Annotated in this window: 93 protein-coding genes, 2 tRNA genes and 1 other RNA gene (1 of these 96 running past the window's edge); 50 read left to right on the top strand and 46 right to left on the bottom strand. The window is 67.4% G+C overall.

From position 1 onward, the window contains the following. Positions 1–106: 106 nt before the first annotated feature. Together ACP7CK_RS16110 and ACP7CK_RS16115 are read right to left on the bottom strand one after the other, a co-directional pair. On the bottom strand, positions 107–1,546 hold the full coding sequence (locus ACP7CK_RS16110; protein WP_426026677.1) for a hypothetical protein: 1,440 nt from the start codon (positions 1,544–1,546) through the stop codon (positions 107–109). 18 nt (positions 1,547–1,564) lie between these two features. Further along, positions 1,565–3,070, bottom strand: coding sequence for a tetratricopeptide repeat protein (locus ACP7CK_RS16115; RefSeq protein WP_426026678.1), 1,506 nt, complete (start codon positions 3,068–3,070; stop codon positions 1,565–1,567). A 251-nt stretch (positions 3,071–3,321) separates the two neighbouring features. Here ACP7CK_RS16115 and ACP7CK_RS16120 point away from each other — a divergent pair, with 251 nt between their 5' ends. The 7 genes from ACP7CK_RS16120 (at position 3,322) to ACP7CK_RS16150 (ending at position 8,268) form a co-directional block, all read left to right on the top strand. Further along, positions 3,322–3,819, top strand: a complete 498-nt coding sequence (locus ACP7CK_RS16120; protein ID WP_426026679.1) for a GAF domain-containing protein — start codon at positions 3,322–3,324, stop codon at positions 3,817–3,819. Between the two features lie 35 nt (positions 3,820–3,854). Continuing rightward, positions 3,855–4,532, top strand: a complete 678-nt coding sequence (locus ACP7CK_RS16125; RefSeq protein ID WP_426026680.1) for an SDR family NAD(P)-dependent oxidoreductase — start codon at positions 3,855–3,857, stop codon at positions 4,530–4,532. Further along, positions 4,532–5,377 (top strand): HpcH/HpaI aldolase/citrate lyase family protein, encoded by an 846-nt coding sequence (locus ACP7CK_RS16130; protein WP_426026681.1) that lies wholly within the window; start codon positions 4,532–4,534, stop codon positions 5,375–5,377. Before ACP7CK_RS16125 ends, ACP7CK_RS16130 begins: the two co-directional genes overlap by 1 nt. A gap of 68 nt (positions 5,378–5,445) precedes the next feature. Beyond that, positions 5,446–6,759 carry an Hsp70 family protein gene (locus tag ACP7CK_RS16135; protein WP_426026682.1) on the top strand — a complete coding sequence of 438 codons (1,314 nt, stop codon included), beginning with the start codon at positions 5,446–5,448 and terminating at the stop codon, positions 6,757–6,759. A 68-nt stretch (positions 6,760–6,827) separates the two neighbouring features. Next, entirely contained in the window at positions 6,828–7,115 is a 288-nt protein-coding gene (locus ACP7CK_RS16140) for a hypothetical protein (RefSeq protein WP_154725489.1), read from the top strand. Positions 7,116–7,203: 88 nt separating this feature from the next. Then, entirely contained in the window at positions 7,204–7,671 is a 468-nt protein-coding gene (locus ACP7CK_RS16145; protein ID WP_292148365.1) for a hypothetical protein, read from the top strand. 216 nt (positions 7,672–7,887) lie between these two features. Further along, the gene (locus ACP7CK_RS16150) at positions 7,888–8,268 is read left to right on the top strand and encodes a COG4315 family predicted lipoprotein (RefSeq protein WP_426026683.1); all 381 of its coding nucleotides are present in this window, start codon (positions 7,888–7,890) and stop codon (positions 8,266–8,268) included. Between the two features lie 241 nt (positions 8,269–8,509). Here ACP7CK_RS16150 and ACP7CK_RS16155 read toward each other — a convergent pair whose 3' ends face one another. Next, positions 8,510–10,735 (bottom strand): hypothetical protein, encoded by a 2,226-nt coding sequence (locus tag ACP7CK_RS16155; RefSeq protein ID WP_426026684.1) that lies wholly within the window; start codon positions 10,733–10,735, stop codon positions 8,510–8,512. 610 nt (positions 10,736–11,345) lie between these two features. Further along, positions 11,346–11,421, bottom strand: a tRNA-Ile gene (locus ACP7CK_RS16160). 236 nt (positions 11,422–11,657) lie between these two features. Here ACP7CK_RS16160 and ACP7CK_RS16165 point away from each other — a divergent pair. Further along, positions 11,658–12,410 carry an SIMPL domain-containing protein gene (locus tag ACP7CK_RS16165; protein WP_426026685.1) on the top strand — a complete coding sequence of 251 codons (753 nt, stop codon included), beginning with the start codon at positions 11,658–11,660 and terminating at the stop codon, positions 12,408–12,410. A gap of 99 nt (positions 12,411–12,509) precedes the next feature. Here the strand turns inward: ACP7CK_RS16165 and panD are convergent, their stop codons facing one another. Next, a complete protein-coding gene (gene panD / locus ACP7CK_RS16170; protein WP_008263195.1) occupies positions 12,510–12,866 on the bottom strand; it encodes an aspartate 1-decarboxylase in 357 nt (118 codons plus the stop codon). Positions 12,867–13,087: 221 nt separating this feature from the next. On the opposite strand from panD, the gene sppA reads away from it, so the two are divergent. The 3 genes from sppA (at position 13,088) to ACP7CK_RS16185 (ending at position 16,078) form a co-directional block, all read left to right on the top strand. After that, entirely contained in the window at positions 13,088–14,866 is a 1,779-nt protein-coding gene (sppA, locus tag ACP7CK_RS16175; RefSeq protein WP_426026686.1) for a signal peptide peptidase SppA, read from the top strand. A gap of 115 nt (positions 14,867–14,981) precedes the next feature. Beyond that, the gene (locus tag ACP7CK_RS16180) at positions 14,982–15,305 is read left to right on the top strand and encodes a hypothetical protein (protein WP_008259396.1); all 324 of its coding nucleotides are present in this window, start codon (positions 14,982–14,984) and stop codon (positions 15,303–15,305) included. Positions 15,306–15,316: 11 nt separating this feature from the next. After that, positions 15,317–16,078, top strand: coding sequence for a peptidoglycan recognition protein family protein (locus ACP7CK_RS16185; RefSeq protein ID WP_426026687.1), 762 nt, complete (start codon positions 15,317–15,319; stop codon positions 16,076–16,078). On the opposite strand, the gene ACP7CK_RS16190 is transcribed toward ACP7CK_RS16185, so the two are convergent. Continuing rightward, entirely contained in the window at positions 16,059–16,934 is an 876-nt protein-coding gene (locus tag ACP7CK_RS16190; protein ID WP_426026688.1) for a hypothetical protein, read from the bottom strand. The genes ACP7CK_RS16185 and ACP7CK_RS16190 overlap by 20 nt on opposite strands. A 118-nt stretch (positions 16,935–17,052) precedes the next feature. Here ACP7CK_RS16190 and rnpB point away from each other — a divergent pair. From rnpB to ACP7CK_RS16255, 13 genes are all read left to right on the top strand, one after another. Then, positions 17,053–17,442: RNase P RNA component class A (gene rnpB / locus ACP7CK_RS16195), an RNA gene on the top strand. A gap of 472 nt (positions 17,443–17,914) precedes the next feature. After that, positions 17,915–18,391: a division/cell wall cluster transcriptional repressor MraZ gene (locus ACP7CK_RS16200; protein ID WP_008263595.1), complete on the top strand. Its 477-nt coding sequence runs from the start codon at positions 17,915–17,917 to the stop codon at positions 18,389–18,391. Continuing rightward, positions 18,388–19,356, top strand: a complete 969-nt coding sequence (gene rsmH, locus ACP7CK_RS16205; protein ID WP_426026689.1) for a 16S rRNA (cytosine(1402)-N(4))-methyltransferase RsmH — start codon at positions 18,388–18,390, stop codon at positions 19,354–19,356. The genes ACP7CK_RS16200 and rsmH overlap by 4 nt, the downstream gene beginning before the upstream one ends. Continuing rightward, positions 19,353–19,784, top strand: coding sequence for a cell division protein FtsL (gene ftsL / locus ACP7CK_RS16210; protein ID WP_050771666.1), 432 nt, complete (start codon positions 19,353–19,355; stop codon positions 19,782–19,784). The genes rsmH and ftsL overlap by 4 nt, the downstream gene beginning before the upstream one ends. Further along, positions 19,781–21,553, top strand: coding sequence for a peptidoglycan D,D-transpeptidase FtsI family protein (locus ACP7CK_RS16215; RefSeq protein WP_154725434.1), 1,773 nt, complete (start codon positions 19,781–19,783; stop codon positions 21,551–21,553). Before ftsL ends, ACP7CK_RS16215 begins: the two co-directional genes overlap by 4 nt. Continuing rightward, a complete protein-coding gene (locus ACP7CK_RS16220) occupies positions 21,550–23,007 on the top strand; it encodes a UDP-N-acetylmuramoyl-L-alanyl-D-glutamate--2,6-diaminopimelate ligase (RefSeq protein WP_426026690.1) in 1,458 nt (485 codons plus the stop codon). Before ACP7CK_RS16215 ends, ACP7CK_RS16220 begins: the two co-directional genes overlap by 4 nt. Then, the gene (locus tag ACP7CK_RS16225) at positions 23,000–24,430 is read left to right on the top strand and encodes a UDP-N-acetylmuramoyl-tripeptide--D-alanyl-D-alanine ligase (RefSeq protein ID WP_426026691.1); all 1,431 of its coding nucleotides are present in this window, start codon (positions 23,000–23,002) and stop codon (positions 24,428–24,430) included. Before ACP7CK_RS16220 ends, ACP7CK_RS16225 begins: the two co-directional genes overlap by 8 nt. Positions 24,431–24,440: 10 nt before the next feature. Beyond that, positions 24,441–25,550, top strand: coding sequence for a phospho-N-acetylmuramoyl-pentapeptide-transferase (gene mraY / locus ACP7CK_RS16230; RefSeq protein ID WP_008259852.1), 1,110 nt, complete (start codon positions 24,441–24,443; stop codon positions 25,548–25,550). 4 nt (positions 25,551–25,554) lie between these two features. Beyond that, positions 25,555–26,958, top strand: a complete 1,404-nt coding sequence (murD, locus tag ACP7CK_RS16235) for a UDP-N-acetylmuramoyl-L-alanine--D-glutamate ligase (protein ID WP_426026692.1) — start codon at positions 25,555–25,557, stop codon at positions 26,956–26,958. Next, positions 26,955–28,133, top strand: coding sequence for an FtsW/RodA/SpoVE family cell cycle protein (locus tag ACP7CK_RS16240; protein ID WP_008262287.1), 1,179 nt, complete (start codon positions 26,955–26,957; stop codon positions 28,131–28,133). The genes murD and ACP7CK_RS16240 overlap by 4 nt, the downstream gene beginning before the upstream one ends. A 136-nt stretch (positions 28,134–28,269) precedes the next feature. Beyond that, positions 28,270–28,959 (top strand): hypothetical protein, encoded by a 690-nt coding sequence (locus ACP7CK_RS16245; RefSeq protein ID WP_426026693.1) that lies wholly within the window; start codon positions 28,270–28,272, stop codon positions 28,957–28,959. A gap of 10 nt (positions 28,960–28,969) precedes the next feature. After that, positions 28,970–29,353 (top strand): hypothetical protein, encoded by a 384-nt coding sequence (locus ACP7CK_RS16250; protein ID WP_183198021.1) that lies wholly within the window; start codon positions 28,970–28,972, stop codon positions 29,351–29,353. A gap of 60 nt (positions 29,354–29,413) precedes the next feature. Then, complete coding sequence (locus ACP7CK_RS16255) at positions 29,414–29,698, top strand: GNAT family N-acetyltransferase (RefSeq protein WP_035309610.1); 285 nt, start codon at positions 29,414–29,416, stop codon at positions 29,696–29,698. Positions 29,699–29,755: 57 nt separating this feature from the next. Here ACP7CK_RS16255 and ACP7CK_RS16260 read toward each other — a convergent pair whose 3' ends face one another. The 8 genes from ACP7CK_RS16260 to msrA all read right to left on the bottom strand — a co-directional run bounded on the left by ACP7CK_RS16260 (position 29,756) and on the right by msrA (position 37,996). Then, on the bottom strand, positions 29,756–30,742 hold the full coding sequence (locus ACP7CK_RS16260; protein WP_426026694.1) for an SDR family oxidoreductase: 987 nt from the start codon (positions 30,740–30,742) through the stop codon (positions 29,756–29,758). A gap of 67 nt (positions 30,743–30,809) precedes the next feature. Next, positions 30,810–31,127 carry a hypothetical protein gene (locus ACP7CK_RS16265; RefSeq protein WP_008263590.1) on the bottom strand — a complete coding sequence of 106 codons (318 nt, stop codon included), beginning with the start codon at positions 31,125–31,127 and terminating at the stop codon, positions 30,810–30,812. Positions 31,128–31,257: 130 nt separating this feature from the next. Next, positions 31,258–33,222 carry a glucans biosynthesis glucosyltransferase MdoH gene (mdoH, locus tag ACP7CK_RS16270; protein WP_008262960.1) on the bottom strand — a complete coding sequence of 655 codons (1,965 nt, stop codon included), beginning with the start codon at positions 33,220–33,222 and terminating at the stop codon, positions 31,258–31,260. Positions 33,223–33,373: 151 nt separating this feature from the next. Next, positions 33,374–35,221, bottom strand: coding sequence for an acyltransferase family protein (locus ACP7CK_RS16275; RefSeq protein WP_426026695.1), 1,848 nt, complete (start codon positions 35,219–35,221; stop codon positions 33,374–33,376). Between the two features lie 63 nt (positions 35,222–35,284). Further along, positions 35,285–35,584 carry a HigA family addiction module antitoxin gene (locus ACP7CK_RS16280; RefSeq protein WP_008259525.1) on the bottom strand — a complete coding sequence of 100 codons (300 nt, stop codon included), beginning with the start codon at positions 35,582–35,584 and terminating at the stop codon, positions 35,285–35,287. Next, positions 35,584–35,871 carry a type II toxin-antitoxin system RelE/ParE family toxin gene (locus ACP7CK_RS16285; protein WP_008260460.1) on the bottom strand — a complete coding sequence of 96 codons (288 nt, stop codon included), beginning with the start codon at positions 35,869–35,871 and terminating at the stop codon, positions 35,584–35,586. The genes ACP7CK_RS16280 and ACP7CK_RS16285 overlap by 1 nt, the downstream gene beginning before the upstream one ends. A 58-nt stretch (positions 35,872–35,929) precedes the next feature. Then, entirely contained in the window at positions 35,930–37,252 is a 1,323-nt protein-coding gene (locus ACP7CK_RS16290) for a VOC family protein (protein ID WP_426026696.1), read from the bottom strand. Positions 37,253–37,345: 93 nt separating this feature from the next. Next, on the bottom strand, positions 37,346–37,996 hold the full coding sequence (msrA, locus tag ACP7CK_RS16295; protein WP_426026697.1) for a peptide-methionine (S)-S-oxide reductase MsrA: 651 nt from the start codon (positions 37,994–37,996) through the stop codon (positions 37,346–37,348). 140 nt (positions 37,997–38,136) lie between these two features. Between msrA and ACP7CK_RS16300 the strand changes: the two genes are divergently transcribed. The 9 genes from ACP7CK_RS16300 to ACP7CK_RS16340 all read left to right on the top strand — a co-directional run bounded on the left by ACP7CK_RS16300 (position 38,137) and on the right by ACP7CK_RS16340 (position 52,525). After that, positions 38,137–38,226 (top strand) — tRNA-Ser (locus ACP7CK_RS16300). 177 nt (positions 38,227–38,403) lie between these two features. Beyond that, a complete protein-coding gene (locus ACP7CK_RS16305) occupies positions 38,404–39,483 on the top strand; it encodes a LacI family DNA-binding transcriptional regulator (protein WP_154725392.1) in 1,080 nt (359 codons plus the stop codon). 92 nt (positions 39,484–39,575) lie between these two features. After that, on the top strand, positions 39,576–40,991 hold the full coding sequence (locus ACP7CK_RS16310) for a glycoside hydrolase family 30 protein (protein WP_154725384.1): 1,416 nt from the start codon (positions 39,576–39,578) through the stop codon (positions 40,989–40,991). 121 nt (positions 40,992–41,112) lie between these two features. After that, the gene (locus tag ACP7CK_RS16315; RefSeq protein ID WP_426026698.1) at positions 41,113–44,004 is read left to right on the top strand and encodes a TonB-dependent receptor; all 2,892 of its coding nucleotides are present in this window, start codon (positions 41,113–41,115) and stop codon (positions 44,002–44,004) included. A gap of 93 nt (positions 44,005–44,097) precedes the next feature. Next, positions 44,098–46,053, top strand: a complete 1,956-nt coding sequence (locus ACP7CK_RS16320; RefSeq protein ID WP_426026699.1) for a glycoside hydrolase family 3 protein — start codon at positions 44,098–44,100, stop codon at positions 46,051–46,053. A gap of 18 nt (positions 46,054–46,071) precedes the next feature. Beyond that, positions 46,072–47,571 carry a tryptophan halogenase family protein gene (locus ACP7CK_RS16325; RefSeq protein WP_426026700.1) on the top strand — a complete coding sequence of 500 codons (1,500 nt, stop codon included), beginning with the start codon at positions 46,072–46,074 and terminating at the stop codon, positions 47,569–47,571. Between the two features lie 313 nt (positions 47,572–47,884). After that, positions 47,885–48,388, top strand: coding sequence for a sigma-70 family RNA polymerase sigma factor (locus ACP7CK_RS16330; protein WP_291751705.1), 504 nt, complete (start codon positions 47,885–47,887; stop codon positions 48,386–48,388). Then, positions 48,385–49,365 (top strand): FecR family protein, encoded by a 981-nt coding sequence (locus tag ACP7CK_RS16335; RefSeq protein WP_426026701.1) that lies wholly within the window; start codon positions 48,385–48,387, stop codon positions 49,363–49,365. The genes ACP7CK_RS16330 and ACP7CK_RS16335 overlap by 4 nt, the downstream gene beginning before the upstream one ends. Positions 49,366–49,411: 46 nt before the next feature. Then, positions 49,412–52,525 (top strand): TonB-dependent receptor, encoded by a 3,114-nt coding sequence (locus ACP7CK_RS16340; protein ID WP_426026702.1) that lies wholly within the window; start codon positions 49,412–49,414, stop codon positions 52,523–52,525. Here ACP7CK_RS16340 and ACP7CK_RS16345 read toward each other — a convergent pair. The 7 genes from ACP7CK_RS16345 to ACP7CK_RS16375 all read right to left on the bottom strand — a co-directional run bounded on the left by ACP7CK_RS16345 (position 52,509) and on the right by ACP7CK_RS16375 (position 62,217). Continuing rightward, complete coding sequence (locus ACP7CK_RS16345; protein ID WP_426026703.1) at positions 52,509–53,024, bottom strand: phospholipase domain-containing protein; 516 nt, start codon at positions 53,022–53,024, stop codon at positions 52,509–52,511. The two genes, ACP7CK_RS16340 and ACP7CK_RS16345, sit on opposite strands and share 17 nt — an antisense overlap. Positions 53,025–53,122: 98 nt before the next feature. Further along, positions 53,123–54,004: a glycerophosphodiester phosphodiesterase family protein gene (locus ACP7CK_RS16350; protein WP_426026704.1), complete on the bottom strand. Its 882-nt coding sequence runs from the start codon at positions 54,002–54,004 to the stop codon at positions 53,123–53,125. Next, a complete protein-coding gene (locus tag ACP7CK_RS16355) occupies positions 54,004–55,305 on the bottom strand; it encodes a fibronectin type III domain-containing protein (protein ID WP_426026705.1) in 1,302 nt (433 codons plus the stop codon). The genes ACP7CK_RS16350 and ACP7CK_RS16355 overlap by 1 nt, the downstream gene beginning before the upstream one ends. A gap of 65 nt (positions 55,306–55,370) precedes the next feature. Then, a complete protein-coding gene (locus ACP7CK_RS16360) occupies positions 55,371–58,286 on the bottom strand; it encodes a TonB-dependent receptor (RefSeq protein ID WP_426026706.1) in 2,916 nt (971 codons plus the stop codon). Positions 58,287–58,407: 121 nt separating this feature from the next. Beyond that, positions 58,408–59,595, bottom strand: coding sequence for an alpha/beta fold hydrolase (locus ACP7CK_RS16365; protein WP_426026707.1), 1,188 nt, complete (start codon positions 59,593–59,595; stop codon positions 58,408–58,410). Positions 59,596–59,624: 29 nt separating this feature from the next. Next, positions 59,625–60,737, bottom strand: coding sequence for a cytochrome P450 (locus tag ACP7CK_RS16370; RefSeq protein WP_426026708.1), 1,113 nt, complete (start codon positions 60,735–60,737; stop codon positions 59,625–59,627). Positions 60,738–61,101: 364 nt separating this feature from the next. Further along, positions 61,102–62,217, bottom strand: coding sequence for a GAF domain-containing protein (locus ACP7CK_RS16375; protein WP_426026709.1), 1,116 nt, complete (start codon positions 62,215–62,217; stop codon positions 61,102–61,104). Between the two features lie 137 nt (positions 62,218–62,354). Here ACP7CK_RS16375 and ACP7CK_RS16380 point away from each other — a divergent pair, with 137 nt between their 5' ends. Together ACP7CK_RS16380 and ACP7CK_RS16385 are read left to right on the top strand one after the other, a co-directional pair. Further along, positions 62,355–63,971, top strand: coding sequence for a GMC family oxidoreductase (locus tag ACP7CK_RS16380; RefSeq protein WP_426026710.1), 1,617 nt, complete (start codon positions 62,355–62,357; stop codon positions 63,969–63,971). Between the two features lie 135 nt (positions 63,972–64,106). Further along, positions 64,107–64,820, top strand: a complete 714-nt coding sequence (locus tag ACP7CK_RS16385) for a response regulator (protein ID WP_081836061.1) — start codon at positions 64,107–64,109, stop codon at positions 64,818–64,820. Between the two features lie 42 nt (positions 64,821–64,862). Here the strand turns inward: ACP7CK_RS16385 and ACP7CK_RS16390 are convergent, their stop codons facing one another. The 12 genes from ACP7CK_RS16390 to ACP7CK_RS16445 form a co-directional block, all read right to left on the bottom strand. Further along, the gene (locus tag ACP7CK_RS16390) at positions 64,863–65,711 is read right to left on the bottom strand and encodes a winged helix-turn-helix domain-containing protein (RefSeq protein WP_426026711.1); all 849 of its coding nucleotides are present in this window, start codon (positions 65,709–65,711) and stop codon (positions 64,863–64,865) included. Positions 65,712–65,846: 135 nt separating this feature from the next. Further along, a complete protein-coding gene (locus tag ACP7CK_RS16395) occupies positions 65,847–66,188 on the bottom strand; it encodes a YybH family protein (RefSeq protein ID WP_426026712.1) in 342 nt (113 codons plus the stop codon). 80 nt (positions 66,189–66,268) lie between these two features. After that, the gene (locus ACP7CK_RS16400) at positions 66,269–67,042 is read right to left on the bottom strand and encodes an anti-sigma factor family protein (RefSeq protein WP_426026713.1); all 774 of its coding nucleotides are present in this window, start codon (positions 67,040–67,042) and stop codon (positions 66,269–66,271) included. After that, positions 67,039–67,557 carry an RNA polymerase sigma factor gene (locus ACP7CK_RS16405; RefSeq protein WP_426026714.1) on the bottom strand — a complete coding sequence of 173 codons (519 nt, stop codon included), beginning with the start codon at positions 67,555–67,557 and terminating at the stop codon, positions 67,039–67,041. The genes ACP7CK_RS16400 and ACP7CK_RS16405 overlap by 4 nt, the downstream gene beginning before the upstream one ends. A gap of 9 nt (positions 67,558–67,566) precedes the next feature. Next, positions 67,567–68,994 (bottom strand): YncE family protein, encoded by a 1,428-nt coding sequence (locus ACP7CK_RS16410; RefSeq protein ID WP_426026715.1) that lies wholly within the window; start codon positions 68,992–68,994, stop codon positions 67,567–67,569. A 6-nt stretch (positions 68,995–69,000) separates the two neighbouring features. Beyond that, positions 69,001–69,423, bottom strand: a complete 423-nt coding sequence (locus tag ACP7CK_RS16415; RefSeq protein ID WP_426026716.1) for a DUF305 domain-containing protein — start codon at positions 69,421–69,423, stop codon at positions 69,001–69,003. A gap of 316 nt (positions 69,424–69,739) precedes the next feature. Next, positions 69,740–70,198 (bottom strand): hypothetical protein, encoded by a 459-nt coding sequence (locus ACP7CK_RS16420; RefSeq protein ID WP_426026717.1) that lies wholly within the window; start codon positions 70,196–70,198, stop codon positions 69,740–69,742. Between the two features lie 76 nt (positions 70,199–70,274). After that, positions 70,275–70,700, bottom strand: coding sequence for a DUF6491 family protein (locus ACP7CK_RS16425; protein ID WP_426026718.1), 426 nt, complete (start codon positions 70,698–70,700; stop codon positions 70,275–70,277). A 66-nt stretch (positions 70,701–70,766) separates the two neighbouring features. Next, positions 70,767–72,539, bottom strand: coding sequence for an FAD-dependent 5-carboxymethylaminomethyl-2-thiouridine(34) oxidoreductase MnmC (mnmC, locus tag ACP7CK_RS16430; RefSeq protein ID WP_426026719.1), 1,773 nt, complete (start codon positions 72,537–72,539; stop codon positions 70,767–70,769). An 81-nt stretch (positions 72,540–72,620) separates the two neighbouring features. Continuing rightward, positions 72,621–72,950, bottom strand: coding sequence for a hypothetical protein (locus ACP7CK_RS16435; RefSeq protein ID WP_292148332.1), 330 nt, complete (start codon positions 72,948–72,950; stop codon positions 72,621–72,623). Between the two features lie 149 nt (positions 72,951–73,099). Further along, entirely contained in the window at positions 73,100–73,966 is an 867-nt protein-coding gene (gene motA, locus ACP7CK_RS16440; RefSeq protein WP_292148331.1) for a flagellar motor stator protein MotA, read from the bottom strand. 86 nt (positions 73,967–74,052) lie between these two features. After that, a complete protein-coding gene (locus tag ACP7CK_RS16445; RefSeq protein WP_292148329.1) occupies positions 74,053–75,885 on the bottom strand; it encodes a long-chain-acyl-CoA synthetase in 1,833 nt (610 codons plus the stop codon). Positions 75,886–76,173: 288 nt separating this feature from the next. On the opposite strand from ACP7CK_RS16445, the gene ACP7CK_RS16450 reads away from it, so the two are divergent. Continuing rightward, positions 76,174–76,731, top strand: a complete 558-nt coding sequence (locus ACP7CK_RS16450) for a hypothetical protein (RefSeq protein WP_426026720.1) — start codon at positions 76,174–76,176, stop codon at positions 76,729–76,731. A 54-nt stretch (positions 76,732–76,785) separates the two neighbouring features. Here ACP7CK_RS16450 and ACP7CK_RS16455 read toward each other — a convergent pair whose 3' ends face one another. Then, positions 76,786–77,337 carry a lipocalin family protein gene (locus ACP7CK_RS16455; RefSeq protein WP_426026721.1) on the bottom strand — a complete coding sequence of 184 codons (552 nt, stop codon included), beginning with the start codon at positions 77,335–77,337 and terminating at the stop codon, positions 76,786–76,788. Positions 77,338–77,505: 168 nt separating this feature from the next. Here ACP7CK_RS16455 and cysD point away from each other — a divergent pair, with 168 nt between their 5' ends. Then, entirely contained in the window at positions 77,506–78,465 is a 960-nt protein-coding gene (cysD, locus tag ACP7CK_RS16460) for a sulfate adenylyltransferase subunit CysD (RefSeq protein WP_426026743.1), read from the top strand. Further along, entirely contained in the window at positions 78,465–80,378 is a 1,914-nt protein-coding gene (cysN, locus tag ACP7CK_RS16465) for a sulfate adenylyltransferase subunit CysN (RefSeq protein ID WP_426026722.1), read from the top strand. The genes cysD and cysN overlap by 1 nt, the downstream gene beginning before the upstream one ends. Positions 80,379–80,399: 21 nt before the next feature. Here cysN and ACP7CK_RS16470 read toward each other — a convergent pair whose 3' ends face one another. Together ACP7CK_RS16470 and ACP7CK_RS16475 are read right to left on the bottom strand one after the other, a co-directional pair. Beyond that, on the bottom strand, positions 80,400–81,377 hold the full coding sequence (locus ACP7CK_RS16470; protein ID WP_426026744.1) for an NAD-dependent epimerase/dehydratase family protein: 978 nt from the start codon (positions 81,375–81,377) through the stop codon (positions 80,400–80,402). Beyond that, positions 81,374–82,690 (bottom strand): UDP-glucose dehydrogenase family protein, encoded by a 1,317-nt coding sequence (locus ACP7CK_RS16475; RefSeq protein WP_426026723.1) that lies wholly within the window; start codon positions 82,688–82,690, stop codon positions 81,374–81,376. The genes ACP7CK_RS16470 and ACP7CK_RS16475 overlap by 4 nt, the downstream gene beginning before the upstream one ends. Positions 82,691–82,914: 224 nt before the next feature. On the opposite strand from ACP7CK_RS16475, the gene ACP7CK_RS16480 reads away from it, so the two are divergent. Continuing rightward, positions 82,915–83,559 carry a glutathione S-transferase gene (locus ACP7CK_RS16480; protein ID WP_035305365.1) on the top strand — a complete coding sequence of 215 codons (645 nt, stop codon included), beginning with the start codon at positions 82,915–82,917 and terminating at the stop codon, positions 83,557–83,559. A gap of 95 nt (positions 83,560–83,654) precedes the next feature. Further along, entirely contained in the window at positions 83,655–83,795 is a 141-nt protein-coding gene (locus ACP7CK_RS16485; protein WP_426026724.1) for a hypothetical protein, read from the top strand. A gap of 3 nt (positions 83,796–83,798) precedes the next feature. Here ACP7CK_RS16485 and ACP7CK_RS16490 read toward each other — a convergent pair whose 3' ends face one another. Both ACP7CK_RS16490 and ACP7CK_RS16495 read right to left on the bottom strand, forming a co-directional pair. Further along, entirely contained in the window at positions 83,799–85,493 is a 1,695-nt protein-coding gene (locus ACP7CK_RS16490; protein ID WP_426026725.1) for a lytic transglycosylase domain-containing protein, read from the bottom strand. A 101-nt stretch (positions 85,494–85,594) separates the two neighbouring features. After that, positions 85,595–86,392, bottom strand: a complete 798-nt coding sequence (locus ACP7CK_RS16495) for a uracil-DNA glycosylase (RefSeq protein ID WP_426026726.1) — start codon at positions 86,390–86,392, stop codon at positions 85,595–85,597. Between the two features lie 195 nt (positions 86,393–86,587). Between ACP7CK_RS16495 and ACP7CK_RS16500 the strand changes: the two genes are divergently transcribed. Further along, a complete protein-coding gene (locus ACP7CK_RS16500; RefSeq protein WP_426026745.1) occupies positions 86,588–88,243 on the top strand; it encodes an electron transfer flavoprotein-ubiquinone oxidoreductase in 1,656 nt (551 codons plus the stop codon). Between the two features lie 19 nt (positions 88,244–88,262). On the opposite strand, the gene ACP7CK_RS16505 is transcribed toward ACP7CK_RS16500, so the two are convergent. Both ACP7CK_RS16505 and ACP7CK_RS16510 read right to left on the bottom strand, forming a co-directional pair. After that, positions 88,263–88,598 carry a type II toxin-antitoxin system PemK/MazF family toxin gene (locus tag ACP7CK_RS16505; protein WP_426026727.1) on the bottom strand — a complete coding sequence of 112 codons (336 nt, stop codon included), beginning with the start codon at positions 88,596–88,598 and terminating at the stop codon, positions 88,263–88,265. Beyond that, the gene (locus tag ACP7CK_RS16510) at positions 88,585–88,800 is read right to left on the bottom strand and encodes an AbrB/MazE/SpoVT family DNA-binding domain-containing protein (protein ID WP_035305435.1); all 216 of its coding nucleotides are present in this window, start codon (positions 88,798–88,800) and stop codon (positions 88,585–88,587) included. Before ACP7CK_RS16510 ends, ACP7CK_RS16505 begins: the two co-directional genes overlap by 14 nt. A 100-nt stretch (positions 88,801–88,900) precedes the next feature. Between ACP7CK_RS16510 and ACP7CK_RS16515 the strand changes: the two genes are divergently transcribed. The 6 genes from ACP7CK_RS16515 to ACP7CK_RS16540 all read left to right on the top strand — a co-directional run bounded on the left by ACP7CK_RS16515 (position 88,901) and on the right by ACP7CK_RS16540 (position 98,845). Further along, positions 88,901–90,802, top strand: coding sequence for a tetratricopeptide repeat protein (locus ACP7CK_RS16515; RefSeq protein WP_426026728.1), 1,902 nt, complete (start codon positions 88,901–88,903; stop codon positions 90,800–90,802). A gap of 5 nt (positions 90,803–90,807) precedes the next feature. After that, a complete protein-coding gene (locus ACP7CK_RS16520; RefSeq protein ID WP_426026729.1) occupies positions 90,808–91,680 on the top strand; it encodes a 4-(cytidine 5'-diphospho)-2-C-methyl-D-erythritol kinase in 873 nt (290 codons plus the stop codon). A gap of 85 nt (positions 91,681–91,765) precedes the next feature. Further along, positions 91,766–92,659, top strand: coding sequence for a glycine--tRNA ligase subunit alpha (locus tag ACP7CK_RS16525; protein ID WP_426026730.1), 894 nt, complete (start codon positions 91,766–91,768; stop codon positions 92,657–92,659). Further along, positions 92,659–94,848 carry a glycine--tRNA ligase subunit beta gene (gene glyS / locus ACP7CK_RS16530; RefSeq protein ID WP_426026731.1) on the top strand — a complete coding sequence of 730 codons (2,190 nt, stop codon included), beginning with the start codon at positions 92,659–92,661 and terminating at the stop codon, positions 94,846–94,848. Before ACP7CK_RS16525 ends, glyS begins: the two co-directional genes overlap by 1 nt. Positions 94,849–95,301: 453 nt before the next feature. Then, positions 95,302–97,980 (top strand): pyruvate, phosphate dikinase, encoded by a 2,679-nt coding sequence (ppdK, locus tag ACP7CK_RS16535; RefSeq protein ID WP_426026732.1) that lies wholly within the window; start codon positions 95,302–95,304, stop codon positions 97,978–97,980. Between the two features lie 337 nt (positions 97,981–98,317). Next, entirely contained in the window at positions 98,318–98,845 is a 528-nt protein-coding gene (locus ACP7CK_RS16540) for a porin family protein (RefSeq protein WP_035305382.1), read from the top strand. Positions 98,846–98,908: 63 nt separating this feature from the next. Here the strand turns inward: ACP7CK_RS16540 and ACP7CK_RS16545 are convergent, their stop codons facing one another. Next, the gene (locus ACP7CK_RS16545; RefSeq protein ID WP_008260179.1) at positions 98,909–99,169 is read right to left on the bottom strand and encodes a hypothetical protein; all 261 of its coding nucleotides are present in this window, start codon (positions 99,167–99,169) and stop codon (positions 98,909–98,911) included. Between the two features lie 233 nt (positions 99,170–99,402). Here ACP7CK_RS16545 and ACP7CK_RS16550 point away from each other — a divergent pair, with 233 nt between their 5' ends. After that, positions 99,403–99,864 carry a DoxX family protein gene (locus tag ACP7CK_RS16550; RefSeq protein ID WP_426026733.1) on the top strand — a complete coding sequence of 154 codons (462 nt, stop codon included), beginning with the start codon at positions 99,403–99,405 and terminating at the stop codon, positions 99,862–99,864. Between the two features lie 3 nt (positions 99,865–99,867). On the opposite strand, the gene ACP7CK_RS16555 is transcribed toward ACP7CK_RS16550, so the two are convergent. The 3 genes from ACP7CK_RS16555 to ileS all read right to left on the bottom strand — a co-directional run bounded on the left by ACP7CK_RS16555 (position 99,868) and on the right by ileS (position 106,545). Next, positions 99,868–101,019 carry a beta-ketoacyl-ACP synthase III gene (locus ACP7CK_RS16555; RefSeq protein ID WP_426026734.1) on the bottom strand — a complete coding sequence of 384 codons (1,152 nt, stop codon included), beginning with the start codon at positions 101,017–101,019 and terminating at the stop codon, positions 99,868–99,870. Between the two features lie 28 nt (positions 101,020–101,047). After that, the gene (locus ACP7CK_RS16560) at positions 101,048–103,102 is read right to left on the bottom strand and encodes a capsular polysaccharide biosynthesis protein (RefSeq protein WP_426026735.1); all 2,055 of its coding nucleotides are present in this window, start codon (positions 103,100–103,102) and stop codon (positions 101,048–101,050) included. A gap of 518 nt (positions 103,103–103,620) precedes the next feature. Next, complete coding sequence (gene ileS, locus ACP7CK_RS16565; protein ID WP_426026736.1) at positions 103,621–106,545, bottom strand: isoleucine--tRNA ligase; 2,925 nt, start codon at positions 106,543–106,545, stop codon at positions 103,621–103,623. A 343-nt stretch (positions 106,546–106,888) separates the two neighbouring features. Between ileS and ACP7CK_RS16570 the strand changes: the two genes are divergently transcribed. After that, positions 106,889–107,758 carry a hypothetical protein gene (locus tag ACP7CK_RS16570; protein ID WP_426026737.1) on the top strand — a complete coding sequence of 290 codons (870 nt, stop codon included), beginning with the start codon at positions 106,889–106,891 and terminating at the stop codon, positions 107,756–107,758. 138 nt (positions 107,759–107,896) lie between these two features. Here ACP7CK_RS16570 and ACP7CK_RS16575 read toward each other — a convergent pair whose 3' ends face one another. Next, complete coding sequence (locus tag ACP7CK_RS16575) at positions 107,897–110,776, bottom strand: M16 family metallopeptidase (RefSeq protein WP_426026738.1); 2,880 nt, start codon at positions 110,774–110,776, stop codon at positions 107,897–107,899. A 456-nt stretch (positions 110,777–111,232) separates the two neighbouring features. On the opposite strand from ACP7CK_RS16575, the gene ACP7CK_RS16580 reads away from it, so the two are divergent. Further along, positions 111,233–114,649: an SIR2 family NAD-dependent protein deacylase gene (locus ACP7CK_RS16580; RefSeq protein ID WP_426026739.1), complete on the top strand. Its 3,417-nt coding sequence runs from the start codon at positions 111,233–111,235 to the stop codon at positions 114,647–114,649. 354 nt (positions 114,650–115,003) lie between these two features. On the opposite strand, the gene hfaD is transcribed toward ACP7CK_RS16580, so the two are convergent. Beyond that, a protein-coding gene (hfaD, locus tag ACP7CK_RS16585) for a holdfast anchor protein HfaD (protein ID WP_426026740.1) crosses the window boundary here: on the bottom strand, positions 115,004–115,343 show its 3' portion. The gene runs 920 nt beyond the window's last position; 340 of the gene's 1,260 nt are visible here — the last part of the coding sequence; the start codon falls outside the window, past its right edge — the gene reads right to left on this strand; the stop codon is at positions 115,004–115,006.

Raw genomic sequence — 115,343 nt, forward strand, 5'->3', positions numbered from 1 at the left:
CCGGCGATCCACCTCCCCCAGGGGGGAGGATTTCGGTGCTCGCATTCCTCCCCCCTTGGGGGAGGTGGATCGCCGGCGAAGCCGGCGAGACGGAGGGGGCGCGGACCTAGAACCAGCCGCCGCGGCGCCAGCGGTCGTCGCCGCGGTAGCGGTCGTCGGGGATGTAGCGGCCGGCGCGGTCGTACCAGCCATAGCCCTGCTGGTAGCGGTCGTAGCCGTCGAGGACGTAGGCCTGGTCGAAATAGGGACCGTCTTCCGCCTCCCACCAGTCGCGGGGGTAGGGGGTCTGCTGGCAGTCGTACCCGCCGTCGTTGCCGTTCCAGGACGGGGCGTAGCGGTCGCGGTAGCGGTTCTCGAAGCGGGGGCGGCACAGATCGCGGGACCAGACGCTGTTGCCGCGCGCCTGGATGGTCGCGCGTTCCTCGGCGTAGATGGCGTCGCGGACGCCGGCGAAACTGTTGCCCGTGACCACGGCCCGGCCCGAGGCGGCCGCGACCCCGACCTGGTTCACGCGGACGCGGTTCTGATCGAACAGCAGCTCGCCGTTATAGAGGACGGCGCCCTTGTCGCCCTTGCAGATCCGGCTGTTGGAGACCGAGACCGAGGCGCCCTCGACCGCCACGCCCTCGACATAGCCGCAGATCTTGGCGTTGCTGACGGCCACCTGGCCGTAGTCGCGCGCGGCGCGGACGATGAGGCCGATGGCGCGGGGGCCGAAATTGTTCGGCTGTTCCGAACCGATCAGGGTGACCGAGGTCAGGGTGGACGGGGCGCCTGATCCCGGCGTCAGGTCGACGCCCGACTGGGCCCCGGCGACGGCGGTCTCGTACAGGGTCACGGCGGCGCCGTCGGCGACGATGGCGGCCGAGACGGTGCGGGCGTCGATCAGGACGTCGCGCAGGTCCAGCAGGCCGCCGTCGACATAGAGGGCGGCCTCGTCGCCGACGTGGCGGAAACCGACCCGGCTCATGACGATCTCGGCGTTGTACCCGACCACGCAGGCCGCATCGCCGCCGCGGGGAGAGGCGAAGACCAGGTCGCGGACCTCGACCCGGACGCCGGGCGCGACGGTCAGGCAGGGCAGGCCGTCCGGCGCCTGAAGGGTCGGCGTCGCCGCATCCCAGCGGCGCGGATCGAAGCCGCTGTCGCCGATGACGGTCATCGGCTTGTCGATGTTCAGCCAGCCGACGCAGGCGCCGGCCTTGGCGCGGATGATCAATGTGCCGCCGGGGCGCACGCGCTGGACCGCGCTTTCGATCGCGCCGGAACCGGGATTGCCGCCGCAATCGACCAGGACGACCTCTTCCTGGTGCGGGGGACGGGGCAGGGGGCGCCAGTCGGGGCCGCGATAACGGCCATAGTCATAGCGGCGATGGGCGCGCGGCCGGCTGCGGGTCGGCGGGTCCAGCAGGACGCCGAAGTTGGGCCGGGTCTGGGCCTCGACCTTGGCGGCCACCTGGGCCTGAACCGGGTCGGGCAGGGCCGCCAGGGTGGATAGGGCGAAGGCCGCGAGGAGCGAGACTTTCGCGAGCGAGCGGATGTTCATGCGACCAGACCCTCCCTGTTAACGGCGCTGTTGTTGGGCGCGGGACACCTGGGACAGCAGGGCCTGCAGGCGCGAGGCCGAGGGGCCGAAGCCCGACAGCGCGGATTCGATGCGGTAGGCGACGGCGTCGGCCTTGTCCTGATCCGCCACCCCGGCGACGCCGAGGGCGAAATAGGTGGACATGGCGAACTTGGCCTCGGGGCTGCCCTGGCGGGCCGCCTCCTCGAACCACTTGAACGAGCGGGCGTAGTCGGCGGGCAGGCCGATCCCCTCGGCGTACATGACCGCCAGCACCAGCTGGGCCTCGGACGAGCCGTTGACGGCGGCCAGCTGGATGGCGCGGACCCGTTCGACCGGGGACAGCCGGCTTTCGGTCGCATGGCCGATCATGGCCTCGAAGGCCTCGATCTGCTGACGGGACAGTTGCTCGGGCGCGGTGACGGCCTCGGGGGTCACGCCCAGATAGCGCAGGGCGCGGCCGACGTGGACGAAGGGCAGTTCGCCCTGCATCCGCGACAGGGCGTATTCATAGGCGTCGCCTCGCGGGCGGCTCTCGTCCGAGAATGGCACGCCGGAGGCCGGGGCCTCCAGCGGATAGAATTCGAACGGCGGCGTCCACTGGCGCGCCTTGGCCTCGACGAAGCCGGCGTACTGGGCGCGGCCGGGCGAGGAACGTTCGAAATCCTTCATCAGCACATAGGCGCCGACGTCGCCGGTCTGGACCGCCAGATAGTTGTACAGATAGGCGTCGACGTCGTTGCGCTGGAACAGGTTGATCGCGGCCCAGTAGCCGCCGCGCGGACGCTTCTGGCCGAGGCCCTGGCCGTCGGCCGCGCGGCCCAGGGCCTCGCGCGCCTCGGGATTGTCCTCGGGCTCGCCGAACGGGCCGTACAGACCGTCATGCAGCCGGGCCAGGGTGCGATAGCCCTCGGCGTCCTGGGTCGAGAGGACGTAGATGACCCGGTCGCGCACCGCCTCCTGCTCCTCGCGGCTCATGCGCGACAGCTGGCGGTCCAGCACCTGATAGGCGCGGTGGCGTTCGAAGGCGCGGCAGTCGTCGTAGCGCGACAGCGGGCGCCAGCCGCCGCCGAACAGTCCGCCCCTGTTGCGTTCGACCCGGTTGATCGGGGCGTAGCCCTCGTCATTGGCCAGGGCCATGGCGTACCAGACCGCGCTTTCGATCGGGTCCTCGATATTCTTGTCGGTGGCGCGGACGGCGGCGTAGCGCGAGCCCAGCTCCAGCTGGGCGAAGACGTCGCCGCGGAAGGCGGCGCGGCGCAGGGCGCGCAGACCGGCCTCCTGGGCGTTGAACTCGGACCCCGTCACCGAGGCGGGGCGGGGGCAGGAGAGGGCGGCGTCATTCTGGCCGCCCCGACGCCAGAAGCCCGGCCGGCCGTCGCCGCAACTGGCCAGGAGCAGAACGGCGATCAGAAGGACCACGATCGCCAGGGCGCCGCCGGCCAGGGGCGTGCGATGCCGCTGGAGACGGAAGGGGTCGTGCGCCGTTTTGTCGTGCTCCTTCATCAGTCGCTGTCGCCCCCGGGTAATCCTGTGTACGCCATGATGCAGGACGACGCCCACGTGCGCCGACAGGTCCGATCGTTCATCATGGTTAACGCTGTTTTGCGACAAAGCTGTGCGGCAGCAAGCCCCTATTTTCAGGCCGGAGAACCTTGTTGTTTGATTTCCGATGCTTAGAAAATTCGGTCCTGAGACGAAAGCTCGCGTCGGAGACGACCGCCCCCTATATCGGCTGCGAATCGAAGGAGCCGCCCATGTCCTACGTCGCCCGCGACGACCGCCCCGCCGACAAGGCTGACCGTTACGCCGAGGTCGAGGCCGAGGTGTTGGCCGTGCTGGAGGGGGAGCCCAATCTGACGGCGCGGATGGCGACGGTCGCCTCGATGCTGGCCGACGCCTTCGACGACTTCTTCTGGACGGGCTTCTACGTGGTGGCGCCGGACAAGGCGGATGAACTGGTGGTCGGGCCCTATCAGGGGACGCTGGGCTGTCTGCGCATCGCCTTCGGGCGCGGGGTGTGCGGGACGGCGGCGACGACGCGCCAGACCCAGATCGTCGAGGACGTCCACGCCTTCCCCGGCCATATCGCCTGCGACAGCCGTTCGGCCAGCGAGATCGTCGTGCCGGTGCTGGACGCCAAGGGCGATCTGATCGCCGTGTTCGACGTGGACGCGACCACGCCGGCCGCCTTCGACGCGGTGGACCAGGCGGGGCTGGAGCGGCTGATGGCCAGGGTCTTCGCCGCCGGTTGAGCTGACAATAAGAGGGGGAGGGGATGGAGGACGAGATGACGCAACGGGTGATGGTGATCACCGGCGGGCACGGGGTGCTGGGCCGGGCCGTGCTGGAGGCTGCGCAGGCGGCGGGGTTTGCGGTCGCCGTCATCGACCACGCCGAGGGCCATCCGGTTCCGGCCGGCGTGCTGGAGATCGGCGGGGTGGACCTGACCGACGCGGCCCAGGCCGAGGGGGCCGTGGCCTCTGTGATCAGCCGGTTCGGGCGGCTGGACGTGCTGGCCAATATAGCCGGCGGGTTTGTGTGGCAGACGACGGACGACGCGGCGCCGGCCTGGGACCGGATGCAGGCGCTGAACCTGACCACCGCCCTGAACGCCAGCCGGGCGGCCCTGCCCTATCTGAAGGCGGCGTCGGACGGGCGGATCGTCAATGTCGGCTCGGCCGCGGCGCTGAAGCCCGGCGCGGGCATGGGGGCCTATGGGGCGGCCAAGCTGGGGGTTCACGCCCTGACCCAGGCCCTGGCGGAGGAGCTGAAGACGACGGCGGTGACGGTCAACGCGGTCCTGCCCTCGATCATCGACACCCCGGCCAATCGCAAGGACATGCCGGACGCCGATCCGGCGACCTGGGTCGCGCCGGCCGATCTGGCGGCGGTGATCCTGTTCCTGGCCTCGCCCGAGAGCCGGGCCATGACCGGCGCCCTGGTCCCTGTGACCGGGCGGGTCTGATGCGGGGCGATCTGGTCCGCAGCGTGCTGTATCTGCCGGCGTCGAATGCGCGGGCGGTGGAGAAGGCGCGGGGCCTGGACTGCGACGTGGCGATCCTGGACCTGGAGGACGCCGTGGCGCCCGAGGCCAAGGCCGAGGCGCGGGCGGCGGCGGTGGCGGCGGTTCGCGCCGGAGGTTTTGGGCCGAGGCTGGGGGTGCGGATCAACGCGCTGGACAGCGACTGGGGCGAGGACGATCTGGACGCCCTGGCGGAGGCGGGCGCCGGCCTGATCGTCGCCCCCAAGGTGGAGACGGTCGAGACGGTCCATGCGATCTCGGTCCGCGCGCCGGGGGCGGCGCTGTGGGCCATGATCGAGACGCCGCGCGGGCTGATCGCGCTGAACGATATTGCGGCGGCGGGCGGGCGGCTGGACGGGCTGATGCTGGGGGTCAACGACCTGGCCAAGGCGCTGGGGACCGGGGCGTCGCCGGACCGCGAACCGTTCAAGCCGTGGCTGGCGGCCCTGGTGGTGGCGGCGCGGGCGCAGGGGCTGGTGGCCATCGACGGGGTGTTCAACCGGATCGAGGATGCGGACGGCCTGGCGGCCGAGGCGGCGCAGGGGCGGCTGTACGGGTTCGACGGCAAGAGCCTGATCCACCCGTCGCAGATCGCGGCCGCCAACGCCGCCTTCTCGCCGTCCGAGGCGGAGGTCGCCCGGGCGCGCGACATTGTCGGGGCCTTCGCCGCGCCGGAGGCCGAGGGGCGGGGCGCGATCCGGGTCGGGGGCGCCATGGTCGAACGCCTGCACCTGGACCAGGCCGAAGCCTTGCTGGCGCGACACGCCGAGGCGACGAACCGCCGGTAAGGCGCCGATCCGGCGTTTCCTATTGCGCCCGGACGCTGTAGGAAGCCCGCCCTTCGAGGAGCCGGGTCATGACCACGCCACAGCCGCTGACGATCGGCATAGATTTCGGCACGACCAATTCCGTCGTCGCCCTGGCCGATCCGAAGACGGGCGCCGTCCTGGTGCAGTTCGCGATCGAGGGCGGCGAGACCGCCACCTTCCGCTCGGCCCTGAGCTTCCAGTTCCACGCCGCCGAGGGCGAGGGGCGGCCCGAACGGATCGTCGAGGCCGGGCCCTGGGCCATCGAGGCCTATGTCGAGGATCCGCACGACACCCGGTTCATCCAGTCGTTCAAGACCTTTGCCGCCAGCGCCGCCTTCACCGAGACCCGCATCCACGACCGCCGCTATACGTTCGAGGACCTGCTGTCGGCCTTCCTGCTGAAGCTGCGCCACCATGCGGGGGCGGCCATGGCCGACCTGCCGCCGCGCGTCATCGTGGGGCGGCCCGTCACCTTCGCCGGCGGACGGCCGGACGAGGCCCTGGCCCTGGAGCGTTATGAGACGGCGTTCAAGCGGCTGGGGTTCGAGGACGTCCGCTACGCCTATGAACCGGTCGGCGCCGCCTTCTATTTCGCGCGGACCCTGAAACAGGATGCGACGGTGCTGGTCGCCGACTTCGGCGGGGGCACCAGCGACTTTTCCATCATCCGTTTCGAACACACGCCCGACGGGCTGAAGTCCACGCCCCTGGCCCGGTCGGGCGTCGGGGTGGCGGGCGACGCCTTCGACTACCGGATCATCGACAATCTGGTGTCGCCGGAACTGGGCAAGGGCAGTTTCTACACCAGCCTGGGCAAGACCCTGCCGGCGCCCCAGCGCTATTATTCCGCCTTCGCCCGCTGGGACCAGCTGGCCCTGCTGCGGGCCTCGCGCGACATGCGCGACATCCGGGGCCTGGCCTCGACATCGCTGGAGCCCGAGAAGATCGAGCGGCTGATCGAGGTGCTGGACGACAATCACGGCCACGCCCTGTACCGCGCCGTCTCGACCCTGAAACAGGACCTGTCGCGCGCCGAGACGGCCCAGTTCTCGTTCGTCGCCGGCGGGGTGCGGATCGAGGCCCCGGTCGACCGCGCCCAGTTCGAGGCCTGGATCGCGCCGGAGCTGGCCGCCATCGAGACCGCCCTGGACGAGGCGCTCCAGGCCTCGGGCCTGCCGCTGGAGGGGATCGACCGGGTCTTCCTGACCGGCGGCACCTCCCTGACCCCGGCCGTGCGCGCCCTGTTCCACCGCCGCTTCGGCGCATCGCGGATCGAGACTGGCGGCGAGTTCGAATCCATCGCCGCCGGCCTGGCCCTGATCGGGCTCCAGCCCGACGTGGAGCGCTGGACCGAGGGCTGAGCCGCCGCCGCGGTGCGGGAACATCGGCGGCGCGCGGGTCTTATTTCCTGAAACCCAGGAGACAGACCATGACCGACCGCAACCGCGAGCAACAGGCCGAGGACGCCCTGCCCCAGGGCGTCGCCCGGGGCCGATCGCTGAACACCCCGCCGGAAGAGCTGCGGCTGCGCGCCGGCGGAATCGGGCCGGGCGGCCAGATCGGGCCGGACCCCCTGACGCAGCGGCTGCAGGAAGGCCCGTCGTCCAGCCGCCAGCCCGAAGGCGACCTGCCCCAGGGCCCCCTCAGCGCCGATCCCCGCACGCCGGTCCCGACCACCGCGAAGGACGAGGACGTCGACGACCTGGACCAGAGCTGAGGCCGATGGGGGCGGGGAGGCGGCGTCGCCTCAAGCGGAACCCTTGCCGCCGCCCTGCGGTTTGAGCTGAAACCTGAGGAGACAAGCCGTGGACGAGTTCAAGCGAGACGATCCGAACGTCATCATCCCGCTGACCAGCACATTGCCGCGGGTCGAGGAAACCATCGTCATCCAGCGGGAAAGCAGCGCAGGCTGGTGGGCGGTCGGCATCCTGTGTTCGCTGGTCCTGGTCGTCGCCGTGTGGCTGCTGACGCGGCCGGACGGCGCGGACGACCTGACCGACCTTCGCCTCGCCCAGGCCGAAGCCGCCGCAGCGGAAGCCCAGGCGACGGCGGCGAACGCCGTGACCGCGACCAGCGCGACTGTGAATGACCGTGTGGCCATCGCCCAGGCCGAGGCCATGGAGGCGCGCGCCGACGCCGTCCGCGCCACGCAGGAAGCGCGGGCTGCGGAAGCCCAGGCCGCGGAACCGATTGTTGTGGAGCGGGCGACGGCGGTCCGACCGGCGGCGTCCAACGGCACGGCCGTGGTGACGAGCACGTCGCCGCAGCCTTAGGGAGCGGGGCGAACGGTTGGGCTGACGTGGGGGGGCGAGCGCTGGCGGAGCTCCATGCCGGGTCTCGCCATGGGGCGGACAGCCGGCGGAAGGGGATTTCCCGGCAGCTCTCAAACCTCTGTCGACCTGTCCGCGCGAGATTTAATCAGGGGGGCGGGAATAATCGCCGTGCGTCGGCTGTCTATTGCAGGTCCAGCCCACAGAAGGAGTTGACCTGTGATAACCCGCGCCATCATCGCAACCGTGTTCGCGCTGTCCGTATCCACCGCCGCGCTGGCCGCTGATCCGGCCAGAACGGGGGAAACCGCAAAAGGTCCCGCGCTCACGAACGCGCAGGGCATGACCCTCTATACGTTCGATAAGGACAGCGACGGCAAATCGGTCTGCAATGGACCCTGCGCCGCAAACTGGCCGCCCTTCGCCGCCGATGCGGATGCGCAAGCGAGCGGAAGCTATACCGTCGTCATCCGGGACGACGGCTCCCGTCAATGGGCCTACCAGGGCCGCCCCCTCTACACCTGGGCCAAGGACGCCAAGCCGGGCGACATCACCGGCGACGGCGTCCTCAACGGCGCTTGGCGCATCGCGCAGCCCTAGGCGCTCTAGGCTGCGGACGCGAGACGAGCAACTGGCGTGACGGCTGTCCGGACACGACCTCGCCGTTGCGACTATCGGCAGCGGCCGGGGCTCGTTCGGAGCCGCACGGACCTGGCCTCGCAATGGCTCAGCTGAGCCTTCGCAAGCGACTTTGCCTTCCGAATGAGCCCTGTTCGCCGAAAGCGGACTTTCTCGATGTCCCTTAGAGTCAGGCGCGGATATCTGCGCATTACGTCGAGCGCTATCCCGCAGCCGCGACCTGCACCAGCCTGCGGCGGAGCCGCGGCCATTGCAGATCTCCGACTTCTTCTGACGTGAACCCGAGATGTCCCCTCTGGGTCAGGACGGCCAGTTCGCCCAGTCCGAACACGTGCGGCGTCTCCTTGGCGATCTGCGACAGACGACCGCCTGCCTTCTCCCAGGGATGAAGGCCGGTTTCATCAGCTAGAAGATCGACCCCCGTCAGCAGGATCACGCGGGTAGGCTGCCGATCTGCGGTGCGGCGGTGCCAGCCCCATTTGGCGAGTCCCTTCAGACGACTGATCTCCTGAGCGGAAAAGGCCGGCTTCAAGGTCGCGCAGACCAGAAACGCGCCCGGCAATGCCTCGGCCAGGGTCTTCAGTCGGTCGATGTCGCCAGCCTTGAAGCCTTCGGCGGCCAGACTTTTGCACTCTCCGACAAGAGTCTGCGGATCCTTGCAGCGCCGCCCCCATTGGCTCGAGCCCTTCCAGGCGAAGAAGTCGGTTTCTAGACGATGTCCGTCCGCCCGCTTCAACTCAAGGCTGGTGGTGTAGGTGAACGGATCCATACTTCGAAAATCGTTCAGCCAGGCCAGGGTTAGGGCAACGCAATATCCGCCCTGGGCGTAGTGAGGCGTCGCGAACGGTCCGAAGACGCGATATCTGAACCGGTCTTTCGAGGGCGGCGACTGAGGGAAGGCGAAGTCCTGCCGGCAGCGCAAGCAGCGGACGATGGTTGCCACCTCGTCCAGACTGAACCAGTTTTCCTTGGCGCAGTGCGGACAGGGCGCGGTCAAGCCGAGCTGTAGGGCCTTGGCCTCAACCAAAGCGTCGAGGCGGTTCTTGCCGAACCCGCCCTTGCGCTGGTCAACCTTTTTGACAGTATCGACCCAGGTCTTCACCAAGGCGGTCGAGTCCGGAAACTCTTCCGTCGTACCATCCGCCCGAACCACCCGGCTCCGGGCCATGCTGTCGAGCAGTTTCAGGATCGCATCTGACTTGAGCAGATGAGCGCCCCAGAGACCGCCCAAGCTGGAAATGACCTGTTCCGCGATGCGTCCGGCGTCGGACGGCTTGGCCTCCAGTTCCCTAGACTTCAACCAACTGGTCACCGCTTGATTGCGGGTCGCAATTTGAACGGTGCCGGTCGTTTCGGCTATGGTTCGGAAAGCTACGTAGCCCTCCCGAGACGGATAGACAGCATCGACAAGCCCGCGGACCGGCGCATAGTCCGTCAGCGGCGTTGCAGCGGAAGGCAACGCTTCCGCCAGAGGGCTTTCGAAGTTGTAGCTCCGGATCTGAACCGTGTTGACCCAGGCCGGTCCTGCGCTGGGCAAATTGGTTTCAAAACCGGGTGCCAGGACGGGCGGTCGAATTGACAATTCGCTGGATCCGGTGGGCGTCAATTCCGTCGTCTGGCGGCGCGCATGGACCATTGCGAGGGACGGCTGGAATACCCGTTCTTCATCTCGATCCAGCCAAATGGGTTCATACCAGTCCTGGGTGGTCACGCTCCATTGCGGCAGGTCGGCCGGAAGGTTCAATCGTTCAAGAACGGATGTGCTGTCGAGCGATCGGGCGATATGCATCGCTGTCCCGATCATCACGCCGTGGGGATTGGTAGGCAACGGACGATGGTTGATATGGATGCGTTGGAGGATGTGCTCGCGGCTCTGTTCCAGCCAGTGCACATTGACCAACAACGGGTCGCGGTTGAATAGGCGGAAATTCCAAGCGTCGATGACGTCTGGACCATGCAACGGGTCGAAAATGAAGACGCTTGGGTCCCCCCGATCAGCGAACTGGCGCTCCAGATCGTGCAGCGTGTAGCGCAGTGGATATCGGGCTCCGCCTTCGGCGACCTTGCGCCAAGCATCAATGTCGGGGGCGACCGATTTGGCGTCCGTGACGTCAACATAGGCTTGCTGGACGAACTGAAGATCACCAGCTTGAGGAAACAGGCCATAAGCCGCTTCGCAGAACGCCTCGCCGATGCGATCGCCACTGGTGAAATTCAGATGCTCAACAGGGTGACGCCGCTGGTATTGCAGGCCTGACCGATAGAGATGGGCGTAGACGGAAAACATGTCGATCCCGACTTCGAAGCGCGGTGCGGCGTTGATCTCCCGACCAACCATCTCCTCTAGCTGCAGGAACCGCTTGCGGCCGCCGAACGCACGGGCCGCTTTCAACCCGGCCCGGTCGAACTGTCCCGCCGCAGTCTCCACAAAGACGTCCGGCTCAAAAAACCGCAGGTACCCCTGCGTAACCTTCGCTGGCGATGACCGTTGATTTGGCCCCTTCCGCCAGGCGGCGGGAACCCGACCCATGACGGGAATGAGGGGACACAGGGATCCCCCCCACAGGCAGGTTGCCATGCGCAGAACTTCGCTTAAGCGTCGACGGTCCATTGGATCGACGAAAAAGCCGAGCCGCACGGGCCTAAGCGAGACAGTGGCGGAGATCGGTTTCAGGAAACGGCTCGCACAGCAAAATAGAATGCTGGTCTGAACCGGAAACAGCGATCTCGCAACGCACCTTCGCCGCCAAAAAGCGTCGTTTCGCCCTAACACCCCCTAACATCGACCCACCCGCGTCGGGGCGCACGGCAAGCGCATCCCTTTCGGCGCAAAATTCCCGATGAGGCGCAAAGCGATCAACGCCTAGAGCGGCCGATTTGGAAGCAGATGAAGGCACATGGCGACAGCTGCAAAAAGAGCGGTCGTGTAATACCGGCACATGAGTCGAGGACGGCTATCGATCGGTCTGGGCGAGGCGTCCAGACGCGGAGCCAGTCTTAAGTGGTTTTGAGCCACTTTTAAGTGGTCCCGACAGGAGTGGTAGGCCCGGAGGGACTCGAACCCCCAACCAGACCGTTATGAGCGGTCGGCTCTAACCATTGAGCTACAGGCCCCCAGGACGCGACGGGACCGGCGGTCCCTGGCGCGCGGCGCGGCGGGAGGAACCGCCTAGCAGGGGTTGGCGCGGCTTGCCAAGGGGCGCGGGGTCGTCGGACGGGTTTCGGCGAATTCATCAAGATGAACGGAAACCGACGGGGAGGCGCGGACGTTGGTTCAGGTGTAAAAGGCCAAGGTTGCGGCCATGGATCGACGAACCCGTCGGTCGGGATCGTTCTACGGAGATTTCTGCATGAAACGCGCGTTCAAAACCCTGATGCTGGGCGGGGCCCTGACGGCCGCCGTCGCCCTGGGCGCGGCCGCGCCGACGATGGCCCAGACCCTGCAGCCGGGCGCGATCCAGATGATGCAGCCCGCGCCGTCGCTGAACCTGTCGGCCTATGGCGAGGTCAAGGCCGCGCCGGACATGGCGACCATCAGCTTCGGCGTCCAGACCGAGGCGGCGACGGCCCAGGAGGCCATGCGCGACAATGCGACCCAGATGACCCAGGTCATGGCCGCCCTGCGCCGCGCCGGGATCGCCGAGCGCGACGTCCAGACCTCGGGCCTGAACCTGTCGGCGCAATATGACTATGTGCAGAACGAACCGCCCAAGCTGCGCGGCTATCAGGCCGTGAACCGGGTGACGGTGACGATCAACGACCTGAGCAAGGTCGGAACCACCGCCGACGCCGTCGTCGCCGCCGGGGTCAACCAGATCGACGGCATCAGCTTCGGCCTGAAGGATCCGAGCGCGGCCGAGGATCGCGCGCGTCAGCTGGCCGTGCGCGCCCTGCAGGCCAAGGCGCAGCTGTACGCCCAGGCCCTGAACGTCCAGCTGGCCGGCATCCGCAACCTGAGCGAAGGCGGCGGCTATTCGCCCGCGCCGCCGCAGCTGTTCGCCGTGCGCGCCATGGCGATGGAAAGCCGCGACAGCACCCCGGTCGCCGCCGGCGAACTGACGGTCCGGATCGACATCACCGGCGTCTACGACATCGCCCGCTGATCCGCGGTTCGGAATGAAGAAAGGCCCGCCGTCGCCGGCGGGCCTTTTTTGCATTCGGCGTGAGGGTCGATCGTTTCCCTGGTGGGAAAGGGGCGGGCGTCAGCCGGCGCGCTTGATCTCGTTGGCGTCGTCCAGCAGCACGACATTGGGCGTCCACTGGCGGGCTTCTTCCTGGGGCAGCTGGCCGTAGGTGACGACGATCACCTTGTCGTTCTTCTGGACCAGGCGGGCGGCGGCGCCGTTGACGCCGATGACCCGGGAGCCGCGCGGCGCCTCGATGGCGTAGGTGGTGAACCGCGCGCCGTTGGTGATGTTCAGCACATCGACCTGTTCGTGCGGAAAGATGCCCGCCGCGTCCAGCAGATCCATGTCGATGGCGATCGAGCCTTCGTAATCGAGGTCGGCCTGGGTCACCGTGGCGCGGTGCAGCTTGGATTTCATCAGGGTGACCAGCATGGGGCGGTCTCCGGTCTATGGCGCGGGCGACAGGCCCCCGCTCGCTTGCGGCTCATATAGGGATTTCCGGGACGCGCATCAATCGTCACGCGGCGCCGCAACATGGTGGATCCGGGGCGATCCGACGCGCCTACGTTGCGGGACGTTCATTTGACGGTGACCGTTCCGAGGCTATGGTGAAGCCGAGCCATTTTCGGCCCCTTGCGAGCGCGCCTTCTCCCATGAAGCAATTCTTCCTGACGGTCCTGGGTGTCTTCACCGGACTGATCCTGTTCGTCGTCGTCATTCCGGTGGTGCTGCTGACCGTGGCGATCGCCGGCTCGTCCAAGCCGACGGCGCCCGCGACCTCGGTGCTGGAGCTGGACCTGCGCGAGGGCGTCAGCGACCAGCCCTCGACCAACCCGTTCGCGGCCTTCGGCGGGTCCGGCCTGTCGGTGACCCAGGTGGTGGACGGCCTGGCCCAGGCCGAGGAGGACAAGAGCGTCAAGGCCCTGCTGATCCGCCTGCCGGAAAGCGGCATGACCCCGGCGACGGCGGACGAACTGCGCCAGGCGGTCCGCCGCTTCCGCGCCTCGGGCAAGCCGGTCATCGCCCACAGCCAGGGCTTCGCGCCCATGGGGGCGGTGATGTCCACCTATATGGTCGGGGCCTCGGCCTCGGAACTGTGGATGCAGAACACGGCCGGCTTCCAGGCGACGGGCTTCTCGGCCGACAGCGTCTTCCTGGGGCGGGCGTTCGAGAAATACGGGGTGCGCGCCGATTTCGAGCAGCGCTACGAGTACAAGAACGCCGTCAACGAATACACCCAGAGCGACTATACCGGCCCGCACCGCGAGGCCATGACCGCCTGGATGACCTCCCTCTATGACAGCGCCCTGGCCAATGCGGCCCAGGACCGCAAGACGACGCCGGCGGCGCTGAAGACCGTGATCGAGGCCGGCCCCTATTCGGCCGAACAGGCCCTGGCGAACAAGTTGATCGACAAGATCGGCCAGGTCGAGGAGGCCGAGGCCGAGATCAAGCGCCGCGCCGGCAAGGGCGCCGAAATCGTCGAGTTCGACCAGTACACGTCGGACAAGGGCGAGCGGACCGGCTCGGGCAAGAACGCCATCGCCATCGTCGGCGGCGAGGGCGCCATCGTGACCGGACGCAGCGACGGCGGCGGCTTCGGCGGCGGCTCTTCGATCCATTCGGACGACACGGCCGAGGCCATCTATGACGCCATCGAGGACAAGGGCGTGAAGGCCATCGTCTTCCGCGTCTCTTCGCCGGGCGGATCGCCCGAAGCCTCGGAACAGATCCTGGCCGCCGTGCGCGCGGCCCGCGCCGCCGGCAAGCCGGTGGTGGTCTCCATGGGCGCCTATGCGGCCTCGGGCGGCTACTGGATCAGTTCGGAAGCCGACTGGATCGTGGCCCAGCCCTCGACCCTGACCGGCTCGATCGGCGTGTTCGGCGGCAAGTTCGTGATCGCCGACGCCCTGGGCCGGTTCGGCGTGGACATGCGCGAACTGACGGTCGGCGGTCCCTACGCCGACGCCTTCTCGCCGACCCAGTCCTTCACCAACAGCCAGCGCGCCGCCTTCGCCGGCTCGATGGACCGGATCTACGACGACTTCATCACGCGGGTGGCCACGGGCCGCAAGCTGGAGCCGGCCCGCGTGCGCGAGATCGCCAAGGGCCGGGTCTGGACCGGCGCCCAGGCCCTGCCGCTGGGCCTGGTCGATCAACTGGGCGGCCTGACCGAGGCGGTGGCCAAGGCCAAGGCCCTGGCCAAGATCCCCGCCGGGGAATCGGTCCGCTTCAAGCATTTCCCCAAGTCGAAGTCGCCGTGGGAAGCACTGTCCGAGATGTTCGGCGTCCAGAGCGAGGCGGCCCAGGCCCTGGTCATGCTGGGCGGCGTCATGGCCGATCCCCAGGCCCAGGCGGTGATGCGCCGCATCGAAGGCGAGCGGATGCGCAGCGAGGGCGCGGTGGTCCTGGCCGACCAGCCGATGTTCTGAGGCCGGCAGTGACGATCCATCGCACGCAGGCTTGAAGGCGGATCCATTGACCGCGAGGCCCGATGGACCGACATTGTGGAATGGGCGTTCTTCGGGACGCCTGAAAGGATGACCCATGTTCCAGCCTGAACGTCTCGCCACCATCGGCTTCGCCGCTCGCCGCCGGCCCAACGGCCTCGTGGCCTCCGTGATGTGGATCGCCGGCATGATCGCCGCCGTCGCCGCCATGGCCGTGGGCGCGGTCCTGGCCGTGTTCACCGCCGCCGCCGTCGCGGTGATCGCCCTGTTCGCCGGGGTGCTGGTCTTCCTGGCCGGTCTGGCCATGCGCGCGCGCCGCAACCTGGCGCCCCGCCGCCGCGCCGGGGATCCCGACGTGATCGAGGCGCACAAGGTGGACGGGACCTGGGTCGCCTACGGCTGGGAACGCCACGGCCGCTGAGGCCTGAAGCCATGATTGACCTGATTGCGGCGCCCTCGCCGAACTTCGACGCGCGTCGGGCGCCGCCCGACATGCTGGTGCTGCACTATACCGGCATGGAGACGGGCGAGGCCGCCCTGGCGCGGCTGCGCGACCCCGAGGCCAAGGTGTCGGCCCATTATCTGGTCGAGGAGGACGGCCGGATCTTCCAGCTCGTGCCCGAGGAACGGCGCGCCTGGCATGCCGGGACGGGGGTCTGGCGCGGCGAGACCGACTGCAACGCCGCCTCCATCGGCATAGAGATCGTCAATCCGGGCCATGAGTTCGGCTATCGGCTGTTTCCCGAGGCCCAGATCGCGGCGGTCATCGCCCTGATCGGCGACATCCGGGACCGCTGGACCATTCCCGACAACCGCATCATCGCCCATTCCGACCTGGCGCCGGCGCGCAAGACCGATCCCGGCGAACTGTTCCCGTGGAAACGCCTGGCCGAGGCCGGCCACGGCCTCTGGTTCGAACCGGCGCCCGAGCGGATCAGGGCCCTGGGCGGCCTGTTGCAGAAGGGCGATCAGGGAATCGGCGTGGTCGTGCTGCGCGCCGGCCTGCACCGGCTGGGCTATGGGCTGACGCCCGGCGGCGATTATGACGCCGAGACCGAAACCACGGTCCGCGCCTTCCAGCGCCACTGGCGCCCCGACCGCATCGACGGCGTCGCCGACGGCGAGACGCGGGCGCGGCTGGTCGGCCTGCTGCAACTGGCCAGCGTCGAAAGCGTCACGGGCGTGCTGGACTAGGGGGCGGCCTGCGGTGCAGGGCCGCCAGCAGGCCTACGCCCAGCCAGGCGCCCAGAATGGGGCTCATGCCGATCCCGACGAGAGGGACGGGGAAGGCGCCGAACATCGGCGTGACCGCCCACAAGGCCAGGCAGAGGCTCAGCGCCGCGCCGGCCAGAGCCGATCCGGATTTGGATGGACTCAGGGCGGCCGGAACCGCAACGACGCCGATCAGGGCGATCAGCGCCAGGCCGCCGATGACGGGCGACAGTCGAAAGGCCATCCCGACGATCTCCTCCACTTCGGCGACCGGTTGCAAGGGGTCGGGCCGCATCCAGGCCACAGTGGTCAACAGACCGGCGCCCGCGATGGCCAGCGCCTTCATCACGCGGGTCTTCAGCGAAAAGGCGGCGACCAGCCCGATCACCCCGGCCATCGCCGTGGCCTGGGACGCGTCCGGCTGGGCGACCAGGAGCGCCAGGGCGACGAAGGCCGCGATCCAGACCGTCAGGCGGTCCGCCGCCATCGCCAGAGCGACCGCTGCGGCAGGCGATACGACCATGGCGACATTGACGTGAAGGGGACCGACGTCGATCCAACGATGAACGCCCTCCTGGGCCGGATTGAAGAAGGCGGTCGCCAGCCCTGCGACCGCCAGCCAAGGCACGATAGGCAGGACCGCAGGCCGCGCCGTCGCCGCCAAACCCGCCGCAGCCAGCCCCCCAACCATCCAGGCCGCCAGATTTCGCACCCAGGATCCTGTCGGCACGCCGCTGGCCGCGCACACCCACGCCCCCACGCCGACCGCCGCCAGCGAGGCGGCTCCGAAGATCACCAGCAGCCGCGCGCGCCCGTTGGCCGCCCCATACTTCATCATGTCCGCCATCCTCCGACAGGCTTATCAGCCATGGCGGTTCTGTCTCGTCAATCAGCCGCGCAGGGCCTCGCCCAGCTAGTTGTTGACCTGCGCGACGTGGCGGCGCATCTAGCCCCCGCCAGACGGCTGGGCGGTCGCGGCGGGACTTGATCTCGTCGAGGAAAGTCCGGGCTCCACGGTGAAAAGGCGGCGGATAACTTCCGCCCGGGGCGACCCGAGGGATAGCGCCACAGAAAGCAAACCTCCGGCCTTGCGAGGCCGGTAAGGGTGAAAGGGTGGGGTAAGAGCCCACCGCGTGCCTGGCAACAGGGACGGCATGGCAAGCCCCGCCTGGAGCAAGACCAAATAGGGACATCGCGCGGGGTTCGCCCTGCGGGGCTCACCGCCTCAGATGTCCGGGTAGGTCGCGAGAACCGTTCAGCAATGGACGGTCCAGAGGAATGATCGTCGTCGTTCCGGGTTTCGGCCTGGGGCGGAACAAAACCCGGCTTACAGGCCGTCTGGCATATTTTCCCAAGGCCTATCGCGCTTCGCGCTACTTGAGGCGGTTTTCTTGGGCCTATCGCGCTTCGCGTTACTTGAGGCCGGTTTTTCTCGGGCCTATCGGCCTTCTTGAGCCAGTGGGGTGGGACGCCGGCGCCTCCCCATTGCGCGTCGCCTGGTCCGGGTTCGGATTATCCCCGCATTTCAGTGTTCTGGCGACGCTCCCGCAGTTTTGCGGTCGTTAACCTGTTGACGGGTCAGGGAAGGTTAGAACGCCCCACAGCCTGTGAATACTAGGCGTGTTCCGTGTATGTTCTGTATGTTCAAGCGTGCCTAAGTCGTCACATGTCAAAACATGGTTAAATCTTGGCTTCGATCCCATTGAGACCCATTTCGTCCCATGCTATCCCAGTCGCATGATTTGGGGCTGAGAGGCGGGCGCGTCGGGCGTTCGTCGGGCATCTAGGGACGGGCCGAAGGGTTCGATTGGGCAGAGCGTGTTTCTCTCGACCTACGAGAAGCAGCTGGACGGCAAGCGCCGTCTCCTGATCCCGAACGATTTCCGCACGACCGAAAACGGCGCCGCCGGCGGCGTGTTCATCTTTCCCTCCATCGAGGCCGACTGTCTGGAAGCGGGCGGGGACCGGCTGTTCGCCGTCTACGCCGAGATGATCGAGTCCCTGCCGTTCGGCTCCGAAGAACGTTCGGCGCTGGAGTGGCAGGTGATGGGCGAGCAGGTGCGCCTGGCCTATGATTCCGGCGGCCGCATCACCCTGCCGGAAGGTCTGTGCGCCGAGGCGGGGCTGGAGGACACGGTCGTCATCGTCGGCCTGAACGACCGGTTCCAGATCTGGTCGCGCGAGAAGTGGGCAGCCCGTCGCGCCGAACAGCGCGCCCTGGCCAAGGCCGGCATGGCCCAGATCGGCGCCCTGAAACTGGCGGCCCAGATGAAGCTGGCGGGAGGCGGGTCTTGACCGAAGCGCCCCACGCACCCGTCCTGCTGGCCGAGGTGATCGAGGCGTTGAAGCCCGGTCCCGGCGATGTGGTGATCGACGCCACCTTCGGCGCCGGCGGCTACACCCGCGCCATACTGGCGACGGGGGCCGAGGTGATCGGTCTGGATCGCGATCCGACGGTTCAGCCGCACGCCGACGCGGTCGCCGCCGACTTCCCTGACCGGTTCCAGCTGGTGCGCACGCCCTTCTCGGGTCTGGCTCAGGCCTTCGCCGACAGCGGCAAGGCGAAGCTGGACGGCGCCGTGTTCGACATCGGCGTCTCGTCGATGCAGCTGGATCAGGCCGAGCGCGGTTTTTCCTTCATGCGCGACGGGCCGCTGGACATGCGGATGTCGGATGAGGGCGAGACGGCCGCCGACATCGTCAACAGCTGGGACCACGGTCCCCTGGCCCATATCTTCAAACTGTACGGCGAGGAACGCCAGTCGGGCCGCGTCGCCACCGCCATTCTGCGCCGCCGCGTCGAGCAATCCTTCACCCGGACGCTGGACCTGGCCGAGGTGGTCGAAAAAGCCCTGGGCGGACGTCGCGGCGCGCCGATCCATCCGGCGACGCGGGTGTTTCAGGCCCTGCGCATCGCGGTGAACGACGAACTGGGCGAGCTGGAGCGCGGGCTTGAGGCGGCCGAGGCGACCCTGGCCCCCGGCGGCCGTCTGGCCGTCGTCACCTTCCATTCCCTGGAAGACCGGATTGTGAAGGCCTTCCTGACCGAGCGGACCGGCAATACGCCGGCCGGGTCGCGTCACGCCCCGATCGCGATTGATCCGCGCAAGCCCAGTTTCACGCTTCAGTTCAAGGGCGCGCGCGAAGCAGGGGAGGGGGAGCGTTCGACCAATCCCCGCGCCCGCTCGGCCAAGCTGCGCGCCGCGGTCCGCACCGAGGCGCCGGCCTGGGGCCGGATCGGCGGGAGGGCTGCGGCATGACCACGGCGCCCTTCTTCACCTATTCCCGCACCGCGCTGCATCGCCTGTTCGACTGGAAGGTGCGCGGCGTGCGCTGGATCGAGATCATCGGCGTGGCCCTGGTCGCCGTGATGATCGTCTCCGTCTATGCGGCCAAGGCGGCGGCGGCGCGCGAGAGCAGCCGCATCGCCCAGCTGGAGCAGGACATCCGCGAGAACGGCCAGCGGGTCCGCCTGCTGCGCGCCGAGGTCGCCCGGCTGGAGCAACCGGCGCGGCTGGAAAGCCTGTCGCGGCAGATCGGCCTGGCGCCGGTCGAGGTGCATCGCCAGGCCAAGGAAGACCAGCTTCCTGCGCTGAAGGCTGCGCCCGCCCCGGCTCCGGCCACGCCCGCCGTCGCGCAGGCGGCCCCCGCCGAAGTCGCCGCCGCTGCGCCGGAGGCGGTGCAATGAGCGTTCAGGACCATCGCTATCATCGTCCCGCGCCGGGCGTGGACCTGCAGGGCCGGCTGTCGCCCTTCTGGCGCGGCCTGTCGGAACTGGTCTGGCGGCTGGAGCACGGGTTCGAGCGGGCGCGCGCCGATGGGCGGCCTGAAGAGGACACGCGGGTCCGCATCTTCCTGATCCTGATCGTCTTCTCGTGCGTCTTCGCCGGTCTGGCCATCGGCGCCTCGTACAAGGCTCTGTTCGGCGAGGCGGGCGGCCGTTGGGCCGGGGCCAATCCCGACGCTCTGGTGCGCGGCGACCTGACCGATCGCAACGGCGAACTGCTGGCGACCAATATCGTCCACTACGGCCTCTATCTGGACCCGGCCGAGATCTGGGATCGCGACCTGGCCTTCCGTCAGTTGCGTCGCGCCCTGCCGCGATTGCAGGCGGCGCGGCTGCGCAGGGTGCTGGACGGGGATCGGCGCCTGATCGTGCTGACCGGCCTGACGCCCCAGGAGAAGGCGGCGGTTCACGACCTGGCCCTGGGCGGCGTGACGTTCGAGCCGGAAGACCGCCGCGCCTATCCGCTAGGAACCTCGGCGGTGCATCTGATCGGGGATGCGGACACGGGCGGCCAGGGCGTCTCGGGCGCCGAACTGGCCTTCAACGACGAGATCCGGGCGGCGGGTCAGCGGGGCGAGAGCTTCCCCCTGTCCATCGACCTGCGCGTCCAGGGCGTGCTGGAGAACGAACTGGCCGCCGCCGCCGTCAAGAACCAGGCCAAGGGCGCGGTCGGCATCGTCACCGACGTCCAAACCGGCGAGGTCCTGGGCATGGCCAGCTGGCCGAACTTCAGCCAGTCCAATCGCGGCGCCGCGCCCGACGGGGCGACGCTGAACCGCGCCGTCTCGGGCCACTATGAGATGGGGTCGGTGTTCAAGACCTTCACCGTCGCCGCCGGGCTCGACACCGGTCGCGCCGACATGAACACCCTGTTCGACGCCTCGCAGGCCTTCCAGATCGGCGACCGCAAGATCAAGGACTTCCACGCCCAGAACCGGGTGATGACGCTGGAGGAAGTCTATCTGCACTCGTCCAACATCGGCACGTCGCAGCTGGCGGTGCAGATGGGGCCGGACACGATGCGCGACTATTTCCGCCGTCTGGGCCTGCTGGACGCCGCCGGGATCGAGCTGAAGGAATCGGCGCGTCCGGTCGTGCCGCGCCGTTGGGACAGTTCGACCCTGGCCTCGCTTTCGTTCGGCTACGGCATCATGATCACCCCGGCCCAGATGGTTCAGGCCATGGGCGCCCTGACCAACGGCGGGCGGATGGTGCCGCTGTCCCTGCGTCGCGGCGGCGCGCGCGGGGCCCAGCCGCACCAGATCGTCACCGAGGAGACCTCGCGCGCCATTCTGGAGCTGATGCGCAGCAATGTGGTCAAGGGCTCGGGCGGGTTCGCCGATGCGCCGGGCCTGCGGGTCGGGGGCAAGACGGGTTCGGCCAACAAGCTGGTCAACGGCCGCTATGATCCCAGCCGTGCGCTGGGGTCTTTCGCCGCCGTCTTCCCGGTCGACGGTCCGCTGGAGGCCAAACGCTACGCCGTCTTCATCCTGATGGACGAGCCGGGAACCTATCCCAAGACCGGCGCCTATGTGGCCGCGCCCGCGGTGCGCAATGTCGCCGACCGGATCGCCGGCTTCCTGGGGGTCGAGCGCCGCGCCGACCGCTGGCGCACGGCGACCGGCGAGAAGATTCCGGAATATCAGGACGTGCAGGGGGACGGCCTGTGAGCGCGCTTCACCTGTCCGATCTGCTGCGCCGCGACGTGGCCAGCGATCCGATCATCACCGGCGTGACCTCCGACAGCCGTAAGGTGGCGCCCGGCGCCCTGTTCGTCGCCCTGCCGGGCACGGCGGCCGACGGCCGCGCCTTCATACCCCAGGCCCTGGCCCAGGGGGCGGCCGCTGTGCTGGCGCCGACCGACACGCCGGACAGCGCCGCGCCGGTGCTGGTGACCTCGGGCGACGTGCGCCGGGCCTACGCCATCGCCGCGCGCGGCTTCTACGGCGCCCAGCCCAGGACCTGCGTGGCGGTGACGGGCACCAACGGCAAGACCTCGGTCGCCGCCTTCTGCCGCCAGATCTGGGCCGGCCTGGGCCACAAGTCGGCCAGCATGGGCACCCTGGGCGTCGTCGGCCAGAAGGGCGACAGGACCTACGCCCTGACCGGCCCCGGCCTGACCAGCCCCGACGCCGCCGAGGCCGCGCGCCTGATGGCCGAGCTGGCCGCCAAGGACGTGACCCATGTGGCGGTCGAGGCCTCGTCCCACGGCATCGACCAGCGGCGTCTGGACGGGGTGGCGCTGAAGGCGGCCGCCTTCACCAACCTGACCCAGGACCATCTCGATTACCACGGCACGATGGACGACTATCGCGCCGCCAAGATGCGCCTGTTCGAGGCCCTGCTGCCGCGCGGGCGGACCGCCGTGCTGAACGCCGATTCCGACGCCTATTCCGCCTTCGCCGCCGCCTCGATCATGGCCGGGCTGGGCGTGATGGGGGTGGGCGAGCGCGGGCGCGACCTGGCCCTGATCGGCCGCCAGGCGACGCCGGAGGGCCAGCGCCTGACCCTGGACGTGCGGGGCGATGTCCGCGACATCCTGCTACCCCTGGCCGGCGCCTTCCAGGCCTCGAACGCCCTGGTGGCGGCGGGCCTGTGCATCGCGGCCGGCGACCGGCCCGACGAGGTGATCGGCGCCCTGGAAGGCCTGACCGGCGCGCAAGGCCGGCTGCAACGGATCGGCGCCGAGACGGGACGCGGCGAGGTCTATGTCGACTACGCCCATACGCCGGACGGGCTGGAGACGGTGCTGACCGCCCTGCGGCCCCACGCGACCGGCCGTCTGATCGTGGTCTTCGGCGCCGGCGGCGACCGGGATCGCGGCAAGCGGCCCCTGATGGGCGAGATCGCCGGCCGTCTGGCCGACGTGGCCATCGTCACCGACGACAATCCTCGCAGCGAAGAGCCCGCCTCGATCCGCGCCCAGGTCCGCGCCGGCTGCCCCGAGGCGCTGGAGATCGGCGACCGCCGCGCGGCTATCGAGGCGGCGATCGAAATGATGCGCGACGGGGATGTGGTGGTCATCGCCGGAAAAGGGCATGAACAGGGCCAGATCGTCGGCGGGGTGACTCATCCGTTCGACGACGCCACCGTCGCGTCCGAGGCCCTGTCGCTGAATGCCTGAATCCACCGCCCGCCCGCTCTGGACGGCCGCCGAAGTCGCCGCCGCCACGGGCGGCGTGCTGCACGGCGACGATCGCCCGATCACGGGCCTGACCTACAACAGCCGCGAGATCGTGGCCGGCGACCTGTTCCTGGCCCTGAAGGGCGCGCGCGATGGGCATGAGTTTGCGGCGAACGCCTTTGCGGCAGGCGCTGCGGCGGCCCTGGTCGAACGGCCGGTCGAGGGCGGGGCCTATGTCGTCGTGCCCGACACCCTGCACGGGCTCGAAGCCCTCGGCGTCGCCGCGCGCGAGCGGGCGCCTCATGTGAAGCGCGGCGCCGTCACCGGCAGCGTCGGCAAGACCAGCGTGACCCAGGCGATCAAGGCCGGGCTCGATCTCGCCGGGCCTGCCCATGCTTCGATCAAGAGCTACAACAACCATATCGGCGTGCCCCTGACCCTGGCGCGGATGCCGGTCGAGACCCGGCGCGCCGTGTTCGAGATCGGCATGAACGCCCCGGGCGAGATCGCGCCCCTGTCGAAGTTCGTCGCCCCGCACGCCGCCTGCGTCACCACCGTCGGCCCGGTCCATATCGAGGCCTTCGCCGACGGCGAGGCGGGGGTGGCGCGCGAGAAGGCCGCCATCTTTCAGGGGCTGGTTCCCGGCGGGACGGCGGTCGCGAACGGCGACGTCGCCTTCTCCGCCGTCCTGTGCGACGCGGCCAGGGCGGTCGGGGCGCGGCTGGTCGTCTTCGGGACCGATCCGGGCCATGACGCCCGCCTGCTGGACTTCCGCCCGGACGCCGAAGGGGCGGCTGTCGCGGCCGAGCTGTTCGGACGGCGGATCGACTACCGGCTGGCCCAGTCCGGCGCCCACTGGGGACTGAACAGCCTGTGCGTCCTCTTGATGCTGGATGCACTGGACGTGGCGCTGGAGACGGGGCTTCAGGCCCTGGCCGGCTTCCAGCCGCTGGCGGGGCGGGGCCAGACGCGCACGGTCGCCGTGCCCGGCGGCGCCTTCACCCTGATCGACGAGAGCTACAACGCCAATCCCCTGTCGATGACCGCCGGGTTCAAGAGCCTGGGCGCTCGCCCGACGGCCGGCCGGCGGATCGTGGTCCTGACCGACATGCTGGAACTGGGCGACCAGAGCCGCGCCCTGCACGAGGGTCTGGCCCAGCCCATCGAGGCCGCCGGTCTGGATCTGGTCCATGCGGCCGGCCCCGAGATGCGGCGCCTGTACGACGCCCTGCCAGCCTCGCGACGCGGCCTGTGGCGCGAAACCGCCGCCGAACTCGCGGCGGAGGCGTCCGCGCTGGCGGAGGCCGGCGATATCGTCATGGTCAAGGGATCGAACGGATCCAGGGCGTCCCTGATCGCCAGGGCCCTGGCCGACCTGCAAACCGCCTCTTCAAGCCCAGACGCGCCGCGCGCGACCCGATAGAGACCCCCGCATGTTCTACCTTCTGTATCTCTATTACGCCGACGTCGCGCACCAGTATCCGCTGCTGAACCTGATCCAGTACCAGACCGTCCGCGCGGCCCTGGCCCTGGCGACGGCGGCCATCGTGGCGGCGGCCATGGGCAGCCGGTTCATCAACTGGATCCGCGCCAAACAGGGCAAGGGCCAGCCGATCCGCGACGACGGTCCGGTGTCCCATCTGTCCAAGGTCGGCACCCCCACCATGGGCGGGCTGATGATCCTGGCGGGCATCGGCGTCGCGGTCTTTCTGTGGGGCGACCTCACCAACCCCTATATCTGGATCGTCTCGGGCGTGACGGCGGCCTTCGGGGTGCTGGGCTTCATCGACGACTACGCCAAGGTGACGAAACAGACCTCGGCCGGCCTGACCTCGAAACAGAAGCTGGCGGCCCAGACGGTGGTGGCGGTGATCGCGGGCGTTCTGACCGTGCTGTGGATGAAGGTTTCGCCGACCTCGCCGGGGCTCGAGACCTCGATCGCCTTCCCCTTCTTCAAGGCCGTGCTGCTGAACATCGGCTGGTTCTATGTGGCCTTCGCCGCCTTCACCATCGTCGGCTTCTCCAACGCCGTGAACCTGACCGACGGTCTGGACGGACTGGCGACCGTGCCGGTGATGATGGCGGCGGGGGCGTTCGGCCTGATCGCCTATCTGGCCGGCAACTTCGTCTTCGCCCAGTATCTTCAGGTCCACCATGTGCCGGGCGCCGGCGAGCTGGCCATCTTCTGCGCGGCCATGATCGGCGGGGGCGCCGGCTTTCTGTGGTACAACGCCCCTCCGGCCAAGATCTTCATGGGCGACACCGGCTCCCTGGCTCTGGGCGGCGCCCTGGGCGCCATCGCCGTCACGACCAAGCACGAGCTGGTGCTGGGCATCGTCGGCGGCCTGTTCGTGATGGAGGCCGCCTCGGTCATGATCCAGGTCGGTTATTACAAGCTGACCAAGAAGCGCATCTTCCTGATGGCGCCGATCCACCACCATTTCGAGAAGATGGGCTGGCCGGAATCGACCGTGGTCATCCGCTTCTGGATCATCGCAGGGGCGCTGGCGCTGATCGGCCTGTCGACGCTGAAGCTGCGTTGATCCGATGATCCCCGTTCCCGGCTATGAGGGCAGGCGGGTCGCGGTCTTCGGCCTGGGACGGTCGGGGATCACGGCCGCGCGGGCGCTGAGGGCCGGGGGCGCGATCCCCGTCCTGTGGGACGACGGCGTCTCGGGCCGGCTTCAGGCCCAGGCCGAGGGCTTCATCGTCGAGGACCTGACCGCCGCCGACTGGTCCGGCTTCGCCGCCCTGGTCCTGTCGCCCGGCGCGCCCCTGACCCATCCCAAGCCGCACTGGACCGTGGACAAGGCGCGCGCGGCGGGCGTGCCGGTCGTCGGCGATATCGAACTGTTCGCCCGCGCGCTGGACGCCCTGCCGGAAGGCCGGCGTCCCTGGGTGATCGCCATCACCGGCACCAACGGCAAGTCCACGACCACGGCCCTGATCGGATGGGTGCTGCAGCAGGCGGGTCTGACCGTCCATGTCGGCGGCAATATCGGCATCGGCGTCCTGGCCCTGCCGGAGCCGACGCCGGGCGCCGTCTATGTGATCGAGGTCTCCAGCTACCAGCTGGACCTGACGACGAGTTTCGCGCCCGACGCGGCGATCCTGACCAACATCAGCCCCGATCACCTGGACCGTCACGGAGGGATGGAGGGCTATGTCGCCGCCAAGCGGCGTATATTCCAGTCGCGAAAGACCGCGCCCTATGTGGGGATTGACGATCCCTGCGGCTTCGCCATCTGGCAGGAACTGAAAGCGGAGGGGAGAGCTGTCGATCCTGTCTCGGTCGAGCGGCCGATGGATGACGACCTCGGCATGTATCTGATGGACGATTGGCTGACCTATAATGCGGGCGGTCGTCCCGCCCCCATCGTCGATCTGTCGAAGGCTCGTTCCTTGCCGGGGCGGCATAACGCCCAGAACGCAGCCTTCGCCTTTCTCGCCGTGAATGACATGGGCATTCCCGAGGAGACGGTGGTCAAAGGCCTGCTGACCTTCCCCGGCCTGGCCCATCGGATGGAGGCCGTCGGCCATATCGGCCACGTTCGCTTCATCAATGACTCCAAGGCCACCAACGCCGACGCCGCGCGTCAGGCCCTGTCCTCCTATCCCAAGGTCTTCTGGATCGCAGGCGGCAAGCCCAAGGACGGCGGCATCGACGATCTGACCGACCTGTTCCCGCGCGTGGCCAAGGCCTATCTGATCGGAGACGCCGCAGAGGCCTTCGCCGCCACCCTCGGCGACACGCCCCACGTCATCTCAAAGACCATGGACGCCGCCGTCGCCGCAGCCGCCGCAGACGCCGCGTCCGCAGGCGGCGACCAGATCGTGCTATTGTCGCCCGCCTGCGCCAGTTTCGACCAGTACCCCGACTTCGAGGTGCGCGGCGAAGCCTTCCGCGCCGCCGTGCTGAACCTCGGCGCAACCCCGGAGACAGCCCGATGAGCGCCTCCTACACCCCCGCCTTCTCGCGCAACGACCAGAGCCCGGTCGCCCAGTGGTTCTGGACCGTGGATCGCGGCCTGCTGGGCGCGGCCCTGGCGCTGATGGGCCTGGGCGTGGCGCTCAGCTTCGCCTCCAGCCCGGCCGCCATCTTGGCCGATGAATCGATCACCGATCCCTTCCACTATTCCTGGCGGATGATGGTCTTCTCGGGCGCGGGCCTGACCCTGATGCTGACCAGTTCGCTGCTGTCGCCGCGCGGGGTGCGGCGGATCGCCGTCCTGGCCCTGTTCGGCGCCATTGTGGTGATGATGGCCCTGCCCTTCATCGGCGACACGGTGAAGGGCGCCGCCCGCTGGGTGAATTTCGGTCCCTTCAGCCTGCAGCCGTCCGAGTTCGCCAAGCCCGGCCTGATCGTCTTCGCCGCCTGGATGTTCGCCGAGGCGCAGAAGGGGCAGGGGGTGCCCGGCGTCACCATCGCCTTCGGCTTCTACGCCCTGACGGTCTGCCTGCTGCTGATCCAGCCGGACATCGGCCAGACGCTTTTGATCACCACCACCTTCATGGCCGTCTTCTTCATGGCGGGGGTTCCGTTCAAATGGATGGCGGTTCTGGCCAGCGCGGGCATGGCCGGCCTGGTGTCGCTGTATTTCGTCTTCGGCCACATGCGCGACCGCCTGAGCCGCTTCTTCTCGCCCGAGACCACCGACACGCATCAGATCGACAGCGCAGCGGAGGCCATTCGCGCCGGCGGCCTGGTCGGACGCGGCATCGGCGAAGGGGTGATGAAGCGCCATGTTCCCGATCTGCATACCGACTTCATCTATTCGGTCGGCGCCGAGGAGTTCGGCCTGGTGCTGAGCCTGACGATGATCAGCCTGTACGCCTTCATCGTGGTGCGCGGCATGCGTCGGGCCATGAAGCTGACCGATCCGTTCGAACAGACGGCGGCGGCGGGCCTGTTCATGCTGATCGGGCTTCAGGCTTGCATCAATGTGGCGGTGAACCTGAACCTGATCCCGACCAAGGGCATGACCCTGCCCTTCATCAGCTATGGCGGCTCGTCCATGCTGGCCATGGGCCTGACCATGGGCTTCGCCCTGGCCCTGACGCGGCGCCGGCCGGGAGCCTATGAACCGGGGGCCAGCCTGTCGCGACCGGGGCGGCGGCTGCTTTAGACCCCGCCGCCGTCCAGACCCCGCCTTGTCCGGATTGACGAAAGGGCGAGGGTCAGGTTGCGTCCATGGCCGCGCACGGCCATTGTCGGTCGCGAATCCAGTCGCTGCTGCGGCGTGAGAGAAGCGTTCGAGAGTCATGGCCGAACCCGGCGATCCGACAGGCCCAGGGGCCGCGCAAGACGACCACGATCACGACGCCCATGTCGGCTTCGTCTCGCCCGCGTCGCTGGCGGGTCGTCCCAGAGCGCCAGAGCCCGCGCCCGCTGTGTCCAAGCCTTTGGAGCGTGAGCCGGACCTGTTCGACCCGCCGGAACCTGCGCCGGTGTCGCCTGTGTTCGCTGCGGAAGCCCGCCCGGAGCCCAGGCCTGAACCGGGACCTTTCGACCGCACCGAGCCCTTCACCGCTGCGCGCGAGACGCGGTTTTCGGCGGGGCGCGAGCGGGCGGCCAAGGACGCTCAGCCCCCCCGACGCGAACCCGTGGGCGGCAACGCGCCGCAGACCGCGCCCATGAGCCTGTACGCCGTCTATGTACTGATCCTGCTGGCGGTGCCGACGCTGGGCGTGGCGGCCGTCCTGGCCCTGCTGGCGGTGACGGGCCGCGACGGGCCGCAGGAACCCGTGGCCGCCAGCCACTTCATCTATCAGCAGCGCACCCTGTGGAGCGCGGCCGTGGCCGTGGTGCTGGGCGCCCTGCTGGTGATCGTCAATATCGGCGTCTTCGTCCTGTTCCTGCTGGCCCTGTGGGTGCTGGCGCGCGGCGTCTTCGGCGTCATGCGGCTGAAGGCCGGGCGGCCGATCGACAATCCTCGCACCTGGCTGTTCTGAAAGGACGATCATGACGACCGAGCCGAACTTCACTGCAGGCCAGGAGCCGGAAGGCAAGGTCGCCGCCCTGATCGCCTGGGCCCTGTTCATCCTGTCGATCCCCAGCGCCAATGTGCTGGTTCTGGTCGGACTGGTCGTGTCCTATGTGGCGCGGGGGACGGCTGTGGGCGTCGCGCGCCAGCATATCGACAGTCAGATCCGGCTTTTCTGGTCGGTCATCTGGTGGACGGTCGCGCTCTGGATCGGAATAATCATCAGCATCCCTCTCGCCGCGATCGGCATAGGCATAATCACCGGCTTGTTATGCGGGCTGGCCCTGTTCCTGCTCAGCGTCTGGTTCACGGTCAAGAGCGTGCTGGGCCTGATCAATCTGTTGCAAGACAAGCCGATCTGACGCGATCCGCCGATGGAACATCCCGCCTCCCAAGCTGTTGAAGGCAAAAGGGAGTTGAGTATGGGACCGTTCACGGACGCGACAGATGAGAACCGCTTCGAACAGGAGTTCGACAGCGAGACCGGGCATGGCCGGGTCTGGGCCGACTACGCTGTGCGCGGCGGGGCACGGATGATCCTGCATGTCGAGGCCGAACAGGGATTGCGCGGCTCGGGCGCGGCCGGCCGTTTCATGCAGTCGATGGCGGAATACGCCCGCGAGAAGGGGCTGAAACTGTTTCCGCGTTGCAGCTACGCCGTCGCCTGGCACAAGCGGCATCCCGACTACGACGACGTGCTGGCCTGAAACCTGTCAGCGCGGCCGGGACGCCGCCCCCTCGCGCGAGGGGGCGGCGTCTTCAATTCAGCCGCCCGAATAGCCGCCGATGATGGGCAGGATCTCGCCGGTGATGAAGCTCGACATCTGGGGCGAGGCCAGGAAGACGTAGGCGGGGGCGATTTCCTCGGGCTGGGCCGGGCGTTTCATCACCGTCTGGGCGCCGAACTGCGACGTGGCCTCGGCGTCCTTGTCCGCCGGGTTCAGCGGGGTCCAGACCGGGCCGGGGGCGACGACGTTCACCCGAATGCCGCGCGGCGCCAGATGCGTCCCCAGCGAGCGGGCGTAGGCGTGGATGCCGCCCTTGGTCATGGAATAGTCCAGCAGGGCCTGGCTGCCCATCAGGCCGGTGACCGAGCCGGTCATGACGATGGCGCCGCCGGACTTCATGTGCGGGACCGCCGCCTTGGTCATGTTGAAATAGCCGTAGAGGTTGGTCTTCAGCGTCCGGTCGAAATGCTCGTAGGTCAGGTCCTCGAAGGTGTTGACGTGTTCCTGAAAGGCGGCGTTGGGCACCAGGACGTCCAGGCGGCCGAAGGCGTCCAGCGTGGCCTTGACCGCCGCCTCGGCGAAGGCCGGATCGGCGACGTCGCCCTTCAGCACCACGGCGCGGCGGCCTTCGGCTTCGACGGCGGCCTTTGTGGTTTCGGCGTCATTGTCCTCGTCCAGATGGCAGATGACGACGTCGCAGCCTTCGCGGGCGAACAGGACGGCGACCGAACGGCCGATGCCGGAATCGGCGCCGGTGATCAGGGCCGCGAAGCCCTCAAGTTTCCCCGAGCCCTTCCAGAAGGGGGCGTCGTACATCGGGGCCGGGTCCAGCGCGGCCTCGTCGCCGGGCTTGGTCTGGTGCTGTTTGGGGAAGGGCGGCGCGGGATAGGGGCGGGCGCCGGCCTGGACGGCGCCGGAGGATTCATCGCCGCCGGACTGCTGGTCCTTGGCGTCGATGTCGCGCTGAATGGCGCGTTCCTGGTCGGCGATGTCGTCGGCGCGGGCGTTGAAGCGGTCGTCCATGACGGGTCTCCTGAAGACTGTGGGGGTCTTCAGAAGAGCGATCCAGGCGGCGAGCCGTTCCCCGTTTTTAGCCGACCCGGCCGACGATGGTGCGGATGGTCTCGGCCCGGGGGGGCAGGTCGGCGGCGAGGCGCGCAGCGATTTCACGCACGCCGACCGGATAGGCGTCGCCGCCCGAGGCGATGTCTTTCGCCTTTTCCGCAGCCTGGGTCAGCAGTTTCTCGAACTGTTCGATCTCCTCCAGGGCCAGGGCGTGGGCTTCGAGCTGGAGGCGTTTGACCCGTTCGGCGTTGCTCTGGGGCGCGCGCATCAGGTCATAGACGGCGGCCTCGGTTCCGACGAGCCGCAGGTCGGGTTTGGAATCGGCGCCGGTTTTCTTGGTCATGGAATCGGGTCCCCAGCAGAGCTGAGGATCGAAAATGGCGGCTGCGCCCCGGCGCGTCGAGCTTGACCGTAGCGGTTATGACGGCGCTGTGGCCGCCATGCATCGGTTTTCGCTGGCTTAAAGCCGAGACCTACAGTTCCGGGGCGCGGGCGGGGACCATGGCCGGGGCTGCGACCGGGGCCAGGACGCCGCCGGCGACCGCCCGCAGGGGGGAGCGCGGCGCGTGCAGGACGGCCGGGTTGACGCTGACGCCGTCCTGAACCGGGGTGACCAGGAAGCCCTTGGCGGCCAGGGCGTCGCCCGAGCGGACGCGCGAGGTCCAGACCGCGATCGGGGCAGCCAGCAGCAGCGGCAGGACGATCGGGGCGAACCAGGTGGCCAGGTCGGGGCGGACGCACAGGGGCAGGATGAAGCCGACGCCGGCGACCATCTGCCAGCGCATGGCGCGGAAGGCGTCGGACCAGGCCAGGCCGTCGGCCTCGCGCTGCTGGGTGGTCCAGCCGGTGTCGTGGCCCGACAGGATCTGGATGAAGGCCTTGGTGTTGGCGACCATCAGGATGGGGGCCAGGATGGCCGACAGGGCGATCTCGGCGGCCATACCCTTGGCGATGGCGCGACGCCCGCCGAAGGCGCGCAGCTCGGCCGGACGGCTGAGGACCAGGGCGGCGCCCATGAACTTGGGCCCGATCAGCAGCACGCCCGACAGGAAGGAGGCCAGCATGAAGGGGGTGAACTGGGGGTTCAGGATGTAGAAGAAGCTGGTCCAGTCGACCGGATAGAACATCTGGATGAACAGGCCGACCATCAGCGACGCCAGCCACAGGGGCGAGGACAGATAGGCCATGCAGCCCATGGCCAGCTGCAGGCGGCTCATCGGCGACAGGCCCTTGGCGCCGATCAGTCCCAGGTGCTGCAGATTGCCCTGGAACCAGCGGTGGTCGCGGCGGATGAAGTCGGTGATCGACGGCGGGGTCTCTTCCCAGGATCCGTCCAGGGCGGCGGTGACATGGACGGCCCAGCCCGCACGGCGCATCAGGGCGGCCTCGACGACGTCATGGCTCATGATGTGGCCGCCGAAGGGCTTGCGACCCTTCAGGTGGGGCAGGCCGCAGCAGGCCGCGAAGGCGCGCGTGCGGATGATGGCGTTGTGGCCCCAGTAGCTGGATTCCGAACCGGTCCAGTAGGCCAGGCCCGCAGCCGCGACGCGGCCGTACAGGCGCACCGAATACTGGGATACGCGGGCGAAGATGGTGCGGGCCTTGATGATGACGGGGGCGGTCTGGATCAGACCGACGCCGGGATTGCGCTCCATGGCGTCGACCATGCGCAGCAGGGTCTCGCCGGCCATGGTGCTGTCGGCGTCCAGGACGATCATGTTCTCGTAGGCGCCGCCGAACCGACGGACCCATTCGGCCAGGTTGCCGGCCTTGCGCTCGGCGTTGTCCGAGCGGCGGCGGTAGAAGGACTTGCAGCCGGCGGCCAGGCGGAAGGCCTGGAAGACCGAACGTTCGGAGGCCGCAGCCTCTTCCTTGGTCGAATCGCTCAGCACGAAGATGTCGAAGGCCGAGGCGGCGCCCAGGCGGGTCAGCGACTGGTCGATCATCGCCAGACGGGCGAAGGAGGCGCGGGCGTCCTCATTGTACAGCGGCATCAGCAGGGCCGTGCGCGTGCGCGGCAGGGCCGGGTGGGGGGCGAAGGCCAGATCGGCCTGATCCTTGCCGCGCAGCATGACGGCCAGGCCCATCAGGCCGCTGACGAACCAGCAGGAGATGGCGGTGATCAGCAGCATGAAGATGCCGAAGGCCAGCATCTCGGTCGGGTCCCAGCCCTTGCGGGCGTACAGGTAGAAGGGGGTGATGGCGGACAGGCCCGTCAGGGCCACGGTGCCGGCCAGCAGCATCAGGCGGCGCAGGGCGACCGTGCGCGGGGCGGTGGCCGGGGTCGTATCGGCGACGGCGTCGGGCGCGGCCAAGGATTGAACCGGCATGGCCAGCGGCGCCTCGTCAGGCAGCCAGGACCACGACGGCCCTTGAGCCGCCTGGTTCGTCGTCTCGAAATCAGCCTGTTCGACAGGCCGGATCGCCAGCTTGTTCATGCCGCTCTGGACGCCCCCGTGTTGACCGACCCCGCTTCCGAAGGCAGGAAGGGGGCGGCGCGCTGCATTGCAGCACGAGCCCTATAGTCGATCACATTCGCGCGACTTTCAATCACGCAATGTTGATATGGGCAAAAAATATCGGGAATCTTTACCCAGGTTTGACCGCCGGGGCGGCGTCAGGCAGGCGCTGCGGGAATTTCACCGCGTCCTGCAGCAGTTTACGGTCCAGAACCCAGGCCGCGATCCCCACCCAGCACACCAGAACAATGGCGTAGGCGCGCTCCCACCAGCCGACATTGTCGTCGTTGACCGTGCCGGGGAAGACGAGGTGTTTTGTAACAACCGTCAGAATCGCCATGATGACAAAAGTGGCGGCCAGGAAGATTTTCAACCGGGGCACGTCCCGGCGCGACGCCAGCCCCCACAGCAGCAGAACCGGCGCCAACTGGATGCCCAGGGCCAGGTTGATGATCATGTGGCGCGGATCGGGCCAGGGATACAGGGTCGAGGCCGACATGCCCGCCCCGGCCAGGACGAAGACCACGGCGATCACGGCGGCGGCGATCCGCTTTTCCGTCAGGGCGTAGACGGCCAGGCCGAAGCCGATCCCCGCCAGGGCCGCCATCACCCCGGCGACGAAGACCCCGCCGTTGAAGATGATCGGCGCCGGGGCCGTCGCCCCGCCCAGTTCGCTCAGATACTGGGTGGCGTTGTCGAAACCGGGATAGGCGGCGATGGCGGCGGCCACCGCCGTCAGGGCCAGCAGCGGTGCGGCCACGCCGATGGCCAGCAGACGCCGGCGGCGGTGATAGCGGGCGGGCGGGCGTCGCAAGGCCGCCAGGTCCACCGGCCAGGGCCGGCCGTCCAGCGGCTTCAGCCCCCACAGGGGGCGGATGGCGGGGATTCGCTTGACGACCTCGAAGACGGCGAAACTGCCCGCGAAGGTGATCAGCAACAGGGACAGGGCTTCCAGCCCGACGGGCAGGCGGGCGGGCCGGATGATCCAGACGGCGGCGACCAGGATGGTCTGGTGCGCCAGATAGAGGGGGAAGGTGGCCTCGGTCAGGTATTTCAGCACCGGTCCGCCGCGCGACCGAAGATGTCTGCTGCCGAAGCCGAGGATGGCGACGATCGTCGCCCACTGGTCCAGGCCATAGACCATGGCCTTGGGCACGCCCCAGAAGGCCCGCCCGCCCGGATGCCAGACCTGGGCCATCATGACCGGCAGGGCGACCGCGGCCAGACCCAGGGCGACCCAGCGATACCGCTCCATGTCGCGCCAGATCGTCTCGCGCCCGACGATGCAGAAGCCGAAGACGAAGGCCCCCAGCGACAGGGCGTGATTGTACCAGTCCCAGTGCAGGATGTTCGTCACCCCGAACCAGGGGAACAGCAGGATGCGGATGGCGATCAGGTAGAGGATCGGCAGGATCAGCACCCGCGGTCCCGCCAGCGCCTTCTCCAGCCACGCGCCCATCTGGTCGATCAGGCCCGGCCGACGCCACAGCAGCACGGTGACGACGCTGTAGGCGGCGATATAGACGATGAACCACAGGTGGTTGACCGGAACCCCGTCGGCCAGGCCGCTCCAGCTGAACTCATGCACCATCCAGGCGGCGAAACCCGCCAGGCCGCTGGGCCAGCCGGCCTTGTCCATCGCCTCGATCCACGACTGGATCGGCACCAGGATCACCGCGCCGAACAGCAGGGGCGGGACCAGTCGCGCGAACCGGGCGCGCGCCACCTCGCGCGGACTGCGCCGGAAGGTCATGAACCGCAGCGCCGCCCCGGACACCAGGAACAGCAGGGTCAGCCGCCAAGGATTGGTGATGAGAATGGCTTCGCGCATCCACTCGAAGGTGTGGACGCTGTGCACGTGCCAGCCGTAGACCCCGTAGACCAGGCCGACATGGTACAGGATCAGCAGGCCAAAGGCCCCGACCCGGATCCAGTCCAGATCATAGCGGCGCGTGGACGAGGGAGCAGAGGGGGGCACGGCCGCGTCTATGATCCGGTGCGCGGCGTCAGGCAATACGGGTATGATCTGGGGAGGGGTTCGTCAGGCTGCGGCCAGCGGACGCACCCGGATGTCCTGCTCGTGGGCGCGGGCCTTGGCGAGGTCATGCCTGGCCTGCATGCGCACCAGGGTGTCGGCGCTGACGCCGAACAGTTTTTCGAAGCGGATGGCCATTTCGGCGGAAACGCCCGACCGGCCATTCAGCAGGTTGCTGGCGGCCTGACGCGTCACGCCGAGCGCGTCGGCCAAGGCCGTGACGCTGAGATTCCGGGGCGTCACAAGCTCGTCCCGAAGCCAGGCGCCCGGGTGGACGGCGAAGGCGGAATGAAGTCGGATAGCCATCAGTGATAATCCTCCAAGTCCATGTCCTCGACCGCGAGGGCGTCGTTGATTCGGAAGGTGAGCCGCCAGTTCCTGGTGAGGGTCAGGGACCAGACGCCCGCGCGATCCCCCGTCAGCCGGTGTGCGCCAAAGTTGGGCGGCGCCAGCAATTCATCTTCTGTGGCGATGGCGTCGAGATAGGCCAGGATATTGGTGATCCGGCCTACCAACGCGGCGGGCAGACCCTTGGCTTTCCCCGTTTCCGCGAAATGCCGCAGAGCCTTGTGCCTGATGCTTTCGATCTCCACGTCGCACTGTCACGTCCGGCGTGATAACTGTCAAGTGACAGTTGACGGATTTCGAGGTTCAGGCCGGCGCCGTGGTCAGCCCGAGGGCCTTCAGGGTCGCGGCGATCGAGGCCTTCTGCTCCGCCTGATAGAGCGCCATCTCATCCAGCACCGACCGGCCCAGAGCCTTTTCGAAATCGGCCTTGGCCGGGTCGACGGCATAGGCTTCGCGCACCTCGGCCCCGAGGTTGGACTGGAAAATGCCGGCCGCGCTGACGGGCAGGAAGTCCTCGTAGGTGATCGGCTCCGCGACGACGTGTCCCAGGGCGATCAGGGCCTCCAGATCGGCGGTCTCGGCGCGGGCCGCCTGGCCCTGGGGCGTCGCGCGATAGCGGAACCAGGCCAGGCCGTCCCGGCGCAGGGCCGCCCAGTCGTCGGGCAGGGCCGAGAAGTCCTTGTTCGCCAGGGCCGCATCGTACAGGGCCCGGCCGACAGGGGTCAGGGCGCAGCCGCGCTGTTCGATCTCGCCGAAGCGGGCGGTGTGGACGCCCTGGGTCGTCCCGTCCGCGTCGGGGAAGGCGATGGCCTCCTGCAGGGCCTTGAAACTGGTCTGGCGCAACAGGATGGCGCAGGCGCGGTCGGGCGGACCCTCGATCGTCTCCTTGGGCGTGATGCCGCGTTCGGGCATGGCGGCCTGGGCGGCGTCGATGTCGAGCGTGCGCGGGGTCAGGTGGTTGATGTGCGGCCCCTTGAAACTGACCACGTCGGCGATCAACCGGTGGGCGGCGACCAGCCGCTCATAGGTTGGTGCGCTGACCGTCGCCTGGGCGTGCCAGCGGAAGGTCTCCAGCAGTTCGGACACGAACCGGTCGGCCTGAGCCTCGTCCAGGCCGCCGACGGTCTCGGCCGTTTCGATCAGGGCGCGGGCGCCGGGGGTGAAGATGTCGCGCCGGGCCAGGGCGGCGGCGGCCTCCGCCCTCAGGGCCTCGTCCTCGATCAACTCCAGCCGCAGCAGGGAGCAGAAGACCCGGAACGGATTGCGCGCCAGGGCCGCCGGATCGACCGGGCGGAAGGCCGTCGAATGGACCGGCACCCCGGCGGGCGCCAGATTGTAGTAGCTGACCGGCGCCATGCCCATGACGGCGAAGGCGCGGGCGATGGTGGCCAGTTCATCGGCCGTGCCGACGCGGATGGCGCCGTGACGTTCTTCGGACAGCCGCGCCAGTTCGCCCGAGGCCGCCAGACGGTCCGCCGCCGCCGGATCGGCCTTCAGAACCCCGGCGTTGACCTCGGCCACCAGGGCCAGAAGTTCGCCGTACTGAGGCACCTCGGCCCGGTACATGGCGGACAGGGCGGCCGAGAAACGGCTGCGGATCTCATCGGGGTGGACGAAGTCGGACATGAGGGCTCCCTGGACCTTTTCGCCGTTCCCTACGCCTGTCGGCCGCCGACGCCTAGCCGGCGGCCACAGGACATTTCGCCCGATAACGGGGGATCAGGCCTCGACGCCGATCCCGATGGGGCAGACCACGCCGGTGCCGCCGATGCCGCAGTATCCGGCCGGGTTCTTGGCCAGATAGCCCTGGTGATAGGCCTCGGCGTAGAAATACTCGCCCGCCGGTTCGATCTCGGTGGTGATGGTCCCCCGTCCCGCCGCCGTCAGGGCCGCCTGATAGGCGTTGCGCGACGCCTCGGCTTCGGCCTGTTGTTCGTCGTTCAGGGTGTAGATGGCCGAGCGGTAGGTGGTGCCCACGTCATTGCCCTGGCGCATGCCCTGGGTCGGATCATGGTTCTCCCAGAAGGCCTTCAGCAGTTCGGCGTAGGTGATCACCTTGGGGTCGAACACCACCTTGGCCACCTCGGCATGGCCGGTGCGGCCGGTGCAGGTCTCCTCATAGGTCGGATTGGGCGTGATCCCGCCCGAATAGCCGGCCGAGGTCACCCAGACGCCCGGCAGGCTCCAGAAGATCCGCTCCACGCCCCAGAAACAGCCCATGCCGAAGATCGCCGTCTGAAACCCCTCGGGATAGGGGCCCTTCAGCGGGTGGCCGCTGACATAATGGGTCGTGTCGGTCGCCAGGGGCTCGGCACGGCCGGGCAGGGCGGTCTCGACGGTCGGTAGTTCGGCGCTCTTCTTGAACAGCATCTGAGTGGCTTTCGTAAGGAAAATGACGTCAGCGCCTATATGGGGATGTCAGAGGCGCTTGCCGAGGGGGCGAGTGTGTTCTATCAGGCCCGCCTCCCGCCGGATCGACCTCCGGCGGCGCGCAAGACGTGGCGTGAAACGGACAGGTGGCGGAGTGGTCGATCGCGCACGCTTGGAAAGCGTGTGTAGGTGAAAGCCTACCGAGGGTTCGAATCCCTCTCTGTCCGCCACGCGTTGCGGCCTGTGAAATACTAGGCTCTGTAGACAGCGGAGTGAGAGCGCCCAGATCCGCACCAAAAACAAGTTTGGGCGAATTCGGGTTCAGCGGATCCCCGCCCCTCCAAAAGAAGCGTGCATTGGGTGTTGCGGATAGGAAGCGCTTGCGGCTGCTTGCAGTCGCCAGCGCCATGGGTCATCCAGAGATCATGTGGAGACCGGATCAGGGCCTGTCGGCCAGAAAACCCACGATCGACGATGTGGCGCGTCTGTCGGGCGTGGGGCGGACGACCGTATCGCGGGTGCTCAACGGCGGGCCGAACGTCCGGGAGCCGGTGCGGCGCAAGGTGCTGGAGGCGGTGCAGACGCTCGACTATCGCGTCAATCCGCAGGCGCGGTCCCTGGCGGGCGGCGGCAGCCGCATGCTGGCGCTGGTTCTCGCATCGGATCTGGATGCGGAGCCCAACTCCTTCTACGCCTCGGCGCTGGAACTGGGGGCGGTGCGGCAATGCCTGCATTCGGGCTTTCAGCTGTTCACGCGCCATGTGCCGCAGGACGATCCCGCAGCAATCCAGCAGGTGATCGACATCGCGCTCAACCAGAGATGCCAAGGGGTGATCCTGACGCCGCCGTTCTCGGACAACGCCGACCTGATCCAGCAATTGAGAGCGAGAGGCGTACACTTGGCCGCCATCTCGCCGGGCGGCGGCGGGCTGGGGCTGGTCGACGCCGTCGGCATCGACGACGAGGCCGGCGGGCACGACATCGCGCGGTATCTGTTGGAGCTTGGCCATCGCCATCTCGCCTATCTCGGCGGCATCGCCGGGCACCTGTCGGCCGAAAGTCGGCTGGACGGCGTGAGGCGGGCGATGCGGGAGATGGGGCTGCCGGACGACGCCCTCACGGTGGAACGCGGGGATTTCACCTTCCGGTCTGGAAGCTTGATCGCCGAGCGAATGCTGGCGCTTTCACCACGTCCCTCGGCGCTGATCTGCGCCAACGACGACATGGCGGCGGGCGCGCTGTCGGTCGCCCATGCGCGCGGCCTCCAGGTGCCGGGCGATGTGTCGATCTCCGGCTTCGACGACACGCCGGTCTCGGCCATCGTCTGGCCGCCCCTGACGACCGTGCATCAGCCGCTGAAGGCCATGGGCGGGGAGGCCGTTCGACTGCTGTCCGAGCGGATCACCGGAGGGGGCGGGGATTGGGCCTTCCGCACCTTGCCCCATTCGGTCGTCGTGCGGGAATCCGCCGGCGCCTGGGAGGCTTAAGACGGTCATCGCTTGACGCCCCGATCTGCGGCGTCATTATGGAAGCGCTTCCAATTAAAGGGCGCGTGCGAGACGCCTGTAGGGAGGGTGGCATGAAACGACGGGATCGGCTGTGGGCGAGCGCCTGCGCCATGGCTCTGGCCACGCTGGCGGCGGCCGGATGCGCATCGGCGCCGGACGGCGGCTGGGTGACGTCGGGCGATCGGTCGCGGCTGCTCACGCCGGAGCGGCTGGTGATGAAAGCAGAGGTCGCCGGCTCCGGGGCGCCGACGATTCTCCTCGACCCCGACGCGCCGCTGCAAACCATGGTCGGCTTCGGCGCCGCCGTGACGGATGCGACCGCCCATCTGATCCAGACTCGAATGACGCCGTCCCAGCGCGACGCCTTGCTGCGTGATCTGTTCGGACGGGAGAACGGCGGCCTCGGGTTCGATTTCACGCGGGTGACGATCGGGGCGTCGGACTTTTCGCTGAACCATTACAGTCTGGCGGACGCCGAGGATCCGTCGCTGGCCGGCTTTTCGGTTGCACCCATGGCGGCTGAGGTCTTTCCGACGGTGCGCCAGGCGCTGGCGATCAATCCCGAGCTCAAGGTCATGGCCACGCCCTGGAGCGCGCCGGGCTGGATGAAGACCACGGGCTCGATGATCCAGGGCGAACTGAAGCCTGAATACTATTCCACCTACGCCGACTATCTGACGCGCTACATCTCGGCTGCGGCCGACGCGGGCGTGCCGACCGACTATATCAGCATCCAGAACGAGCCGGACTTCGAGCCTGACTCCTATCCTGGCATGCGCTGGGGCGCCGAGGGACGGGCGCGGTTCATCGGACGCGACCTGGGGCCCCGGTTGGAGCGGGCGGGTCTTGAGACGAAGATCCTCGACTGGGATCATAACTGGGACAAGCCGGAGCAGCCCCTGGGCGTGCTGAACGACCCTGTGGCGCGGCCCTATGTCTCCGGGGTGGCCTGGCACTGCTACGCGGGCGACGTGGCGGCCCAGTCCCGGGTGTTCGACGCCTATCCTGACAAGGACGTCTTCTTCACCGAGTGCTCGGGGGGCGACTGGGCGTCCGGCTTCAAGGACAGTTTCGTCTGGACGATGAAGTCCCTGATCATCGGTTCGGTCGAGAACCATGCGCGCGGCGTGCTGATGTGGAACATCGCCCTGGACGAGAACCATGGCCCCCACGCCGGCGGATGCAGCGATTGCCGCGGCGTGGTCACGATCGACAGCCGCACGGGCGCGGTTCAGAGGAACCAGGAATACTACGCCTTCGGGCACGCCAGCCGGTTTGTGCGTCAGGGCGCGCGTCGCGTCGCCGTTTCCAAACCGGAGGGGCTTGAGGCGGTCGGTTTCGTCAATCCCGACGGCCGACGGGTGCTGGTGGTCCTCAACGCGTCTGACGTCGAGGCCCGGTTCCAAATCGGCGAAGACCGGCTGCGGGCTGTGGTCGCTCTCCCGCCGGCAAGCGCTGCAACCTACGTGTGGAGCGGACCCCGCTAAAGCTCGTATTGCCAAAGACGAATAAGGCGGTATGGTGTTGGAAGCGCTTCCAATACGGCGCCAAAGAGATGGACGCCGGGCTCAAAGGGCCCGCGCCAAGGGAAACGTGAGGGGAGATCACATGCGCAGCGCATTTGCTGGGTTTCATTCAATTCGTCCGCGCGCGAGCGCGCTTCATCTGACGGCCTCGGCCCTGGCGCTGGCCATGGCGCTGCCGGCGGTCGCCGTCGCCCAGACGGCGTCGCAGACCGAAGACGGCGCGACGGAGGTCGAGGAGATCGTCGTCACCGGGCTGCGGCGCGGCCTGGCGGACTCCATCGCCACCAAACGCCGGGAGACCTCCATCGTCGAGGCGGTCTCCGCGGAGGACATCGGCAAGCTGCCGGACGTCTCGATCGCCGAATCCATCGCCCGTCTGCCGGGGCTGGCGGCGCAGCGTGTCAACGGCCGGGCTCAGGTCATCTCGATCCGCGGCCTGGCGCCGGACTTCACCACCACCTTGCTGAACGGTCGCCAGCAGGCCAGCTCGGGCGACAATCGCGCGGTGGAGTTCGACCAGTATCCGTCCGAGCTGCTGTCGGGCGTGGTGATCTACAAGACGCCGGACGCCGAGGTGTCGGGCATGGGTCTGTCGGGCACGGCCGACCTGCAGACCGTGCGGCCGCTGGCGTTCGGCCAGCGCGCCCTCGCCGTGAACCTGCGCGGAGAGATGACCGAAGGCGACAAGCTGAACGACGACGTCCGCAACTACGGCGGCCGGTTCTCGATCAGCTATATCGATCAATTGGCCGACGGCACGCTGGGCCTGGCCCTCGGTTACGCCCATCTGGATTCTCCCTCCCAGAACAAGCACTACAAGGCCTATGGTTACGAGGCTTTCGGCGGCGCGTGTGAGCCGAGCGCCCCCGGCGCGACCTGCACCGTGGACTCGGTCCAGCCCGACAGCGCCGACACCGCGCTTCTGCTCAACGGCCAGGAAGTGTTCGCCACGTCACGCCTGAACCAGCGGGACGCCGTCATCGGCATCGTGGAATGGCGTCCGAATGATCGGCTGCACTCGATCCTCGATGTCTATTATTCCAAGTTCGAGCAGGAGGAGACGACGCGGGGCGCTCAGTGGTTCTCCAACCCCTATGCTGACGGCGCCTTCTTCACCGACGTCGTGACCGAGGAGCGGGGCGGTTCGCTGTTTGGCCGCAGCGGCACGATCAACAACGCCGTGCCGATCCTGCGCAACGACTACAATACCCGCGAGGACGAGATCTTCTCGATCGGTCTCAATACCGAATATGAGATCAACGACCGGACACGAGTCGTCGCCGATCTGTCCTATTCGAACAATCGTCGCCGTGAGACCATACTCGAGACCTACGCCGGATATGGCCGGGGCGTAGGGGGAGTGACGCCGGCGACGCCGGATGTCGGGCGTACTTTGGACAGTATCGGCTTCACGGTGAACGACGACGGCTATCCGACCTATTCGGAAGGTCTGGACTATTCCGACGCCTCTCAGGTGACCCTTGGCGACCGCGCGCCCTGGGGCGGTTGGGGGCATGACGGCGCCATCCGCTTCCCGGACGTGGAGGAGAGCATCACCTCGACGGATCTGAAGATCCAGCGCGACATGGACGGCTTCTTCAACACCTTCACCGCCGGCGTCAACTACGCCAAGCGCGAGAAGTCCAAGCGCGTCGACGACTATGATCTGTTCCTCAAGAACGGCCGCCAGCAGGTCTATGTCGACGCCCAATATCTGGAAACCCCGGTCTCCTTGGCTTGGGCGGGCTTTGGAGACATCCTCGCGGTCGACATGAGTCGGGCGCTCGACGTCTATTACGACCGCGCCCCGATCCTCGACGCCAACTATTTCGACAAGAACTGGGACATCGAGGAAGAGGTCACCACGGCCTTCGTTAAACTCGACTTCGAGGGCGGAAATTGGCGCGGCAATGTGGGCATGCAGGCCGTGGTCCAGAACCAGGAATCGACCGGCGTCGTCATCAACGGCACGGAGCCGGGCGCACCCATCGATCCGATTTCGGTGACGAAGGGCGCCGAATATCTGGATATCCTGCCGAGCTTCAATCTGATCTACGACCTGGGCAGCGGCCATCGGCTTCGCTTCGCGGCGTCTCGCACCATGGCGCGGCCGCGGATGGACGAGATGCGGGCGAACGTGACGCCGGGCTTCAACTCTCTGGTCTGCTCGGGTCAGCCTTGTCCGCCGGGATCGACCGTCAATCCGTGGTCGGCGTCCGGCGGCAATCCGGAACTTGAGCCGTGGCGCGCCAACGCCTTCGACCTTGCCTACGAATGGTACGTCGATTCGACGACCTATCTGTCGATCGCCGGATTCTACAAGGATCTGGAGACCTACATCTACACCCAGAACGGCACGTTTGATTTCACCGGCATCCCCTTGCCATCTACGGCGTCTTCGATCCCGGCCGACGTCATCGTCAGCCCCATTGGTCAGATCAGTCTTCCGGCCAATGGCGACGGCGGCACCGTGCAGGGGCTGGAAGTCAGCGGCGCACTGAACTTCGGCACCGTCTGGGAGCCGCTGGACGGGCTGGGCGTGCTTGGCAGCATTTCCTTTACCGAGTCGGATTTGAACCCGGCGCCGGACGGCCAGAATGTGCGTATCCCGGGCCTGTCGGGCACGGTCTATAATATGACCGCCTATTATGAGCGCGGCGGCTTCCAGGCGCGGATCAGCAAGCGGTTCCGCGAAGCCTTCAAGGGCGAGGTCGTGCAGTTGTTCGCAACGCGCGGCTACACCGAGATCCTGGATGACGAACAGATCGACGCCCAGATCGGCTACACCTTCGAACAGGGGCCGCTGGAAGGCCTCGGCGTGCTGTTCCAGGTCAACAACCTGACCAACTCGCCCTACCGGACCCGCCTGGGCCTGGACAGCGGCGGCACGACCACGGCGGACGGCGGCTCGCTGCCCGAAACCTATGAAGAGTACGGCCGGCAGTTCCTGTTCGGCGTCAACTACCGGTTCTAGGGCGTCCCTCTCCTAGCCCTTAGCCTCCGGGGCGAGGCGGCCAAGCCGTCTCGCCCCATTTTTTGATCGATACCTGTAACCGAGAGACGGCGCATGACCTTCCGCAAGACCAAGCTTCTCCCGCTGCTGCTGCTGGCCGGATGCGCCCTGGCGCCGATGAGCGCCGCCGCTCAGCAGGAGCGGACGGATTGGCCGGCCCTGACTGCGGCCTATGCGCCCGACGCCGCGATGGAGGCGCGGATCGCCCGCATCGTCGCCGGCATGACCCTGGCGCAGAAGGTGGGTCAGATGACCCAGCCGGACGTCCGCTACATCACGCCGGAAGAGGTGACGCAGTATTATATCGGCTCGGTTCTGAACGGCGGCGGCGCCTGGCCGGCCATGAACAAGCACGCGACCGTGGCCGAATGGGCGGCCCTGTCCGACCGCTATCATGACGCCGCTCTCGCCGCAGACATGACGGTGAAGATTCCGCTGATCTGGGGCACCGACGCGGTCCACGGGCACAACAACGTCTCCGGCGCCACGCTTTTTCCGCACAACATCGGCCTGGGCGCCGCCCATGATCCCGAACTGCTCGAGCGGATCGGCCGGGCCACCGCGCGGCAGGTGCGCGCCACCGGCATCACCTGGGTTTTCGCCCCGACCCTGGCGGTGGGCGAGAACCGCCGCTGGGGCCGCACCTATGAGAGCTATTCCAGCGATCCTCAGCTGGTCGCCGAATACGGCGAGGCCCTGGTGCGCGGGCTGCAAGGGGATCTGACCGGCGACGGCGACGTGGTCGCCACGGCCAAACACTATATGGGCGACGGCGGCACCTTCAACGGCCAGGACCAGGGCGAGGCCCAGGCGACCCGCAGCGAGATGATCAATCGCCACGGCGCCGGCTATTATTCGACCATCGAGGCCGGCGTGCAGACCGTCATGGCCTCCTACAGCAGCTGGAACGACGTCGCCGCCGGTCATGACTACGGCAAGATGCATGGCAGCCGCGAGATGCTGACCGACGTGCTGAAGGACCGGCTGGGCTTCGACGGTCTGGTCGTGTCCGATTGGAACGGGATCGAGCAGGTCCCCGGCTGCACCAAGGCCGAATGCGCCCAGGCGATCAACGCCGGCATCGACATGATCATGGTCCCCGAGGACTGGAAGGCCTTCATCGGCAATACCATCGCCGACGTCGAAGCCGGGCGCATCCCGGTGTCCCGCATCGACGACGCCGTGACGCGGATCCTGCGGGTCAAGATGCGCTCTGGCCTGTTCGACCGTGCGCCGTCGGAAAGCCGCTACAACGGGCAGGCCTCGGCCGTGGCCGCGACCGATCTGGCGCGCGAGGCGGTGCGCAAGTCGGTCGTCCTGCTGAAGAACAACGACCGCGCCTTGCCGCTGATCCAGGGCGAGAAGATCCTGGTAGTGGGCGACAGCGCCGACAGCCTGTCCAACCAGACCGGCGGCTGGTCTCTGACCTGGCAGGGGACCGAGAACGTCAACGGCGACTTCGCCACCGGCGCCACCCTGTTGCAGGCCCTGACGGCTCAGTTCGGCGCGGACAACATCGTCTATTCCAGAGACGCCGTCGGCGTGGACGTGACCCGGTTCGCCAAGGTCGTGGTCGTGCTGGGCGAGACGCCCTATGCCGAATATCACGGCGATGTCCGCTTCCCCGCCCCGGTCCAGTACAGCCATCGCCGTCCGAACGACCTGGCGCTGCTGTACGCGGTCTCGGGCAAGGGGGTGCCGGTGGTCTCGGTGCTGTATTCGGGCCGGCCGGCCTACGCCAACGACCTGATCAATCTGTCGGACGCCTTCGTCGCGGCCTTCCTGCCCGGCACCGAGGGCGCGGGTCTGGCCGATGTGCTCTCGGGCGGTCGTTACGACTTCGCCGGGCGGCTGTCCTTCGCCTGGCCCGGTTCGGCCTGCAGCACCGGCGAACATGCGGGCGACGTGGTGCAGTTCGCGCGGGGCTTCGGCCTCAGCTACGCCCGGCCAGCGACGAAGGATGAACTGCCCTTGCCGACCACCCCCGGCGTCTGCGACGCTGTCGACTGACAGTTCGTGGGGGCGGATGTGCGGCAGCTGAAGACAATCCTGATCGTCGGCGGCGGTTCCGCCGGCTGGATGGCGGCCGCCCTGTTCTCCAAACTGTTCAAGGGGCTGTACGAGATCACCCTGATCGAGTCCGAGGCCATCGGCACGATCGGGGTGGGCGAGGCGACGATCCCCGCGATCAAGACGTTCAACGAACTGATCGGCCTGGACGAGAACGACTTCATGCGCCGCACCCAGGCCAGCTTCAAACTGGGCATCCAGTTCGTCGACTGGGACCGGATCGGATCAAGCTATATCCACGGCTTCGGCGTCATTGGCCGGGATCTGGAGTGGCTGCGCTGCCATCAATACTGGCTCAAGATGCGGGCGGCGGGGAAGGCGTCCGACCTCGCCGCCTATTCGATCAATACGGCGGCGGCCCTGCAGAACCGCTTCATGCGCGCCGACCCGAAACGGCCGACCTCGCCGCTGGGCCATATCGCCCACGCCTTCCATTTCGACGCCGGCCTCTACGCCAAATATCTGCGCAGCATGGCCGAGGCGGCGGGCGTGCGGCGCCGCGAGGGCAAGGTCGTCTCCGTCCAACTCAGGCCCGAGGACGGGTTTGTGGACTCCGTCACGCTGGAGAATGGAGTGGTCGTATCGGCCGACCTGTTCATCGACTGTTCGGGGTTCCGCAGCCTGATCATCGAACAGGCGATGAAGACCGGGTACGAAGACTGGTCGCACTGGCTGCCGTGCAACCGGGCCATGGCCGTGCCCTGCGCGCGGACCGAGCCCTTTATGCCCTATACCCGCTCGACCGCCCGCCCGGCCGGCTGGCAGTGGCGTATTCCGCTGCAGCACCGCACGGGCAACGGGCACGTCTATTCCAGCCGCCATATGGACGATGGGGAGGCCGAACGGATCCTGCTGTCGAACCTGGACGGCGCCCAGATGGCGGAACCGAACCGCATCCGTTTCGTCGCCGGCAAGCGTCGTCAGATATGGAACCGCAATTGCGTGGCGGCGGGCCTTGCCTCCGGTTTTCTCGAGCCGTTGGAATCGACCAGCCTGCACCTGATCCAATCCGTGCTGATCCGGCTGGTGCGCTTGATGCCGGACGCCGGTTTCGATCCGGCGACCATCGCCGAGTTCAATCGCCAGACAGACTTCGAATACGAGCGGATCCGCGACTTCATCATTCTGCACTACAAGGCGACGGACCGCGAAGACACGCCGTTCTGGCGCTATTGCCGCGACATGGACGTCCCTGTGACGCTGGAGCGGAAGATCGACCTGTTCCGCGCCAACGGCCGGATATTCCGCGAAGACGACGAACTGTTCGCCGAGGAAAGCTGGATACAGGTGCTGCTGGGGCAGGGGATCATCCCGGTCGGCTATGACCCGCTCGTCGATGTGACGCCGGAACCGGACATTGAGCGGTACCTGGCGGATGTGGAGACCGTCATAGGCAAGTGCGTCGCCCTGATGCCGTCTCATGCGGACTATGTCGCCAAGGCGTGTCCGGCTGCGTGAAGGGCGCGCTGTCGCTTGCCTCGCATTGGGAATACGGACTGCCGCGATCCCTTGAGGACGGCTTCGGCGCCAGAGCAGCCCGATGCGGCGCAAGCAGGGCGATCCATAAGTGAGCCAGGGTCAGAGCGTCTCAAGAGCCGTTGCGAGCCGGGGCAGGCGTGATCGTATCGCGCTCCGGATCGACGCCCCTATCAAGTTAAGCTTAGGCAATGCTCCAGGTCGTTCCGCCGCTCGATTATTCGTCGGACTGTTTTCGCACCGTCATCGTTGAGCCGTAAAAGCGCGGCCCAACGGGTGCGCCCGCGGGGGTAGGATGTCTGTTCAGGATCTGAGTGCGGGGCGGCTGCTGGCGAAGAACGCCGTGCGTCTGCGCGCCTTTGTCCGCAGCCGGGTCCACAACGACGCCGACGCCGACGACATCAGCCAGGAGGCTTACGCCCGCGTCCTGGCCCGATCCCGGGCCACGCCGCTGAAGGATCCGGTGGCCTACGCCTTTCGGGTCGCGCTCAATCTGCTCAGCGACCAGAGGCGCCCCGGCGCCCCGGATGTGAACGAACCGATCGACGACGCGGCGGCCTCGGACGCGCCCTCCCCATTCGAAGTTCTCGACATGAAGCAGAGAGCGGACCTTTTCACCCGCGCGCTTCAGCGCATGCCCCGGCTCAGGCGAGAAGTCTTTGTTTTGCGCCAGTCCGCCGATCTCAGCTATCCGGAGATCGCCGCACGGCTGAACATCTCGGTCGAGGCCGCCCAAAAACACTTCAGTCGCGCCGCCCGCGAAGTGCGCAAGGCGGTGGACATGGAGCGTGCGCGATGAAGAATTCTGCGCGCGTCGCCGAAGAACAGGCCGCCCTTTGGGCCGACCGTCGGCGTCACGGCGAAATGGACGACGCGGCGGACGAGGCGCTGCGCGCCTGGCTGGCCGCAGCGCCGGAGCGCGCCCGACTGCTGGAGGCCCAGGAGCGGTTGCTCGCCGATCCGGCCTTGGCGACGGCCAGCGCAACACTGGCGGCTGAAGCGGGCCGGCGTCGGCGCGCCTGGCGGGTTCGGCCCCTTCCACTCTCGCCATCCCTCTGGGCCGGCGGCATGCTGGCCGCGGCCTCCGTGACGCTCGCCGTGCTGATATGGCCGTCCCAGCCCGCCCTGGTCGAACAGAGGCTGGAGGGAACGGCGGGACGCAGCCTTCAAGCGGCGCTGGACGACGGCTCTTCGGTCCAGCTGAACGGCGACAGCCGGGTCCGCACGGCCTTCGGCCCGGAACGGCGGGACGTCTGGCTGAGCGGGGAAGGCTTCTTCTCGGTGGCCAAGGACGCCAGACGCCCCTTCTCGGTCATCACGGCCACACATCGAATCACGGCCCTGGGCACGCGCTTCAACGTCGATGAACGCAGCGGCGGCGCGGTGGAGGTGACGGTCCTGGAAGGCCGGGTCGAGGTGGTCCCTTTGAACCACCCCGAGCGCGGCCAGGTGCTGAACGCAGGCGGTCGATTGCTGAGCGACGGCGCGACCGCCCGAGCCGGGGCGATCGAACGCCTGGACCCGGAGGTCAGGGCGCCGGACTGGACCGAGGGATGGATCGACGCGGACAATATGAGCCTGGCCGATCTGCTGATCGAGTTGAAACGCCGATCGCCCGGCCTGGAGGCCGAGTTCGCCGATCCCGCCCTGAGCCGGCGCCGGATCAGCGGGCGGTTCGCCGCTTCTCGGCCGCAGGACGTTCTGACCGTGGTCGCTGACATGCAGGATCTGACGCTTCGCAGGGACGCCTCCGGCCGTCTGCTGATCGATCGGTGAACCCAGGATGTGGGCGGGCCGCGCAAGGTTTTGGAGCGCAGCAGCGGTGACGAGCCTGTGGCTTGCCGCGGGCGGCGCCGCGGCTCAAGCCCATGCCCCGGCCCCGTTCGCCGCCGCCGCCGACCAGACCCCGCACAGGTTTCGGATTTCCAGCGGCCCTCTTGCCCAGGCCCTGCGTGATCTTTCCCGGCAATCGGGCATGGCCGTTCTGGCCGACGCCGATCTGATGAACGGACGTCGCACAGCGCAGTGGCAAGGCCGAGCCACCGCCTGGAACGCCCTGACCCGGCTGCTGGCCCCCCATCCGGACCTGCAGGGCCGCATCGTCGGCGAGACCCTGATCATCGAGCGGGCGCAGGCTGCGCCGGCGCCGACGACCGTGACCCAGCTCGAGGAGGTGGCGGTCCTGGGCCGCAAAGGGGCCCTCCAGGAGGCTCTGGAGATCAAACGGGCCTATGACGGCGTCAGCGATGTGGTCAGCGTCGACGACCAGGGCCTGCTGCCCACCAACAATCTGGCGGAAAGCCTCGCGCGCCTGCCCGGCGTCAACGCCGTCAGAAACCACCAGACTGGCGAAGGCGATCGCCTGACGATCCGCGGCATGTCGACCGAATGGAACGCCTATCGGATCAATGGCGTGCGGCTGGGCGGCGCCGGGTCGCGGGCGGACAAATTCTATCGTGGCGTCCGCCTCAGCTATCTGCCGCCCGAAGGAATCCAGAACCTGATCGTGCGAAAGACCCTGACGCCCGATCTGGACGGAGACGCCCTGGGCGGCCTGATCGACATTCAAACCCCGACGGCCTTCGACGCCGACCACGACTATGTGCGGCTGTCGGCGGAAAACGGCTGGTTGACCCGGTTCGACCGACCGAAGTCGGGCAAGTTGGCCTTGGCCGTCTCGCGCCGTCTCTCGGATCAGCTGGGCCTCTTCGTCGCCGCCAACTGGAGCGACGCCCGCTCGCAATTCGAGATGGTCGGCGGCGAGAGCGACGACCTGCCGCCCGTCTGGTTCGACACCTTCTATTCGACCGGCTGGGATTTCGACCGTTTCATCATGAGGGGCATGGAACTGGCCGTCGGCGAGACCCAGGTGCGCCGCCTTGGGGTGAACGGGAGCCTGGATTGGCGAGGCGGGAAGCAGGAGCTTCACCTGCGGCTTCAGTACAACCGTTACGAGGGCGAGGAGTACCGGAACCGTCTGAATTTCCGGAACGACGGCCTGGCGGGAACCGAGCGGCTGGTCCAGGTGGACAGCGGTCGAACCGGCCTGGCGCAGCCGGACGAGATGGTGGTCGGTTCGGATCCGGATTTGGGGCGCATCTACGGTTACTCGACTGCGGACATGAAGGATGTGGACGGGGATGGGCGGATCACCGACGCCGACCGCGACGTCCGCTCCGTCTATAGTCTGGCCGGCGCATCGGGCGTGTGGGATCCGATGGGCTTCCGACTGAGACGATTCTGGGAAGCGACGCGGGAATCCGGACTGTTGTCGTCCATCACTCTGGGCGGACGGCGGTGGGACGGGCTGTGGCGGATCGACTATGATGTCTCGCTGTCGCGCTCTCAGGATGATCTGGACGAGGGCGCGCTCCTGGAATTCAGGACCGACGCCGTCGAATGGCTGGGCAATCGCGGCGTCCGGGTGATCGAGACCGACGATCCGCGCTTTCGCCTGTGGGGGCTCAATCCCGCCGGCATGGCGGCGGTTCAGGATCCGGCCGCCTATGATTTCAGACATCTGGGCGATGAGTGGGAACAGACGTCCGAGACCCTGGCGCAGGCCCAGTTCGGTCTGACCTATACGCTGACCGGCGGCTGGCTGGAGTCGGTCCAGGCCGGAGGGCGCTATATGCACTCCAACCGCCGCAGCGCGGGAGGCGCCCGCCCTGATCTGATCGGTCCGGAGACCCTGGCCGATCTGGAAGGGCTGTTCGGCGCGCCGGTCACTGACCTGTTCGACGGCCGCTATGTCGGGGACCACCGGCTGGGCGTGGTCTTGGACAGCCGACGGATGTCGGCCGAGATCGAACGGGCCTATCGCGGCGACAGCGCCTATTTCACCGTAGACCCCGCGTTCGAGCCCCAGGCCGACGCCGAGAGGTTCCGGCTAAAGGAACAGGCGGCGGCCGGCTATGTCATGGCCGCAGCCCGATGGGCCGGAACTGAGATCACGGGCGGCGTGCGGGTCGAGCACACCCGATCAAAGGTGAGTTTTCCCATTCTGGATGCGCTCCGTGGCGACGGACGGGATCAACGTCGAAACAGTTTCACCAATGTCCTGCCCTCGCTGCATCTGCGGCGCGCCCTGGAGGGCGACAAGGTCTTGCGGGCGGCGATCTGGACCAGTTTCGCCCGACCGGACATCGCCCGAATGACGTCGGCGCGGCAGTATGTCTACGATCAGGATCCCGACCGCGACGGCGAGGTCAATCCCGAGGCGGACTGGATCCTTCAGGAAATCCGCCAAGGCAATCCGGACCTGAAGCCTATGGAAGCCATCGGCTATGATCTGTCGCTCGAACACTATGGTCGATCGACAGCCTGGTCGGCGGCCCTGTTCCACAAGGACATTCATAATTTTCTCTATAGGGCCTCAACCAGTTCGATCCGCGACGGCGGACTGATTGACCGCGGGGATGAGAACGGGACGCCCGTGCGGGCCTACGCCAACGGTCGGCGGGCGCGGATCAGCGGGGTCGAACTGGCGATACGCCACGGCCTGGACTGGGCGCCCGCCCCGCTGGATGGGCTGGGCGTCACGGCCAATCTGACCTGGCAGGTCAGCCGCGCCGACGCCAACATCGTCTGGCGCGTCGGCGATCGGCTTCCCTTTACGGAGACGCCCGAGACCCTGGCGTCCGTCGAACTGTTCTGGCAGGGCGGCGGATGGGAGGCGGCGGCCGGCTGGAGCCGCCAGGGCGGCTTCCTCGAAGGTATGGATAGTTTCGCCAACGACCCCTACGAACAGGCCTACAGTTTTGTGGACATCAGCCTTCGACGACGGTTGGGCGGCGACGGCTTGGCGTCGATTCAGATCCGCAACCTGCTGAACAGCCATACCTATTGGTACACCTTCGGCTCGGGGCCGGAGGATTTGCGGGAGTACATCCGCACCGGGCCGACGGTGACCCTGGCGATCAGCCGCAGCTTCTGAGCGGATCCTGCGACGCCAGGCGGCCCGCGAACCTTCGGCTGAAGGCGCCGCCGAGGCGCGAGACGGTCAGGTCGTAGGCGCCGTCCGGCAGGACCGGAAGTCGCAGGCGCAAGGGCGCTCCAGCGCTCAGCCTGTAGCGACGCGTGGGACACAGGCCCGTCTCGTCATTGACGCAGAACCAGGCGTCCTCGGCCGGGACGATCTCCAGGATCAGGCCCCGACCTCGGCGCGGCTCTTTCAGGCGCGCCGCGACAGGGCCGTCTTCGGCCAGACAGCCGGAGAAGCGCCTGCAGAAGCCGTCGGGTCCGAGCAGGCGCAGATCATAGGGGTCGGCCGTCCGGATCAGTTCGACCTGCTCGCCGGGCGGCAGGCTGAAGGCGTCCATGGGCGCCGACGGCTGATGCGCATCGAGGATCTGAAGATGCGCCACATCGCCGCCGGCCGCGTTGCACACCGTCAGCAAAAGCTCATCCTGGGCGAAGTCAAAGCGATCCGTCACGGAGAGGCTGCTCGACCCGGAAAGATCGCGCGTCTTCGTGGTCAGGCGGGGATTGAAGGCGCCGCCCGCTCGGCCCCCGCGCCTTTGCATGGCTTCGATCATGGCAGCGCCGCGAGCCCGCAGTCGCTCACGGCGCGCCGAAGGCCCCGTGGCCGATCCGTCTGAATCACATTGGCGTCCAGGACCAGCAGTCCCTCCAGCCGGAGACACAGGTCGGGCGCCCGGACCGCCAAGGCCTCATCGACATCGCCCAGACTGTTGACCCAGATCCGCGCCGGCAGGGCCCGCGCCCCGTTGCGGAGCTGCGGGGTCAGAGACTCGGGGTCGCCGTGAATGATCGTCACCGCCGCCAGCCCCTCGACGGCGGCGGCCAAGCCGTCGGGACGGCTGACGCGCGGCATGAGCAGGGCGCGCGGCGCGAGCTCACGCACCGCCCGCAACACCGCCCTGTCGGAGTCGAAAAAGACGACCTGGTCCGTCATTCCCAGCCCCTGCACCGCCGCGACCACGGGGCCGATGCGATCCGTCTTGAGGTCCAGATCAACCAGCACCCGTCCGCACGTCTTGCGAAGCGCCTCGACCAGGGTCGGGGGCGACTCGGAACTGTCTTCCAGCCGCAGGCGACGCAGTTGGGCGTAGGTCAGGCTCTCGGCCTCGCCGGCGCCGCCGGTGGTCCGAGCCACCGTATGATCGTGCATCAGAAAGGGCACGCCGTCGGCGGAGACCTTGACGTCGATCTCCACGATGTCGGCGCCCTCGCGCACCGCTTCGTCGATGGCGGCCAGCGAGTTCTCGGGCGCGTCGAGGTGGCCGGCCCGGTGTGCGGCGATCAGCAGGGCGCCGCGCGGCTTCGCCAGTTCGGCCTGAAGGCGCGACATGACGGCGGTCTGCCCGCAGACCGGATCGGCCAGGGCCGGCGTCGCCGCCAGTCCCGCCGCCCATGCCGCGAGCAGCCCGACGATCGCGGTACGTACCGTCACTACTGGTCCTCGCGCCGCAGGATCAGCTCCGGCGTCGCCGGCTTCAGATCGGTCAGGCGCGCCGGACCCGCGCCGGGCTTGTCCAGTTGGAAGGCGTCGTACAGGGCGCCGTCCATGGTGAAGGCTCGCACCGTCAGCCGGTCGCCGGCCACCTCGACCTGCTGGAACACCTGCACGCCGCTGGCCTTGCGCTCCGTCCAGTTGAGGTCGCCCAGCGGATACTGTTTCGGCCCGACGTTGGAGACCATATAGACCGGGCCCTGTTCGTGGGGGCGGCCGCGCCCATAGGTGTGGTCATGGCCGGCCAGCACCAGGTCGACGTGATAACGGTCGAACACCGGCTGCAGCGCGGTTTGCAACTCTTCCCCGCTGCGTCCCCGAGCGGTGGAGTAAAGGGGGTAGTGCAGGAAGACGACCGTCCAGCGCGACGGGTTGTCCGCGAGTTGGCGCTCCAGCCAGGCGAACTGATCCTGCGCAGCCTGCGGGTCTTCGTCGATCATGTCGGCGTCGAGCGAGATGATGCGCACGCCCTGATAATCGACCCGATACACGGTCTCGGTCAGCATGTCGGACGGGCCGTTCTCGGGCAGGGTGAATTGCAGCCGCCACTGGGGCGCCAGCATTTGCGGGGTCTCGCCCTGGGGTTTCATGTACTCGTGATTGCCCGGCGTCATCAGCGACGGGGTCTCGGCCAGGCGGTGGGGATCCATGTCGAACCATTCGCCCCATTCCGCGTCGTTGTCGGCCCGGTTGATCAGGTCGCCGGCGAACAGCATGAAGGCCGCGTCCGGGGTCTGGCGCAGGGCGCGGCGCACGGCCAGGCCGCCCATGGAGCGGATGTCGTTCTGGACGTCGCCCATATAGAGGAAGGTGAAGGGACGAACCTCGGCGGCGGCGGTCTTGACCTGGCGCCAGGGCGACCAGGCGCCGTCCTTGCCCACGCGATAGACGTACTGGGTGTCAGGCGTCAGGCCGGTCAGCCGCACGCTGTAATAGTCGGCGGCGACGTTCTGTTCGTCCCGCGTCGTGAAGGCGGCGGAGGTGCGCTGCGCCGGCAGGCGGACGGCCTGGGCCGGATAGGCCGGCCCCGGCGTCAGCGTCGCATATTCGATGAAACCATCGCCTGCGCCCGCTTCGGCGCGCCAGTTGAAGGCCAGGCTGGTCGAGGGCGTCTCGGTCAGATTGACGATGACGCGTTCGGGCGCGGAAACCGTCTGGGCTTGCGCCGGGACGGCCTGGAGGGCGGCGAAGGCCAGGACGCTGCAGGACAGGGTCGCGGCGAGGCGCAGGGAAAGGCGCATGAGGTATCCTCGATGTCTGGAAAAGGCGCCGCTCGCGGGAGATCTCCCGCGAGCGGCAGGAGCGATCAGAGCCGCCAGTTCAGGTTCAGGCTCAGGTAACGACCGTTCTCGATGTAGTCGCGGACGCCGCCCTTTCCTGCACCGAAGGTGTAGAAGTAGGTGTAGTTGTCCAACAGGTTCTGCACCTTGAAGGTGGCCGTCAGGTTCGGCGTGATCTGACGCCGCGCCATCAGGTCCACGAAGTGGTAGTCCTGCTCATAGGGATCGTTGCCGAAGTCCTCGATGTCTTCCAGAGACACGTCCTGATAGTTGTAGGCCACATAGGCCTCCCAGCCGTTGCGCTCCCAGAACAGTTCCAGGTTCACGATGTGGTCGGGGGTTTCCATGAAGGGCAGGGTGTAGCCCTCAGGGTGCCAGAACAGGCCGGTTTCGGCTTCCGAGCGCTGGATGGTGGCGTTCGCCGCCACGCCCAGCCCGTCGAACGGGGCCGGCAGCCAGTGGAGCTGCTGGCGGGCGTTGATCTCGACGCCGCGGATCTCGGCCTTGCGACCGTTCATCGGCATGGAGACGGGCACGCCCGACGGATCGTCGAACTCGCCCTCCGTGCCGTCCCGAATGACCGACGACGAGGAGCGGAACAGGAACTTGTCCAGATCCTTGTAGAACAGCGCGACGGAGTAGGCGCCCGTGCGTCCGTTGTAATATTCCGCCGACAGGTCGTAGTTGACCGAGGTCATCGGCTCGAGATCGGGATTGCCCTGGACGATGCCGGTCAGCACCCATTCGCTGGTCGGGTTGGTCACGCCGTCGCCGTCGGGATCGCCGTCGTAGCTGTATTCCTTGACCGAGGTCATCCGTTTGATGTCCGGACGCGAAACGCTGGTCCAGATCGCCGCCCGCAGCTTGGCGTTCCGGCTCACGTCATAGTTGACGTGGATCGAGGGCAGCCAGTTGGTGAAGCCCGAGGTGTCGGTGGTGTAGTCCTCGCCCCGCACCGGGTTTTCGGTCCAGGCGCGGATGTCGTTGCTGGTGTCTTCGACCCGCACCCCGGCGATCACTTCTGCGGCGCCGAAACGGGCCGTGCCCATCACATAGGCAGACACTACCTGTTCGTCGTAGAACCAGGTGGAGGCGTAGTCGATCGAGTCCGCCTCGTTCAGCGTCAGCAGGGTCGAATTCCCCGCCTTGGCGCGTTCGATCTCGGCCATCATCTTGTCGGTGTCGATGACGGGGCCGAGTTGGTACTGGCCGGTGTAACGGCCGTCGAACATGTCGGTGATCGCTTCGCCGAACAGGGCGGAATAGTCGGCCATGGTGCCCCGGGGCTCCAGGTCGATCAGCGAACCTTCCAGGCGTTCACGCTCGGACTTGTAGTATTTGGCGCCGGCGCGGACCTCTTGCAGCCAGGAGCCTGTCGGCTGGTAGCGCAGGTTGAACTGGGCCTGGTTCAGGGTTTCCTTGGCGCCGCCGTAGCTGCCGCTCAGGCTGGAGGCGGTGTACTGGGTCAGGTCCTGGACGCCCGCCATGCCGGCGGGGTTCAGCACCCATTTCAGGTACTGCGGATCCCCCTGGCTGACGATCTCGACGCCTTCGTTGCCCTTCCACAGATAGGCGTTGCGGCCGAAGTACATCTCGTAGCTGTCGACGATATTGTCCTCGGATTCCGAGTGCGACAGGTCGTAGTCGAGGGTGAACTCGCGGAAGCGGCTTTCGCCGCCGAAGTTGACCATCTGCAGCACGCCTTCGGTCGTGCCGCCTTCCCAGTAGCGACGCAGGCGGAAGCCCTTGGGATCCCATGAACCCGACGAGCCGTTCAGGCTGTAGTATCCGTTGGAGCCCTTGTCGGCGTCGGTGATCACCCCATCCTTGTCGCGGTCGACGATCTGGGCGGTGGTGTAGTTGTAGATGGCGCCCTTGGGGCCATAGCCGATGACGGCGTTCGCGGGCTGGGTCAGGTCGCCGCGCGACTTGTCGACCTGCTCCAGGCGCGCCGAGGCGCTGGTGCCGGCCTCGTTGCGGAAGTTGAGGCGGTTCCTGAACTGGGTCTCTTCATACTCATTGTACTGACCACGCAGGTGGAAGTCGTGATTGTCGCCGCGCCAGTCCAGCGAGCCGTTGAAGCCCCAGCGCGTCACGTCCGTGTCGCCGGTGGACATTTCCAGACCGCGGGTCACGAAGGTCTGGGGATCGAAGTCCAGGCTCTGGGCCTTGCCGTACCAATTACGGGGCATATTATCCCCGGAGTTGCCGATCTGCTCGAACTGCGAGGCGCGTTCCGAGTAGTTGCCGGTCACGAACAGGCCCAGGCGCTCCGAGAACTGCTTGCCGAAGGCCATATCGGCGGCCCATGAGGTCCGGTCGTCGCGCTGTTGCAGCAGGGTGCCCTCGATCGAACCGGCGACGTGGGTCGGATCATAGTCGAAGGCCGTCGGCGTCTTGATGTCGATGGTGCCGCCGATGGCGTCGCCGTCCATATAGGGCAGCAGGCTCTTGTAGACGGTGATCGCATCCACGCCCGACGTCGGCAGGAAGCTGAGGCGCACCCCGCGGAAGAAGTTGTCGCCCGGCGATCCGGTGCCGCCCATGCGCACGCCGTTGACGGCGTAGGCGTTGTATTCGGTCGCCATGCCCCGGATCACCACCCGGTCGCCTTCGCCGGTGAAGTGGTTGCGGACCGCCGACACGCCCGGAATGCGCGATGCGGCCTCGGTCAGGTTGGACGACGGCAGCTTGCCCATGTCGTCGGCGCTGACGCTGTCCGAGATCATGTCGCTGTTGCGCTTCTCGTCGATCGAGCGGCGCAGGCCCTGCAGATAGCCGGTGACGACGACTTCATCGAGGACGGCGGGGTTGGGTTGCGCCGCCGTTTCCGCCTCGGACGAGGTCGATTGCGACTGCGATTGGGCCGCCGCCCATTGCGGAAAGGCCGCGATCAACGCCAGGCCTCCGGCCGCCGCCAGATAGCGAGATTTGGTTTTCATGATGTAGTCCCCCGTGGTCTGCCTAGGCGCAGACGACAGAGAGACTGGACGACCCGAACAAGCTGACAGGCGTCGTCAATATTTCATACGCACGTCGTCAATCTGTACTGGACAATCAACCTCAGATATACAGATCCGCCCCGTCATTGACGAACCGGCAACCTTCTTCGGCTCCGTGCCGAGGCTTTGCGCCGCGATGCCGCACGGGCCGCAAGGGTAGGGGGATCGTCCAGCCCGGACCACACTGAGCCTTCGGCGTAGGGTGCGGCGCTGAATGTAGAAGCGGCGCCGCGCTCCGTCCCGGTCGAGACCCGGCCGGTTCAGCCGGAGACCGGCATTGGACGGCGGCGGGGAGGCAGACGCTTGCGGCCTGGGGCAGGGCGTCGCCCCTGGCCATTGTTCTCACGCCCATTCCGTCTGGCGCGGCGGGTTCGGTCTCCGCCGTGTCCGGCGCGTATCCGGCTGACTTCAGAAACCGGATCATGGACTGGTTGAACAGTTCCGGGCTCTGCCAAGGCGCGAAATGCCCGCTGTCCGCCAGATACTGAAGACCGGCGCCCGGGATGGCGTCCGCTATATAGGCGGCATGCTGCGGCGTTATGAATTCATCCTCCGAGCCCGCGACGATCAGAACCTGGGGCGCCCGGATCAGGGCGAGTTGACCGGGGCCGTAGTGAAGTCGCGTTGTCTGCATGGTCCTGACCGCCCGGGTCAGCCCGGAGAAATCCGGGGCGGGCGAGAGCTCGGCATAATCGGCGGCGAGGCGGGGCCCCACCTGCCGCAGGATCGGCGCATCGCCGGCGTCCTTGCGGACACCCTGTAGATCCATATTGGCGCCGAACGCATAGATGGGGCCGAGTTGATCGCCTCGGTCCATGCCGAGCACGAGCGCCGTTATGGCGCCGTCGCTCCAGCCTATGATTGCGGGTCGGTTCAACTGCAGATGATCGATCACCGCTCCGACATCCTCGGCCAACTGATCGTAGCTCAGAGGTGTCGAACCCAGGGTGCTGCGACCGTGGCCCCGGCTGTCAATGAGGATGACCTGATAGCCGGCGTCAAGGAGAGCGGGGACCTGTCGGCCCCAGGCCCGGTGGCTGGACAGTCCTCCGTGCAACAGGATCACAGGGGGACCGCTGCCGATCACGCCGTACCAGAGATGGGCAGCCTCTCGCCAGACGCCGCCCTGTATGGGGATCCTGGGCAGGGCGCGCTCGGGCGGCAGGCTTCCGAGCGAGGATGGGTGCGGCGAACAGCCGAGAAGGCCGGGCAAGAGGACGAGCCCCAGACCGAGGGCGCGCCATGTCATGCCGCGCGATCGTTTGAAGTGGATCTGGGTCACCACGTCACCTGCAACTGGCCGATGCGTCGGATCCCCGCATAGCCCTCCACCTTGACCGGCGGCCCGGCGAGCCGGAGATGGGGCAGTTTCCGGCAAAGGGCCATCAGGCCCTCTTCGAGTTCCAGTCGGGCCAGGGCCTCGCCGATGCACCGATGCGCGCCGGCGCCGAACGCCATGTGCCAGCGAACATGATCTTGCCGGTTGATGAGGAAGGTGTCCGGATCCTGGAAGCGGGCCGGATCGCGCATGGCGGAGAGGGTGGACAGAGACACCAGATAGCCGGCCGGAATGACCATGCCGTCCAGCGTGATCGCCTCTGTCGAGAACCGGGGGAAGGAGCCCACCGGCGGTTCGAACCGCAGCGCCTCCGCCACGGCCGCCCGCGCAAGGTCAGGATTGTCGCCATAGTCGGACCAGTCTGCACCGCGCTCGGCCAAAAGGCTGACCTGCACCGCCAGAGCGCCCCGGGTCGTGTCGCTGGCGCCGATGATCAAGGTCACGATCTGGACGGCGGCTTCGGCCTCGGTCAGATCACCCGCGCCGACGGCGGCGAGCATGTCTTCAAGCAGCGCGGCGGGGGGCGTCTGGCCGGAAGCCGCGTCCGCTAGACGCGCCTTTACATAGCCTGTGAGCCAACGGGCCCCATCGACCATTCGGTCCATATCTTCGCCGGGCAGGGCCGGCGCAAAGGCGGGAGAGACTTTGTAAACCGCCCGGGCGAACTCATGCGCGTCGCTCGCCGGGGCGCCGAGGAGCTGGCTCATCACCAGGGGCGGCAGGGGCGCGCAGAACGCCTGGACCAGGTCCGCCGCGCCATCGGCCTCAAAGCCGTCGATCAAGCCTTCGGCGGCCGTCCGCACCATATCGCGTAGGGACTCGATGGCCCGGAAGGCGAAGGTGCGCGACAGGGGCGCCCGTCGTCGGCGATGCGCCTCGCCTTCTGACAGCAATACGGATGTCGCCAGGAGGTCGAACAGCGGACCCGGCGGGACGCCGCGCATGCGCGCATAGAGAGCGCCGTCGATCTGCTGCGTCCTGGGATCGTTGAGAAGCCGCTCGACATCATCCGCGCGGAGAACGAGGCAGGCCCCGTCCTCTCGTTGGATCACGGGGCTCTTTGAACGCCATTGGCGAAACAGGCCATGGGGGTCGCGCTCCAGGTCCAGTGAGGAGACCACGGGGATTGGCTCGCCTGACGGGGATAGCTCAAGAAACGGAGCGGGTTGCTGGTCCGCAGTGGTCGGATGATCGTCCTGGGGGGCGGTCCGTGTCGTCGTCATCGCTGGTCCTGTAGGTCGGAGCGGCGGCCGTACAGGCGCTGTGGGCCACGGCCGATGCGACATGTTCAGCGCGCCGTGTCACCGGCGAGCTTCAGGATCCGTGATCATCGATGACAGATGAAACCACTTGGTCGGCGCAAGGGCGCGGATGATCGGACCGCCCCCTCGATCCGTCCGATTAAAGTGCGCCGGGTCAGTGAGACTTTCGGTCCAGGGCCTCCATGGCCCGCCGCAGACGACTGTCGGTCGCCCGCAACTTGATCTCGTCCGAAACAAGCGCCGCCAGGTTCGTGAGGATCGCTCTCTGGCTGTCATCAAGCGTGCGCGGACGTGTGTCGATGACACACAGGGACCCGAGGGTGAAACCGTCGGGATCGACTACAGGGCATCCAGCATAGAAGCGGAAGTTCGGGGCGTCCGCGACAGCCGGGTTGTCAGAGAAGCGAGGGTCGGCGGACAGATCCTCTGAAATCATGCAGCTGTTCTGCAGGATGGTGTGATTGCAGAACGCCCAGCTTCTCGGCGTATCGGCCATCTCCAGCCCATGCCGCGACTTGAACCACTGCCGCGTCGGCGTCAGCAGGGTGATCAGGGAGATGGGCATGCCGAGCGTCTGCGCCGCCAGCCATGTCAGTCGGTCAAAGGCGTCCTCGGGCGGCGTGTCGACGAGGCCGGAGCGTTCAAGAGCGAGTAGACGCTGCGCCTCATTGCCGGGAAGGGGAAACAAGGAGGTCGCCTCCAGACCCTCGCCCGGCTGATCAGGTCCCCTTACGGCCGCCTCGGCCGCCTCGGCCAGATCGTCGATGTCGTTGATGAACCGAACCCGGCCCGCTCCTTGGGACGCGTCGACGACAGTCTGGCGGCCTTCAGGACCGACGACCAGTATGACGGTGTGTAGCAGGGCGACATCGGAGCCCAGCGCATGGAGCACGCCATCAGCGACGGCGAACGACTCTGCGTCGATGACCACGGCCGCCGGCGAGCGGCCGCCTATGTCCAACAAGGCGGTGAAAGGCTCGGGATAGGTTTCGACAAAGCAGGAAGGCGCGCTCTCAAGCGCGGCCTTGAACTGCGGCAACCGTTCGGGCCGCGCAATGACGATGACCCTGGCCGAGGCCGGCGTGGCCGGGAGTTCCTGACCCTTGACGAGCGCAACGACGTCGCTCCGGTAAACCCGCCGATGGCCGCCGGGCGTCTTCCACGAAGGGATCGATCCGCCCTCGATCAGCAACTGGGCGGTTCTGACCGACACGCCGAGAATCTTCGCGGCGTCCGTGGTGGTCACGATCTCCTTCTCGGCGGCGTTCATGGTCTCTCCTGCGGCTGATCGCGGTCTCGCGTCAATATGGAGGCGCACGCAGGCTCCGCCACATCACCGCCAGAATCTGATGCATTTGATGAAATTGGTAGATTTGATACCTAAATCGTCAATGTGGAGATTTGAGAATGTCGGATGGACTGCAAACCGATGAGGGGGAGTTCGCGGCCCGCGTCGCGGCCAATCAGGCTCAGCGGCTGGAGAACCTTCGGAAAACATACGATTTCATCGTCTGTGGCGCGGGCAGTTCGGGCTCGGTCCTCGCTCGACGACTGGCGGAAAATCCGGCTGTCCATGTGCTGCTGATCGAGGCCGGCGGGAGTGATGATCGGCCGAGCGTCATGGAGCCGGCCGCCTGGCCGACCAACCTGGGCAGCGAGACAGACTGGGGGTTTGTGGCCGAGCCAAATCCCGAGCTGAACGGACGGGCCATGCCGATGTCCATGGGCAAGGTTCTGGGCGGCGGTTCAAGCATCAACGTCGGCGTCTGGGCGCGCGGCCACCGCAGCGACTGGGACTATTTCGCCCAGGAGAGCGGCGACGCGTCCTGGGGGTATGAATCCGTCCTCGGCCTCTACCTTGAGATTGAGAACTGGCAGGGTGCGCCCGATCCCCTGTATCGGGGCACGGGCGGGCCAGTCTTTGTGCAGCCGACGCCCGATCCGGGGCCGGCGGCTCTGGCGATGCTGGACGCCGCGCTCGAGCTCGGCATACCCACTTACGATAGTCCGAACGGCCGGATGATGGAGGGGGACGGCGGTTGCGCCATCTCCGACGTCCTGACGCGGAACGGCAAACGGCATTCCATCTTCCGCGCCTTTACCTATCCCTACCTGGACCGGCCCAATCTGACGCTCCTGACCCGCACCCAGGTGAACCGGGTGATCGTTCAGAACGGTCGCGCCGTCGGGGTCGAGGCGGTGCGGGACGGGGTGGTCGAACGGTTTGACGCCGCCCATGAGGTCATACTGTCGCTCGGCGCCATCATGACGCCGACCGTCCTGATGCGTTCCGGGATCGGCGACGAGGACGATTTACGCGCCGCAGACATCAAGGTCCTTCATCATCTGCCCGGCGTAGGCCGCAACCTGCAGGACCATGTGTCCTTCGGCTGTATCTGGGAATACCGCGAGCCGATCGCGCCGCGGAACAGCGGCAGCGAGGCGACCCTCTACTGGAAGTCCGACCCCGCCCTGAGCGAACCAGACTTGCTGTTCTGTCAGGTCGAGTTCCCGGTGCCGAGCCCCGAAACTGCTGGCCTTGGCGTCCCGGAGCACGGTTGGACCATGTTCGCCGGTCTCGCCCACCCCAAGAGCCGCGGTCGGGTTCGCCTGTCGAGCGGGGATCTCCTGTCCCTGCCGCGCATCGAACTCAACACCTTCAGCCATCCGGACGATCTCCGCGCTGCGGTCGCCTGCGTCCAGCTGTGCCGCGATCTGGGCAACACCCGGGCCTTTGAGCCGCTGGTCGCGCGTGAAGCCATGCCCGGCCCGTTGGGGCAGGCGGACATGGAGCGTTACGTTCGAGACGCGGCGGTGACCTACTGGCACCAGACGTGTTCGGCCAAGATGGGGCGGGACGCGCTGTCCGTCGTGGACGGCAGTCTGCGCGTCTATGGCGTCGAGGGGCTGCGCATCGCTGACGGATCGGTGATGCCGCGGGTCGCGACGGGCAACACCATGGCGCCCTGCACGATCATCGGTGAGAAGGCCTCGCGCTATATCCGCGCGGCTCACGGGGTCTAGGGCCGGAAAAACGGGCGGCCGCTGGTTGGAGACCGGCGGCCGCCTGCCCGGTCAAGGTCGAAGCGCCTGTTCAAGTGCGGGGCGGGCCTCGTCCAATCCTCTGCAAGTCTGTTCATGTCAGGAAAGTGCTTCTTCATGATGTACGCTCAAAGACACGTCCTCGTCGTCGACGACAACGCCTCAGCCCGTGATGCGCTTGGCGGATTTCTCAGCGAGCATGCCTTTCAGGTCAGCACGGCCGCCGACGGCGCGGCCATGCGGCGAATTCTCAGGGCCCGGCCCATCGATCTGGTGGTCCTCAATCTCGGGATAAGGCGCGAGGACGGCCTCGATCTTATGCGGGGCGTCGTCGATCGGGACGAAGCCCCCGTGATCAGCATCACCGATGCTGGCGGCGGCGAGCCGGACAAGGTCGTTGCGCTGGAGCTGGGCGCTGACGATTGCATGAGCACGCCCGTCAGCCCGCGGGAACTGCTGGCCCGTATTCGCACCGTCTTGCGTCGCGCGCGCCCGGCGAAGGCGCGGGAACGGGTCCGGTGGCGGTTCGCCGGGTGGGAGCTCGACCTGCGTCGGCGAAGCCTCACCTCGCCGGACGGCGCCTTGGTCAAGCTCACGACAGCGGAGTTCAACCTTTTGACCGCCCTCTTGAGGAGCCCGAACCAGATTCTGACCCGTCATCAGTTGGTCACGGCCAGCCGAGTCCATCCTGACGAGGTGAATGACCGCAGCATCGACGTCATGATCCTGCGGTTGAGGCGAAAGCTTCAAACCGCGCCCGGCCCTCAGCGCATCATCCGAACCGAGCGGGGCGTCGGATATGGGATCGCCGTTCCGGTTGAAGCCTTTTGACCGGTCAGTCGTGGATCGCTTGGGCCGATTTCTGCGGTTGCATCAGGACGCCTCGACCTCCGCCTTGAACATATAGCCCAGGCCCCTCAGGGTCGCGATCGCCTCGGCGCTGTCCGGTCCGGTCTGGAGCTTGCGCCGGAGCCGCAACACCTGAGCATCAATGCTGCGGTCCGACAGGTCCTCGCGCATCCCCGTGGCGTCGAGCAGATCTTGACGCGACAAGACGCGTTGCGGCGCGACGATGAAGGCGTTGAGAAGCCGGAATTCGCCCAGGGTCAGGATGACGACAGCACCCTCCCGGGACAGGCGCCGGGTGCGGCAATCCAGTTCCCAGGGCCCGAACCGGACGTGCGTGCGGGGATGCAGGCGGACCGCTCCTGACAAGCGGTTGCGTCGGCGCAGGATGTTGCGGATTCGGGCGCTGAGTTCGCGCTGATCGACGGGGGCGTCGAGATAGTCGTCGGCCCCCAGTTCGAGGCCGACGATCCTGTCGGCGGCGTGGCGCGAGTTCGCCGCCGTGAGGATAATCGGAACCTCCGACGCCGCACGCAGGCGCCGCAGAAGGTTGAGACCGTCGCCGCCGAGCTCGAGGTCCAGGATCACCAGGCTTGGATGGTCGCCGAGACGCCGAAACAGGCCGGCGGGGGTTTCCGTCGTGACAACCCGCATCCCGTCTTTCTCAAGGGGCGAACAGAGGTCCTGAAGCGGACTGGCGGCGCGGGCGGCGAAAAGGATGCGAGGCCGGACGGTCAGCAGGTCGGACGAATGACCGACCGCCGCCGGAGCCGTCTGGGGGCGCCCATGGTCGTTCGCTGCGCCCGCGTCCGCCAGGGAGGCCGGACGGGTCGCCGGATCCATTGTGGAACGGGCTTGGGGAGCAGGCGTGGTCATAGGCTGTCGTTACAGGTCGGGCACGCAGAGAGGTGCGAGAAACCGGTTGCGGCTGAAACAGTCCCACTTTGTTCCTTGCGAATGACCCCATGGGCCTGGATGTGTTGGATCGAGCCGAGGGGCGGCGCTCCGCCGTCATGCCGCCTCCATCGTCTTGATCGCGCCGCCGTCAAGCTCGAAGGCGAGGACGAACCGCCGGGGGCTCCCCTCGAAGTCGCCGGTCTTGACGCCCTCGACGACGATTCTGCTGGTCTCGTGGCATAGGGTGTCCGGAGTGAGGACCGTCCCCTTGGCGGCCGACGTTTCCTGGATCCATGTGCGTATCGCCGGGCGGCCTTGATGACGCCGGCCGTCGTCACTGACGACGACGCCGTCGGCGGCGAAGGGTTGCACCATGCCGTCGACGTCGCCTCGCGCGATGGCGTCCACATAGTCGGCGATCGGATTGGGAAGTCTCACGTACATCTGGATCTCCAAGGTTAGAAATGAGCAGTCGGGGACCGAACCCCTCGTTCAGTGGCCCGAGTTCGCGCCGCCGATCCGACCTGAGAGGGTGGTCAGGAGAAGGGTGTCTGCCGTCGAACATCCTCGGCCACGGGAAGCAGATCCGTCGATGCACGGGGCGCCACGACGCTGAAACCGAGACCGTCCCGCGACCATGTCACGCCGTCCAGCGCGCCGTAGGATTGCTCGGACATGGACCGGTTCTTTTCGATCTCCATCGGCCGCATCATCACGGCCAGCCGCTCGGCGGCCGCCCCCTCGTAGATGAACAGGGCGGCGGGACCATTCGGCGTCGTCACCAGTCGGCCGCCGAGGAAGCGATAGCCGGCGCCTTCCAGATCCGGGGGTTGCACCGGCGTGTCGAGACGATCGGACACCCAGCGGGTGAGCGTCGCACGCTGGTCAGACGCCAGTTCGACCGGACGACGCGTATCGGAGGCGTAGACCACATAGTTGTCGACGGCCTCGCGGCCGAGGGCCTGAATCCCCCGCGCCGGGGGTGAAACCGCCTCGCGCCCCATCCAGCCCGACAGGCCTCCGATGCAGAGAATGGCTGCGGCCGCCGCCATTTGACGCCTTCCGGCCAAGGTCTTTCGGCGACGCTCGACAAGGGCCTTCAGGTTGAGTTCCGCGGGCAGGGGTTGGTCGGAGACCGGCGCCAGCGCGTTACGCAACGCCTCGCCGTGTTCGCGGTAGGCCGCGAATCTCTCCTGCGCCTCGGGATGGGTGTCGAGATAGCGTCGCACCGCGTCGCGCCGGCTTTCCTCGAGCACCCCGTCCAGAAAGGCGTGGAGGTCGTCTTCGCTAATCGGGCGGTCCCCGGTCATTTGATCCTCCTTAAATGACATCTGACGGGCGTGTCTTCGGCCATCGCACTGGCCAGCCGGGCGCGTCCGCGAGAGAGCCGAGACATGACGGTGCCGAGCGGCACGCCCAGAATACGGGCTGTCTCGGCATAGGACAGGCCTTCGACCGTCACCAACAGGATCACGGCTCGATATTCGTCCGGCAATTGATCCAGTGCGCGCAGAACGTCGGCCCGGGCCAGTCCGTGCTCCTGGGCTGGCGCCACGGACAGAAACGCCGGATCGACCGTCTCGATCGCGGCCATCATTCCTCTTCGGCGAAGCGAGCGCCAGCGATTGACCGCCAGATTATGCAGGATGGCGTAAAGCCAGCTGCGGGTGTCGCCATCGCCGCGGCGTTGCCCCCACCGCGTGACTGCGCGCTCCAGACAATCCTGGACAAGGTCGTCGGCCTCGGCTGGGTCGCGAACCAGGGCGTTGGCGTATCGCCGCAGCCCCGGGATGACCGGCTCGATCAACTGGCCCATGTCCGTCATGTGCTCATCCTAGGGCGCCGCGACCTGAATCTGAACCGGAGCCCCGGGCGTGGCCGCCGTGCCGGGGGCGATCACCAGATAGCGCCGCGACACACCCTGTTCGGCGCGGACCTGCTGGCGAATAGGCCCCAGAGCATTGACGATGGCGGCGCCGGCGGGATTGCTCGTGAAGGCGGCGATCGGCTCCAGGGGGCCGGAGCCGTCCGCAGCGTTCGCCAGGGCCAGGACATAGGGCGAGCGCGGCGTCAGCCCCGACACCGATCCCTGTACGACCTGGATCAGGCCTTGATCGTACAGGCTGATGGTGGTGTCGGCCTCCGTCCCGTCGCTGACGCGCATGCGGATCAGGACAGAACCGGCGTCAGACCGAGGCTGCAGGTTACGGCCGCCGGCGCCCGAGGGCGCAGCCCCGGGCACATAGACGACGGCCTGGGGCGCCTGGCCGACGCCGACATTGGCGACGACCGTGTTGGAGGCGGTGTCGATCACCGCCAGTTCGCTGGCGTTCTCCAGACCGACATAGACGCGCGATCCGTCCGGCGACGCCCAGAGGCCGTGCGGCAGGGCCCCGACAGGGATGGTCGCGACGGGGCTGAAGTCGTCCGTCTGGAAGATCTTGACCGCATTCTCCCCGCCCACGGTCACATAGGCCAACTGGCCGCGCGCCGTCCGGGCGAAGTTGACGTGGTTGGTGAGAGGGCCGGTGTCCAGGGTCGCCAACACGTTGAACGGAGGACGGGCGTTGAAGGCCACCGTCTTGCCGATGTCCTTCAGGGTGAACCACACCTGCGACCCGTCCGGAGAGGCGGCGATGTTGGGGCAGAAGGCGCTGGGCTGGGCCACTTCCCCGACAATCTCATGGGTGGCGGCATCCACCACCACGGTCTTGGGATTGAAGGACGAACAGATGTAGCCGTAACGACCGTCCGGCGAGAAGATCGTCATTCCCGGCCCGCCAGGCGTCTGAATGCGATGGATCTCGTTGTAGCTGACCGGGTCGATCACCGAGACATAGTCCTCGCCGCGCACAGTGACCCAGAGTTCCTCGCCGTCGGGCGTGAAGAAGGCCTCGTGCGGTGAGCGGCCGATGTAGGTGACATGTTTCACCGCATTTGTGGCGGTGTCGATGAAGCTGACGGAGTTGGAGCCGATCGACACGACCGCCAGCGTCTTGCCGTCCGGCGAGAAGCCCAGACCGTGAACCAGCAACTGTCCGCGGTAGAGAGGGCTGAAGTTGGCCGGCGACGCATCTCCCAAACGGATCAGACCCACCAGGCGGTTGGTGGAGGGATCGGTGACCGACACGGTGTTCGAGAACTGCTCCGCCGCATAGACGCGATCGCTGGACTGGATGGGGGCGACCTGAGCCTGGGCCGCGCCCGCGACGAGAAGGGCGGTCGAAAGGCTTGCGGCGAGGCCAAGGATGGGACGAGTCATGGGGCTTCAGCCTTCGTGATGGTGGCGCGGGGCTTCGACGCCGACCGGCGCTGTGGGCGGGGGGCTGGTCGGGGCCGGATAGGAGGCAGGCAAGGGCTCGCCCACGGCGAGGCGCAGGGCGGCGATCTCCTGCTGTTGCTCGACGATGATTTCCTGGGCGAGACGACGAATCTGTTCGTTGTTGCTGTGGCGAAGCACCGCCACGGCCATATCGATGCCGCCCTGATGATGCGGGATCATCATGGCCACGAAATCCCTGTCGATGTCGCCCGTCGGCTGGATTTCCATGGCCGCGTGCATCCGGGCCATGACCGCGTCGTTTTCGGCCAGAAATTGTTCCGAAGGCGTGCTCGCCGCCAGCGGTGTGGACAGACCAAGCGCAGCGAGCACGGCGAACCGGATCACGGACTTGCGGGAGGAGATCGACATTGGTCGCGGCCTTTGATCGGACAGGGTGGACTTGATCGATAGACACCGCGAGGCGGCCTATTATTCCCGGCGATGGCCTTTTCCTGCGTCTAGCCCTGATCCACGGCGCCTATCCGCCTTGCACTGCGGGCCGAAATCCAGGGGCCGTGGGGTATTTCCTGCCGCGCGGAGGCAAGCGACGCCACGCCGGTAGCGACCGCTGACTGATACCAAAGCTGACTGATACCAAAGATGAGGTGTCTCCACCTGCAGGGCGACTGGCGGCTCGCCGGACGTGCGGGCGCCGTCGGTTGCAGAGCCGCCCCGCCGGGGGCGCCTAGCCCCCGCGGCCACCCGCGATGAAGGCGGCGATGGTCGGCCAGGGCGCGCCCTGGGGGCGCATGTCGTCGCAGGCGAAGGACTTGAGGGCGCCGTACACGCCGCCGGAGGGGGTGGCGTCCCAGGGGGCGTCTTCGGCGATCCGTTCCGCTTCCGCGCCGTCCGGGCCGTGGACGATGGTGGCGACGGTGCGGGACTGGCCGTCCGAGCAGCGGACCGCCAACTCCTCGACCTCATGGCTCTGATCGGCCGCGTCGCCGTGTGCGGGAACGCGGGCGAAGCGGGCCGTGGCGACGCCGTCGACCGGCGTCAGGGTGTCCTGATCGATCAGATAGACGGTCCGGTCGCTGGCCGAGAAACGGGTCCAGGTCTCGGCTGCGGCCGTCGTCGCCGCCGTCAGGGCCGCGACGCCGACAACCGTCAGTGTGGCAAAGGTCAGTTTGGCGATTCCGCGCATGTCTTCCTCCCGTGAATGAGAGGATTTGATACCCGTGGTCGCCCGATTTCAAGCCGCCTCTGCGACCGGCGGCGGATCAGGGTCTGGCGCGATCCGGCAGGGCGGCCACCTCTTCGGCGGTCAGCGACTTGGTGACGAAGGCCCGGCAGGTGCGGCGACCCGGGTCGGCGTTCGGCACGAGGATCTGGACCGGATCGCCGACGCAGACGGTGTCGGATCCGCCGAGGGTCGGCGTTACGGCGATGGACACCGCCGAATCCAGATCCCAGCAGGCGCCGCTGGTGTTGATCTGGAACACATCGTCGCGCAGCGACCGGATATAGAGGTCGGACTGGCGATCCGTACGGAAGTTGCGGACAGTGTCGGTGCGGAAGCAGCGGGCGGTGGTCTTTTCACCATCTGCGGCGGCGGCGACGGCCGTGGTGGCGGCGGGCGCGCAGGCGGAAAGGCCCAGGGCCGCCACCGTCGAGGCGGCGAGCGCCGAGGTCAGCAGGATACGCATCGAAGTCTCCATTGCGGGGTCAGGAACAGGGAGGGACGCCGCACATGAACACAGCCTGAAGAGGGATCAAGCCGGCCCCAGACGGTCAGGATCGATCCGTCCAAAAAGTGTTGCAGGAAGCGGTGAAGGCGTACCGGCGACCAGGGCGGCGACATGTTCGCCCAGCAGGGGCGCGACGCAGAAACCGCGCGAACCCAGGCCCGACAGCAGATAAAGCCCGTCCGCCCGATGACCCGCCAGCGGCAGCCGGTCGCGCGTCGTGGCCCGGACGGCGACTCGACGATGGCGGGCTCCGGTCTCCGCCTGGGCGGCCAGATGCGGCAGGCGCCCCCGCAGCGTGTCCAGGTTCCGGGCGCTGTCGGCGTCGCGCGGCTCCAGGCTCACATCGTCGCGATCATGGGTGGCCCCGAACAGAAAGCCGGTCCCCGTCGGCGCGACATAGCCGCCCCAGGCCACGCCCGGAGACGCCGGACCCTCGACCCAGTCGGCCTGGCCCCGGACGGGCGACAGGCCGGCGTCCGCCAGCAATCCGGCCGTTCCCCAGCCGGCCGTCACCACCACCGCGTCCGCCTGGGCCAGGATCCGGCCCTCGGCGTCACTCAGGGTCCAGCCGGCGTCGCCGCGCTCGATCCGGGCCACGGTCGCGGTGATCATGGGCACGGCCTTCAGCCAGGCCGACAGGATGGCGGAGGACTGGATCACGCGGGCGTCGGCCATCATCAGCCCGCCCTCGGCGGTCGGCTCGCCCATTCGGTCTGCGGCGGCCTCGGCGTCGATCACCGACATGGCGCCGTCGCGCCACAGGGACTGGGCGGCGATCTTGTCGAAGCGCGCCGGATCGCGCGCCGCCTGGGGCAGTTGCAGGACGCCCCGGCCCAGAACGGCCCCCGGCGTGGCGTCATACAGATGCCGCGCCCGTTCCAGCGCCTGGGCGTACAGGCCGGCGATGGCCGCATCCCCGGCGTCGAGGCGCGGCGTCGCCAGTCCGGCCGGAAACCCCGATCCCCCCGCGCCGGGCCGCTCGCCCTCGATCACCACCGGCGTGATTCCTGATGCGACCAGGGCGCGGGCCACGGCCGCCCCGGCCACTCCGGCCCCGATGACGGCGACGCGGGGGGCCTGGTCGGGCGCAGGGGCGCCGTCCCGCCGCGCCTCCAGCCGTTCACGCTTGCGGCCGTGGCCGGGCTTCTTCTCGACCACGAAGCCGCGTTCCGACAGGCCGCGTCGAACCGCGCCGGCGACCGTGAAGGTGGCGACCCGCGCGCCGGGGGCCGACCGGGCGGCGATCCGGTCCATCACCGTTTCGGACCACATGCCGGGGTTCAGGGCCGGCGAGAAACCGTCCAGGAACCAGGCGTCGGCCGCTCCCGACCACTGGTCCAGGGCCCAGTCGACGTCGCCGACGGCGATGTCCAACACCGCGTGGAACCCCGGCAGATCGACCCGGTGAAAGCCCGGCGTCCGCTCCGGCCACGCTTCAGTCAGGGCCAGGGCCGCCTCCGCCAGTTCAGGCCAGGCGCCCAGGGCGCGCCGCGCCTCGTCGGCGGTCAGGGGAAACCCCTCGATGGAGAAGACGTGCAGCCGCCCGCCCTCGGGCCGGGTCCGGCTCCACAGGTCCAGCAGGGCGGCGATGTTCAGCCCGGTGCCGAACCCCAGCTCGGCCACGGTGAAATGGCGTCGCCCGGCCCAGGCGTCCGGCAGGCCGCAGCCTTCCAGGAAGACGGCGCGGGTCTCTGCCAGACCGTCGTCGCGTGAGAAATAGACGTCGCCGAACCGGCCGGAGCGCGGTTCGTCGTCATCGGTCCAGGTCAGGTGCGGGGCGGTGTCGTCGGTCGTCATGGCGCGGCTCTAGCACCTCCGCCGCCGATACGAAAAAGGGGCCGCCCGCGGGGCGGCCCCTTTGTGGGTCGGGGGAAGGACTCAGTGGCCGGTGTCGTGGCCGGCGGCCTGGGCCGATCCGTGGTCGGTCGCCGGAGCGGCGGCTTGCCCGGCCGCCGTGTCGGTCGCCGCAGGCGCGCCTTCGGGGGCCGGTGCGGAGGCGGTGGCGGCGCCGGCGTCCTGGGCGGCCTCATTGGCGGCGGCGGCGGCTTCCGCAGCGGCCTGGTCGGCGGTCAGGGCGGCGTCGGCGGCGGTTCCGGCCGCTTCGACCGCGTCGCTGGCGGCTTCCTGAGCCTTTTCTTCCGGCGCCTTCTGGCACCCGGCGATGATCAGGGCGGCGGCCGAGGCGGCGATGAGGGCGGTGATGCGCATGGGACAATCCTCCGAAGGCTGTTCGCGAGGCCGAAAGCCTCGCTGGAAACGATAACGCCGCCGTGAACCTCGGGGCAAGCCGGGATCACGGCGGCGTCATGCCGCGTCTGAAACTCGTCGCGCGGCCGGACGTTCCGGCGCGCTCAACCTCAGTCGTTGCCGATATTGTTCAGCACTTCTTCCATTTCGGCGAAGGACGGCTGGGAGGCGGAAGGAATGTCGCCGCGGCCGATCTCGACCGAGATCTGGGCGGCGTTGCCGTGCAGGTGGGCGATCAGCACGGACTGGATCATCTTGTAGTAGGCCGCTTCCTCATTGATGATCGAGGTCAGGCGCGCCGCGAACGGGCCGACCAGGCCATAGGCCAGGAACACGCCCATGAAGGTGCCGACCAGGGCGCCGCCGATCATGCCCCCCAGAACTTCCGGCGGCTCGGTGATCGAGCCCATCGTCTTGATGACGCCCAGCACGGCCGCGACGATGCCCAGTGCGGGCAGGGCGTCCGCCAGGTTCTGCAAGGCGTGGGCGTTGTCGAGATGTTCGTGGTGATGCTTCTCGAGCTGCTTCTCCATCGCATCCTCGACCTGGTGCGGGTCCTCCAGGTTCATCGTCATCATCCGCAGGGTGTCGCAGATGAAGTCGACGGCGAAATGGTCCTTCAGCACCTTGGGGTACTTCTGGAAAATGGTCGATTCCTTGGGCTTTTCGATATGGCTTTCCAGCGCGACGACGCCCTTGGATTTCATGGTCTTGGTCAGCTGGAACAACAGGGACAGCAGGTCCTTGTAGTCCTGCTTCTTCCATTTCGGACCGGCGAAGGCCTTGCCCAGACCCGCCAGCGAACCCTTGACCACCGTTATCGAGTTGGAGATCAGGAAGGCCGCGATGCCCGCGCCGCCGATCGCCATCAGTTCGTGGGGCGCGGCGTGCATGATGACCTCGAACTTGCCGCCCGAGATGGCGTAGCTGCCGAACACGAGGCCGAACAGCAGTACGATGCCGATGATCTGGAACATGGAGACGCGGTATCCTGACGCGAGAGGCGTCAAGTGATGACCGTTATTGATTAAGACGGCGTTTCGGGAAACGCCGTCTTATACCGTCACAGCCGGCCTTCGCCGTTCAGAATGGCCGTCCGCCCCGCCGTCGTCAGCTTCTGGTAGCCGGTCTTGCCGCCGCGCACATACAGGGTCGCGCCGGTTTTTTCCGGATCGAACCCGTCGGCCACCAGATCGGCCTTGCGGTATTTGAAGGTGCCGGTCGTCTCGGCCGCCTCGATCAGCCGCACGAAGACCGGCTGGGCGTAGGCGGGCAGGCGGGCCTCGACGTGTTCGGCGAAGGCCTTGGGGTCGAACTTGGCGTCCGTCACCAGGGCGGCCATCCCGGCCTTGCCGTCCTGGCCGGGCACGGGGACGCCGTAGACGATGGCCTCGGACACGCCGGGGCCTTCCATCAGCACCTGCTCGACCTCGGAGGTCGAGACGTTCTCGCCCTTCCAGCGGAAGGTGTCGCCCATCCGGTCGACGAAGTAGAAATAGCCCTCGGCGTCCTGTTTCATCAGGTCGCCCGTGCGGAACCAGCGGTCGCCCTTCTTGAAGACGTCGGTCAGGATCTTCTTCTGCGAGGCGGCCTTGTCCGCATAGCCCGAGAAGTCGTGGCGGATGTCGTTGCCGATCTCGCCGATGGCTTCGCCGATCTCGCCGACGCGGGTCAGGCGGCACAGGCCGTCCGGGCCGCGGATCGGCTGTTCGCTGTCCACGTCGAACTGGACCAGGCGGATATTGATCTGTTTCTTCAGGTAGCTCGGCACCCGGCCGATGGCGCCCTGTTTGCCGTCGAAGTTGAACAGGGAGACATTGCCTTCGGTCGAGCCGTAGAACTCCAGCACCTCGGGAATATGGAACCGGCTCTGGAATTCGGGCCAGACGTCGGCGCGCAGTCCGTTGCCGAAGGCCAGACGCAGCTTGTGCTTCTGCTCGTAGGCCTGGGGCTTGCTGTTCACCAGATAACGGCACAGTTCGCCGATATAGACGAACATGGTGGCGCCGGACGCCACCACGTCGGGCCAGAAGCTGCTGGCCGAGAACCGCTTGCGGATCACCAGACGCGCCCCGTTCAGCAGGGCCGCGCCGACGCCGACCAGGCCCCCGGTCGAGTGATACAGCGGCAGGACGTTGAAGATCCGGTCCTTGGGCGTCGAACGGGTCGCGCCGGCGAAGGCGCGCATATAGGTGCGGGCCCGCGAATGCGGGATACGGGCCGCCTTGGGCAGGCCGGTGGTGCCGGAGGTGTAGATATACAGGGCCGTGTCGCGGTTCGTCAGGCCTTCGCGCACCGACCGGGACGGCCGCACCGAGGAGGCGCCGCGCACCGGCTTGTCCAGGCCGCGCCGGTCGCTGGATTCGTCCTCGTCGCCCAGGTCCAGGACCCACAGCATCAGGGTGTGGCCGACCAGGGGGCGGGCCGCCTCGACCTGGCGCCAGCAATCCTCGTCCGCCACCACCTGGAAGGCGTTGGAGATGGTCAGGCAGTGGGCCAGCCCCTGGCCCGTCAGATTCGTGTTGATCAAGGCGGTGGCGATGCCGACCTTGGAGAAGCCGATCCAGGCCGCCAGATATTCGACGCGATTGGTCATCATCAGGGCGATGGTGTCGCCCCGGTTCAGGCCGCGCCCCTTGGCCCAGTGGGCGTAGCGGTTGGCCATGGCGTCCAGGTCGCGATAGGTCAGGCTGCGGCGCTCGTCCTCGACGGCGACGTTGTCCGCGAACTTGTCGACGGCTTCTTCAAAGTCGTCGCACAGCAGAATGTCGCTATCCAGCTCTATCGGCTTGATACGCTTGAGCAGGCGGAACAGTCCGCGCGCGAAGCGCACGTCCCTGCGGATATTGGCTACAAAACCCATGCTCGCCGTTACTCCGGTCTTTGCGTGTTCCACCCGCGCTCGTGATGAACGAAAGGAGCCTGTTCGGTCAACCGCGAGGCGGACAAACGCCTTAGAAACCACCGCGATCAGACTAGGCCGTGTCCCATTTGTTTCGGTGACGTCGGGGAAATCCAGAGCGAAACGCGCATTTTTCGCCTTATTCGCTCTTTTCTGGCCTATAATAGATCTGATTTCGCCTCAGCCGAGGCCGTATCAGTGCTTCTTCAAGGTCATTGACCGTTTATCGGAACGACCTCGAAGAACAGCGTGTTTTCCTGCCGATCTCATGGAGGACACATCATGTCGATGACTTATGCAGACGTTACGACCAACACAGCCGCCGACGATGCGACGGGGCGTTCCGCCGACGAGGTCTTCGTGCCGCGCTATGCTCAGCGTCGCAGCCGAAGCAACAAATCCGTCAAGACCTGGATGATCATCGCCCCGATCGGCGGCCTGGCGGTGATCGGCACGGCGGCGGCCCTGATGATGGGCGGCGACGCGCCGGCCGCGCCGGCGTCTTCGGCGCCGCCGCTTTCGACACCGGCGCCGCAGATACAGACCGCGCCGACGGCTTTGACGCCGGTTGAGACTCCGCTCGCCCAACCCGTTCCCGCCCAGACGACGCCTGCCCCGGTTCCGCGTCGCGCCGAGCCCGTTGCGCGCCGGGCGGCCCCGTCGGCGACACCTGCGGAACGTCCGGCCCCGCGTGTGGATGCGCCTGTCGAGCCGACCGGCCCGCGTCCCTACAGCGCCGCCACGGCCGCCTTGAACACGGCGGCCAGCCCTGCGGCGTCCGCCCCGGCCTCGGTTCAGATCCAGCCGCCCCCGACCGTGTCGGTCGAGCCGGTCGACTGACGCCGTCACCCATGAAAAAGGCCCCGGCGTTCGCCGGGGCCTTTTGCTGTCGGCCTATCGCGTGGGCAGGGCGGGAAACTCCAGCCGACTGACGTCATAACCCAGGGCCCGCGCCCGATCCGTCAAGCCGCGCACCTCCGCTTCGCTGGGAACCTCGCGGGTGTAGATGAACAGCCGCTCGAAGGTCGGATCCGCCGAAATGAACCAGCTGTAGTCGTCCGCCCGGTCCAGCACCCAGTAGTCCCAGGTCACCAGACCATGCAGGTACCGGACCCGCAGCTTGGCGTTCATGCCGGGGTCCAGAATACGGCCGCCGCCCTCGATGGCCTTTTCCTTGCCTTCCGGCGAGCCGACCTGACAGGTGTCGCGCACATGGATGCGGTCCGCCTTGACCGGAGTGTAGATCGAAGCGCCGGCGACGCAGCCGTCGGTCAGCCGGTCGGGCAGGCGGGCGACCTCATGCCAGCGCCCGGACCACAGACGATCCACGTCGACGGCCTTGATCGGCTGGGGCGCACGGTATTCGGCGGGGGAGGGGGCTGTGACGCAGGCCGCCAGCGCGGCCGAGGCGACGACGGCGGCGATCAGGGATTTGACGATGGGCATTGCGACTCCATTTCAACGCCATAAAGTCGCCACACGCGGCCCAGTTCCACAAGGCGGACGCCGCCCCTCGACCGCCAGGTCCGAAAATCTCACAGTGTGTGGCAGTATCAATCGCTTGCGACCCGTCGCACACTGGCGTTTCACGTCAGTGTTCGATGGAGACCTGACCTGGTGGACGCCGCTATTCTGACCGAAACCCCGACCCCGTCCGCGCCGTCGCCCGGTCCCGAGCGGCTGACCCATCTTCAGCGCCTGGAGGCCGAGAGCATCCACATCATGCGCGAGGTGGCGGCCGAGGCCGAGCGCCCGGTCATGCTGTATTCGATCGGCAAGGATTCGGCGGTGATGCTGCACCTGGCGCGCAAAGCCTTCTATCCGTCCACGCCGCCTTTTCCCCTGTTGCACGTCGACACGACCTGGAAGTTCCGCGCCATGTACGCGATGCGCGAACAGGCCGCCGCCGACCTGGGCGTCGAACTGCTGGTCCACCAGAATCCTGAGGCCCTGGCGCGCGGGATCAATCCCTTTGATCACGGCTCGGCCCTGCACACCGATCTGTGGAAGACCGAGGGGCTGAAACAGGCCCTGTCGCACTATGGGTTCGACGCGGCCTTCGGCGGCGCCCGGCGCGACGAGGAGAAGTCGCGGGCCAAGGAGCGGATCTTCTCCTTCCGCACGGCCGAGCATCGCTGGGACCCCAAGAACCAGCGGCCCGAGCTCTGGCGGCTCTACAACACCCGCAAACGGCCGGGCGAGAGCATCCGCGTCTTCCCCATCTCCAACTGGACCGAGCTGGACGTCTGGCAATACATCCACCTGGAGCAGATCCCCATCGTGCCCCTCTACCTCGCCGCCGAACGGCCGGTGGTCGAACGCGACGGCGCCCTGATCATGGTCGATGACGACCGCTTCCGGCTGCGGCCCGGCGAGGCGCCGCAGATGAAGTCGGTGCGGTTCCGCACCCTGGGCTGCTACCCTCTGACCGGGGCGGTCGAGAGCACGGCCGCGACCCTGCCCGAGGTCATTCAGGAAATGCTGCTGACCACCACCTCCGAACGCCAGGGCCGGATGATCGACCACGACCAGTCCGCCTCGATGGAGAAGAAGAAGCAGGAGGGCTATTTCTGATGGCTCACCAGTCGGACCTGATCGCCCGCGACATCGACGCCTATCTGGACGCCCATCAGCACAAGAGCCTGCTGCGCTTCATCACCTGCGGCAGCGTCGATGACGGCAAGTCCACCCTCATCGGGCGGCTGCTGTACGACTCCAAGATGATCTTCGAGGATCAGATGGCGGCGCTGGAGGCCGACAGCCGCCGCGTCGGCACGCAAGGGGGCGACATCGATTTCGCCCTTCTGGTCGACGGCCTGGCCGCCGAGCGCGAGCAGGGCATCACCATCGACGTGGCCTATCGCTTCTTCTCGACCGAAAAGCGCAAATTCATCGTCGCGGACACGCCCGGCCACGAACAATACACCCGCAACATGGTCACCGGCGCCTCGACCGCCGACGCCGCCGTCATCCTGATCGACGCCCGGCGCGGCGTCCTGACCCAGACGCGGCGGCATGCCTATCTGGTCAGTCTGCTGGGCATTCGCCATGTGATCCTGGCGGTGAACAAGATGGACCTGATGGGCTGGTCGCAGTCCGTGTTCGACGCCATCGTCGCCGACTTCTCCGCCTTCGCCGATCCGATCGGGCTGAAGACCTTCGACGCCATCCCGATGTCCGCCCTGCGCGGCGACAACATCACCGAGGCCAGCGCCCATTCGCCCTGGTACGCCGGCCCGCCGCTGATGAGCCTGCTGGAAACGCTGGAGGTCGGGGACGATCTTCAGGCCGACCCGTTCCGCCTGCCGGTGCAATGGGTCAACCGGCCCAACCTCGACTTCCGCGGCTTCTCCGGCCAGATCGCCGCCGGGACCGTGCGCCCCGGCGATCCCGTCCGCGTCCTGCCGTCGGGCAAGACCTCGACCGTCGCCCGCATCGTCACCGCCGACGGCGACCTGGCCCAGGCCGTCGCCGGCCAGTCGATCACCCTGACCCTGGCCGACGAGATCGACGTCTCGCGCGGCGACGTTCTGGCCGGCGCCGACGCCCCGCCCGAGGCCGCCGACCAGTTCGAGGCCACAGTCGTCTGGATGGACGACGAACCCCTGCTGCCGGGCCGTCCCTATCTGCTGAAGATCGGCGCCAAACTGGTGGGCGCCACCATCACCGAGCCCAAGCACAAGGTGAACGTCAACACCCTGGAGCAGCAGCCGGCCAAGCGGCTGGAGCTGAACGAGATCGGCGTCTGCAACCTGTCGCTGGACGCCCCCGTCGCCTTCGCCCCCTATGCCGAGAACAAGGACCTTGGCGGTTTCATCCTGATCGACCGGATCTCGAACCGCACGGTCGGGGCGGGCCTGCTGCACTTCGCCCTGCGCCGCGCCCACAACATCCACTGGCAGGCCCTGTCGGTCGACAAGGCCGCGCGCGCCACGATCAAGAACCAGAGGGGCCGCGTCGTCTGGCTGACCGGCCTGTCGGGCGCCGGCAAGTCCACCATCGCCGATCTGGTTGAAAAGCGCCTCTATGCTGATGGCCGCCACACCTATCTGCTGGACGGCGACAATGTCCGCCACGGCCTGAACCGCGACCTGGGCTTCACCGAGGAGGATCGGGTCGAGAACATCCGCCGCGTCGCCGAGGTGTCGAAACTGATGGTGGACGCCGGCCTGATCGTCCTGGTCAGCTTCATCTCGCCCTTCCGCGCCGAGCGTCGCCTGGCCCGCGACCTGCTGGGGCCGGGCGAGTTCGTCGAGGTCTATGTCGACACGCCTCTGGCCGTCGCCGAACAGCGCGACGTCAAGGGCCTCTACAAGAAGGCCCGCGCCGGCGAACTGAAGAATTTCACCGGCATAGACAGCCCCTACGAAGCGCCCGAGGCCCCCGAGATCGTCGTGGACACCACCACCATGTCGGCCGAGGACGCCGCCGAACGGATCGTCGGCTGGCTGGACGGCCGGTTCTCGACCGAGGATTTCAGCATCTGATCCGGTGGGGGAGGGCGGCGGTCAGCCGTTCTCGTATCCCCGCCACCATTTGACAAAGCGCGGCAGGCCCTCGGCCAGGGTGACCTTGGGTTTGTACCCGGTCAGGGCGTTCAGCTTGGAGACGTCGGCGTAGGTGGCGGTGACGTCGCCGGGCTGCATGGGCCGCATGACCTTGTCCGCCTCGGCGCCCAGGGCGCCTTCCAGGGTGGTGATCATCTCCATCAGGCCGACGGGCGAGCTGTCGCCGATGTTGTAGATCTCGTGCCCGCCCTGCGCGGGCGGATGGTCCAGCACGCCCACGATCCCGTCGACGATGTCGTCGATATAGGTGAAGTCGCGCGCCATCTCGCCTTCGCCATAGACCTCGATCGCCTCGCCGCGCGCGATCTTCCGCGTGAAGCTGAAATAGGCCATGTCGGGCCGGCCCCACGGGCCATAGACGGTGAAGAAGCGCAGACCCGACTGGGGAAAGCCGTACAGTCTGGCGTAGCTCTGGCTCAGCAGTTCGCACGACCGTTTGGTGGCGGCGTACAGGGACACGGGATCTGTCGTCGGATCGTCTTCCCGAAAGCCCGAACCTTCCAGCGGCCGGTCGCCATAGACCGAACTGGACGAGGCGTAGACGAGGTGTTTCACGCCGTTGTGGCGCGCGGCCTCCAGCATCGACAGATGGCCGGCCAGGTTGGACCGCTCATAGGCGAAGGGGTTTTCGATCGAGTAGCGAACCCCGGCCTGGGCGGCCAGGTGGACGATCCGCTCCACGCCGTGGTCGCGCACCAGGGCCAGCATCCGCTCGTGGTCGGCGATGTCCGCCCGCACCATGGTGAAGCCCTCGCGCGCTTCCAGCCGCGCGGCCCGGGCGTCCTTCAGGGCCGGGTCGTAGTAGTCGTTGAAATTATCGACCCCGATCACGGTTTCGCCGCGATCCAGCAACCGTTCGGCCGTGTGCATGCCGATGAAGCCGGCCGCGCCGGTGACCAGGATCGGCGCCGCCATCAGCCGCGTCCGATGCCGGAATATCTGAAGCCGCGCTTCAGCATGTCCTCGGGGCGATAGACGTTCCGCAGATCCACCAGCACGGGCTGGTTCATCAGCAGCTTGACCCGGTCCAGGTCCAGGGCCCGGAACTGGTCCCATTCGGTGATGATGACGACGGCGTCGGCGCCTTCGACGGCGTCATAGGCGTTGGCCTTCATGACCACGTCCGGCAACAGCTTGCCGGCCTCGTGCATGCCTTCGGGATCAAAGGCCTGGACCTTGGCGCCGGCGGCGATCAGGGCCGGGGCGATGTCCAGCGACGGGGCGTCGCGCATGTCGTCGGTGTTGGGTTTGAAGGTCAGGCCCAGCAGGGCGATGGTCTTGCCCGCGACGCTGTCGCCCAGGGTCGTCTCGACCCGGCCGGCCATGGCCTTCTTGCGCGCGTCGTTGACCTCGACCGTGGTCTCGATCAGCCGCACCGGCGCGCCGTACTGCTGGGCCGTGCGGACCAGGGCGATGGTGTCCTTGGGGAAGCAGGAGCCGCCGTAGCCGGGGCCGGCGTGCAGGAATTTCGAGCCGATCCGCTTGTCCAGGCCGATGCCGCGCGCGACCTGCTGCACGTCGGCGCCGACGGCCTCGCACAGGTCGGCCATCTCGTTGATGAAGGTGATCTTCATCGCCAGGAAGGCGTTGGCCGCATATTTGATCAGCTCGGACGTGCGCCGGCCGACGAACAGCAGGGGGCTCTCGTTCAGGTTCAGCGGACGATAGAGTTCGCCCATCACCTCTCTGGCGCGCGGCGCCGTCTCGCCGTCGTTGACGCCGATCACGACCCGGTCGGGGCGTTTGAAGTCGCCGATGGCGGCGCCTTCGCGCAGGAACTCGGGATTGGAGACCACGGCGAAGTCGGCGTTCGGATTGACCCGGCGGATGATGGCCTCGACCTCGTCGCCGGTGCCGACCGGGACCGTGGACTTGGTCACCACCACGGTGAAGCCGTCGATCAGGCCGGCGATCTCCTCGGCCGCCGCATAGACATAGCTCAGGTCCGCATGGCCGTCGCCGCGGCGGGTCGGGGTGCCGACGGCGATGAAGACGGCGTCGGCGTTGCGGATGGCATCGGCGCTCTCCAGCGTGAAGAACAGCCGGCCTTCCTCGACGTTGGCGGCGACCAGATCGTCCAGGCCGGGTTCGAAGATCGGGATTTCGCCCCGCTCCAGCCGTTCGATCTTCGACGGGTCCTTGTCGATGCAGGTCACCACATGGCCGAAATCGGCGAAACAGGCTCCAGACACCAGGCCCACATAGCCTGTGCCGATCATTGCGACGCGCATCTAGAAAATCCCGTTCATCGTTGTGCAGCCTTAGAATCCGGCACGTTTCAACGCAACGGCGCGGGAGGCCCATGCGTCAAACGCAGTGTCGGGCGCCCCCTATATACGGCCGGGCTTCCTGGCGGGTCAGGCCGGATGCATAAATTCGCCGGATGGGGCAAAACGCCATCCCATCAGACGCGCCGCCCGGCGTGTCCGCCTGCGAATCGAGCGAAGGACGCGACATGGAACTGATCATCGGCCCCCGCACCTATTCGACCTGGTCGCTGCGCGGCTGGTTGATCCTGAAGCACACCGGCGCGGACTTCGGCGTCATCGACGTGTGCTACGACACAAAGGCCCAGAAGGCGGCGCTGCGGGATCTCTCCCCGTCCGGATTCGTGCCCGTGCTGCGGGTGGACGGCGAGATGATCTGGGACACCCTGGCCATCGGCGAATGGGCGGCTGAACACTATCCCCAGGCGCGGATGTGGCCCGCCGATCCCGTCGTCCGCGCCCTGGCCCGGTCGGCGACGGCCGAGATGCATTCCGGCTTTTCCGCCCTTCGGACCTTCTGCGGCATGGGACCGGACCGGCCCATGGTCGGCGACGCCCGGTCAGAGACCCCTTCCGACCCGGCGCTGGACCGGGATCTGGCGCGGATCGTCGCCCTGTTTCGGCAGATGCGGCGTCGGTTCGGCGGGGACGGTCCCTGGCTGTTCGGCGACTGGTCGATCGCCGACGCCTTCTTCACTCCGGTCGCGGCGCGTGTCCGCCATTTCCAGATCGATCTGGCCGACCACGGCGACGACGGCGTCGCCTCGGCCTATGTCCAGAGCCTGCTGGCCCACCCGGACTTCCGTCTGTGGGAGACCGAGGCTCTGACTTAAAAGCCAGGAAACCAAGCTTTCGCACCGGGTGTTAAGACGACGTCGTTATCCCGGATGCGAACGCGGATCGCGCGTCTCGCCGGGGAGAAAGACCGATGCCGACCCGCTTAGTCGTGGCGAAACAGGGGGCGGAGGTCCCGGTTCAGGCGCGCCCGCTCAATCCCGTCATGGCCTATGTGCTGGCCGCCGTCGTCGGCACCGCCTTCTGGGCGATGTTGCTCACCGCCCTGTTCTGAACCCTATCGACCGCCGCCGACGGTGGCCGCCTGGGCGACCAGTACGGGTTCGGCGACCGGCGCGGGCGGCACATAGTCCAGCGACACCGGAATCAGTTTCGCACCCGAGGCCACGGCGTCCAGGGTGTTCAGCGGTCCGCCGAACATCCGCTGATAGATCCAGTAGCTGGCCACGACCTTTTCCACGTAGTCGCGCGCCTGGGGCACGTCGATCGTCTCGATCAGCAGCAGGGGATCGGCGTCCGGCCCCAGCTTGCGCACCGCCGTCAGCATCGGTCCCGGTCCGGCGTTGTACGAGGCCACGGCCCGCAGCAGGTCGCCCTGGAAGGCCGGCAGCTGGAGCATCCGGTTGATATAGGCCTGGCCCAGCCGCATGTTGGTCGCGGGAACCAGCAGTTTGGACGGATCGGTGACGAAGGTCCGGTCCCCGGTCATCTCCGCCGCCGTCGTCGGCATCACCTGCATCAGCCCATAGGCGCCGGCGCTGGACCGGGCGTCGGGATTGAAGTCGGTCTCCTTGCGCGCCAGGGCGTAGACCAGCGCCTTCTCGATGACGAAGCCGCCCTCCGGCTCCAGCACGGGCATGGGGAAGCGCATCGCGTCGATCCGGGTCGCGTCGCCCCCATTGCCTGACATCATCACCCGCGCCAGAGCCGTCCACATGCGCGCGGCGTCGCCCACGGCGGTGCGCAGGCCCGAGCGCAATTCGCTTTCGCCCTCGGTGCGTCGGCCCACTTCATAATAGGCGACGGTGCGTTTGGCGCGGGCGTCGGTCTGGACAAAGGCTTCCAGTTCGCCGGTCTCGACCCGCGCGCCCTGGGGCACATAGGCGGCGCGTTGCAGGCGCGGTTCCGCCTGGTAGGCGCGCGGCCCCATGTTCTCGATGGTCGGCTCCTCGCCCAGCTGACGCAGGGCGATCTGGCCGTAGAAGGTGGCCGGCCACTGTCCGGCCAGGCGCAGATAGTCGTTGACCCGGTCCTGCCGGCCCGACTGCGAGGCGGCGCGCGCGGTCCAGTAGGCGGCGCCGGCGCGGACCCAGGGGTCTTCGGTCGGATCGTTGGCGACGCGTTCGAAGGCGGCGAAGGATTCGTGGAACTGGCCCAGCCGCCATTCCGCCAGCCCGACCGTCCACCAGTCGCCGATCTCGCGCCCGACGGCCGAGGCGCCAGTCAGGTCGTCATTGTTATAGGCGATGCGCGCCGCCTTCATCGGATCGACGGCCGGGCCGCCCGAGACGGCGGAGACGACGCTGTTCCAGGTCCGACCCAGAAGACCGCCGGGCTTGACCGGTTCGGGCGCCCCGTCGGGCCGGCGGCGCAGGGCCAGGGTATAGACCCGGTCGGCGCAGGGCAGGTCGGAATAGGTTTCAAGCCAGGCCGTCAGTTCGTCATAGGTGGCGACGTGATCGGGGTGGAACAGGCTTTCGAACTCGACCTGGCCCAGCAGGACCCGGTCCTGGGCCTGACGGGCCGAGGCGCGGGCGGCCTCGATGTCGCCGCGCCGCAGGGCGTCGAAGGCGGTGGTGTAGGACAGGCGGTCGGCCGAACTCAGGGCCGTGGGGCGGGCGGAACCGGACGCGGCGCCGGACATTCCGTCAAAAGGCGTCTCCGCCAGGGCCGAGCCTGCGGCGGCCCAACCTGAAGCGGCGAGCGCAAAAACCAGCGTCGAGGCCAGACTAGCCCGGCGGAACATATTCATACGCGGCGGCCCCGTTGGCGTCACCCTGCCCATTCTCGTCAGGCGGGGATCGTTTGGCGTTGGTCGTCAAACGACCAGCATGCCTTAAAGCGGCGCTAACCTCAACCTGAGCCGTCCAGTTTTGCTGCAAGTGCGAGAAGATCGGCCCAGACCTGCCGTTTGGCCTGGGGCTGACGCAGCAGGAAGGCTGGGTGCAGGGTCGGCAGGGCGGGGGCGGACACGCCCCCTTCAGCCAGCCGCCACTCCCGCCACTGGCCGCGCATCTTCATGATCCCGTCTTCGGTCTGCAGCACCGACTTGGCCGCCGCCGCGCCCAGCAACAGGACCGCCTTGGGCTGCAGCAGGGCGAAGGCGCGTTCGACGAACGGGGCGCACACGGCCTGTTCCTGCGGGGTCGGGGTGCGATTGCCGGGCGGGCGCCAGAAGACGGTGTTGGTGATGAAGACCTTGTCGGTCAGGCCCGCCGCCGCCAGCATCCGGTCCAGCAGCTTGCCGGCCCGACCCACGAAGGGCTGGCCCAGCCGGTCCTCGTCTGCGCCGGGGCCTTCGCCGATCACCATGACGGGGGCGTTGGGATTGCCCCGCCCGAACACCGACTGGCTGGCCCCCATGCCGCGCAGGGGACAGCCCTCGAACGCCGCCACCGCCGCCGCCAGATCCTGCAGGGTCGAGGCCCCCGCCGCCAGACGCCGCGCCTCGGCCAGGGCGTCCTGGGCGCTGGGTCCGGCCAGGGGCATGACGACCGAGGCGGTGGCCTTCTGCACCGCCTTCAGGGCCGGGGGCGGGGCCAGATGGGTGTGATCGACCGGCGCATCGCCATAGCAGGCGTCCACCCCCGCATCCCGCCAGAAGGCGAGCAGGCTTTCGACTGCAGCTATGTCATGGGGTTGCGCGTTCATGTCTAAGGTACCGATAGGCCTTGACCGCCCTCGCGTCACCTTCCGATAAGCGGCATAACCACACGAACAAGCTGGATTTCAGGGGAAGACATGGCCGAAGAAGCCATCGAGGGCGGCGCAGAGAACGCCCGCCAGGAAGCGATCATCGACAATCTGCCGCCGCTGGAGGCGCTGCAGGGCGTCGAGCGCGAGGTGATGGAGTATGACGTCGTCATCGTCGGCGGCGGCCCCGCCGGCCTGTCCGCCGCCATCCGCCTGAAACAGCGGGCGGAAAAGGACGGCAAGGAAATCAGTGTCGCCGTGCTGGAAAAGGGCGCCGAGGTCGGCGGCCATATCCTGTCGGGCGCCGTGATCGATCCCAAGGCGCTGAACGAACTCTTCCCCGACTGGAAGGACCGCGGCGCGCCGCTGGAGACCCCCGTCACCAGGGACAAATTCCTTCTGCTGGGGCCGCAGGGGTCGGCGTCCCTGCCCATGCCCCTGTTGCCGCCCTTCATGCACAACCACGGCTGCTACATCGCCTCGCTGGGCAATGTCGCGCGCTGGCTGGGTGAACAGGCCGAGGCCCTGGGGGTCGAGGTCTATCCCGGCATGGCCGCCAGCCACGTCGTCTGGGAAGAGGGCACGGGCCGGGTGAAGGGCGTCGTCGCGGGGGTCTTCGGCATCGACCGCGAGGGCAAGCCGACTGGAGACTTCCAGCCCGGCATCGAACTGCACGGAAAATATGTCTTCATCGCCGAGGGCGTTCGCGGCTCCCTGGCCAAGACCATCATCGCCAAGCACAGGCTCCAGGACGGCAAGTCGCCCCAGAAATACGGCATCGGCCTGAAGGAGCTGTGGCAGGTGCCCGCCGAACAGCACCAGCCCGGCCTGGCTCAGCACACCACCGGCTGGCCGCTGGACGAGCACACCGGCGGCGGCAGCTTCATGTACCATTTCGGCGACCGCTACGTGGCCATCGGCTATGTGGTGCACCTGAACTACAAGAACCCCTTCCTGTCGCCGTTCGACGAGTTCCAGCGTTTCAAGCACCATCCGTCCATCGCTTCGCATCTGGAGGGCGGCACGCGCATCTCCTACGGCGCCCGGGCGATCACCGAGGGCGGCCTGCAGTCGATTCCGAAGCTGTCCTTCCCCGGCGGCGTCCTGATCGGCTGCTCGGCCGGCTTCGTGAACGTGCCCCGCATCAAGGGCACCCATAACGCCATGAAGACCGGCATGCTCGCCGCCGACGCCGCCTATGACGCCGTCCAGGCCGGACGCGGCGGCGACGAACTGGTCGAATACCAGACCGCCTTCGAAAAGAGCTGGGTCCACAAGGAGCTGTCCCTGGTCAGGAACGCCAAGCCCCTGCTGTCGAAGTTCGGCACCACCCTGGGCGGGGCGCTGGGCATGTTCGACATGTGGTGCCGCACCCTGCTGGGCGGCTGGTCGCCGATCCCGACGCTGAAGCACGACAAGACCGACGCCGCCTCGACCGAACTGGCGGTCAAGCACAAGCCCATCGCCTATCCCAAGCCGGACGGGAAATTGTCGTTCGACAAGCTGTCGTCCGTCTTCATCTCCAACACCAACCACGCCGAGGACCAGCCGGCCCACCTGAAGCTGCTGGACCCGTCCAAGCCGATTCAGGTCAACCTGCCCAAATACGGCGAACCGGCCCGGCTGTACTGCCCGGCGGGCGTCTATGAGGTCGTCTATGCGGACGAGGTCGCCAAGACCGATCCGCGCTTCGTCATCAACGCCCAGAACTGCGTCCACTGCAAAACCTGCGACATCAAGGATCCGTCGCAGAACATCGTCTGGGTCACGCCCGAAGGCGGCGGCGGCCCGAACTATCCGAACATGTGACGCAACACCGGCGCTGGGGTCATAGCCAGCGCCGGATCGTCTCCATGACGACGGCCAGTCGCGCCTCGTCCAGCCGGCCGATCCTTTCGGCGGCTGAGGCTTCAATAGTGGCGATCTTCGAGGGGCGCACGACCGAAGGGGCGGGCAGCCCTGCCTCCCCGTAACGGTCCTCCAGGTCCAGATCATCGGGCCAGCGTCGGTTCGCGGCGCTGGTGATCATCACCACCCAGATCAAACCGGCCTGATCGCCGATCCCGCTCGCGGACACCACCAATCCCGGCCGATGCTGGCGGGTGTTGCGGTCGGTATAGGGAAAGGGGATGCGGACGACGTCGCCGCGTTCAAAGTCCGGCATAGGCCTTGCGGTCCGCCTCGCTGTCCCATTCCTCGAAGGTCGCAAAGGGATCGTCGGCCGCCGTTTTGCGCGCCTTTTTCAACAGAACCCGTTCTCCCTCGATCTCGTAGATCAGCTCGTCGCCGTCCTGCAGTTTCAAGGCGGCGCGCACCGGCTGGGGGATGGTGGTCTGGGCCTTGGACGTCAGGCGGCTTGTGATCATCATCGCCTCGGTAAGGATTTTCCTTACGATACGCCGTCGCCTGCCCTCGTCAACCATCTGTCCTCTTGCGGGGGCAGGGGAAACCGTGAAGGGTCGCGGCATGATCGCCTCCCGTTCGCGCCTGCTCGCCGCCTCCCTGACCGTCCTCGCCCTGGCCCTGGCCCAGGGGGCGGCGGCGCAGGACATGGGCCCCGCTTCGGCGCCCGCCAATCCGTCCGACGCCCATCCGCCCGCCGTCATACTTGAACCGGACCAGGTTCAGGAGGCCGCGCCGTTCGAGGACGAACCGGAAGATGGCGCGCCCCAGACGCCCGAGGGCGATGTCCCGCCCCATATCGTCATCGCCGACGACCCGGCCGAGCCCGCCATTCCCGAGGTCTGGGCGCCGGTCCCGCTGAACGCCCAGGGCCGCAGCGCCTATGGCCTGTACCTGGCCGGCAAACTGGCCCTGATGACGGGCGAGGGGGCCAAGGGCGCCGATTGGCTGGCCCAGGCCGCGGCCCTGACGCCCGAACAGCCCCGCGTGCGCGAACAGGCCTTCACCTCGGCCCTGCTCAGCGGCGATCTGGACGTGGCGGGCCGACTGGCGCCGACCGCCGACGCCGCGCCCGCCTTCATCGAGATCGGCCGGCTGATCTCGGCCGTCCAGACCTTCGTCCACGGCGACGCCCGCGCCGCCAACGCCGCCCTGGTCGCGCGGCCCATCGCCGCGCCGCACAGCCGCGCCGGTCTGATGGTCGCGCCCTGGATCGCGGCGGCCGCCGGCGACTGGACCCGCGCCCTGGCCGCGCCTCCGGCCCAGGGCGACGTCCTGACCCTGGCCTTCGCCCGCCAGAACCGGGCCCTCCTGCTGGAGAAGCGTCGGAAATACGCCGAGGCGGAGGCCGAGCTAAAGGCCCTGTCCGACATGCCGACCATCGGCGCCCTGTTCCACCGCCCCTATGGCGAGTTCCTGGAGCGACGCGGCAAGCGGGACGAAGCCCTGGCCGTCTATCAGGCGGCGATGGAGGGCCAGCAGGTCGATCTGGCCACCGCCCGCGCCCTGGCGCGGCTTCAGGCCGGGGGGCGCGCCCCTGCGTCGCCCGACTTCCGCCAGGGCGCGGCCCAGGCCCTGACCACGGCGGCGGCCCAGGCCGTGGCCGAGCGCGGCAATGAGTTCGCGGTGGTCTATCTGCGCCTGGCCCTGAACCTGAACGAAGACGCCGCCACACAAATCCAGCTGGCCCAGGTGCTGGACCGGGTCGGGCTGAAGGCCGCCGCCCGCACCGCCCTGTCGCGCGTCGGGCCGGAGGATCCGGTGCTGTACGCCAACGCCCGCGCCCAGCTGGCGCTGAACCTGGAAGAGGACGGTCAGTCGCAGGCCGCCCTGACCGAGCTGCGCGCCGCCGCGGCCGCCGAGCCTGACGATCCCCGTATCGCCCTGGTCATGGCCAGCCAGCTGATGCAGCTGGAGCAGTATGAGGCGGCCCTGGCCCTGTTGAGCGGCCCGCTGCTGAACACGGCGACCCAGGGCGCCCAGATCCATTTCCTGCGTGGCGCCGCCCTGGAATCCCTGGACCGCATCCCCGAGGCCGAGGCGGAGCTGTGGGCCGCGCATCTGGCCGATCCGAACAACGCCAACACCCTGAACTATCTGGGCTATCTTTGGGTGGACAAGGGGCTGCGCGTCGATCAGGGCGCGGGCCTTCTGGCCCAGGCCTACGCCATGGAGCCCGAGAACGGCAACATCCAGGACTCCCTGGGCTGGGCCCAGTTCAAACAGGGCTATTTCGACACCGCCGTCGTCACTCTGGAGGAGGCGGTCGACAAGGAGCCCGCCAATCCCGAGATCAACGACCACCTCGGCGACGCCTATTGGCGGGTGGGCCGCCAGCGCGAGGCGGTCTGGCTGTGGAACCGCGTCCTGAGCCTGGATCCCGAGCCCGAACGCAAGACCGACGTCGAGCGCAAGATCGCCCACGGCCTGGACGACGCGGCGCCCGCGACCGGCGGGTCGCACTAGGCCTCATGTCCGCGCTCACGGCCCTGGCTCCGGCCAAGATCAACCTGTTCCTGCACGTCGGCCCGGTGGACGCCGACGGCTATCATCCGCTGTCCAGCCTGGTCGCCTTCGCCGATGTCGGCGACCGGGTGACGGTCGAGCCGGCGGCGCGGCTGTCGCTGACCGTGACCGGCCCGTTCGGCGCGGGTCTGGCGGCCGAGCCCGACAATCTGATCCTGCGCGCCCTTCGCGCCGTGGGCGAGGCGACCGGCGCAGGCGAACCGCTGCTGAAGGTCACGCTGGACAAGCGCCTGCCCATCGCCGCCGGCCTGGGCGGGGGCTCGTCCGATGCCGGGGCGACGTTGAAGCTGGCGCGTCAGGCCCTGGGTCTGGACATCGACGATGCGGTGCTGGAGGCCGTGGCGGGGGTGATCGGCGCCGACGGCCCCATGTGCCTGCGGATGCGCACCGCCTGGGCCGAGGGGCGGGGCGACATCCTGACCGACGAGCCGCGCCTGCCGCCGCTGTGGGCCGTGCTGTTCAATCCGGGCGTTCCGTCGCCCACGGGGGCCGTCTACCGCGCCTATGACGCCGGCCCGCCCCGCGCCGCCGACCAGCCCGCGCCGCCTGTGGACTGGAGCCCCGCGGCCGTCATCGACTGGCTGGCCGGCCTCCGCAACGATCTTCAGCCGCCCGCCGAGGCCCTGACCCCGGCCATAGCCGACGGGATTCAGGCGGTGGCGGCGACGCCCGGCGTGGCCCTGGCGCGCATGTCCGGCTCGGGCGCCACCGTCTTCGGCCTGTGCCGGTCCAGCGCGGACGCGGCCGCCGCCGCAGCCGCTCTGTCGGCCGCCCATCCCACGGCCTGGGTCGTCGCGACCCAGCTCGCCGCCGCCTGAGCCATAAATCCCCAGCGCGTGTTGAAGCGCGCGGCGCCGGGCCCTATGGTCCGCCGTCCTTTTTCCAGCCCCTCCCGAGCCCGATTTGACCACCTCGACCGAGCCGCTCGCCTTCCAGGATCTGATCCTGACCCTGCACCGCTATTGGGGCGAGCAGGGCTGCGCCATTCTTCAGCCCTATGACATTGAGGTCGGGGCCGGCACGCTCCACCCCGCCACCGTGCTGCGCGCGCTCGGCGCCAAGCCGTGGAAGGCCGCCTATGTCCAGCCCAGCCGCCGCCCCGGCGACGGCCGCTATGGCGAAAACCCGAACCGCCTCCAACACTATTACCAATACCAGGTGATACTAAAACCGAACCCGGACAATCTTCAGGCGCTCTATCTGGGCTCGCTGGCGGCGATCGGGATCGATCCGAAACTGCACGACATCCGCTTCGTCGAGGACGACTGGGAGAACCCGACCGTGGGGGCCTGGGGCCTGGGCTGGGAGGTCTGGTGCGACGGGATGGAGGTGACCCAGTTCACCTATTTCCAGGGCGTCGGCGGCATCGAGGTGGACGTCGTCTCGGGCGAGCTGACCTACGGGCTGGAGCGTCTGGCCATGTATGTCCAGGGCGTGGACAACGTCTATGATCTGAAGTTCACCAAGGAAGGCCTGACCTATGGCGAGGTCTTCCTGGAGAACGAGCGCCAACAGTCGGAAGCCAATTTCCACGGCTATGACGTGGACGGGCTGAAGCGCCGGTTCGAGGACATGGTGTCGGAGGTTTCGCGACTGCTGGACATGACCGGACCCCAGGGCCAGCCCCTGGTCCTGCCGGCCTATGACCAGGTGCTGAAGGCCAGCCACCTGTTCAACCTGATGGACGCCCGCGGCGCCATCGCCGTCGCCGAGCGCCAGAGCTACATCGGCCGCATCCGCGAACTCTGCAAAGCCTGCGCCCTCGCTTACGTTGAACAAGAGCGGAAAACCGCCTGATGCCCCAACTCCTCCTCGAAATCTTCTCCGAAGAAATCCCCGCCCGCATGCAGCAGGGCGCCGCGCGCGACCTGGAGCGCATGGTCTCCGACCGGCTCAAGGCCGCCGGCCTGACCTGGGACGCGCTGACGACCTACGCCGGTCCGCGCCGCCTGACCCTGGTCATCGACGGTCTGCCCGCCGCCACGCCCGACCGCGAGGAAGAGCTGAAAGGCCCGCGCGCCTCGGCCCCGGAACAGGCGCTGGAAGGCTTCCTGCGCAAGACCGGCCTGACCCGCGACCAACTGACCGAGCGCGACGGCGTCCTGTTCGCCGTCCTGTCGTCCAAGGGCCGCGCCACCACCGATCTGGTCGCCGAGACGGTGGATCAGGTCATCCGCACCTTCCCCTGGCCCAAGTCGATGCGCTGGGGTTCCGGAACCCTGCGCTGGGTCCGTCCGATCAAGCGCATCCTGTGCCTGTTCGACGGCAAGGTGGTCCCGTTCGAGATCGACGGAATCCCATCCGACGCCATCACCGAGGGCCACCGCTTCATGGGCTCGGGCCAGTTGCTGAAGGTCAGCGACTTCGTTGACTACCGCACCCAGCTGGAACAGAATTTCGTCCTGCTGGACGTGGCCGACCGCAAGCTGCGCATCCTGGATCAGGCCAAGGCCGCCTGCGCCGCCAAGGGCCTGGTCCTGGTGGACGATGACGGCCTGCTGGACGAGGTGGCGGGCCTGGCCGAATGGCCGACCCCGATCCTGGGCGACATGGACCCGCAGTTCCTGGCCCTGCCGCCCGAGGTCGTGCGCCTGTCGATGAAGGTGCACCAGAAGTATTTCGCCGTCCGCGATCCGTCTAAGGATGGCCTGGCCCCCAACTTCCTGGTCGTCGCCAATGTCGAGGCGACCGACGGCGGCAAGGCCCTGGCCGCCGGCAACAGCCGCGTCCTGTCCGCCCGTCTGAACGACGCCCGCTTCTTCTGGGACGAGGACCAGAAGGTCGGCTTCGACGCCTGGAACGCCAAACTGTCCGGCGTCACCTTCCACGCCAAACTGGGGACGCTGGCCGAGCGGGTCGAGCGCATCGCGGCTCTTGCCCGCGAGATCGCGCCCCTGGTCGGCGCGAACCCTGACGAAGCCGTGACCGCCGCAAAACTGTCCAAGGCTGATCTGCTGTCGGGCATGGTCAGCGAATTCCCGGAACTGCAGGGCGTGATGGGCGGCTATTACGCCCGCCTCGCCGGCCATTCCGACGCCGTCGCCGACGCCGTCCGCGACCACTACAAGCCGCAAGGCCCCGCCGACACGGTCCCGACCGCGCCCGTCACGGTCGCCGTCGCCCTGGCCGACAAGCTGGACACCCTGGTCGGCTTCTTCGCCATCGACGAAAAGCCCACGGGGTCGAAGGATCCGTTCGCGCTGCGGAGAGCGGCGTTGGGGGTGATCCGGCTGGTGCTGGAGAATGGGGTGCGGGCACAGCTTCGCTTGATTGCGCCATTTGCTTGGGACGTTCTTGTCCAACAATGGTGGGCACGCGAGTTGCCCGCTAACCCTCTGAAGCGAAAAGCTGCCGAGTTGCGTAGCTGGGCTGATGCGTATGACCTCGTGGACAACGTGGCGCCTGACCTTGTTGCAAAGATTATGGAAGGCATGGAGAAGCCTCGTGACTGGCTTCTTACCTGTGATGACCTCCTCGCCTTCTTCGCCGACCGCCTGACCGTCCTCCTCCGCGACCAGGGCCAGCGCCACGACCTCGTCGCCGCCGTCTTTGCTCTGGGCGACGACGACCTCGTGCGCATCGTGCGCCGGGTCGAAGCCCTGGCCGCCTTCCTCGCCACCGACGACGGAGCCAATCTGCTGGCCGGCTACAAGCGCGCCTCCAACATCCTCCGCGCCGAGGAGAAGAAGGGACCGCTGCCGACCGGCATGGTCCAGACCGGCCTGCCGAACCAGCCCGAGCCCGAGACCGTCCTGGCCTTCGCCGTCGCTTCCGCCCGCACCGCCGTCGAGACCGCGCTGGAGACCGAGGACTTCGCCGCCGCCATGACGGCCCTGGCCGGCCTGCGCGCCCCGGTGGACCGGTTCTTCGAGGACGTGCTGGTCAACTCCGACGTGCCCGCCGAACGCGACAACCGCCTGAAACTGCTGGGCCAGGTCCGCGACGTCATGGGCCAGGTCGCCGACTTCGGCCAGATCGCCGGCTGATCTCCCGTCTCCTCTCCGCTGTGCGGGGAGGAGACGACGACTCGGGCGGGGTGAAGGCCGCGAAGGCCTTGCCCTCTCAATTCCGCCTGTCCGGTTCCAGGGATTCCAATGGCTTGCAACAATCTTGCCCACCTGATCCCGGCGCCCTCCAAAACCATGCGATCCTGGTTTCGCCTCCGGCCCGGGGGCGGGGCAGGGGGATTTCAGACTAATTAGACTCTTTAGACGGTGTTTTTTCGACGCCGAGTCTGAATCCGGACGACTCGACCGCCCTGTCGGCGCCCCGGCGACCGCTGTTTTCCGCCCACAGGCGCATCCGACCCCCAAGGAAACCGGTTTCGTGCTCACGCTTTGTTACATGCGCCATGGTCAAGCCGGTTTCGCCACGCTAGTCATGCCGCGTGCGAGCGGGGCGAACCCGCCGGACCTTATACAAAGCTCAGGGACTGCAAGATGACTCAGTGGGTGTACGGCTTCGGCGGAGGCTCCGCCGACGGCGATGCGTCGATGAAGAACCTTCTCGGCGGAAAGGGCGCCAATCTGGCGGAAATGTCTTCGCTGGGTCTGCCCGTCCCGCCGGGCTTCACCATCACCACAGAGGTCTGCACCCACTATTACGCCAACGGCGAGACCTATCCCGCCGATCTGGAAGCCCAGGTGAAGACCGCCCTGGACAAGGTCGAGGCGATCGTCGGCAAGACCTTCGGCGACGTGAACAATCCCCTGCTGGTCTCGGTCCGTTCGGGCGCCCGCGCCTCGATGCCGGGTATGATGGACACGGTGCTGAACCTGGGCCTGAACGACCAGACGGTCGAGGGTCTGGCCAGGCTGTCGGGCGACCGGCGCTTCGCCTTCGACTCCTACCGTCGTTTCATCACCATGTATTCGAACGTGGTGCTGGGCCTCAGCCACGACGATTTCGAGGAGGTGCTGGACGCCCACAAGGACCGGCTGGGCGTCAGCGTCGACACCGACCTGAAGGCCGAGGACTGGGAGCGGGTCGTCGAGGACTACAAGGCCGTGGTCGAACGCGAACTGGGCCATCCCTTCCCGCAGGACCCGCGCGACCAGATGTGGGGCGCGGTCGGCGCCGTCTTCGCCAGCTGGATGAACGAGCGGGCCAAATTCTATCGCCGCATGCACGACATCCCCGAAAGCTGGGGCACGGCCGTCAGCGTCCAGTCGATGGTGTTCGGCAATATGGGCGAGACCTCGGCCACCGGCGTGGCCTTCACCCGCAACCCCTCGACCGGCGAGGCGCGGCTGTATGGCGAGTTCCTGATCAACGCCCAGGGCGAAGACGTGGTCGCGGGCATCCGCACGCCGCAAAGCCTGACCAAGATCGGCCGCGAGGAGATGGGCGAGACCGCCCCCTCGATGGAAGAGGCCATGCCCGAGGTGTTCGGCCAGTTCGTCGAGGTGGTGAACAAGCTGGAGAGCCACTACCGCGACATGCAGGATATCGAGTTCACGGTCGAACAGGGCCGGCTCTGGATGCTGCAGACCCGCAACGGCAAGCGCACCGCCAAGTCGGCGCTGAAGGTCGCGGTGGATCTGGCCGCCGAGGGCGTGATCAGCCAGGAAGAGGCCATCAGCCGGGTCGAGCCCTCCGCGCTCGATCAGTTGCTGCACCCGACCCTGGACCCCGAGGCCGTCCGCACCGTCATCGCCGCCGGCCTGCCGGCCTCGCCCGGCGCGGCGACAGGCAAGATCGTGTTCGACGCCGACGAGGCCGAGCGCCTGGCCGGTCTGGGCGAGGCGGTCATCCTGGTGCGCGAGGAGACGAGCCCCGAGGACATCCACGGCATGCACGCCGCCCGCGGCATCGTCACGGCGCGCGGCGGCATGACCAGCCACGCCGCCGTGGTGGCGCGCGGCATGGGCCGGGCCTGCGTCTCGGGCGCCGGGGAGATCCACATCGACGAGGCCAAGGGCGTCTTCACCGCGCGCGGCCGCACCTTCAAGGCCGGCGAGGTCATCACCATCGACGGCTCGAAGGGCGAGGTGCTGGACGGCGCCGTGGCCATGATCGAGCCGGAACTGACCGGCGACTTCCAGACCCTGATGGCCTGGGCCGACAAGGTGCGCCGTCTGAAGGTGCGCGCCAACGCCGAGACGCCGCTGGACGCCAAGACCGCGCGCGGCTTCGGCGCCGAGGGCATCGGCCTGTGCCGGACCGAGCACATGTTCTTCGACGACACCCGGATCGCCGCCGTGCGTGAGATGATCCTGGCCGACGACGAGGCCGGCCGCCGCACGGCCCTGGCCAAGATCGCGCCGTTCCAGAAGTCGGACTTCGTCGAACTGTTCGAGATCATGACCGGCCTGCCGGTGACGGTGCGCCTGCTGGACCCGCCGCTGCACGAGTTCATCCCGCACACCGATGAAGACATCGACGCCCTGGCCGCCTCGTCGGGCATCGACGCCGAGAAGCTGAAACGCCGCGCCAAGGAGCTGCACGAGACCAACCCCATGCTGGGCCATCGCGGCTGCCGCCTGGGCGTCGCCTATCCCGAGATCTACGAGATGCAGGTCCGGGCCGTGCTGGAGGCCGCGCTGGAGGTCAAGAAGACCTCGGGCCAGGCGCCGATCCCGGAGATCATGCACCCGCTGGTCGCCCTCGGCCTGGAGATGAAATATCTGCGCGAACTGACCGACCGCACGGCCAAGGCCGTGTTCGCCGACGCCGGCGACAGCGTCGAATATCTGGTCGGCACCATGATTGAACTGCCCCGCGCCGCCATCCGCGCCGGGGACCTGGCCGAATACGCCCAGTTCTTCAGCTTCGGCACCAATGACCTGACCCAGACGACCTTCGGCATCAGCCGCGACGACTCGGGGCGGTTCCTGCAGGCCTACCTGGACAAGGGCATCTTCGAGACCGATCCCTTCGTGCGTCTGGACCAGGACGGCGTCGGCGGCCTGATCGAGATCGCGGCCGAGCGCGGCCGCGCGGTGCGGCCCGACGTCAAGCTGGGCATCTGCGGCGAACACGGCGGCGATCCGTCGTCGATCGCCTTCTGCGAGAAGGCCGGGCTGGACTACGTCTCCTGCTCGCCCTACCGCGTGCCCATCGCCCGCTTGGCGGCAGCCCAGGCGGCGCTGAACGTGGAACGTGAAAAGGACCGCTAGGCCCGCACCGTCATCCTCGGGCTTGACCCGAGGATCGGATGATCCGCCGCTGGTGAGATGCCGTTGACGCACAGCTGTCCATCGCTCGATCCTCGGGTCGAGCCCGAGGATGACGGAGTGAAATGAAATCAGGGGCGGCGCCGCAGGGCGCCGCCCCTTTTCGTTGCGCGTCGCATTTCTGTCGTACTTGGTGGAACACAGTGTGTGTCTCGCCGCGCACAGACGGCGTCATGTGACGCCAGCCTATGGAACAGACGAAGGCGTCACCTATTTAAGCATTCGCTGGATGGGGCTGATGATCCAACCGGTCATCACATCTAGGAGTTAATAAGAAACAATGCGTAACATTCTTCTCGCCGCTGTCGCCGTTTCCGCAATCGCCGCTCCGGCCTTTGCTCAAACCAATCCCGAACCGCGTGGTTACGGATCGCTGGGGTACACTCATCTTGAAGGCGACAATGCAACCACGGGCGCCGTCACCGGTCGTCTGGGCGTAAACCTGAACCGTTACCTGGCCGTCGAGACCGAAGCCTCGGTCGGCGTCAAGGACGACGACTTCACCGTCGCCGGCGTCGACGGCTCGATCAAGCACGAGTGGGACGCCGCCGGCTATGTGGTCGGCAAATACCCGGTGTCCGACAAGCTGGAGCTGTTCGCGCGCGGCGGCTACGGCCACACCGAGCTGAAGCAGGAGTTCCCGGGCGCCAACACCGACGTGGGCGGCGACAGCTGGAACTATGGCGCCGGCGCCAACTACTATCTGGATGGCGTGAACGGCGTGCGGGCCGACTGGACCCGTCGCGACTACCGCGACGACGCGGGCGAAGCCGACGCCTATTCGGTCAGCTACATCCGCCGCTTCTGATCCCACGATCAGGCGAAATGAAGAGGGCGCGCTCCTTGCGGAGCGCGCCCTCTGCTTTTTGAGTTAGGCGAAATCGCCTGCGAGGGCCCAGCGCTGCGAGCCTTCGCCGAACGGACGCACGAACCAGTCGCGATACTGTTCGAAGGTCTCGATGATCTTCTGACGCAGGTCCGGCGTGTTGACCGCCTCGCCGCGCTGACGTTTCAGGGCCGCGACGCAGTCCACGACCAGATTCTGATGGGCCGAACCGCCCATGCTCTTGAGCACGGCTGCGATATCCTGAGCCAGGCTTTCCAGCACCGTCTTCGGTGTCGTCTGAGCCATCTGGGAACTCCCCTGTTCTCGACAATCAAAGGCCTCGCAAAATCCAGTACAGGATTCAAGCGTAGCCTGAGCAATTATCTTCTCAGATCAGGATTAACCTGACGTAACGGCGGTCGAACTTTTTGGTTCTCTCCCGTCGGATCCATTTCTCCGGATTCTGTCGGCGGGGCTCGCGTCGGCAACCGACCGCGCGCCGAGGCATTGATGAACCCTGCCTGCGGAGCCTTTGTCCTATGATCGATCTGTATCGCGCCCTGGGCCTTAGCGCGCCTGCGCTGATGGATGTTGCGCTGCTGGTCGCGCGGATCGTGGTCGGGGGAATGTTCTTCCTGTCGGGCTTCTACAAGCTGTTCGCCCCCTCCCAGGCGGAGAAGATGCAGCAGACGATGGTGGAGGCGGGCGTCGTCGCGCCACGTCAGACCGCCCGGTTCGTGTCGGTGTGCGAGTTCGTCTTCGGAGGCCTGCTGATCCTGGGCCTGTTCACCAGCCTGTCGGCCCTGGTGCTGATCGTGATCTGCATGGTTGCGCTGGCGACGGTCGCCGCCAAGTCGGTGGAGGGCGCCAGTCTTGGCTATCGCCTGTCGAGCTATTTCGACCTGCCCGAGACCCTGCTGATGGTCATTCTGTTCGGGCTGATCGCCGGTGGGCCGGGGCGGTGGAGTCTGGACGTCGTCCTGTTCCTGCCCCGGCCCTGATCGTCAGGCGCGTTTGCGCACGAACACCGTCCCGGCCGAATAGCCGGCGCCGAAGCTGCAGATCAGGCCGGTGTCGCCGGGGGCGAAGCCGTCATTGTGCAGGTGGAAGGCGATGATGGATCCGGCCGAGGAGGTGTTGGCGTAGTCGTCCAGGATGATGACGTTCTCGTCCGACGAGGGCTCGCGGCCCAGCACCTTCTTGCCGATCATGGTGTTCATGTTGATGTTGGCCTGGTGCAGCCACAACCGCTTCAATTCGTGCGGATCAAGGCCCAGTTCGCCAGCGTGGTCGATGATCATGTCCGACACCATCGGCACCACGTCGCGGAAGACCTTGCGGCCCTGCTGGATGAACAGCTTGTCGTTCTGGACGCTGTCGTCGGCGACCGGCGAATCGAGATGGGCGGTGTCGCGGGCGTTGCGGTTCAGGAAGCCGAAATTATTGCGGATATTGTTGGAGAAGACCGTCTTCAGCCGCGTGCCCAGCACGTCCCAGCCGCCCGGACCAGCCGTCTCGGCCGATTCCACGATCACCGCCGTGGCGACGTCGCCGAAGATGAAGTGGCTGTCGCGGTCGGTGAAGTTCAGGTGGGCCGAACAGACCTCCGGATTGACCATCAGCACGGCCTTGACCGAGCCGCCGGCGATGAAGTCCGCCGCCGTCTTGACGCCGAAGGTGGCGGAAGAACAGGCCACATTCATGTCGAAGGCGAAGCCCTCGATCCCCAGGGCCTGCTGCACCTCGATGGCCATGGCCGGATACGGGCGCTGCATGTTGGAGGCGGCGCACAGGACGGCGCCGATCTCGCTGACCGGCTTGCCCCAGGCCTCGATCGCCTGGCGGGCGGCCTTGACCGCCATCTCGGCCAGGATCGACAGTTCGTCATTCGAACGTTCCGGCAGGTTGGGCGCCATCCGTTCGGGGTCGATCACCCCGGCCTTGTCCAGGACGAAGCGGCTCTTGATGCCCGACGCCTTCTCGATGAACTCGGGCGAGGAGTGCGCCTTGGCCTCCAACTCGCCGGCTTCGATCTGGGCGGCGTGACGGGCGTTCCAGCCGTCGGCCCAGGCGTTGTAGCTGTCGACCAGTTCGGCGTTGGAGACCGATTGTTCGGGGGTGAAGAGGCCGGTGGCGGCGATAACGGCGTGTTGCACGGGTAGACAGTTTCCTTTGCGAACGCCTTCAATAGGACGGCGGCGGCCTGCGGTCGAGAGAGGCGATGATCCCGGCGGCCCAGCGCTGGACCTGGCCGCGCGGCGCCTTGGGCGGCGGCTGGTCGCGGGCGGCGATCAGGGCCTGGACCAGATCCTCGGCCTCGCAGGGCCAGCCCGTCGGGGTGACATAGAGGGGATAGTGGATCAGGGCGGCCAGGATCAGATGATCGACGGTCGCGCGGCGGCTGCGACGTTCGAAGGCCAGCCGGTCGTCGGTCAGGCCCCATCCCGCATAGAAGGGCCGGCCATAGACCGACACCGCCTTGCCTCGCATCAGGGCCTCGAACCCGGTTAGGGAGGTCAGGGTCGCCACCCGACGGCAGGCGTTCAGGCAGTCGATGATGTCCAGCCCGTCCGCGCTGGCGTCCACCGAGGCCAGGGCCGAGGCCTCCAGCCGCCCCGGCCGGTTGCCGGCCAGGACGTCGGGATGGTTGCGATACACCAGGAAGGCGTCGGGGTGATCGGCCCGTGCGGCCTCGACCAGGGCGGAGTTGGTGGCCAGATCGGGTTCGCAGCCCAGAAGGATCGACTTGTCGTTCTCGACCTGGCCGACGACCAGCAGGATGTCGCGATCTGCAGGCCAGTCGGCCGGCGCCTGGCCCTTCAGATTGTATTTCGACAGGCCCGCCGCGACGATGCGGGACCGCAGGGCGGCGGCGCGGGCCAGTTGCTCCGGCGTCGCCTCGGTCGTCTCGATCAGGGTCTCCAGCCGCGACGGGCGCGACGGGTCGTAATAGACGCCCTGGTCGTCCAGGGCGACGGACAGGGCGCCGACGAAGTCCGACCCCAGGCCGCGCGAGCGGATGAAGCCGTCCTCCATGCGGACGGTCGGGCCGTCGAACATCGCAGCGGCCCGGCGCACGGCCTCGCTCTCCTTGCCTGCCCACCAGATCAGCCGGCCGTTGACAGAAGCGGCGTGGGCGGCGGCGCGCGACGGCGACATGAAATAGCGCATCCGCGCCTTAGGCGAGTTCAGCAGGCGGCGCACCGGCGGGCGTTTGGCCGGTGCGAAGCCGACGGCCGCCCAGTCGCCGGCCAGACGGTCGGCGCGGTCCCGCAGGGAAATCAACCGCTCCAGCGCCTGTTCGGCCTCGCACCGTTCGCCGGTGACGGGATCGACATAGCGGCTGTAGGCGATCAGGGCGGCGGCGGCGACCTGTTCCACCGTGCGCGCCACGCCGCGGCGGCCGGTGGCCACGGCGTCGGTCGTCAGGCCCCAGCCGGAATAGAAGGGCGCGCCGAAACAGCGCACCGGCAGACCGCGCAACAGGGCCTCGAATCCGAGCGCGGACGTGACGCAATAGACGGCGTCCACCGCCGCCAGCAGGTCGGCGGGCCGCACGTCGGCGTCCACCAGGGTGACGCCGGCCAGGTCGGTGACGCAGCCCCGCTTCTTGCCCGCCGCCACCGCCGGGTGGCGTTTGATGATCAGCTGGGCCTCGGGTTCGTCGCGGCGGGCGGCGGCGACCATGGCGTCGAAACTGTCTTGCGTCGCCAGGCCATAGCCGATGGAGGCGTCGCCGAAGGTCTGGTCCACGATCAGGACGCGGCGGCCGGGCCGCAGCAGGCCGGGGTCCAGCGGCCCGCCCATATTGGTCTTGGACACGCCCGAGGCGGCGATCCGGTCGATCAGGGCGCGGGCGCGGGCGGTGGTTGTGGCGTCGCACCAGGCGTCGGCGGTCTGGATAAGCTGTTCGAGCCGGCTGGGCCGGGTGGCGTCATAATAGACGCCCAGGTCATCGACGATCAGGCTGAGACTGGCCGCCCCCGCCTCGCCGATGCCGACGGAGCGCAGGAAGCCGTCCTCCAGCGCCACATAGGGGCGGTCGTTGGCTGCGGCCCAGCGTCGACCGGCGGCGGCCGTCGGCTTCATCCCCCAGCCCAGCACGGCCTGAACCTGATCACCCGGCAGGCGGTGCAGGGCGTAGTCCGCCAGGAAAACCTCGAGGAAGGGGACCTTCAGCACGCCGGGCGCGCAGACCCAGGCGGGGGTTTTGACGGCGATGTCCGAGGCTGGGGTCAAGGCGGGTCCGATTCAGACGCGAAAAACAGGGTCTGAATAGTCTGAATAGTCTGAATAGTCTGAAATAGCCGCGCTGAAATTGAACGGCGCCGGGGGAAACCGGTGCAACAGGCGAAACAGTGCAATTCGGCGACGCCTCATCCCTTCGACCTCCGGCGATTTCAACGGCGACCATCCTAGCAGGGTTTTGACGGGCGCCAGGTCGATGGGGGCCGGCGATGGGCAAGACGTTGGAAACGCGGGGATTGGGGCAGCGTCATTAGGAGGGTTGGGAGGCCCGCCGCCACGCGTGACACTTCCCTCGCAAACCGAGGAGGGGCTGAGCATCAGCCCCGCGTCACCTCCCTGCGCGCGCAGGCGCGCGGGGAGGACAGGTCGCCTAGCGACCAGGAGGGGGCGACTCTGACGATGGTGATGACCACGGCGGCTTCAGGCGCCGAGTCGCCCCGTCCTGGCGCTCGCTGACGCGATCGCCTGTCCTCCCCGTCGGCCTTCGCCAACGGGGAGGTGAATGCGGGTCAGGCGTGCGTCTGGTCCCAATACCGGACCGCATCGGCGTCGCGGGCCGACAGGTCGGGGTAGGCGGGGTCTGAGCCGACGTCGGGGACGCGGCGCCACGAGCGGGCGCATTTGGGATAGTCGGCCAGGGCCACAGCCACGGCGAGCGCGTCGCCTTCGACCAGTTCGGCGCCCGAGGTGCGGAAGATCTCGGCCGCGTCCAGACCGTCGAAGGGGGCGAAGGTTCCCGCCGGCGCCGTGACGGTCGGCCAGGCGTCCAGCGCCCCGCCGATCAGCTTATCTCGACGCGCGGCTTCCAACGATTCATTGACCACTTCGAGGACGGTGTTGATCGCGGCCCAACGCTCGGCCTCGGCCGCATTCTCCCATTCCGCCGGCGTCTCCGGAATCACCCGGGCGCAGTTCGTCCCCGCATCCGGGAAGCGCGTCGTCCAGGCCTCTTCCATCGTGAAGGGCGTCAGCGGCGACAGCCAGGCGGTCAGGCGCATGAAGACCGCGTCCATCACCGTGCGGGCCGCGCGGCGGCGCAGGGCGTCGGGGCGGTCGCAGTAGAGGCTGTCCTTGCGGATGTCGAAATACAGGGCCGACAGGTCGTTGGAGCAGAACTCCAGCACCGGGCGGACGACGTCCTGGAAGCGGTATTCGACGTAGGCCTGGCGCACATGGGCGTCCAACTCCCACAGCCGGTGCAGGATGAACTTCTCCAGCGGCGGGAACTGGTCGTAGTCGGTCAGCCGCTCGGCCTCGTCGAAGTCGGCCAGGGCGCCCAGCAGATAGCGGACCGTGTTCCTCAGCTTGCGATAGGCGTCGACCGTGGTCTGCAGGATCTGTTTGCCGATCCGCTGGTCTTCCGAATAGTCGACCAGGGCCACCCACAGACGCAGGATGTCGGCGCCGCTTTCCTTGATGACCGTCAGCGGATCGGTCGTATTGCCCTTGGACTTGGACTGTTTCTCGCCCTTCTCGTCGAGGGTGAAGCCGTGGGTCAGGACCGCCTTGAACGGGGCGCGGCCACGGGTGCCACAACCTTCCAGCAGAGACGACTGGAACCAGCCGCGATGCTGGTCCGAGCCTTCCAGATAGAGGTCGGCGGGCCAGTGGGCCGGGCGGTCGCCCGTATAGCCATGCTCGGGCAGGCGCGGGTCAAGAACGAAGGCGTGGGTCGAACCCGCGTCGAACCAGACGTCCAGGATGTCCTCGACCTTTTCATACCGGGCCGGGTCGTGGGCGCCCAGGAAGTCGCTGTCGGGCGCGGTGAACCAGATGTCGGCGCCGTGTTCGGCCACGGCCTTGACGATCCGGGCGTCGACCTCGGGATCATGCAGGGGCTGGCCGGTCTGTTTGTCGATGAACATGGCCAGGGGCGTGCCCCAGGCGCGCTGGCGGCTGACCAGCCAGTCGGGACGACCCTCGACCATCGAGCGGATGCGGTTCTTGCCCGCCGCCGGGTGGAAGGCCGTGTCGTCAATGGCGGTCAGGGCCATCTCGCGCAGGGTGTCGCCCGACTTCAGGGGCTCGTCCATGCGGATGAACCATTGGGGCGTGTTGCGGAAGATGACCGGCGCCTTGGACCGCCAGGAGTGCGGGTATGAGTGTTCCAGTCGGCCGCGCGCCAGCAGATTGCCGGCCTCGATCAGCTTGTCCATCACCGCGCCGTTGGCGGGACCGAACTTGCCGGTCTTCTTGCCCTCGGTCTCCAGCACCTTCAGCCCCGCGAACAGGGGGACGGTGGGGTAGTAGGCGCCGTCGGGATCGACCGTGTCCGGCACCTCATGATGACCATGGGCCTTCCACACCTCGAAGTCGTCGGCGCCGTGGCCCGGCGCTGTGTGGACGAAGCCCGTGCCGGCGTCGTCGGTGACATGGTCGCCGGCCAGCAGCGGCACCGAGAAGCCATAGCCGCTGTCCAGCGCAGCCAGGGGGTGGGCGCATTCCAGACCCGACGGATTGATGTCGTAGACGCGGGTCCAGGCGGCGATCTTGGCGGCCTTGAACACGTCCTCGGCCAGCTTGTCGGCGACGATCAGGCGGTCGCCCGGCTTGGCCCAGGGCGCGAACTCCAGACCCTCTTCCATGGCCGTGACCTCATACAGGCCATAGGCGATCTCGGGGCCGTAGCTGATGGCCCGGTTGGCCGGGATGGTCCAGGGCGTGGTCGTCCAGATGACGATGGACGGGGTGCTGGTGCGGAAGGCCAGCAGGTCGTCGGGGTGGTCGTCGGACACGCCCGTGACCGGGAACTTGACCCAGATCGTGGGTGACACGTGATCGTGGTATTCGATCTCGGCGTCGGCCAGGGCGGTGCGCTCGACCGGCGACCACATGACGGGCTTGGAGCCGCGATACAGCTGGCCCGAGTTCTTGAACTTGTGGAACTCGGCGATGATGGCCGCCTCGGACGTGAAGTCCATGGTGGCGTAGCGGTTGGCGAAGTCGCCGGTGATGCCCAGGCGTTTGAACTGGTCGCGTTGCAGGTCGATGTATTTGCCGGCGTATTCGCGGCAGGCGGCGCGGAACTCGTCCTTGGAGACCTCGTCCTTGCGGCGGCCCTTGGCGCGGAACTGCTCCTCGATCTTCCACTCGATCGGCAGGCCGTGGCAGTCCCAGCCGGGGACGTAATCGACGTCATAGCCCAGCAGGAACCGGCTGCGGACCACGAAATCCTTCAGCGTCTTGTTCAGCGCATGGCCGATGTGGATGTCGCCGTTGGCGTAGGGCGGGCCGTCGTGCAGCACGTAGAGCGGGGCCTTCTGCGCCTGGCGTTCGGCGCGCAGGGTCCCGTACAGGTCGCCCCACTGCTCCAGGATCAGCGGCTCCTTCTGCGGCAGGCCGCCGCGCATGGGGAAGGGCGTCTCGGGCAGGAAGACGGTGTCGCGATAGTCGCGGCCGGAGGGGGTGTCGGTGGTGTCTGTGGCGTCGGCCATGGGTCGTCTCGGCGTCGTGAAAGTGATGTCGCTGTCTTCGTTCGCCCTGTCGCGCTTCGCGCTGCTCGAGGGCGGCTTCGTTCGCCCGAACAGAGGGCGGTCTTCCCGGCGTGCACGGGGCCACAGGGCCCGGAAGCGCTACGCCGGGCGGCTAATCGAAATCAGGCGAATGGAGACGCGGACGGTCATGATGCGGGCGGTCTAGCAGACGGATGCGGCATTGCGCCATCCCCGAAGACTTTCCCATCTCAACGGAAACGAAAGGCTTTTGTCGTCTTGGTTAAGGTTGGATCGTCCGGAAGTCTGTCCAGGCGACGTGAGAATTCGTTCGGGAGTCCCGCCGATGCGGCAGCGGATCAGGAATTGGATGCTGGGTCTGGCGGCCGGCGGGGCCATGTTGGGCGTCGCGGGCGCGGCGACGGCCCAGAGCTGTGGCCAGCCGGCGTGCGAACCGCCGCCGCCGCCGTGCTGCGAGCCGCCGCCTCCGCCGCCTTCCTGCGGGGGGGGATCGTGCGGGGGCGGAAACGGCGGCTGGAACTCGAACACCAACGTCAATGTGAACGTCAACGTCAATGCGGGGGCCAGCGCCAGTGCGAACGCCGGGTCGCGGGCCTTTGTGAATGCGCGGGCCGGCGGCTTCTCCGGCGGTTACGGCGGGGGCGGCGGCGCGGCCTATGTGACCGTGGACCAGCCCTATCCGACGACCATCCAGGGCCTGGCCGTCGAAGGCCTGGCCCAGACGGTGCGGACGCCCTTCACCGCCTGGCGTCGGTCGATGAAGCGGGTGGTGATCCAGGCGGTCTGCATCGACGACCGCCAGGTGCCGCACCCCGCCTCGCAGGTGAAGCCGGATCGCGAGATCGCCGACGGCTATGACGGCGAGATCTATCGTTGCCTGGCCGGCACCTGGCTCCAGGCGACGATCGCCGACTATGAGGGCGACATCAAATTCGACCACGGCACGACCCTGACCTGCAGGAAGCACGAGGCCCTGTGGTTCGGCGGCGAGGGCCGGCTGGAATGCCGCCCCGAAAAGCCCGAGCGGGACTGCAACGAACGCTCGCTGCTGCGTCGCTACGGGGCCGGGGTGAAGATCCTGACCATGTACCGCGAAGAGGAATACACCGAATACCGCGAGGAACAGGTCCAGAGCGCGACCGTCATCACCGGGGCCATCACCCTGGACGGCGGCGTCGGCGGCCGGGTGTTCTGAACCGGACCTGACGCGCCCCGTTCAGGCGCGGCTCAGGCCGTGTGACGCAGGACAAGACCGTCGGCTCTCCGTCGACGATCCTGAAGACTGGCCGCCAAAAGGCTCGGCCCCGGTTCCTGCGAACCGGGGCCGTTTTTCCTACTGGGCCAGCTTGTCCGAGACGACCTCGGCGCGCCAGGCGGCGTCGGGCTTCAGATACTGCCGGGCCAGGCTTTGCAGGTCGGCTGCGGTGACGGCCTCCAGCACCGCGATATTGTTGCGGGTCTGGTCCAGCGAGGCCGGGTCGGACTGGGCTTCGGACAGTTGGGTCAGCCAGTAGCCGTTGTCGGCCATGCTGCGCCGCAGCCGCTCCACCGCCGGACGGCGGGCGCGGTTCAGTTCATCCTCGCTGACCGGATTGTCGCGCAGGTCGGCGGCGATCACGTCCACGGCGTCGAACAGTTTCGTCAGGGACTCGGGGGGCGTTTCGGCGCCGACGGCGATATAGCCGTAGCCGGGGAAGGCGTCGGAGCTGGTGGCGCTGGCGCTGGGCGAATAGGCGATGCCCTGTTTCTCGCGGATCTCCTCGTTCAGGCGCAGTTGCAGCACGGCCGACAGGATCGCCAGTCGCCGGGCCGTGGTGCGGTCTTCGATCTGGTCGGTGGTGGGCCAGGCGACGAAGCCCAGAGCCTGTTCAGCCTGGCCCGTGTGGGTCAGACGGATCGGGGTCGCGGTCGGGGCGGGGAAGCGACGTTCGGCCGATCCGGGCGGCGGGGTCGGGGCGGGACCGCGCGCGGGCAGGGCGCCGAAGGTCGAACCCACGGCGGCGATGACCGCGTCCACGTCCACATCGCCGACGACCGTGATCTCGATCGGGCCGGAGGCGAGGGCCGCCTTGATCTGTTCGCGCAGGGGTTCGATCTCGACCGACTGGAACTGTTCGTTGGTCGGGGCGGCCGCGCGCTTGTCGCCCCCGGCCAGCAGTTCCCCGGCCTTCAGACCGAAGGCGCCGCCGGGCGTGGCGGCCTGCTGTTCCAGCGCCTGCGGATAGGAGGATTTGGCGCGTTGCAGCGGCGCGGCGCGCAGACCCGGATCCGTCAGGAAGGCGGCCAGAACCTGAAGCTCGAGCTGCAGGTCCTCCGGGCGGGTGGAGCCGCCGAAGCTGTAGCTGTCCGTACCCTGGCTGACGCTGGTGTTGACGACATGGCCGGCCAGGACGCGGTCGGCCTCATCCACCGTCAGCTTGCCCAGGCCGCCGGCGTTCAGCACGGTGTTGGCGGCGAACAGGGGCGAGAAGCGGTCGGCGGGAAGACCCATGCCGCCGATGCCCGTATTGGCGCGGATCAGGATCTGGTCATCGCGGAAGTCGGTCTTCTTGATGTTCAGCAGGGTCCCGTTGGGGAAGCGGACCAGGGTGGCGCCCAGATCGGCCACCTCGGTGCGCGCGGCGGGAACGGCCGGCGCGCCGAAGTTCGTATAGGGCCATTCCAACGCCGACTGATCGCCGGGCGCGGCGACGGGAACCTGACGCGAGGCCTCCAGCGCGGCGGTGACGGCGGCCTCGCCGCCCTCGACCGGGACCGGGCTGGTGAACAGGACCAGAGGCCCCTGGCCTTCGAACACCGGACGCACGGCGGCGTTGACCTGTTCCGGCGTCAGATCGGCGACGATCTTCTCGAACTGGTCCAGGCTTTCCTGGGGCGAGGTGAAGACCGTGTCGCCATTGACGGCGTTCAGCAGGGCGCCGGCCAGGGCGGGGGTGGAGCGGGTCGCCTCCGTGGCCACCGCATTCTGCAGGCTGGTGCGATATTCGGTGATCTCGCGCTGCAGCTCGGGGGCGGTGACGCCGTACTGGGTCAGACGGCGGGCCTCCTGCTCGGTGGTCTCCAGCGCGCGCTTCCATTCGCCCGGCGTGAAGGCGACCGACAGGACGCCGGCGTCCAGGCTGTCGAACAGCGACTGATAACCGCCGCCGGCGCCCAGGAAGGGCGGATTGTCGGCCCGCGCCATCTCGCCCAGGCGACGGTTCAGCACCGCCAGGCCCAGGCTGCGGCGAACGGCCTCGGTGCGTTCGGCCAGGCTGTCGGGGTCGAGGTCCGGCGCCTTGATCCAGTTGATCTGGATCGACGACTGGACGCCCGGCTCGACGATGATGCTGGTCTCCGGCTGGCGCGCGGCGACGGTTCCCAGGTCGGGCTCGGGCCCGTCGGCGGCCTTGGGCGTCCAGTCCGCGAAGGTCGTGCGGATCTTGGCCTCCATCGCGTCCACGTCGAAGTCGCCGACAGCGATGAAGGTCGCGCGCGAGGGGCGGTAATAGGCGTCATAGAAGTCGACGAACCGTTCGCGCGGCGCGGTGCGGATCACCTCCAGGTCGCCGATCGGCAGGCGTTTCGACAGGCGCTGGCCCGGCGCCAGCAGGGCCAGCTGGGTCTTCAGCACCCGCATCTGCGGCGAGTTGCGGGTCCGCTCCTCCCCGACGATGACGCCCCGCTCGGCGTCGATGGCGTCCGACGCCATCAGGGCGTCGCCCATCATTTCCCGCATCACATGCAGGGACGTATCGACCGTCTCGTCCTGGGTGTTGGGCAGTTCCAGCATATAGGCCGTCTGCTCGAAGCTGGTGAAGGCGTTGGTGTCGGCGCCGAAGGCCAGGCCCAGGCGTTCGAGAATGCGCAGCATCTCGTTCTCGGGGATGTCCTTGGTCCCGTTGAAGGCCATATGCTCCATGAAGTGGGCCAGCCCCTGCTGGTCGTCCCGCTCCATCAGCGAGCCCGCGTCGATCCGCAGCCGGAACGAGGCCTGACCGGGCGGGGTGGCGTTGTGCATCAGGGCGTAGCGCATGCCGTTGGGCATCAGGCCGTAGCGCACAGCCGGATCGGCCGGAACATCACTGGCCGCCTGGGCCCAGGGATCGGAGGGCGGGACCTGGGTCTGGGTTTGGGCGGCGGGCGCGAAGGCCAGGACGGGGACGGCGAAGGCCCCCGTCGAAAGCGCCAGGCCAGAGACCGCGACAAGCAGAAGGCGACGCGCAGAACGCATGAGTTTACTCCGAAACGCCGCAACCCCCGATGGAACGGCTGATGTCTGGAGTAGGGGAGGGCGGGGGCGAGGGCAAGGCGACCGTTTATCCTCCCCCCTTGGGGGAGGTGGATCGCCGCGGAGCGGCGAGACGGAGGGGGCGCGTAACCGCATACTCGACGCTCATGGGAAGAGTTTACTGCGTTGGACGGACGCGACAACTAACAGGAGTTATAGCTGGACTATGCCCTCAAGGTCGATTTCCATACCGCAATGAAAAGTGCCTCGACCGATCCTAAACCTTCGATCCGAACGCTCGTTGATTTTCCAGCTCTACAACAGTTGGCTCAGGCGTTGTGGCGGCGTCGAGGTGAACGTGGCGCTGCTGCGATGGTTGGAGCGGGGTTTAGTCTCAACGCTGAGTTGCTGACTCAGGACGCAAAACGTCCCCCGCTTTGGAGGGATTTGGCTCAGAGCATGGCCACAGCGATTTACGGTGACCCCGACTTAGCACCTTCTGACGCCCTGCGCCTCGCCGAGGAATATCGGACTTATTTCGGCCAAGCGGCATTGGACGACTTGATCCGAACGTCAATCCCCGATGCGGCGTGGAACCCTGGGAAACTTCATCGCGCCTTGGTGGAACTGCCGTGGGCTGACATCCTCACCACCAACTACGACACCCTAGTCGAGCGAGCGGCGGAAGACGCGCTCGATCGTCACTACTCAGTAGTGCGAACCGAAGGAGATCTGGCGCGCTTCTCGGCTCCGCGAATCGTCAAGCTGCATGGAACGGTCGGCATCGACGACGGATTTGTCATCGCCGAGGAAGACTATCGGACATATCCGGCTCGCCACGCCGCTTTTGTAAACGCGACTCGTCAGGTCTTCATCGAGAACGAGTTGTGCCTCTTCGGGTTTTCCGGAGACGATCCGAATTTCCTCGCTTGGAGTGGATGGGTTCGTGACCATCTGGCTGGTGCCGCGCGAAGAATTTACCTTGTCGGCGTGCTGAATCTGGCACCGGCCAAGCGCCGCCTGCTGGAGGCCCGCAATATCTCCCCGATTGATCTGGCTCCACTCGTGACGGATCTCGATCCCTCCATCCAGGCGGTTCGGGCGCTGGAGGCCGTTATGGCATTCCTAAAGTCGGCAGAGCCTGCCAGTCCCGCCGACTGGGAGCCAACCCATGCGTCGGCGATCCTCGGAACGCCGCAGGTCGATGATCGGGAACATGAGCGTAGTAACCCCGAGTTCGCGGCGGAGCGCATCCGTGCGGGCTGCGATGTTCTGGCGAGTGATCGGTTAGCCTACCCCGGCTGGGTGACAGCGCCCGCGAAGGTGCGCCATCAGTTGCGCTGGCAAACAGAAAACTTCCCCTACCTATCCGAGGAGGTTTTGGGGGCCCTGGGGCCAGCCAGTGCAGCCCGCTACGTACGCGAGCTCTCGTGGCGTCACCGTGTAGGATATCTCGACATGGATGATGTTCTAGTACGTCAGGTTGCGAGTGCTCTGGCCGCCCCGGAGACGAGCGAACTCACTCGTGCAGACCGGCTAGAGCTGGCTGTTGACTTGGCCCGCCAGGCACGCCGTGACGGCGACGACGATACGCTGCGGTTATGGGTGGAATATGTGAGGCGAGAGGGCGATCTGGGGTCGGACGTCCTAGCCGACGCCGAGTATCAGCTCTGTCTCGCTGCGCGCGACAGGTTGGACTTGGACAGTTTGGATGCGGGCATGAATCGGATTGCAGGTGCAGATCCGATATGGATGCTCAGGCTGGCGGGTTTGCACTGTGATCTAGGCGAGTTCGATCACGCTCTGGGCTTGGTGCGCGGTGTCGTCGCTGAGCTCAGGCGACGTGTTCGTTCGGCCCCCGACTCTGTCTGGTTGATGTCGCGGTTGGCTTGGGGGGAGTGGCTGGCACGCGCGCTGTCACAGGATCAGGATTTCGAACCTCGGAGTTGGTCCAACGCCTATAAGGACTGGCGAAGCGACCCCTTTGATCTACTCGACTCTATCCGAAGCGATCTTCAGTCTGAGGAACGCAAGCGTAAAGAGCGTGAACGGGATGTGGTCCCGGATTTCGAGCCGGGGGTCTACAATGATCCGCGGAAAGTCATTCGCTTCACCAATCCCGCGACGTCAACGTCACTCTGCCAGATCGCCCGAATGCTAGAAGATGCAGGGGCTCCACTCCGTCTGCGCCATTACACACTTGCGTCGGAAACCTTCATAGAAGCACTGGAGCAAAATCCCGCTGACACGCTCGAATGGCACATCGATCTTATTAGGGGCGTGAAGAGTGTTCGCGATGTCGCGTACGCTACGCACTTTTCACGGATCGCCATCGCTCGCATGAGCCAGAGCACTGTTGATAAGATCTCCACGCAGCTGTCGCCGACTATAGCCCACTGGCGAGGTGCGTTGCAGCGAGACCGTCGCTCTGCGGGCATGGATCATCTGCCACTCTTAACGGAGACCTTAGGGCGTCTGGCTATAAGGGCTTCCGCTTCACAAGCGATTGCTGCATTTCTCTTGGCGATGGATCTCGCCGCAGACACAGGGATGCGGTTCCACTGGATGTTCGAACCCATTGACCGTTTGGCCCGAGGGGGGCTGTTAGGCCTGACTGGCCGCGCCCGAGCGGAACGTCTGAACGAGATCATTGCGTTTCCGCTTTCTGGTGAGGCGGGAATGTCCGCCCGTTTCAGCCGATGGCCCCGTGCCTCGGGTTGGCTTGGCTTGCTCGACTGGGCTTCGGTGAATATCGCAACGATTTCAAGCGGGCGTATCGACAGTCTTCTGAACGCCTTGGACGGCGAGGGTGAGGACCGACAGGAAGCCTGCCTGCGGCTTTTCTATCTCCACCAGCACCATTGCTTAACGCCAGACCAAGCAGCCCGGTTCGGGCAAGGGCTGTGGAGCCAGCTAGATTCGACTGAGCCGCGCCTTCCCGTCGGCCACGGCCTCTACCTGGCAACGCTGGCCGACATGCCGCATCCTGACGACATCGATGTTGAGGGGCGGTTGAGGCTTAGGCTTTATGGATCAGACGAACTGCCTGACCATCGCGACCACCTCGATGAAATCTTCGCTGCTGGCACCTCTCGTCGTTTGCCGCGCATTCTTCCGGGTGCCGATGCCGGGAGGGCGATGTTCGACAAAGCGGTCTCATGGCGGCCGAAGCAAGACGACGAAAAGGATCCTCTTCGCCATGCCTTTAGCGGAGACCCGGACATCAGCATGGGAAGAGCGTTGGGCCAAGTTGTCGGCGGTGCGCTGGGTCAGGTTCTCTCTCGACATGATAGAACAGCAGACCGACTCGCCATGCTCGTCGGTCTGATCTCCACGGGTAGAGCGCCTTATGCCCGGGTGGCTGCACCGTATTTTGCCATGAACGAAGCGCTTCGAGGTAGGGTCGTCGATTTGATCCGAGATGGCCTTTTAGCCGACGATTTCCACGATGTAGCCGCCTCGGCTGACGCTGTGTTACTTTGGAGCCGCGCCCCAGATTTGGGGGTAGTTCCCGACGCAGCGATTGAACAAATGCTGGTCGTATTTGAGGCCCGCCGTGCTGTGGGCCTTCATGCTGTCATCCGGATTCTCGCTCGGCTGATACCTTCAGGGCTACTCGAGCGTGCCGCGCCTCGCCTCGAACGAACGCTCTTGATCCTTCATCTCCAGACCCGATACGAGGCCATTGCATTGGGAAGCTGGGACGCGGTGTCCGTGTCATTACTACGGGCCGCTTGCGTGGGTCTGGCCGTCGCTATGGCCGAGCGGTTTGGTGTTTCAGAGGCTACTAAGGCTTGGGCTACTGCGGGAGCCAGCGACCCCCTGCCGGAAGTCCGTGCTGTAGCGGCTGGCGATCCTGATCCTAACGAAGACTAACTGCCGTTGTTCGCTCTCGACGGTCACCTTATCCATTTGCTGCCATCCGGTGACCGCGCGCCGGTTGTGAAGCCTTCGCTTCTCACCCCAATTTTGCGATAATCCTCCGCGTTTTCAACGCCCTGCCGTCCAAAACCACCCCCCCCAACCCATCACGCTTCAAAACCGTGCGACACTTCTCCCCACGGTCTTTGAAAACCAAATCCCCCCTCCCGTCGCCCTCTCCGGAAATAGCGCTCTTGGCAGCCTGTCACCCTGCTTTCGCGCCAGCGCCATTTTCCCGCAGCCCCCGCGTCCCCGCGAAGACTAGACGAAAATGGACTCGCTTTTTCCGCAGTGGACTGAGTCTGTTCCTCACCCGCCCGGACGACTCACATAGAAGGTGGCGCTGTTGCCGACGGCGGTGGTCCCGACCACGGCGGCGCGGCCGGAGCCGATGGTGGCGTTGGTCGTGGCGGTGACGGCGGCGTTGTTGGTCTGGTTGTTGGTGATGTTGACCTCGCCGCCGCACTGGGAACAGGCGGAACCGGTGACGCTGTTGCCGACGGCCTCGGCGCCGACATAGGCGTCATAGCCGCTGACGCCCGTATAGGTCGCGGTCGCCTCGACCCCGCCGGTGTTCAGCTGGGTGTTGTCCAGCGCCAGATAGATGTCGGTGTTGCCGGCGATCACTTCATTGGCGACGGCGCGGGCC

It is taken from the genome of Brevundimonas sp. TSRC1-1 (assembly GCF_049898245.1).
GTDB lineage: Bacteria > Pseudomonadota > Alphaproteobacteria > Caulobacterales > Caulobacteraceae > Brevundimonas > Brevundimonas mediterranea_A.

Bases quoted from the DNA above. Each gene is read 5' to 3' on its own strand.
- ACP7CK_RS16110 (WP_426026677.1), bottom strand. From the start codon at position 1,546: ATGAACATCCGCTCGCTCGCGAAAGTCTCGCTCCTCGCGGCCTTCGCC.
- ACP7CK_RS16115 (WP_426026678.1), bottom strand. From the start codon at position 3,070: ATGAAGGAGCACGACAAAACGGCGCACGACCCCTTCCGTCTCCAGCGG.
- ACP7CK_RS16120 (WP_426026679.1), top strand. From the start codon at position 3,322: ATGTCCTACGTCGCCCGCGACGACCGCCCCGCCGACAAGGCTGACCGT.
- ACP7CK_RS16125 (WP_426026680.1), top strand. From the start codon at position 3,855: ATGACGCAACGGGTGATGGTGATCACCGGCGGGCACGGGGTGCTGGGC.
- ACP7CK_RS16130 (WP_426026681.1), top strand. From the start codon at position 4,532: ATGCGGGGCGATCTGGTCCGCAGCGTGCTGTATCTGCCGGCGTCGAAT.
- ACP7CK_RS16135 (WP_426026682.1), top strand. From the start codon at position 5,446: ATGACCACGCCACAGCCGCTGACGATCGGCATAGATTTCGGCACGACC.
- ACP7CK_RS16140 (WP_154725489.1), top strand. From the start codon at position 6,828: ATGACCGACCGCAACCGCGAGCAACAGGCCGAGGACGCCCTGCCCCAG.
- ACP7CK_RS16165 (WP_426026685.1), top strand. From the start codon at position 11,658: ATGAAACGCGCGTTCAAAACCCTGATGCTGGGCGGGGCCCTGACGGCC.
- panD (WP_008263195.1), bottom strand. From the start codon at position 12,866: ATGCTGGTCACCCTGATGAAATCCAAGCTGCACCGCGCCACGGTGACC.
- sppA (WP_426026686.1), top strand. From the start codon at position 13,088: ATGAAGCAATTCTTCCTGACGGTCCTGGGTGTCTTCACCGGACTGATC.
- ACP7CK_RS16180 (WP_008259396.1), top strand. From the start codon at position 14,982: ATGTTCCAGCCTGAACGTCTCGCCACCATCGGCTTCGCCGCTCGCCGC.
- ACP7CK_RS16185 (WP_426026687.1), top strand. From the start codon at position 15,317: ATGATTGACCTGATTGCGGCGCCCTCGCCGAACTTCGACGCGCGTCGG.
- ACP7CK_RS16190 (WP_426026688.1), bottom strand. From the start codon at position 16,934: ATGATGAAGTATGGGGCGGCCAACGGGCGCGCGCGGCTGCTGGTGATC.
- ftsL (WP_050771666.1), top strand. From the start codon at position 19,353: ATGACCACGGCGCCCTTCTTCACCTATTCCCGCACCGCGCTGCATCGC.
- ACP7CK_RS16215 (WP_154725434.1), top strand. From the start codon at position 19,781: ATGAGCGTTCAGGACCATCGCTATCATCGTCCCGCGCCGGGCGTGGAC.
- ACP7CK_RS16225 (WP_426026691.1), top strand. From the start codon at position 23,000: ATGCCTGAATCCACCGCCCGCCCGCTCTGGACGGCCGCCGAAGTCGCC.
- mraY (WP_008259852.1), top strand. From the start codon at position 24,441: ATGTTCTACCTTCTGTATCTCTATTACGCCGACGTCGCGCACCAGTAT.
- murD (WP_426026692.1), top strand. From the start codon at position 25,555: ATGATCCCCGTTCCCGGCTATGAGGGCAGGCGGGTCGCGGTCTTCGGC.
- ACP7CK_RS16240 (WP_008262287.1), top strand. From the start codon at position 26,955: ATGAGCGCCTCCTACACCCCCGCCTTCTCGCGCAACGACCAGAGCCCG.
- ACP7CK_RS16245 (WP_426026693.1), top strand. From the start codon at position 28,270: ATGGCCGAACCCGGCGATCCGACAGGCCCAGGGGCCGCGCAAGACGAC.
- ACP7CK_RS16250 (WP_183198021.1), top strand. From the start codon at position 28,970: ATGACGACCGAGCCGAACTTCACTGCAGGCCAGGAGCCGGAAGGCAAG.
- ACP7CK_RS16255 (WP_035309610.1), top strand. From the start codon at position 29,414: ATGGGACCGTTCACGGACGCGACAGATGAGAACCGCTTCGAACAGGAG.
- ACP7CK_RS16260 (WP_426026694.1), bottom strand. From the start codon at position 30,742: ATGGACGACCGCTTCAACGCCCGCGCCGACGACATCGCCGACCAGGAA.
- ACP7CK_RS16265 (WP_008263590.1), bottom strand. From the start codon at position 31,127: ATGACCAAGAAAACCGGCGCCGATTCCAAACCCGACCTGCGGCTCGTC.
- mdoH (WP_008262960.1), bottom strand. From the start codon at position 33,222: ATGAACAAGCTGGCGATCCGGCCTGTCGAACAGGCTGATTTCGAGACG.
- ACP7CK_RS16280 (WP_008259525.1), bottom strand. From the start codon at position 35,584: ATGGCTATCCGACTTCATTCCGCCTTCGCCGTCCACCCGGGCGCCTGG.
- ACP7CK_RS16290 (WP_426026696.1), bottom strand. From the start codon at position 37,252: ATGTCCGACTTCGTCCACCCCGATGAGATCCGCAGCCGTTTCTCGGCC.
- msrA (WP_426026697.1), bottom strand. From the start codon at position 37,996: ATGCTGTTCAAGAAGAGCGCCGAACTACCGACCGTCGAGACCGCCCTG.
- ACP7CK_RS16305 (WP_154725392.1), top strand. From the start codon at position 38,404: ATGGGTCATCCAGAGATCATGTGGAGACCGGATCAGGGCCTGTCGGCC.
- ACP7CK_RS16310 (WP_154725384.1), top strand. From the start codon at position 39,576: ATGAAACGACGGGATCGGCTGTGGGCGAGCGCCTGCGCCATGGCTCTG.
- ACP7CK_RS16315 (WP_426026698.1), top strand. From the start codon at position 41,113: ATGCGCAGCGCATTTGCTGGGTTTCATTCAATTCGTCCGCGCGCGAGC.
- ACP7CK_RS16320 (WP_426026699.1), top strand. From the start codon at position 44,098: ATGACCTTCCGCAAGACCAAGCTTCTCCCGCTGCTGCTGCTGGCCGGA.
- ACP7CK_RS16330 (WP_291751705.1), top strand. From the start codon at position 47,885: ATGTCTGTTCAGGATCTGAGTGCGGGGCGGCTGCTGGCGAAGAACGCC.
- ACP7CK_RS16335 (WP_426026701.1), top strand. From the start codon at position 48,385: ATGAAGAATTCTGCGCGCGTCGCCGAAGAACAGGCCGCCCTTTGGGCC.
- ACP7CK_RS16355 (WP_426026705.1), bottom strand. From the start codon at position 55,305: ATGCGCCTTTCCCTGCGCCTCGCCGCGACCCTGTCCTGCAGCGTCCTG.
- ACP7CK_RS16360 (WP_426026706.1), bottom strand. From the start codon at position 58,286: ATGAAAACCAAATCTCGCTATCTGGCGGCGGCCGGAGGCCTGGCGTTG.
- ACP7CK_RS16365 (WP_426026707.1), bottom strand. From the start codon at position 59,595: ATGACATGGCGCGCCCTCGGTCTGGGGCTCGTCCTCTTGCCCGGCCTT.
- ACP7CK_RS16375 (WP_426026709.1), bottom strand. From the start codon at position 62,217: ATGAACGCCGCCGAGAAGGAGATCGTGACCACCACGGACGCCGCGAAG.
- ACP7CK_RS16380 (WP_426026710.1), top strand. From the start codon at position 62,355: ATGTCGGATGGACTGCAAACCGATGAGGGGGAGTTCGCGGCCCGCGTC.
- ACP7CK_RS16385 (WP_081836061.1), top strand. From the start codon at position 64,107: ATGATGTACGCTCAAAGACACGTCCTCGTCGTCGACGACAACGCCTCA.
- ACP7CK_RS16390 (WP_426026711.1), bottom strand. From the start codon at position 65,711: ATGACCACGCCTGCTCCCCAAGCCCGTTCCACAATGGATCCGGCGACC.
- ACP7CK_RS16400 (WP_426026713.1), bottom strand. From the start codon at position 67,042: ATGACCGGGGACCGCCCGATTAGCGAAGACGACCTCCACGCCTTTCTG.
- ACP7CK_RS16405 (WP_426026714.1), bottom strand. From the start codon at position 67,557: ATGACGGACATGGGCCAGTTGATCGAGCCGGTCATCCCGGGGCTGCGG.
- ACP7CK_RS16410 (WP_426026715.1), bottom strand. From the start codon at position 68,994: ATGACTCGTCCCATCCTTGGCCTCGCCGCAAGCCTTTCGACCGCCCTT.
- ACP7CK_RS16415 (WP_426026716.1), bottom strand. From the start codon at position 69,423: ATGTCGATCTCCTCCCGCAAGTCCGTGATCCGGTTCGCCGTGCTCGCT.
- ACP7CK_RS16420 (WP_426026717.1), bottom strand. From the start codon at position 70,198: ATGCGCGGAATCGCCAAACTGACCTTTGCCACACTGACGGTTGTCGGC.
- ACP7CK_RS16425 (WP_426026718.1), bottom strand. From the start codon at position 70,700: ATGCGTATCCTGCTGACCTCGGCGCTCGCCGCCTCGACGGTGGCGGCC.
- mnmC (WP_426026719.1), bottom strand. From the start codon at position 72,539: ATGACGACCGACGACACCGCCCCGCACCTGACCTGGACCGATGACGAC.
- ACP7CK_RS16435 (WP_292148332.1), bottom strand. From the start codon at position 72,950: ATGCGCATCACCGCCCTCATCGCCGCCTCGGCCGCCGCCCTGATCATC.
- motA (WP_292148331.1), bottom strand. From the start codon at position 73,966: ATGTTCCAGATCATCGGCATCGTACTGCTGTTCGGCCTCGTGTTCGGC.
- ACP7CK_RS16450 (WP_426026720.1), top strand. From the start codon at position 76,174: ATGTCGATGACTTATGCAGACGTTACGACCAACACAGCCGCCGACGAT.
- ACP7CK_RS16455 (WP_426026721.1), bottom strand. From the start codon at position 77,337: ATGCCCATCGTCAAATCCCTGATCGCCGCCGTCGTCGCCTCGGCCGCG.
- cysN (WP_426026722.1), top strand. From the start codon at position 78,465: ATGGCTCACCAGTCGGACCTGATCGCCCGCGACATCGACGCCTATCTG.
- ACP7CK_RS16475 (WP_426026723.1), bottom strand. From the start codon at position 82,690: ATGCGCGTCGCAATGATCGGCACAGGCTATGTGGGCCTGGTGTCTGGA.
- ACP7CK_RS16480 (WP_035305365.1), top strand. From the start codon at position 82,915: ATGGAACTGATCATCGGCCCCCGCACCTATTCGACCTGGTCGCTGCGC.
- ACP7CK_RS16485 (WP_426026724.1), top strand. From the start codon at position 83,655: ATGCCGACCCGCTTAGTCGTGGCGAAACAGGGGGCGGAGGTCCCGGTT.
- ACP7CK_RS16490 (WP_426026725.1), bottom strand. From the start codon at position 85,493: ATGAATATGTTCCGCCGGGCTAGTCTGGCCTCGACGCTGGTTTTTGCG.
- ACP7CK_RS16495 (WP_426026726.1), bottom strand. From the start codon at position 86,392: ATGAACGCGCAACCCCATGACATAGCTGCAGTCGAAAGCCTGCTCGCC.
- ACP7CK_RS16500 (WP_426026745.1), top strand. From the start codon at position 86,588: ATGGAGTATGACGTCGTCATCGTCGGCGGCGGCCCCGCCGGCCTGTCC.
- ACP7CK_RS16505 (WP_426026727.1), bottom strand. From the start codon at position 88,598: ATGCCGGACTTTGAACGCGGCGACGTCGTCCGCATCCCCTTTCCCTAT.
- ACP7CK_RS16510 (WP_035305435.1), bottom strand. From the start codon at position 88,800: ATGATCACAAGCCGCCTGACGTCCAAGGCCCAGACCACCATCCCCCAG.
- ACP7CK_RS16515 (WP_426026728.1), top strand. From the start codon at position 88,901: ATGATCGCCTCCCGTTCGCGCCTGCTCGCCGCCTCCCTGACCGTCCTC.
- ACP7CK_RS16520 (WP_426026729.1), top strand. From the start codon at position 90,808: ATGTCCGCGCTCACGGCCCTGGCTCCGGCCAAGATCAACCTGTTCCTG.
- glyS (WP_426026731.1), top strand. From the start codon at position 92,659: ATGCCCCAACTCCTCCTCGAAATCTTCTCCGAAGAAATCCCCGCCCGC.
- ppdK (WP_426026732.1), top strand. From the start codon at position 95,302: ATGACTCAGTGGGTGTACGGCTTCGGCGGAGGCTCCGCCGACGGCGAT.
- ACP7CK_RS16540 (WP_035305382.1), top strand. From the start codon at position 98,318: ATGCGTAACATTCTTCTCGCCGCTGTCGCCGTTTCCGCAATCGCCGCT.
- ACP7CK_RS16545 (WP_008260179.1), bottom strand. From the start codon at position 99,169: ATGGCTCAGACGACACCGAAGACGGTGCTGGAAAGCCTGGCTCAGGAT.
- ACP7CK_RS16550 (WP_426026733.1), top strand. From the start codon at position 99,403: ATGATCGATCTGTATCGCGCCCTGGGCCTTAGCGCGCCTGCGCTGATG.
- ileS (WP_426026736.1), bottom strand. From the start codon at position 106,545: ATGGCCGACGCCACAGACACCACCGACACCCCCTCCGGCCGCGACTAT.
- ACP7CK_RS16570 (WP_426026737.1), top strand. From the start codon at position 106,889: ATGCGGCAGCGGATCAGGAATTGGATGCTGGGTCTGGCGGCCGGCGGG.
- ACP7CK_RS16575 (WP_426026738.1), bottom strand. From the start codon at position 110,776: ATGCGTTCTGCGCGTCGCCTTCTGCTTGTCGCGGTCTCTGGCCTGGCG.
- ACP7CK_RS16580 (WP_426026739.1), top strand. From the start codon at position 111,233: ATGGCCACAGCGATTTACGGTGACCCCGACTTAGCACCTTCTGACGCC.